We start from the raw sequence: 113001 nt of genomic DNA, 5'->3' as shown, positions 1-113001 counted from the left end.
CTGGCCGAACCAGCCCACCGTCTCCGAGGTACTGCTCGACATGCTGTTCGCGACCGACCGCGAACGACGGCCCTCGGCCGCCCAGTTGAACCAGGCGCTGAACAGCGGCCCCTACGTCAGGGTCGCGCCACGTCCTACCCGCAGCGCGCTGCCCCCACTGCCCCCGCAGCCGAAACCGCAGCCCCAGAAGCCGACTCCGAAGTCCTCCGCCGGAGCCCAAGAGCCCGTCAAGGAACCCGAGTCGACGCCCGCCAAGACGCCGGACACCGTCACCCAGGCCGGCTGGATTCTCGTCGTCCTCATCGCCTTGGTCCTGCTGTTCGTCATCGCCTCCAACCACTGACTCAGAGGTGCACCATGTCACTCTGCCTGCCGACCTACGTGGTGATCGACGCGTCCTCGTCGATGAAGCCGCACGAGGCCGTACTCAACGCGACCCTCTCCCGTCTGCACTACAACCTGGCGACCAATCCCCGCGTCTCGGAGTTCGCCCGGGTCTGCGTGGTCGCCTTCTCCACCGATGTGCATGTGGTGATCCCGATGTCGGACATGGAGCAGGTTCCGGCCATGCCCGAGGTGATCTGCGGCGGGCGCACGGACTACGGCAAGACCTTCGACCGGGTGCGGGAATGCATCGAACAGGACGTCAGCAGCCTGAGGACGCAGAACCTCGACGTGCTACGGCCGACGATCTTCTTCCTGACCGACGGCAGTCCGACCGACGCGCACTGGCAGGACTCCTTCCGCAAGCTCGTGGACAGGGACTGGCCGCGCCACCCGCACGTGATCGCGTACGGCTTCGGCGGCGCGATGCGCGACGTGCTGGAGCAGGTGGCCACCAAAGCGCTGTTCATCGCCGACGGTTCGGACACCGAGTCGGCGCTGAGCGGAGCGATCACCGGCCTGCTCAACACCCTCATCGCCTCGTCGAAGACCGGGCAGATGCAGATCGCCACCGATGTCAGGGGCTTCAACTACGTCGAGGTCGCCCAGGAGTACGTGGACTGATGATGGACATCGAACCGCGTTACACGGTGTCCCGGCCGCAGCGCGCCTCCGCCGGACTCACCGCGCTGGCCGTGGCGCTGCTCGTCTGCGGCGCCGCGGTCCAGGTGACGGGCAATCTCCTCGGCGCTCCGGGGAGCGGAAGCGGGGGCGGCTCGCGCCCGTCGACTTCCGTGCAGCCGACCGACACCCGCTCCGACCCCCACCCCCGCCCCCGCTCGCGCGACTCCGCGACACCGTCGCCGGACCACCCGCCCCGGACCTCAACCGCCCCCACCCGGCTGCCCGGCCCCCGGTACGGCTAGGCCCGCTCCTCCGCCCGCTTGCGCAGCAGCTTCTTGTCCGGCTTGCCCGCGTCCGTGAGCGGCAGCGCGTCGACGAAGGTGATGTGGGCCGGTTCGTACATCGGGCCGCGCTGTCCGCGTACCGCGGCCCGCAGCTCCTCCGCCTCCACCGGGGCGCCCGGTGCGGCCACGACCGCGGCGTGCACCTGCTCCATGCGGTCGGCGTCCCGGACGCCGAAGACCGCGCTCTGCAGCACCTTCGGGTGCGAGTTGAGCAGGTCCTCCAGCTCGGTGGTGTACACATGGCCGCCGACGACCACGATCATGTCCTTGAGCCGGTCGACGACGGTGATGTAGTTCTCGTCGTCGAGGAAGCCGATGTCACCGGTGTGCAGCCAGCCGTCGCGCAGCACCTCCGCGGTCAGCTCCGGCTGCTTCCAGTAGCCCGTCATCGTGCCCTCGGACCGGATGCAGATCTCGCCCAGCTCGCCGACCGGCAGGTCCCTGCCGTCGGTGTCGCGGATGGCGACCTCCACGCTCGGCAGCACCTTGCCCGCGGAGCGCATCCGCTCGGGCCGGTCCAGGTCGTGGTCCTCGGGGGTGAGCACGCTGATGCCGCCCGCCTCGTTCTGCCCGTAGAACTGCAGGAGTACGGGCCCGAAGCGGCGCACGGCGTCCGCGATCCGCGCGGGCGACGCCTGGCAACCGCCGTACGTCAGGCCGAGCAGGCTGCTCAGGTCGCGGCGCTCGGAGTCGGAGTGGTCGAGGAGTTGGTACACCAGGGGCGGCAGCAGGAACAGGTGCGTGATGCGCTCGCGCTCGATGGTGGCGAGCACCTCGCCCGCGTCGAAGTCGTCGTGCAGGACGACGGTGCCGCCGGCCTGGATGACACCGTCCGCCAGCATGCCCGCGGCGTGCGCGAGGGTGGTGCACGCGAGCTGCCGGGGCAACTCCCGCTCCGCGGGGCGCGCTTGATCCACCATCCGGCGCATCCGGTTGACCTGTTCGAAGGTGGTGACGATGCCCTTGGGGTGGCCCGTCGTACCGCCGGTGTGCCGGATGGTGCAGATGTCGTCGGGGCGGGCGCGGGACACGAACGGCTCGTCGGGCTGCTCGGCCGCGAGCGCCAGCAGATCCTGACCGATCTCACGCTTGGACTCGCCCAGCACGAGAACGTGCCGTACGGGCGCGCTGTCGGTGATCTCCGTGGCGCGGTCCGCGTAGTGCGGGTCGACGATCAGTACCTGGGTCTCGACGTCCTGAACGATCGCCGCCTGCACATCGGCCGACAGCTTGTTGTAGAGGTGGTTGACCCGGCAGCCCACGAGATTGGCGGCGTAACGCGCCGCGACGGTCTCGGGCAGATTGCCACTGAGCAGGGTGACGGTCGCGTCGCGCGTGACGCCTTGAGCGGCGATGGCGCGGGCCATGCGGTACACCAGCGCCCGGAATTGACCTGCCGTCAGCCGGTGGTCCTCGTGGACCAGGACCTCGCGGTCAGGGTGGGCCGCCAGCGCGTCGAGGTTGTCCTCGACGAAGGTGCGGAAGGGTTCCGACGTCTCGGACGCCGCGTCAGATATCGCGGAGTCGTCCGAAGTGCCCTTGGGCGTGTGCGGTGTTGCGGGGGTGGGGGTGGGTGCGGATGCCTCTGCAGGCATGGATGGTCCTCCTGGGGCCACCGGCCCGCCTGTCTTCGTACGCGCCGGTGGTAGTGCTGTGTTGGGCGTGGGGGAGGCGGTCCGGAGCCGTCGGCGCATGACACCGCGCCCGGCACAAGTGGCACCCGCCCGGGAACATTGGTTGCCCCGGACAACCAAGATCCAGGCTAACTCCCCACTCCCCGTGCCCGCGCCTCGGGTTGGGGTGCACCCGCACGCTTGACCCCTTCTTTTCCTTTGCCCTTCCGGGATTTGACCCGCGTATCCCTCGGTACTACGACCCGGTGGGCCCCTGTGGCGACCGCAGCACCAGCAGCGTGATCTCGCTCGGGGCGAAGACGCGGAAGGGCGGGCCCCAGAAGCCGGCGCCGCGGCTGGTGTAGAGCAGGGTGCGCGGGCCGTGGTGGCTGAGGCCGGCGAGGGCCGGCTGGTCGAGGCGGACCAGGTGGTGGAAGGGCCAGATCTGGCCGCCGTGGGTGTGGCCGGAGAGTTGGAGGTCGACGCCGTGGGCCGCCGCGCGGTCGACGAACTTGGGCTGGTGGGCGAGGAGGAGGACGGGGAGGCCGGGGTCGGCGCCGTCGAGGGCCCCTTCGAGGTGGGCACGGTGGCCCGCGAGACCGGAGGACTCGGCGGTGACATCGTCGACACCCGCGACCACGAGGGTGTCACCACCGCGTTCCAGCAGCAGATGGCGGTTGCGCAGCGGCTCCCAGCCCAGCTCGTCCATCAGATCGACCCACCCCTGGGCCTCGCTGTAGTACTCGTGGTTTCCGGTGACGTAGACACGGGCCCGAGTCGCCTGCACCGTGCCCAAGGGGATGGCCTGGGCGCGGCGGCGTTCGGCCGTGCCGTCCGCGATGTCGCCGGTGTGGCAGACCAGGTCGGCCTCCAGGGTGTTCACCGTCTCGCAGAGCCGCTGCGACCAGCGGGCGCGGTCGAGCGGACCGTAGTGGGTGTCGGTGATCAGGACGACCCGGGTGCCGTCCAACCCGGCTCCCAGACGCGGGAGTTGTACGTCGAGTCGCCGCACCCGCGGCACGCGGCGCGCCTCGGCGTACCCCCAGACGAGCAGCACGGCGGACACACCGAGGACGGTCCAGGTGACGATGCGCGCCCGGCCCTCTCCGTCTCCGACACCGGCCACGGTCAGGGCGAGCCGCAGCAGGACGCCGAGCAGCACGGACCACGTGAACAGGACCCAGATACCGCCCAGCAGCGTGTCACCGACGATCGCCGCCCGGTCCCGCTGGCGCCGGCCGTGGCCGCGCATCATCGCGAGTGGCATCCCGATCAGACCGAGGACGAACAGTGCGGTGCCGATCAGGGTGACGGGGAGCGGCCAGCGCTGGCCGGTGTGCAGGAGGACCCAGCACGGCACGGTCCACAGCAGGACGGGGGCGATCAGGGGGATGTAGCGCATCAGGCGCCGCAGTCGGCTCTGCGGTTCCTCTTGCGCTTCACTGGCGGCGGATCGGGTGTTGCTGCTCTCGGTCACGCTTCCCCTCCTGGGGCTCTGTCCGGCGGATCGTTCCCGTAGCGGTCCTGGAGGGTTCATTGTCCGCCGTCGCGGAAAGGCGCCGACCACGGCGGGGTGCTGAACCGGTCACAGACGTCCCGGCGTTCGGTGCAAGTACCATCGCGCCCATGCGACCTGCCGACTACACCGATGAGGACCTGGAGCAGCACTCGCTGCGCCGACGCGTCGCCGACGACGGACAGCGGTCGGGGTTCGAGCACGACGTGGACCGCATCCTGTACTCGACGCAGTGGCGTGCCCTCGCGGGCAAGAGCCAGGTCGTCGCCAGCAGCGAACTCGGCGCGTACCACACGCGGCTCACCCACTCGATGAAGGTCGCGCAGCTGGGGCGCCGGATGGCCGAACGCCTGGAGCGGCGCTACGGCGGCCCGAATCCGGCCCTCGTCGAGGCCGCCTGCATGGCGCACGACATCGGGCACCCGCCGTTCGGCCACGCCGGAGAGACCGCGCTGCGCGCGACGATGGACGAGCTGCACGCCGGACACGGCGTCCTCGACAGCTTCGAGGGCAACGCCCAGACCCTCCACATCCTCACCTTCCTCGCCGCCCACAAATACCCGGGCCATCGCGGCCTGCACCTGTCACGGGCCTGCCTGGACGCGGCGACGAAGTACCCGTGGGAGCGTGCCCCGCGCGACGTCGACCCGGCGCGGCATGCGAAATGGGGTGTCTACGCGGTCGACCGGGAGGCGTTCAGGTGGGTGCGGGCGGGCCGTGACGACGACGCGGTGCCGGTCGAGGAGCAGCTGATGGACTGGGCCGACGATGTCACCTACGCCTGCCATGACGTGGAGGACTTCTACCGCGCCGGGCTGATCCCGCTGGCCGCGCTGTTCCCGACGCCCGGGGCCGCGGGCGGTGACACCGAGCGTGAGACGCAGCGCTTCCTGGACTACGTGGCGGCCAAGCGCCACCGCGCGGGCGTCGGCTTCGACCGCGACGAGGCGGTACACATCCTGGCCGACACCGCCAAGGCACTGTCGATCGCGAAGCCCTTCGGTGGCCGCCACGAGGACGACGTCGCCCTCAACGCCCGCACCGCCAAGCTGATCGACCACTTCACCCGCGACATAGACCTACAGGTCGGCGGCGCGGCCGCGATTCGCTTCGGCGCCCGCCTCGTCGTCCCCGCCGAACGTCGGACGGCCTGCGAGCTGCTCAAGGAACTGGTCTGGTGCTACGTCATCGACCGCCCGGCCCTGGCCACCCAGCAGCACGGCAAGCGCCGCATCGTCTCCCAACTGCTGCGCTGGACCCACGAATCCCCGCACCTGCTGCCCACCGACAGGGCCGAGGAACTCGACCTCCACGGTGACCCACTGCGCGCCGCCGCGGACCACGTCGCGTCCCTGACCGAGGGCCAGGCGGTGGCCCTGCACCGACGCCTGTCCGGTGTCGGCCTCGGCTCCGTGAGCGACGGGGACTGGCTCTGACGGGTACCCGTACCTGGTTCAGCGGCCGTCGACCCGGCCCTCCAGGAGCGCCAAGGCATAGCGGGCGTGCTGGTCGCACAGGTCCTGCTTGGTCAGCCGCCCCTCCGGGTGGTACCACGTCGCGATCGTGGAGCACATCGCGAGGATGCTGCGCGCCGCGTCCTGCGGGTACGGGGTGGTGAAGACGCCCGACGCGGCGCCCGCGGCGACGAGGTCCTCGAAGATCTCCTGGTTGCGGTCGCGTTCGGCGACCACCTGGGTGCGTTCCTCGCCCTCCAGGTGACGCACCTCGCTCAGCGCGATGAGCATGGCGGTCTGGTAGTCCGCCACGAAGCTCACGTACGCGCGTACCGCCGCGCCCAGTTGCTCGGCCACGCCCTCGCCCGCAGTGTGCACCGCCGATGACACCTGCGCGGACAGCAGCGCGTTGGCGCGGTTGAGGAGCTCCGCGAGCAGGCGGGCCTTCGAGGGGAAGTAGTTGTAGAGGTTGGACAGGCTGGTGCCCGCGGCGCGGGCGATGTCCCGCATCGAGGCGCCGTTGAAGCCGCGCTCCGCGTACAGCCGCAGGGCGGCGCGGAGGATGGCCGCCTCATTGCCCCGACCGGAGTCGCCGATCAGGTCCGGCACGAGGTCCGGCATGAGGTCCGGCACGGGAGAACGATCGTTCATGCGGGGAGGCTACGGGTCTCTCGGGCCATGGTCAACGCGCCTATTGACGGGCGCACTTGTGCGCTGCTTTTCTACGCATGAACGTCTACGCATGAACGTTCGTTCTTGTCGGGGTGGATGAGGAATGGAGTCGCATGGCGGCATCGCGAACGACGGTCCGTACACAGTCCCTGTACTTCGAGGACTTCCGCCCCGGGCAGCGCTGGACCAGCAGTACACGCCGGATCACCGCCGACGACCTGGCCGCGTTCACCGAACTCAGCGGTGACCGGCACCCGTTGCACACCGACCCCGAGTGGGCGGCGCGGACCCGCTTCGGACGGCCGGTCCTGCACGGGCCGTTCGGCATCGCGGCCTTCCTCGGGTTCCTCCACGACATGGGCCTCGCGGGGGAGTCCGTCATCGCCCTGCTCGACACCAACTGGCGCTACCTGAAGCCCTCGTACGTTGGCGACACCCTCCAGTGCACGCTCACCATCACCCGCTGCCGCCGCACGTCCGATCCGCACCAGGGTGTGGTCCACCGGCACGTGATCCTCGAGAACCAGCGGGGCGAGCGCGTCCAGGAGGGCACCAGCGCGGTCCTTGTCCGCGCCCGTGGCGCCGGGCCCGACCCGGCCGCACTCGCCCCCGGAACCGTGGAGTGGGGGAGCAATATCTCCGAACTCCTTGCCCAGGACGAGCGGTTCACGGCGGCCACCGCCACGTGGGACGGCACCATCGGGCTCCGCTCGGGAGACAACGAGGTGCAGCTGCGCGTCTACCTCGGCCGCATCATCGACGTCGCCCGCCGCACCCCGCACGGGCCGACCTTCACCCTCGTCGCCGACGAGCTGACCTGGACCGAACTGCTCACCGGGGAACACAACGACCTCGTCGCGCGCATGATGCGCGGACAGTTCCACGCCACCGGTGACGCATACGAGTACCTGCGCCTGACCAAGGTCCTGCATCTCATCACGGACGCGGCACGGGCACTGGCCGAGGAGGCGCACGCATGACCCGCATCCGGCACGAGGCCCGCTACCTGGAGATCGGCGGGGCGCTCGGCTACGTAGAGGAGGTGTACGCCGACGAGGCGCCGGCGGTGCTCTGTCTGCACACGGCCGGGCAGAGCGGTGTGCAGTGGCGCCGCACCAGCGAGGAGCTCGCCGCGCTCGGCTACCGCGTGATCGTCCCGGATCTCCCGGGGCACGGCAGGTCCGAGCCCGCCCCCTCCGGCCCGGTCGAGGACCTGTCCCAGTACGCGGACTGGTGCCAACTCCTCATGTCCGCCCTTAAGTTGGAGCGTCCTTACGTCGTCGGGTGCTCCATCGGTGGCAAGATCGCCCTCGACCTGGCGGTGCGGGCGGGGGACGAGCCGGCCGGCGCCGTCGTCCTGGCGGCCGAAGCCGGTCCCGGTCGTGTCAACGTGGCGGGGCTCCGCCGTGAACTACAGGATCTGGCCGCGCCCAGCCGCTCCGACCGGACCTATCTGGGTACCCTCGCCGTCGTCGGCTCCGCCGCGCCGCCCGCCACGGCCGAACTCATCGCCACCATGCACCGTCGCGAGGACCCCGCCGTCTCCAGTGCCGACCTCATCGGCTGGGGCACGCACGACGTACGAGACGCGCTCGGGTCCGCGCGCTGTCCGGTCCAACTGGTCGCGGGCGAGGACGACTTGTGGCTCGACCCCGAACAGGTGCGGCGGACGGCCCAGGCGCTGCCGCACGGGCGGCACGTACTGCTGCCGGGCGTCGGCCACTACCCGATGGAGGAGATCGACGGCTTCGCGCGGCTGCTCCACGGCTGGCTGCGGCAGCTGTCCGGGGACCGCGTCGCCGGCTCCGTCTCGCCGACCGCAAGGTGAAAGGACTCCGATGACCACGCTCACCGACCTCCTGTCCGGACTCGTGGACCGCGACCCCGACGCCGTCCTCGCCATCGACGCGGGTCCCGGCCCCGACCCCCGCTCCACCGAGGGCACGGCCGTCACCCGCCGGGAGTTCCAGCAGCGCGCCGCCCGGCTCCGTACGGACCTCGCCGACGCCGGTGTCGGCCGGGACGACAGCGTCGCCGTCTGGTTGCCGAACTGGTCGTCCGCGCTGGTGTGGCAGTTCGCCGCCGCCGGCCTCGGAGCGCATGTCGTCGGGGTCAACACCCGTTACAACGTCGACGAGTTGGTGCACGTACTGGACCGCGCCCACCCGAAGGTCCTCGCCCTCGCGCACGACTTCCACGGCCTCGACCTGGCCGGCATCCTCCGCCGCGCCCTGCCCCGCACCACCGCGCCCACTCCCGTGGTCGCCGTCGTCCCGGGCCCGGGGTGCGCCCCGCCGGCCGACCCCTCCGCGTACGACATGGGCGCCGGCGCCATGACACCCCGGACGGCCGGAGACACCACAGCCGTGCCCGTGCACACCACAGCCGTTCCCGTGCACACCGGAGACGAGCTCACCGTCGCCTTCACCACCTCCGGCTCCACGGGCCGGCCCAAACTCGCCGCGCACCGCGAGTCCGCCGTCGTCGCTCACGCGGAGGCCGACGCCCGGGCCCTCGGCATCGGGGACGGGGACGTCGTCGGGTGCATCCTCCCGCTCTCCGGCACCTTCGGCTTCACCACGGCCATGGCCGCGATCGCCGGTGGCGCCGCCTGCCTGCTCGAACCGGTCTTCCAGGAGGACACGGCGCTCGCCGGTCTCGCCCGGCACGGGGCGACCCATCTGGTGGGTGGCGACGACATGGTCTCCCGGCTCATGGACGCCTGGCGGCGCGAGCCGCGGGACCTCTCCCGCCTGCGCTGGCTCGGCATGGCCGACTTCCTCGGCCGTACCCGTGACATCGCGGCGTGGGCGCGGAAAGAGTTCGGCACACACACCTCCGGTGTGTACGGCTCCTCGGAGGTCTTCGCCCTCGCCCTGTGCTGGCCGCCCGGTGAACCCGCGCCGCGCCGCTGGACCGGCGGCGGCCGTCCGGTGTCACCGGACATCGCCGTACGGGTCGTCGACCCGGAGACGGACGAACCCGTACGGCCGGGCGCCCAGGGTGAGTTGCAGCTGCGCGGCCCGAACACGGTCGACGCCTACCTGGGTGACCCGGAGGCCGCCGAGCGTGCCTTCACCGCCGACGGCTGGTTCCGCACCGGGGACCTGGCGACGCTCGCCGAGGACGGGGCCGTCGAGTACGTGTGCCGGATGGGCGACGTACTGCGGCTGCGGGGCTTCCTCGTCGACCCGGCGGAGATCGAGCAGCGGCTGGCCGCGCACCCCGCCGTACGGACCGCGAAGGTCGTCGGCGCGCGCGGCCCGGACGGCGCCCCGCAGGCGGTGGCCTTCGTCGTCCTCGACACGCCCACCGCGCCCGAGGGGCTCCGGGAGTGGTGCGCGCAGGGCCTGGCCCGCTTCAAGGTCCCGGCAGCCGTCCACGCACTGGACAGCATGCCCACCACCTCGGGCACGAACGGCACCAAGATCCGGGCCGCCGCGCTCCGCGAACGGGCCCAGCAACTCCTGACAGGAGGCGAACAGCGGTGACCAGCAACAGAGAGCGCAGCAGCGGAACGCACGGCAACGGAGTGCAGGGCGACGGAACGCACGGCGACGGAGCACAAGGCAACGGAACGCACGGCAAAGAAATGCGCCGACTCGCGGGGGCGGCCGTCCTCTCCACGGCGCTGGAGTGGTTCGACTTCCTCATCTACGCCACCGCCGCGGCGCTCGTCCTCGGAGACCTCTTCTTCCCCTCCTTCAGCGACACCGCCGGAACCCTGGCCTCCTTCGCCACCTTCGCCGTGGGCTTCGTCGCGCGGCCGCTCGGCGGGATCGTCGCGGGACACCTCGGCGACCGGTTCGGGCGCAAACCGCCACTGGTCGGCGCGCTCGTCGTGATGGGCGTCGCGACATTCGGCGTCGGCGTGCTCCCCACGTACGACACCGTCGGCATGTGGGCGCCCGCGCTGCTCGTGTTCCTCCGCCTGATCCAGGGGCTCGGCGTCGGCGCCCAGTGGGGCGGCGCCGCGCTGCTCCTCACCGAGCACGCGCCCGTGGAACGCCGCGGCTTCTACGGAAGTCTCGTCCAGACCGGCGCCATCATCGGCGCGGTCGCGGGGAACGCCGTCTTCCTCCTGCTGACCGCGAACCTGTCCGACGCGGCGTTCACCAGCTGGGGCTGGCGGATCCCCTTCGTCACCGGCCTCGCGCTGGTCGCCGTCGGTCTCTACGTACAACTGAAGATCGAGGACTCGCCGGTCTTCCGGGCCATGCGTGACCAGTCGGCGCAGGCCGAGCACGCCGCCGGGACCCGTAAGTCTCCACTGCGCCAGGCCGTACGCCACCACTGGCGGGCCATCCTCCAGGCAGCAGGCGCCTTCTTCGTCGTGAACGCCACGTTCTACATCCTGATCAGCGGCATGCTCGACTACGGCACCACCCACGCCGGACTGTCCCGCACCACCACGCTGCTCTGTGTCCTCGGCGCCGGGGCCACCCAGATCGTCACCATCCCGCTCTTCGGTGCCCTCTCCGACCGCTGGTCCCGCCGCAAGCTCTATCTCACCGGCGCGGCGCTCATGGGCCTCTTCGCCTTCCCCCTGTTCTGGCTGATCGACACGGGATCGGCGCCGCTGACCTTCCTCTCCCTGCTGATCGGCTTCACGATCCACGCCACCATGTACGGGCCGCAGGCCGCCCTGTACGCCGAGATGTTCCCCGCGGAGGTGCGCTACTCAGGCGCGTCCCTCGGCTACCAGACCGCCTCGGTGCTCGCCGGCGGCCTCGCCCCGTTCCTGATGACGGCGATGCTGGCCGCGACGGGCTCGTCCTGGTCGGTCTCCGCCTACATCCTCCTGCTCTCCGTCCTGACCTTCATCGCGGTTTACACGATCCGGGAGTCCTTCCGCCGCGACCTGTACGCGGCGGGATCCCGCCCCGCGGCGGGGGTGGCCATGGACCCGCAGGTGGTGGAGCGGTCCGGCGGCTGAGGGTGCCCACTGGACACCCTTGCGTGGACCGAGCACTGTAATGCGGTGCGGCTGCGAGGGCCGTGCCGCCGGAATCGTGCTGGAGACGGATGTGCTGATCACTGTCGCGGACGTGGAAGCTGAAGCCGAGCGGATCGCCAGGTATGTCGTCCGGACCCCGACGGTCCCGAGTCCCGGGTTGTCCGAACTGCTGGGCGCACCGACAACCGCGAAGCTGGAACTGCTGCAGCGCACCGGCTCGTTCAAGGCCCGAGGCGCCACCGCGAGGCTGCTCACGCTGAGCGGGACCGAGCGCGCCGCCGGAGTCGTCACGGTCAGCGGAGGCAACCACGGCATCGCCCTGGCGGTCATGGCGGGAATGCTGGACGTCAAGGCGACCGTCGTGATGCCTCGAACCGCTCCCGCCAGCGCCCGAGGCATCGCGGAGTCCGCCGGGGCGAGCGTCCACATCGCCGACACCATGGACGGCGCGTTCGCCCTGGTCGACGAACTCAGGGATTCGGGGCTCACCCTGATCCATCCCTTCGACGACCCCGTCGTCATCGCCGCCCAGGGCACGGTCGGCCTGGAGTTCGCGCAGGACGCCGGGGAACTCACCGACGTGGTCGTCAGCATCGGTGGCGGCGGGTTGGCCTCCGGTGTCGCCACCGCGATGTGCGCACGTCGTCGCGGAATCCGCGTCTGGGGCGTCGAGACCGAAGGCGCCCAGGCCATGTCGGCGGCCCTGGACGCCGGACGGCCGACGCCGGTCGCGTTGTCCTCGATCGTTTCGACGCTCAGCGCCCCCAGCGCCTCGCAACTCACCTACGAGCACGTCTCGGCTCTGCTCACCGACGTCCTCACGGTGACCGACGCCGAGGCCGTCCAGGGCACTCTCGACCTGGCCAACCATGCGAAGGTCTGGGCCGAGCCCGCCGCCGGCTGCTTGCTGCCCGCTTCCCGCCAGGTACTGGCCCGCGTCGGCGAGGGCGCCAAACTCGGCCTGGTGATCTGCGGAGGCAACGCGACAACCACCGATGTGAGCACCTTGGCCGAGCGCTTCGGACTGTCTTGACGCCTGCGTTCGGTCGGGCGCCGGTGCGGTGCCCGAGCGGAGCGGAGCTCAGCGCAGTCCGGCGAAGAGGTCGTTCTCGGGGATGGGCGCGTCCGTCGTGTCCCTGACGCGGACGAAGGTCTCCAGGCCCATCAGCTCGCCGAAGCGCTCCTTGCCCATCTTGAGGAAGAAGATGTTCTCGCCCTGGCTGGCGTGCGCGGCCAGGGAGTCGAACTTCTGGTCGCTGAACGCGGTGGTGTCCACCCACGTGGTGATCTCGTCGTCCGGGAGGCCGATGTCGGCCAGCGCGGCGGCCTCGGCGGGGTCCGGCTCCGGCATGTCCTCATTGAACTCGCGCATGATCTCGCCGAACCGCTGCATCCCCGAGTGGGGCATCGTCGTCCAGTACACCTTCGGCGTGAAGTCGATCATCTCCAGCGCCGCCATGGTGATGCGGTGGGCCTGAATGTGGTCGGGGTGGCCGTAGAAACCGTTCTCGTCATAGGTGACGACCACATCGGGGCGGTAGTGACGCATGAGCTCCGCGAGGCGGGCGGCGCCCACGTCCACAGGGGTCTGCCAGAAGGATCCGGGGGCCTCGTTGCTCGGCCAGCCGATCATCCCGGAGTCGGCGTAGTCCAGCGTCTCCAGGTCGCTGACCTTCAGGACCTCGCAGCTCGTCTCGAGCTCCTGGCGGCGCATCTTGACGACGGCCGCCGGATCGTGCCCGGGCTCGCCGGGCTTGACGCCTCCCGGCCCGTCACCGCAACCGCCGTCGGTACAGGTCACGAGAACCGTGCGGATGCCTTCCGCCGCGTACCGAGCGAGGACCCCTCCGGTGCTGGTGGCCTCGTCGTCGGGGTGGGCGTGCACGGCCATGAGCGTCAAGGGTCGTTCGGTCATGAAAAGGTCCTCCTGCGGAAACATGTCTGGTCCGGGCGCGCGGTGAATGTGCCACGCCCCCGCCAGATGCAACCGCGCGGGGCGGGTCGGGTGTTCCCGGTGTGACCGATTCGTCCCTCCCGACTTCGGTAACGCGGCGCTCAGGCCGTCTGGCCGTATCATCCTTCTGTGGCAACGGGGAAGCGGCAGCTGGTTGTTGGGGTTCTGGCCGTGGGTGCCGCAGTGGGCGGCGGGGTGTGGGGGCGTGGTGTGGCGCGGCACCGGGTCTTCCGGTCCGGTCCGCATGAGACGTCCGTGTACGACGCCGGGCGCAACGCACTCTTCGATCCGGCCCGAGGCGGCTGGCTGGACCTGGACACGGGGCAGGTGCACCGGTACGCGCCCGACTCGCCGCTGATGCCCTACATGTTTCTCTTCCTGGGAGCGGGCTGCCTGGCGTTCCTCGTGCTCGCGCTCAACTGGGTCGTCGGGCACCGTCAGTTGGTGGGGTACACCTGGCGTGCGTGCCTGCGGCGTCCGCTCGACATCACCGTCCTCCTGGGGTTCTGGGCGCTGCTGCTCGCCGTGCCGTACCTGGCCAAGGGCGATGTCATCGTCGCCGTTCTCGGGGATCCGCCGACCGCGGTCTTCCTCGGTGTCACCCTCGGGGCCGTGCTGGGTGTGACCCTGCTGGTGTACCTGCCGTGGATCGTCGTGCGGGGGCTGCCGACGATCGTGCTGATGCTCCGCCTGGTCCGGGCCAAGACCGCCCCCTCGGGACCCGGTGCCGGACGGCAGGACGCGCTGCGTGACGTGGTGCGGCGGGCCGAGGTGTTCCGGACGGACGCCGGGCACGACCTCGATTCCCTGGCAGGTCTGGTGCGCGCGGAGGCGTTCATCGACCTGCTGACGGACCAGGGAAGCGACACCATGCTGGACGACCTGCTGCGCGACGGCCCTGCGGCTCTCGACGCTCCGCCGCGGCACGTGGTGGACCGGCTCATGTTCGCGCTGGGGCGGCCCGCGGTGGAGGTGAACGTGGCGCGGGCCTTCATCCTCCGCTACGAATGGACCGGGGCGGCCGGCAACCTCGACCGGGCGATCGCCGTCCTCGACCCCCTCGCCGCGAAACCGCCCCGCTGGTTCTGGCTCACGCTGACCGACCGGTCCGTCGTCTGCCGGACGCTGGCCTGGGCGCTCAAGGACCGGTACGAGCTGCGTGCGGACCGGGCCGATCTCGACCGGGCCCTCGACCTGGTCAGGCAGGTGTCCGGCTGGGATCCGGCCAGGGCGCGGGGCCGCCTCGTCGAGCTGGAGCTGATCCGCTATCGCGCCACGGGCGACCCGGCGGCGCTGGCCGCGGCCGTGGGGGAGGGGCGGCGCGGCGAGCCCGACCCGGGCACGGTCGTGGCGCTGCTCGAACGATTCGACCGCGACGGAGATAGCCAAGACCTCGACGAGGCACGGGAGTTGGCGGAGCGGCTGGTGGAGACGCGCGGGCCGGGACACCCGCTGCACGCCGTCTGTCTGACGGTCAGGGCCCGCGCACTGGACGCGTCGGGCGAGCGCGACGCGGCCGCGCAGTGCCTGCGCGAGGCGGTCGGCGACTCCTCGTCGCCGTTGCAGACCCGGCTGGCCGCCGCCGTCGGGCTCGGTGAACTCGGCGCCGGAGGACCGCTGTCGGTCGAGGGGTACGCCGCCGCCGTCGAACTCCTGCCGCAGATGGCCTGGATCGGGCTGCGCCGCGACGACCAGCGGTGGCTGCTCAGCCGCTGGCAGGGGGTGTCGACGGCGGCCGCCGCGGCCGCGATCGCGGAGGGCCGGGTGGCGTACGCGGTCGAGGTGCTGGAGCACGGGCGCGCCGTCATGTGGGGCCAACTCGCCCGTCTGCGTACGGGAGTTGAGGCCGCCGGCGCCGCCGATCCCGCCCTGGCGCGCCGCCTCGCCGAGATCCGAGCCGAGCTCGACATGCCCGACGACGGGACGGGCCCGGACCCCGGCCACCGGACGGGCGCCGATGTGGAGCGGCGGATCCGGCTGGGCAGGGAGTGGGAGCAACTCGCCGCGCAGTTGAGCGAGTCGGAGCGGACCGGCTACCGGGAGCTGGCGGGGGCCGCGGATCACGGCCCGGTCGTGGTGGTCAACGCAAGCCCGCTGCGCTGCGACGCCATCGTCCTGCTGCCCGACCGGGACGAGCCCCTTCTCGTACCGCTCGACCGGCTCGACCACGACGAACTCGTCGAGTGGGCCCGGCAGTCCGCCGATCCCGACGGCCGCCACCAGGCCATGCTCAACGTCATCGCGCCCCGCCTGTGGACCGACCTCGCCGTGCCCGTACTGACGGCTCTGAGACCCCACCTCAAGGCCGACCGACGGATCTGGTGGTGCCCCACAGGACCCTTCACCGCCCTCCCGATCCACGCGGCCGGGCAGCACACACGTCCCGGCGGCCCGGCCCTGCTCGACGAGGTCGTCTCCTCCTACACACCCACCATCGGCGCGCTCCTGCGGTCCGCCGAGCGCGCCGTGACGGCCCGCGGCCGACTCGTCGTCGCCGCGCCGCAGACCCTCGACCGGCCCGAGCTGCCGGAGGTGGCCCAGGAGGCCGCCGAGTTCCTGCGCCACTTCCCCGACGCGGTGCCGCTCGACCCCGCACACGTCGCCGACGTCCTCACGCGGCTGCGCGACGCCCGCTGGGCGCACTTCGCCTGCCACGCCGACGCCGCGGGACTCGCCGTGGCCGACGGCGTGGTCTCCCTCGACCAGCTGGCCGACCTCGGTCTCCCCGGCGCCGAGTTCTGCTACCTGTCGGCGTGCAGCACCGCCGCGCCGGACCCGCGCGCGTACGACGAGGCGATCCACCTGGCCGCGCTGCTCCACCTGCAGTCGTACACCCACGTGGTGGGCACCCTGTGGGAGGTCGACAGCGACAAGGCGCTCGACGCCGCGCGCGAGGTGTACCGGACGCTCACCGCGCACGGCCCGCCCGACAGCGGGCGCGCCGCCCAGGCCGTGCACAACGCGGCACAGACCCTGCGCCAGGCCGCCCCACACACCGTGGACGTCTGGTCCTCCCTGCTGCACATCGGACCGTAGCCGGACCCTGACCGGACCCTGACCGGACGCTGATCGAACCCCGATCCGGACCACAGAGGAGCACCACCCATGCCCATCCGCGACCGCTGGCCCTGGCACCGCCGGCCGGAGAGAACGGCTGCCCGCGACGCCGACGACGAGGCAGGCACCGTCGACACGGACCAGGCCGCCCTGGCGTGGCTCTGCGCCCACCTGCCCGAACTGCGGGAGAAGGCCGACCGGTACGCGTGGCGGGCCGCGCTGGACCGGGAGGTCGCCGAGGTCCGTGCGGGCAAGTCCGCCGCCGAAGCGCTCCGCGCGCTCGACCTCCGGCGCGACGGCCACCGTTCCTCCGGGCTCCCGGCAGCGGACTCCTGGCAGGAGCGGCCCGTCGTCGAGTGGTTCCGCTGCCCGAGCGGACGCTGCCCGGCCCGGGGACGCAACGCCGACGCCTCCGAGCCGCGCTGCCACATCGACGGCGCGCTCATGCCTCCCCGGGACGGTGGCTGATGGACGGCATCCTCACGGAGCTGGGCAAACGCATCGCCGACCGCTGGTTCGCCTTCCTGATCCTGCCCGGTGTGCCGTTCGCGGCGGCCGTGCTCGTCGCCTGGGCGATGGGGCCCTCCGGCGCTGCCCACGCACTCGACCTCGACATCCTCGTACGACGCCTGGACGCGCTCGGTGACACCGCCACGACCACCAGGGGTGCGGTGATCGGCTGCCTGCTCCTCGGCGGCGTCGTCGTGGCGGCGCTCCTCGTACGGGAGGTGAGCCTCGCCGTGCACCGGCTCTGGACGGGACGCTCGAACGTCCTGTGCCGCGTCATGGCCCCGGGCACCCGGCGCCGCCGACGGATCGCGCTGGAGGCGGCCCGGCGGGGTGGTTACGCCGTGCCCGAGCGCTATCTGCCCCGCCGTGCGACGTGGATCGGCGACCGTTTCGCCCTGGTGGACGAGCGGGTCGCCGCGCAGTACGGGATCTCGCTCGCCAGGGCGTGGCCCCGGTTGTGGCAACTCCACGACCTGCGGAGCCCGAAGATCGTCACCGCGGCCTGGGACGAGTACGCCGCCGCCACGGTCCGCGTCGCCTGGGCGCTGCCCTACGCCGCGCTCGCGCCGTTCTGGTGGCCGGCCGCCCTGATCGCCCTCGCCCTGGTCCTGCTCGGCTGGTCCCAGGGACGCCGTGGCGCCGACGACTTCTGCCTCGCCTGCGAAGCGGCCGTCGACCTCCAACTCCGCCGCCTGGCACACATGGTGGGAGTACCCCTGCCGCACAAGCGCGTGACCGTGACCGAGGGCCGCGAGATCGACCGCGTACTGGCGAAGGGCGCGTATCTGCCGCTGCCCCGGACCGAGCCGGTCAGGTCAACTCCTCGGCGAGCAGATCCATGAGCAGCCCGTCCTCCCAGACGCCCGTCCGATGGTTGCGCCAGTACGCCCGCATGACGCCCACGGGCTTGAAGCCGACCTTTCCGTAACTGCGGATCGCGACGGTGTTGGCCGCGGCGGGATCGATGGTCAGCCGGTGATGACCGCGCTCCCGCACCAGCCACCTGGCCAGCGTGCGCACCGCGTCGGTCCCCAGCCCCTTCCCGTGCTGCCGCGCCGTCAGGAAGACGTCGATGCCGGCGCGGCGGAACTCCGGGTCGTTCTCCTCGTCGAACTGGATCGCGCCGATGACCTCGTCCTCGAAGACGACGGCGAGCATGTCGTCGTAGTCGTCCGGGGGCGACCACCATGCCGCGACCTCCGGCTCGCTCACGATCCCGGCGAGGACCTTGTCTTCACCGCTTGCCACTGGTCGCAGGAGGACCCTGTCCCCGTTCAACTCCATGTCCCCCATTCTCCGTCGGCGGCGCGGCCCCCCTCAACGTGATGTGCTGCCCCGAACGTGATGTGGTGCCCCGCGAACCCTCATGCGGCAGCCGCCCCTATCGTCGGCTCCATGACCACTCTGCTGATCGCGGGCATGCCGGCCGCGGGACACGTCAATCCCACCCTCCCCGTCGTCACCGAGCTGGTACGTGCCGGAGTCGACGTCGTGTACCTGTGCGACGCCGAGTTCGAGGACCGCATCCGGGACACGGGCGCGAGGTTCGAGGCGTACCCCAAAGGTGTGCTGACGTCCCGTGACATCGCGGAGGCCACCAGGGCGGGCAGCAGTGTGGGGGTGGTGGTGAAGGTGCTGAGGGCGTGTTCGGCGCTCGTCCCCTTCGTCGTCGAACAGGCCAGGGCGCTGGGCCCGTCGGCATTGATGCACGACTCGAACGCGCTGTGGGGCCGACTGGCCGCGACCACCTTGAACCTGCCCACGATCTCCTTCATGACGACCTTCCTCGTCGGGAGCGACGCCGTGAAGGCCCTCACCGTCCGGGAGAACCTCGGCCTCGTCGGCCCGACCCTGCGCGACATGCCCGCCGCGCTGCGGGCCAGGCGCGCACTGGTCAAGGAGTTCGGAACGGACGCCGTCCCGCCCACGCCGATGCTGCCGCTGCGCGGCGACCTGACGCTCTTCCCGATCCCCGAGGAACTCCAGTCGCCCGACCCGCGCCTGGACGCCGGCTGCCGCTTCACCGGCCCGACCACAGGACCGGACGCCGCGTCCGCACCGCTGGACCCCGAGCTCTCCGCCCACCTGTCGGGAGGCCAACCGGTCGTCCTGGTCTCGCTGGGGACGCTGCACGACGGCGGCGCGGCCTTCTTCCGGTCCTGCTGCGCCGCGCTCGCAGACCTCCCCGTCCGCGTGGTCCTCGCCACCGGCAGCGGCGTCGACCCGGCCGACCTGGGCACCACTCCGCCGAACACCCTCGCCCGCCGCACGGTCCCTCAACTCGCCGTCCTGCGCGAGGCGTCGGTGTTCGTCACCCACGGCGGCATGAACAGCGCACTCGAATCCCTCCACTGCGGAGTGCCGATGGTGGTCGTCCCGCAACAGGTGGAGCAGCTGCTGATCGCGCGGGCGATCGCGGAGCGCGGCGCGGCGGTTGTGCTCCGCCAGCCCCTGTCCCACCGGCCCGTACCGACCGCCGCGCTGCGGGCCTCCGTAGAGCGGGTGTTGGGCGATCGGGGGATGGCGGGTGCGGCCGCCGGGATGGGGCGGCGGTTCCACGCGGAAGGCGGGGCGGTGCGGGCGGCGGAGTTGGTGCGGGGGGTGGTGGATGTGGGCTGAGGTGGGGTACCGGCCCGCTACAGGTGTGCCACGACCGTCTTGCCGCCCGGCGGATGGGCGACCGTCTCCCAGTGGTGGCACAAGGCCGATACGAGGAGCAGGCCGCGTCCGGCGGTGGGGAGTGCGGTGTCGGCGGGCGGGTGGTGGGGAAGGCGGTCGCCGCGGGCGTCGGTGGCCTCGATGCGGAGAAGGTTGGCGGCGTCGTACGTGAGCGCCAGGCGGAAGCCGCGGCCCGGCAGGCGACCGTGGGTGACCGCGTTGGCGGCGAGTTCCGCGACGACGAGTTCGGCACGCTCCGTGAGCTCGGGCGGGACGTCCCAGGAGCGCAGCGCCGTGACGGCCAGGTGTCGGGCGAGGCGGGCGCCGCGGGGTGTCGAGGGCAAGAGCTGTGTGAATGTGTGTGCTGGTGCGGTGAGTTGGGGAGGCGGCTGGTGGTTCATGGTGTCAGCGTGGTGTTCGCGGCACGGTGGGCGCGAGTGTGGTGGCCCGTACGGTGAGTCAGCGTACGGGCGCGTGGGGTGGACAGTACGAGGGGTCACTCGTCACTCTGAGTGCATGGATCGGGGCGACTCGGAGCAGAGGGGGCGGCGTATGCGCGGCGTCGGGGAGATCGAGGTCGGCGGGCTGCTGGGGGAGCAGGAGCGGGAGCCCCAGCCGTCGGACAGTCTGCGTACGTTCGGCGCGGTCGTCCAGGCCCTGCGTGAGCACGCGGGGCTGAGCAGGGAGGAGCTCGGCGAACGGGTGCGGTACTCCAAACACACCGTGGAATCGGTCGAGTTGGGGCGGCGGATGCCGGACGAGGGGTTCGTGCGGCGTGCGGAGGAGGTGCTGGGGAACACGGGTGCCCTGTGCAAGGCGGCCCGTCATCTCACGCGCGGCGAGGCCGGGTTCGCGGCGTGGTTCCGGCGGTGGGCGCGCCTGGAGCGGGAGGCGGCGAGCCTGTGTACGTACGAGTGCCGGTTGGTGCCGGGGCTCTTGCAGTCCGCGTCGTATGCGCGGGCGGTCTTCGAGGGCACCATTCCGCTGCGCACCGACGAGGAGTTGGAGGCGCAGTTCGTCGCCCGGATGGAGCGCCAGACGATGATGCGTGAGCGGCCGACCGTGCCGTTCAGCTTCATCGTCGAGGAGCATGTGTTCCGGCGGCGATTCGGTGACGCGGGCGCGATGCGCGAGTCGTTCGACCATGTGCTGGAGCTGAGCGCGCCGCGCAACGTGACGCTGCAAGTGGTGCCGTTGGAGGGCGGGTTGCACGCGTGCCTGGACGGTCCGGTGCGAATCCTGGAGACGGCGGAGGGGCGGCGGCTCGGCTACTCCGAGGGGCAGGAGAACGGGCGGTTGATCTCTGGCCCGAAAGAGGTGAGTGTGCTCTGTCAGCGCTATGACACACTGCGCTCGCAGGCCCTGAACCCCAAGGAATCGCGGGCCCTGCTGGAGCGACTGCGAGGAGAGCTATGAGCAGCGTCACGACGGAACTCGCCTGGTTCAAGTCCAGCTACAGCGGCAGTCAGGGCGACGACTGCGTGGAAGTCGCGATCGCCGAACAGGCCGTCCACGTACGGGACTCCAAAGACACCCACCGCCCCGCCTTCGCCGTGGGGGCGGAGGGCTGGGGGCGGTTCGTGGGGTTCGTGGCGGGGGACTGAGGCCCGCCGGGCCGGCTCAGTACGGGCCGGGACCGCGGTCCTTGCCCGCGATGACCGGGCTGAGGGTGCGCAGGGCGAGGCCCGCGGCGATCAGCGTGAGGCAGCCGACGACGAGGCCGAGAATGGCGAGCGGGCTGAGGCTGCCGGTCATGGCGAGGGCGCCGGTGCCCGCGCCGCCGAGTGCCGCGGCGCTGGTGGGGTTTCCGTACATGGTGGTCAACTCCTTGGCGGGGATGGGTGAGTGGGTGTGTGGTGCGGCGGGGTCAGGTGGCGACCCAGTGGGCCTCACGGCGCAGCACCAGGTCGACGAGCGAGCGGACGAACACCGCCTGCCGGAAGACGTCGTACAGCAACTCCGGTATGAGGGGCAGCGCGAGGAGCGTGGCCCGCCAGCCGAGGCGGCGCACGGTCAGGGTCCGTTCGACCACGAAGATCAGCATGATCGCGGTCCAGAAGAGGGACAGGCCGCCCCAGCCCACGAGGGTGAGGTCCAGGACCGCGTACAGGAAGAACAGTCCGAGCGCGAGGGCGCCGACGCCCAGCATGATCTGCTGGCCGAAGTACTTCCTGGTGACGGACGTCCAGCCGTAGTCGCGCAGATTCTCCAGGGCGCCGCGCTGCCAGCGCAGCCGCTGGTGCCAGAGCTTGCCGACCGAGGGCATCACCTCGGTGACCAGCCAGCAGCCGTCGGGCGAGACGGTGCGGTACCCGAGCGTCTTGACGGCCTTGGTGATCTCGTCGTCCTCGGTGAGGGAGGCGAGGGAGTAGTAGCTCTCGCCGCCGCCGATGACCCCGTCGAGGCGGGCGCGCCGCACCTGGCGCAGGACGCCCGCGCGGAACAGGCTGCCGGTCCCGGTGAGCACGATGGCCTCGTTGTTCTTGCGTCGGATCTCCAGGGCGTAGCGCTGGTACTCCATGCGCTGCAGCTGGCCGAGCAGTCCGCCGCCCGGCTCGCCGTAGAAGATGCCGCCGACCGCGCCGACCGTGTCGTCCTCCATGGCCTCCACGGCGCAGCCCACGAACTCGGGGTTGAGGACGGTGTCGGCGTCCTGGACCAGTACCAGGTCCTCGTCGGCCAGGTCCGCGATCAGCGGAGCCATGGCCTGATTGAGGGCGCCGGCCTTCTTGTCCTTGTTGTTCGTGGGCACGAAGACCTCGGCGCCGCAGTACTCGGCGATGCGCGCGGTGCGGTCCGTGCAGTTGTCGGCGACGACGACGATGCGGTCCGGGCGGACCGTCTGGCGGTACAGGCCCGCCAGCGTGGCGACGATGCGGTCCTGCTCGTTGTGCGCGGGGATGAGTGCGACGAGTGTCATGACGAGCTGTCCCTTGCTCTGTCGTGGACTGTCGCAGGCGGATCGCCCTGCGACGTCCTCGACTCTGAGCGCGCCGGGGAGCAGCGAGGTCGTACGAAGGTTGCGCGACGGTTGCAGCGGGTCGCGCGCGGCAGGAGGGGACCTTCGGCCCGGGACCTATGCCGGGTGCGAGCCGGGCAGAACGTACCGGTAGCCCACTCCGCGCACGGTCTCGATGGGTGCCTTGACGCCGGTGGCGCGCTCGATGCTGCGGCGCAGGCGCAGGACGGCGTACTTGACCTTGCCCGCGTCGCCTTCGGGCCGGGCCCTCCAGGCGTGGTGCAGCAGCTGCTCCGGGGAGAGGACCTGCCCCGGGTTGCGGGCGAGGAAGTGCAGCAGGTCGAATTCCAGCGGGGTCAGTGGCACGTACTGGCCGCCCATGGTCACCTCGTGGGTGTCGAGGTCGAGCCGGAGGCGGCCGTCCTCCAGGAGCTGGTCGGGCGGCGACACGGGCGTCGCGCGGCGCAACCGGGCCATGACCAGGGCCTTGGCGAGACCCTCGGGCATGCCGTGCCAGAGCACGTCGTCGGCGCCGGAGTCGAGGGCCCGCAGGGCGTCCGCTCCGTCGAAGCGCCGAGTGGCCACCATGACGCGGAGATCCTCGGTCATCTCCCGGACCCGCCGGAGCACCTCCCAGGGGCCCGGATCCCGTACGCGCAGGCCGAGGATCAGCAGGTCGGGCTGGTAGCGGTACAGGTCGCGCAGGGTGTCGTGGCCGTTGTACGCGCGGTGGTAGGAGAAGCGGGGGTCGTCGAGCTCGTCCAGCCAGGCCAGGGGCACGTCGGGCGCCACCGCCACCAGGAGCAGCGGCAGCGCCCGTCCTCGCGAGCCGCCATGGGATGCCTGCATATCCCACATGGTCGGACGGCTGGGAGTGTGTGTCGACCGGATCGACCGGGGCTTATACCCCGGGGTGGTACCTCCGTTCCACGTGCCCCTTCAGCTCCTCCGGATAGAAGTACACCGGCCGCAGGTCTCCGCTCGCGTACCGCTTCACCTGGTCGCCGAAGTGGGGGGAGTCCGGGTGGCCGCTCGCGCCGCCTGCCGTGATGGCCCACGCCCGCAGCTTCGGGCCGAATTCGACGACCGCCACGAAGCTGTTGCCGCTCGTGCCGTAGTAGCGCTTCGTGCCGGGGTAGCGCTTCGCGCCGAAGGAGGCGAGGGAGCCCCATTGGGCGGAGGTGAAGGGGACCGGGTAGCTGGGCCTGGTGTCGTCGAAGGTCTGGGTGATCGCGCCGTCGTTGCGCTGGTAGCGGTTGATCTCGGACCACGGGACCTGCCAGCTGCCGAAGTCCTGCGTCAGGCGGTCGACCGCTGATTCGAGGGCGTCGACGCGTTGTGTGTCCGTGGCGCGGTCGGCCATGTAGTCCCAGACCGAGAGGCCCGCGTCCGCCGCCGCCTTGGACACCAGGGCCCAGAGCGCCTCGCCCCAGAACACCGCCAGTGAGGTCGCCTTCGACTTGGCCGACCAGTGGTGGTCCCAGTCGCGCAACAGGTCGATGGGGGACGAGAGCTTCCGTCGCTGGGCGCTGCCCGTCGGGAGTCGGTCCCAGGCCTTCGTCAGGCCGGGGAGGAGGCGGGCGAAGGCCGTCAGGTACGGGTCGAAGGCGCCCTCGATGAGGGTCTGCGGGGTGAAGTCGTCCCGTGATGTCAGGACGCGGATCGCGTGCGGGCCGCGCGGGTTCTCGCCCGCCTTGTCGAAGTAGCGGGGGAAGTCGGCCTTGTGCGGGCTGTCGGCGCCGGCCGCCGTCCAGGGCCAGTTGTTGCTGTTGAACGCCCAGCCGCTCTTCGGGTTCACCGCCTGCGGCATGCTGTCCAGGGTGTGCAGGCCGTGCCAGTCGGTGGCCGGGTCGCTGCCGTCGACCGGCTTCATGTAGTCGAAGCGGTCGTCACGGACCGGCATGAACTGCGGCATCAGGAAGGCGATGTCACCCTTCGAGTCCGCGAAGAGGGTGTTGTTGGAGCTGTTGGCCTTCAGCTCCGCCACCTTCATGTACTCGGCGTAGTCGCGGGTCGTCGTGCGCAAGTAGCTCTGTTTCAGGGCCTCCACCGGCTTGTTCATCAGCGCACACGCGATCCACTTGCCGTCCGCCTCGCGGACGATCGGGCCGTGGTGGGTCGCGTACGTCGTGAAGGTGTGATGCTCCGTGCCGCCGTTCTCCGTACGGCAGGTCAGGGTGATGTCATGTGTCGTGACCGGGCGGCGGTCCTTGCCGTAGCGGTAGGTGTACGTGCCGTCCGATGCGCGGTCGACCGTCTCCGCGAACTCGTCGATGTTGTCGACGCCGCTGGACGTGTGCATCCAGCCGGTGTGCTCGTTGAAGCCCTGGTAGATGAAGAACTGGCCCCAGGTCGCGGCGCCGTAGACATCGAGACCCTCCTCGCTCGTCACGTGCTGTTCCGCGCGGAAGAAGAAGCTGGTGTGGGGGTTGATCAGGAGGAGGGCGTTGCCGTCGCGGGTGTTGCCCGGGGCGATCGACATGCCGTTGGAGCCGGACGGTTCGCGGAACTTCAGGCCGCGTTCCTCGTCCGTCATGGGGACCTCGCGCCCCGCGTAGAACGCCTCCAGTTGGCTCAGCGCCACCGACTCGATGTCACCTCCGATGCTGCCCTCGGAGAAGCTCAGCGGCATCCACGGTTCGAAGTGGGTGAGCACCCGGGGGTGTACGTCGGGGTGGGTCGCCAGGTAGTAGTTCAGGCCGTCGGCCCAGCCGCGCATCAGGGCGCGCAGCCAGGAGGGGCACTTCGCGTACTCCTTCTTCAGCGCCTCCGGGTCGATGAACAGGCGTTGGCGCAGGTCCTGCCAGAGCGCGCTCTCGCCCTCGGACTCGGCGAGGCGGCCGAGGCTGACCAGGTAGTTGCGCTCGATGCGGTTGAAGTCGTCCTCGGCCTGCGTGTACATCATCCCGAACACCGCGTCGGCGTCCGTCCTGCCCACTACGTGGGGGATGCCCCAGTCGTCGCGGGTGATCGTCACCCGCGCCGCTTGTCTTTTCCAGCGGGCGAGGTCGGCGGGGGTGGACCGGTCCGGGGCGGCGGACGCGATGCCGGTGGGCAACGTTGTCGCGGCGACGGCCAAGGTGGCGGCGCCGCCTATCACTCGGCGGCGGCTCGGGCCGTTGTGCGGTGCCTGATCTGCGTGAGTCATGCGGGGTTCCACCTTCGTCGGGGCCGTGCGGGGCGGGGACGTGTCCGGGGTGCGGCGGTGTCGCGGTGTCGCGGTGTCGCGGTGTCGACACTAAGAACCTCCCGGGCGATGATCAACAGTGCGTGCGGGACTGGCGGTTATCGGACCCCCTCGCCCGTGCTCACCCTCGCGGAGCGATGCCGGTCCTGTGCGGCGTGACGATGCTGTTCTCCCAAGTCCGGCGCACTCGGGGGGACTTATTCATGGCATGGAATGTTCCGCTCGTCGCTCGCAGGCCGAAGGCCGTGTCGCCCCGTTCCGACGCCTCGCCCGTTGTGATGCGGCGCGTCTCGGGCTGTCTGGTGATCGAGGTGCGCGGGGCGATCGGCCCCGCCGCCGAGGCCCGTATCGGGCGGGTGCTGCACGGGGCCATCCGGCCGGGTGGCACGGGTGTCGTGGTCGACCTGCGACATGTACGTGACCTGGGGGTCAGCGGCCTCAGTGTGTTGCGGCTCGCCCGCCTGCTGGCCGCGCAGCGCGGCGTGGCGTTCGGCTTCGCGGGTGAGCTCCGCTCCGTGCCCGAACTGCCCCCGGGGTGACGGCTCTTGCGCTACGCCCCCGGGGTGCCGCCCGGCCGGTGTGCGTCACTCACCCGCCGCGGAGGATGCCGGGCGCGGCACCGCCTGCTTCGGTCGCGGCATGGTCGAGGTGAGTGCGGGCGACGCCGTGGCGGTGGCCGGGCGGATGGCGCGGGGTGTGCTCGGCGCGCTGGGCAAGGTGCCGCGGGCAGCCGTCCGGCGGTCCGTCGAGGTGGTGCTCGACTGCCTCGACCTGGACGAGCTGGTCGCCCGCGTGGACGTGAACCTGATCGCCGACAGGGTGGATGTCGAACGGGTCGTGGCGCGGGTGGACGTGGATGGGATCGCGGCGAGGGTGGATGTGGGGGCGGTCGTTGACCGGGTGGACGTGGATGCGATTGCGGCGCGGGTGGACGTGGACGGTGTGGCGGCGCGCGTGGATGTGGACCGGATCGCGGGTCGCGTGGACGTGAATGCCGTCGCGGATCGGGTGGATGTGGATCGGGTCGCCGCGCGGGTGGATGTGGACGCGGTCGCGGATCGGGTGGACGTGGACCGTGTCGCAGGCCGCGTGAATGTGGACCATATTGCGGCGCGGGTGGACGTGGATCGGGTCGCGGCGCGCGTGGATGTGGACCGGATCGCAGGTCGCGTCGACGTGAACGCCATCGCGGCGCGCGTGGATGTGGACCGGATCGCCGGTCGCGTGGACGTGAATGCCATCGCGGGTCGCGTCGATGTGAACGCCGTCGCGGACCGCGTGGATGTGGACCGGGTCGCCGCGCGGGTGGACGTGGACGGTGTGGCCGATCGGGTGGATGTGGGCCGGGTCGCCGACCGTGTCGACGTGGACGGGATCGCCGCGCGCGTTGACGTCGACCGCATCGCCGCGCGCGTGGACGTCGACCGGATCGCCGCCGCGCTCGACGTCAACGCCGTGCTCGCCCGGTTCGATCTCGTGGGGATCACTCGTGGGGTGTTGCGGGAGATTGATCTGGGGCGGATCGTGCGGGACACCGGGGGAGGGCTCACCGTTGAGGCGGTCGAGGCGGTGCGGGTGCTGGGGGAGATCGGGGACCGGAGTGTCAACCGGTTCGCCGACAGGATGTTGCGGCGTGCCGGGCCGCCGGACGAGCGTTCCCCATGACCGCGCCCGACAGCAGACGCGTGCGCCGTTCCCGGACCGCCGGAATCGTCTCGCGCGGCCTCGCCGCCCTGGTCGACGCGCTCGTGCTCGCCCTGGTCGCTCTGGTCGTCCAAGTCGGCGCCGGCTGCGCGCGGTTGATGGTCGTCGGGCCACCGTTCCAGATGCCGGATGTTCCCAACTGGGTCGCTGGACCCGTTGGTTGGGGCTTCGCGGTCTGCTATCTCGGGGGCTCGTGGGCGGTGGTCGGGGCCACGCCCGGAGCCCGGCTGATGGGCGTGCGCGTGACGGACCGGGCGGGGCGGCGGCTGCGGACGGTGCGGGCCCTCGTGCGGGCCGCGCTGTCGGTGAGCTTTCCTCTGGGGCTGCTCTGGATACCGTTCAGCAGGCGTCGTGCGGCGTTGCAGGACCTCGTGGTGCGTTCCACGGTGTCGTACGACCGTGGCTACGAGTGATGTTCCGGTGTCGGGGGCGTCGGCCGTGTCCGTGGCAGCAGTGCCGCCGCCCAGAGGCCGCCGAGTCCGACCGCCGCGAGGACCACGAGCGCGACGCGGTAGGGGCCGATGGCCGGGTCGGCGACGAGGATCGTGCCGGCGAGCGCGGTGCCCACGGATGAGCCCAGGTTGGACACGCTGCGGGACAGCCCGGAGATCTCGCCCTGAAGGTCCTCGGAGAAGCTGGACTGCACCACGTTGACCGAAGGCGTGAGCATGAGGCCGAGGCCCAGGCCGATCAGCAGCAGTCCGGGCGTGGAGGTCCAGGCCTTCGGGGAGCCGTGGGCCATGGCCAGCAGCACGCCGATGCCGCACACCGTGACGGTGAAACCGGCCATGATGAGGGTGCGTTGCTCGCGGCGCTTGGCGAACCGCTCCGCGCCGAGCGAGCTGATGAGCAGGCCCACGGTCGACGCGGTGAAGATGACGCCGGTGTCGATGGCGTTGTAACCGCGGACGACCTGGAGATACGCGGCGACCACGAACGACACGCCCATGAGCATCAGCCACTGGGTGTGCTGGGTGATCAGGCCGAGGTTCGACGTCCGGACGCGGAACAGCTGGGTGGGCAGGAGGGGTTGGGCACCGGACCGTTCCCTCCTGCGGACCCAGCGGAAGAACGCCACCAGGACGAGGGAGCCGACCAGGAGCGCGGCCCCCATGAGCCAGGCGTTGTCGTCCGCCGCGAGGATCCCGACGACGACGAGGACGAGCCCGGTCGCCGACAGCACCGCGCCCACCGTGTCGAAGTCGCGTTCGCGGTCCGCGGGGAGCGGGTCGTGGAGCCCCCGGCTCAGCAGGATGATCACCGCGACCACCAGCGCCTGGAACACGAACGCCGCCCGCCAGCTGATCGCCGACGTGATCAGCCCGCCGAGGAGCGGCCCCATGGCCGCGCCGATGCCGGCAAAGGCCATGATCGTGCCGAACGCCTTCGCCCGGCTGGTCACTTCGGTGAAGAGGAGCGTGGTGAGGATGTAGACCGGAGGGATGAGCAGGGCGGTGCCGACGCCCTCCAGGATCGAGTTGCCCAGGATCAGCACGCCCAGGCCGGGCGCCGCCGCGCTGAGCAGCGCCCCGACCCCGTAGATCGCGAGGCCGATGACGAGGCAGCGCTTGCGGCCGTAGCGGTCGGCGAGGATCCCGCCGGGGATCATCAGCGCGGCCATGACCAGCAGGAAGACGGTGATCGCGGTCTGCACGCCCTGCACGGTGGTGTCCAGGTCCTCGCTGATGTCCTGGATCATCACGTTCATGTTCGACCCGGCGAAGCTGCAGATGAACTGGGCGAGCGCCAGCGGCGCGAGGACGCGGCGCTGCCTGCCCCGGTCCGGCCCGGGGCCGTCGTCGGGTCCTGGCGGCCTTCGGCCGTCCGCCGCCCCGTTCGCCGCCTCGGGAGTGCTCGCCACGCTCATCGCCTCGCTTCATCGCGGGCCCGGGTCCTGCCCTCGAACTCCCGACAGACTCCGGGCGTCGCCCCGCGCGGTCGTCACCCCCGAAGGGTGACGACCCGGTTGCCGCCGGGCCGTGACACTCGGCGGCACAGCGGTGCAATCGGCACCCTCCTCAATACTTGGGGGTCCTGTGATGGCCACCTCGACCACTTCGCAGCACGGGATGGGCAGCGCGAAAGACGCGGCCGCCGGCGGGCTGACCATCTTCGCGGCGGTGATGCTCTTCATCTCCGGGATCCTGGGCTTCTGCCGCGGCCTGATGGCGGTTCTCAAGGACAACGTGTTCCTCCGCACGCCCGACTACACCTTCGAGTTCGACCTCACGGCCTGGGGCTGGATCCACATGCTCCTCGGCGCGGTCGCCGTGGCCGTCAGCTTCGGCCTGTTCGTCGCGATGAAGTGGGCCAGGATCCTCGGCGTGCTCCTCGCCGTCCTGATCCTGATCGGGAACTTCCTCTCCATTCCGTACTACCCGTTCTGGTCCCTGACGCTGATCGCGATCAACGCGCTCGTGATCTGGGGCCTGTGCGTGGTGAAGCGGGACACGCTGTACTGACCGGGGTGGCTCATGAAGGACAAGCGGGCCGAGCGGATCGCCGAGTTCATCGCACCCCTGCGGGTCGAGCCCGGAGCGAAGGTGCACCTGGCCAAGGACTTCGATCCCGCACGCAAGTCGGGCCTGAAGAACAAGCGGCAGGGGAAGGCGCTGCTGGGTGAGGGCGTCGCCCTGCTCGCCGACCACCAGCGCAGGCTGGCCGCCGAGGGCACGCACGGCGTGCTGCTGTGTCTGCAGGCCCTCGACGCCGGCGGCAAGGACGGCACTATCCGTCATGTCATGAGCGGAGTGAACCCGCAGGGCGTGCGCGTGGCGGGGTTCAAGGTGCCCTCGCACGACGAGCTGAGCCACGACTATCTCTGGCGCTACACCTGCGCGTTGCCGCGCCGCGGGGAGATCGGCGTCTTCAACCGCTCCCACTACGAGGAGGTCCTGGTGGTACGGGTGCATCCCGAACTCCTGGACCGCCAGCGGCTTCCGGGCCGCAAGCAGAGCGGGAAGGCGCTGTGGCGCAGGCGCTACCGCGAGATCAACGAGTGGGAGCGGTATCTGACGGACAACGGATTCAGGGTCGTCAAGCTGTTCCTGAACCTGTCCAAGGAGGAGCAGCGCGTCCGGTTCCTCAGGCGCATCGACGTACCGGAGCGGAACTGGAAGTTCTCGGCGGCGGACGCGCGTGAGCGCGCCCGCTGGGACGACTACCAGGAGGCGTTCGAGGACATGTTGTCCGCCACGAGCACCCGTTGGGCCCCTTGGTACGTCGTGCCCGCCGACCGCAAGTGGTACGCGCGGATCTGTGCGGCGGCCGTGCTCGCGCACACCCTGATGGACATCGATCCGCAGTATCCGGTCATCGATGACGAGGTCCGTCACGAACTGGAGCTGGAGAAGCGGCAGTTGGAGAAGGAGGCGCCGAGCGGGGCGGCGGCCGACCCGTACGCGGACGGGAGGCGGGCGCGGTGACCGCGGCGGCGACCGGGCCCGGCGCCCCTGCCGCGCACCTGTGGCACGCCGAGCCCGCCGACTCGGTGGCCCGCGAACTCGGCGTCGACCCGGCGGCGGGACTCGACACCGCGCGGGCGACGGCGCGGCGCGCGGAGGACGGGCCCAACGCTCTGCCCGAGGAGAAGCCGACACCGGCGCTGCGCCGGCTCCTGGGCCAGTTCACCTCGTACATGCAGATCATCCTCGTCGTGTCCGCGATCGTGTCGCTCGCCATCCAGGAGTGGGGCACGGCGGTGGTGCTGCTCGCCCTGTCCGTCGTGAACGCGGTCATCGGCCTGCGCCAGGAGGGCAAGGCGGACAGCGCCATGAACGCCCTGAAGGCGATGACGAAGGCCACCGCGCGGGTGCGCAGGGACGGAAGGGAGGCCGAGATCCCCGCGGAGGACGTGGTCGTCGGGGATGTGGTGCTGCTCGCCGCGGGGGACGAGGTGCCGGCGGACGGCCGGCTCGTCGCGGCGAGCGCACTGCAGATCGACGAGTCGGCGCTCACCGGCGAGAGCGTGCCCGCGGCCAAGGACGCGAACCCGGTGCCCGGCGGGGAGCTGGGCCCGGCCGACCAGAGCGACATGGCGTTCATGACCACTCCGGTGACGCACGGCAGCGGCGTGCTGCTCGTGACCGCCACCGGTGCCGCCACCGAACTGGGCCGTATCTCCGGGATGTTGACGGCGACGCGGCGTGAAATGTCGCCGCTGTCCAAGGAGTTGAACCGGCTCACCCTGTGGATCGTCGGGGCGGCCGCGCTCACCATGGTCGTGATGTTCGCACTCGGCCGCGGCCGCGACGAGCCCTGGGACGCGCTGTTCGTCAGCGCGGTGTCCCTCGCCATCGCCGCGGTGCCCGAGGCGCTGCCGACGGTGACGCAGACCATCCTCTCGATGGGCGGGCTCGACCTGGCGAAGCGGAACGCGATCGTCAAGGACCTGCCGTCCGTGGAGACGCTGGGCTTCACGTCGGCCGTGAACTCCGACAAGACCGGCACCCTGACGATGAATCAGATGACCGTCGTCGAGGTCGTCGACGCCTTCGACCGGTACACCGTCTCGGGCACGGGCTACGGCCTTGAGGGCCGGATCCACCATGCCGCGGGCGGCTCGCCCGGCATCGAGGACGCGATCCTTCCGTACCTCGTCGCCAGCGACGCCTCGCTCATCGACGGCGAAGTGGTGGGCGACCCCACCGAGGGCGCACTGCTCGTGCTCGGCCACAAGGCGGGCCTCGACGTGGCCGCCACGCGCGAGCGGCTGCCCCGCCTCGCCACCCTGCCGTTCGACCCGGCGTACAAACTGATGGCCACCTTCCATGCGGCGCACGACGGGCAGGGGCGGCCCGTCGTGCGCTGCTTCGTCAAGGGAGCCGCCCCCGCCGTGCTCGCGCGCACCACCACGGCCCTGTCGGGCGGCACCGGTATCGCCTTCGACGCGGAACTGCGCGGCCGGGCCGACGCCGAGGTCGAGCGGATGGAGCGGGCGGGCCGCCGGGTGATGGCCGCCGCGACGCGCGACATCGACCCGTCGACGTTCAAGCCGGACGGTCAACTCCTGGACGAGATAAAGGGATTGCGGGTCACGAGCCTCGTCGGCATGGTCGACCCGGCGCGCCCCGAGTCGAAGGCCGCCGTGGCCGCCGCGCAGGCCGCCCATATCCGCGTACGCATGGTGACCGGCGACGACGTGATCACCGGCGCGGCGATCGCCGAGCAGATCGGGATCGGCGGCGAGGCGATCCTCGGCGCCGAGTTCGCGGCGCTGCCCGAGGAGGAGCGGCTGAGTCGCATCGACCGGATCGGAGTCCTCGGGCGAGTCGCGCCCGAGCACAAGGTGCTGCTCGCCGAGACGCTGAAGAAGAAGGGCGACGTGGTCGCCATGACCGGCGACGGCGTCAACGACGCGCCCGCCATCAAGGCCGCCGACATAGGCGTCGCCATGGGATCCGGCACGGAGGTGGCCAAGAACGCCGGGCGGATGATTCTGTCCGACGACAACTTCGCCACGATCGTTCACGCGGTGGAGCAGGGCCGCAAGATCTACGACAACCTCACCAAGTACATCCGCTTCGTGCTGATCCTGCTGGTCGTGTTCGTGCTGACGTTCCTCGGCGCCTCGCTCTTCGACATCGCGGACGCCGAGCCGTTCAACCCCGCGCAGGTGCTGTGGATCCACTTCGTCGTCAACGCGGCCTTCGGCTTCTCCCTCGGCTTCGACCGGGTCGGCGCGGGGCTCATGACGCGGCGCCCGCGACCGCGCGGCGAACCGGTGATGACGCCGGCGCTGATGCTCACCGTGGGGCTCGTGGGCGCCGGCATCGCCGTCGCGCTGCTGAGCCTGATCAAGCTCGGCGAGGCCCGCTACGACAGCGCCCGCATCGGCAACTCCATCGCGTTCGCGGCGTTCGCGCTGTGCCTGATCGTGGCCGCCGTCGAGTGCCGCAGCCAGACGGAGACCGCGCTCACCGTCGACACCTTCGACAGCAAACAGCTCAACTGGACGATCCTGGGCGAGTTCGTGCTCGCCGTGCTCGTCACACAGACCGATGCCTTCAACCGGTTGCTCGGCACCGTCCCCCTGCACATCGGACAGTTCGGCTGGGCGCTGCTGCCCGCCCTAGCGCTCCTCGCGCTGTGGGAGCTGGGCAAGCTGATCGCCCGGCGGAGGTGAGCAGGCGGTGCGGGGAACCGTGCCGGTGCCGCCCGGAGTCCGGACCCTGCGCGGCTATCAACGTTCCTGGCTGGTCAAGGACCTGGTCGCGGGCGTCGTCCTGACCACGCTCCTGGTGCCGCAGGGCATGGCGTACGCCGAACTGGCCGGGCTTCCGGCGATCACCGGGCTCTATACGTCGGTGATGTGCCTGCTCGCGTACGCCGTCGCGGGCCCTTCCCGGATCCTCGTTCTCGGCCCCGACTCCTCGCTCGGGCCGATGATCGCGGCGACGATCCTGCCGCTGGTCGCCTCGGGCGGCGACAGCGAGCGGGCGGTCGCCCTCGCCTCGGTGCTCGCCCTGATGGTCGGGGCGATCACGATCCTGGCGGGCGTGGCACGGCTGGGCTTCATCGCCGACCTCATCTCCAAGCCCACGATGATCGGCTACATGAACGGCCTCGCCCTGACCATCCTCGTCGGCCAGCTGCCGAAGCTGTTCGGGTTCTCCGTGGACGCGGACGGCCTGATCGGCGAACTGGACGCTCTGGTACGCAAATTGGCCGACGGGGCGACGGTGCCGGCCGCGGTGGCCGTGGGTGGCTGCTGCATCGTGCTCGTCCTGCTGCTGCAACGGCTGGTGCCGAAGGTGCCCGCCGTCCTCGTGATGGTGGTGCTCGCCATCGGCGCGACCGTCGCGTTCGACCTCGGGGAGCACGGGGTCAAGCTGGTCGGCCGACTGCCGAAGGGGCTGCCGCCGTTCACCGTCCCCGACATCCGCTGGGACGACCTGGGCCCGCTGTTCGTCGGCGCCCTCGGCATCGCGCTCGTCTCCCTCGCCGACACCATCTCCAACGCCTCCGCGTTCGCGAACCGCAGCGGCCAGGAGGTCCGCGGCAACGACGAGATGATCGCCATCGGCGCGGCGAACGCGGCCGCGGGTCTCTTCCAGGGCTTCCCCGTGAGCACCAGCGGATCGCGGACCGCCGTGGCCGAACGGGCGGGCGCCAGAACGCAGTTGACGGGACTCGTGGGGGCGGGGCTCATCCTGCTGATGCTCGTACTGCTGCCGGGGCTCTTCCGGAATCTGCCGCAGCCCGCGCTCGCCGCCGTCGTCATCACGGCGTCGCTTTCGCTGGCCGACCTGTCGGGCGCGGGGCGGCTTTGGCGGCAGCGCAAGGCCGAGTTCTGGCTGTGCATGGCCGCGTTCCTCGGCGTCGCGCTGCTCGGGGTGCTGCCGGGGATCGCGGTCGCGGTCGGCCTGTCGATCCTGAACGTCTTCCGGCGTGCGTGGTGGCCGTACAGCACGGTGCTCGGGCGGGTGGCGGGACTTGAGGGGTACCACGACGTGCGCTCCCACCCCGATGCGCAGCGCCTGCCGGGTCTTGTGCTGCTGCGGTTCGACGCGCCGCTGTTCTTCGCCAACGCGAAGTCGTTCCGCGACGAGGTGTTGCGGGCGGTGCGGGATGCGGCGGAGCCGCGGTGTGTGGTGATCGCGGCCGAGCCGGTGACCGATGTGGACACGACCGCGGCGGATGTCCTGGAGGAGCTCGACGAGGTGCTGCGCGGGCGGGGTGTGGACCTGGTGTTCGCCGAGTTGAAGGATCCGGTGCGGCGGAAGGTGGAGCGGTACGGGCTCGCCCAGGCGTTCGGCCCGGAGGCGTTCTTCCCCACGGTGGAGAGTGCGGTGGAGGCGTATCGGGCGCGGGCCGGGGTGGACTGGTGACGGCGGCCGGGGGCGAGGTCTCGGGGCTCCGCCCCGGACCCCGCGCCTCAATCGCCGGCGGGGCTTGAAGGGGTCACGCTTCCGCGGCCAGCAAGTGCATACCCCACGGCGCCAGGTCCACGTACAGGCCGCTGTCCAGCAGCTCCGCGCCCGAGCGCTCGTAGCGGTCCGCGCCGAGGAGGCTGGTCAACTGCCAGTTGCCCGCGCCGAGTTCGGGCCACGGAAGGTGGATCCGGGCCTGGGCCCGATGGTCGGAGAGGTTGACCACCGTCAGGAAGCGGCCCGCCGGACCCGTCCAGCACGACGCGATCAGCGCCGCGGCCGAGTCGTTGTCCGGCCAGCCCGCGCAGTCGAGGAGCCGCCAACTGCCCGTGCGCATGCCGCTGTGGTGCACGGCCGAGAGCAGCCGCTCGTGGAAGGAGCGCAGCTCGTCGTCCACCGGCTCGTCGGGGCGCCGGTCGAGGAAGACCGGCAGCTGCACGCGGCGCCCGGTGAACTGGCCCTCGTGCCACAGCGTCGCGCCGGGCAACGTGGCGATCAGGGCGGCCGCCGCACGCTCCTTCTCCGGCGGCAGGGTGTGCGCGGCGCGGGGCTCGTCGTGGTTCTCCAGGAAGCGGACGAGCCGGCGCTGGTACGTCTCGTCGGCGTGCAGATGGGCCCGCACGGACGCGGCGTCATGCGCGAGGATCCGGTCGTAGAGCCGCTTGTCGTAGCAGAAGTCGAAGCCCTGCTGCTGAAGCGCCCATTCGAGGTCCCAGTACGCCTCCGCCGCGAACAGCATGTCCGGGCGCTCGCGGTGCACCGCGCCGATCACCTCGACCCAGAACTCCTCCACGGGTCGCTGCCCAGCGCGCTCGCCCCAGGTGCGCTGGAAGACGTCGTTCGTCAGCAGCATCGCCATGTCGCAGCGCACCCCGTCGCAGAACCGGCCGATGTGGTCGAGGATCTCGACGGTCGAACGCCGCAACTCCGGTGCGAACGCGTTGAGTTGCACGACGTCGGGCCACGGCGGGAAGAACGGGTCCCGCCCCCGCGCGAGCACCGCGCGTCCCGTGTCGAGGAAGCCGTCCGGATCCCGCCGCAGGTCCTCGCTGTCACCGCGCACGAACAGCTCCGGGTACTCACCCACCCAGGGGTTGTCCGGGGCCACATGGTTCGGCACGTAGTCGAGCAGCAGGCCGACGCCCCGGCGGTCGAGTTCGGCGCGCGCCGCGGTGAGGCCGACGGCCCCGCCGAGCGCCCCGTCCACCTCGTAGCGGCGGATGCAGTACGGGGAGCCCGCGATGTCCTGCTCGCCGATGCCGGGGACGGCCGCCTCGAACGCGGAGCGCAGCGCGGGGTTCTGCAGGGCGATGGCGCGGCCCTGCGGGCTGCGCTCCCACACGCCCATCAGCCAGACGATGTCGACCCCGGACGGGGTGAGCTCGTCCCAGAGGTCCTTGGGCACGTCCGCGAGTCCGATCTCGCGGCCGAGCCGCCGTCCTGTCTCCCGTAGCCACACACGGGTGTTGACCTCGTGGATCACGGGCTGTGTCGGCAAAGCGGCCATCGCTGCTACCTCCTCGTGGTCCGCGGCCGGAAGGCGTCGGGGCCGAGCGTGCCGAAGATCTTCATCAGGGCGGCGACGAGACCCGTCCACCCCGTCTGGTGCGAGGCGCCGATCCCGGCCCCGTTGTCGCCGTGGAAGTACTCGTAGAAGCTGATGAGGTCGCGCCAGTGCGGGTCGTCCCGGAAGAGCGGCTGTCCGCCGTAGACCGGGCGGTGCCCGTCCTCGTCGCGCAGGAAGATCCGGCCGAGCCGCGTGGAGATCTCCTGCGCGACCTCGAACAGGTTCATGCGCACCCCGGAGCCCGTCGGGCACTCGACGGTGAGCTCGTCGCCGTAGAAGCCGTACAGATGCAGCAGGGAGCGGATGACCAGCGCGTTCATCGGCAGCCACACCGGGCCGCGCCAGTTGGAGTTGCCGCCGAACATGCCGGTGTCGGACTCGGCGGGCAGATAGCCGACCTTGTACTCCTGGCCGTGCACCCAGAACGTGTAGGGGTGCTCCGCGTGGTACCGGGACAGCGCCCTGATCCCGTACGGGCTGAGGAACTCGTCCTCCGACAGCATCCGGGACAGTACGCGCACCAGCTTCTTCTCGTCGACGACGGAGAGGAGCCGGGGCCCGCCCGCCTTCCCGGCCGTCGCCTGCGACAGCGTCACCGACAGGGACGGGTGGCGCGCGGCGAACCGCTGGAGTCGATCGCCGAGACCGGACAGCCGGTCCAACTGCTGCGGCTGGAAGACGGTGGACGCGCACAGCGGCAGCAGGCCGACCATCGAGCGGACCTTCAGGCGCACCGCCTGCCCGTCGGGCAGCCGCAGCACATCGTAGAAGAACCCGTCCTCCTCGTCCCACAGTTCGTCGCCGAGGTCGCCGAGCCGGTCCATGGACGCGGAGATCCACAGATAGTGCTCGACGAACTTCAGGACCAGTTCGTCGTACGTCTCGTTGTGCTCGACGAGTTCGAGGGCGATCTGCAGCATCGACTGGCAGTACAGGGCCATCCACGCCGTGCCGTCGGCCTGCTCCAGGGAGCCGCCGGTGGGCAGCGGCGCGCTGCGGTCGAAGACGCCGATGTTGTCGAGGCCGAGGAAGCCGCCCTGGAAGACATTGCGGCCGCTCGGGTCCTTGCGGTTGACCCACCACGTGAAGTTCGTCAGGAGCTTTTGGAAGGTGCGCTCCAGGAACGCGTGATCGGCGTGGCCGGTCGTCTCCTTCTCCACCGTGTACACGAAGTACGCGGCCCAGGCGTGCACCGGCGGATTGACGTCGCCGAAGCTCCACTCGTAGGCCGGGATCTGCCCGTTGGGGTGCAGGAAGGAGTCCCGCAGCAGGAGTTCGAGCTGCTGCTTGGCGAAGTCGATGTCGACGACGGACAGGGCCACCGCGTGGAAGGCGAGGTCCCAGGCCGCGAACCACGGGTACTCCCACTTGTCCGGCATGGACACGATGTCGTCGCTGACCATGTGGAACCACTCGCGGTTGCGCACGCCGGGCTTCGGCAGGCTCCACGGCGTCAGATGGTGCTCGGCGAGCCACGTCTCCAGGTCGAACGCGTAGTACTGCTTGGACCACAGCATCCCGGCCAGCGCCTGGCGCAGCACCCGCGCCTCGTCCTCGCCCGCCCCCTTCGGCGTCAACTCCCCGTAGAACGCGTCCGCTTCGGCGATCCGGTCCCGGAACACCGAGTCGAAGCCGCGGGCCAGCGTGAGCTGGGCACCGGCGGGACCGAGACGCAGCCGCAACGTCTCGGACCCGCCGGCGGGCACGGTGAGCGTGTGGTGGGCGGCGGCCTTGGTGCCCTCCTGCGTCGGGTTGACGGTGTGCGGCTCGCCCTCGACGACGTGCCGGCCGATGCCGTCCTTGACGTACGTGGTGTCGCTCGCCGTGCCGAACAGGCGTGCCTTGTCGGTCTCGTTCTCCGTGAACAGCAGCTCGGCCGAGGCGCCGCAGCGCAGGTCGTAGCTGCCGAGCTCCGGATGGTCGGCGCGGATCGTGCGGGTGGAGCGCGGCCCCTCGGCCGCCCGCAGCACGGGTTTGGGCGCCGGGCTCGCATGCTCGCCCCACGACCAGGTGTTGCGGAACCACAGTGTCGGCAGCACGTGCAGCGTCGCCTCGTCCGGCCCCCGGTTGTCGACGGTGATCCGCATCAGGATGTCGTCGTGATCCGCCTTGGCGTACTCGACCGTCACGTCGAAGTACCGCTGCTCGGCGAAGACCCCGGTGTCGAGCAGCTCGTACTCGAACTCCTGCCGGGAACGCGAGCCGTTGACGGCGACGAGGTCGTTGTACGGGTACGGGGCCTGCGGATACTTGTACAGGTATTTCAGGTAGGAGTGGCTGGGCGTGGCATCGAGGTAGAAGTAGTACTCCTTGACGTCCTCGCCGTGGTTGCCCTCCGCGTTGGTCAGGCCGAAGGCGCGCTCCTTGAGGATGGGGTCGCGGCCGTTCCACAGGGCGACCGAGAGGCACAGGCGCTGCTTCTCGTCGCAGATGCCGCCGAGGCCGTCCTCGCCCCACCGGTAGGCGCGCGAACGCGCGTGGTCGTGCGGAAAGTACGACCACGCGTCGCCTCCCGGGCTGTAGTCCTCGCGCACCGTCCCCCACTGCCGCTCGCTCAGGTACGGGCCCCAGAGTCGGGAGCGTCCGCTTCCGTCGCCGGTCGGCCCGACGCGCGATTCCTTCTTCATGTGAACCCTCCCAAGTGCCCCTCGGTCAGCCCGGGGCGCCAGTCTCCGCAGGGGGCCGCGGGGGTGCCTCACCTTCCGGGGGTGAGCTCCCTTCGCGGGCCGCGAGCGTGACCCCGATCTCGTACGCGGCGAGCAGCACGGCGATGACGAGGAGCGCGGTCCACGACGACAGCAGGATCGACACCAGGGCCGCCACGACGGCGCCGCCGACGCGCAGCACGTCCGCGTGCCGGGCCAGCCACGGCCGCAACTGCCGGTCCTTGCCCAGGTGTTCGGCCGCCGTCGCGATTCCGTGGCCGGTGGCGCGGGCGCCCTGCACGGTCCACCGGCGCAGCGCGGACGGCAGCCGCCCGGGGCCGACCAGGTAGCAGAGGACGGCGATGGCGACGCCGAGCCACAGCAGTTGGTCGCCCCGTTCCCGCAGCGTCGTGAAGACGGTCCACAGCGCCGAGCGCAGTCCTTCGCGGTAGACGCCCTCCGGCAGCTGGCCGAGCAACTGGTCGCGCACACCCCGTAGGACGGCCGTCAGCACGGTGACCGTCACCACCAGCCACAGACCGAGCTGGAGCAGGGTGCGCCGCCGGTTCGGCGACACCCACAGCGAGAGGGCGAGCAGGACGGGGACGCCGATCAGCAGGCCGACGAGGGCCTGCTTGAACAGCACGACCGCGTCCTGGAGCTGGCCGAGCGTGTGCCGGTTGTAGAGGCGGATCTGCGCGAAGTCCTCCGGCAGGTCCCTCCCGATCGCCTTCTCGATCCGCTGGTGCAGACCGGGCGGCAGCTCCCCGGAGGACAGCGTCGGAAGGTCGATCTTCTTGCCGAAGACGGACGGCATCTCCTTCTCCAGGGAGCCCAGCAGGTTGTTGACCACGGGCAGCAGGTTGAGCGTGACCGTGTCGCCCTTCACCTGGACGTTCTTGTTCTGCTTCTCCAGGAGGGCGACGATGCGCTCGTGCGCGAACCGGTTCGTGGTCCGCCACAGCTCCTGGAACCGCTCGTTCGCGATGAGCTGCGAGATCTTCTCCCGCATGAAGTCGTGCACGGACCCCGTCACCGGGCCCGCCAGGAACGAGGCACGGGGCGGCAGCGCATCGGTCAGCCGCCGTTCCACGTCGAGCTGATCGAAGATCTCGTTCGCCAGGTACGTGGAGACCGCGGCGTTCACCTTCGGGTCCTCGGGCAGCGGGCCCACCGTGGCGATCCAGCGGTCCGTGTTCAGGGTCGTCCGCGAACCCCACACGCCCACCACGGAGGTGACCGCGAGCACCGCGACGAGCGCGATCAGGATCGCGGCGACCGTGCGCCGCACCGCGAACGTCCGGGCGCGGCGCCGGCGTTCGGTGCCGGCGCGGTCGCGCAGCACCTCGACCTCGGCACGCAGCCGTTCCAGTTCCGCATCGGTCGCGGACGGCGGGCCGGAAGCGGTCCCGTCGGGGCCGGGGGCCTGTTCGTCGCTCATGGCGTGGCACCTCCCGCGGTCAGCGTCGCCGCGGTCCGGGCCGCGTTGCTCACCTACGGCGGGTGACGCGCGGCGCGGACGGCACCGCTGTGATGCCGGTGGAGATTCCGTCGACTGTCGGAGGGAGACGCCATGGCGGTCATCGGACCGGTGCAGCTGCTCACGATCGAGTTCGGGCCCGAGGCCAAGTTCGAGGGGCGGATCGTCGAGGAACTGGCGATTCTCGAGGCGAACGAACAGATCCGCGTCCTCGACATGCTCTTCGTGGCCAAGGAGCCCGGTGGTGACCTGTTCTCCCTCGACTTCCAGCAGGAGGGGATGGGCGAGACCGTCGCCGCCCTGCTCGGAATCTCCAGGGAGCGGATGCGCGCGGTACAGGACACCTATCCGAGCCTGGCCGAGGGCAACGCGTTCGGGCTGAGCACCGCCGACATCAGGGAGACGGCCGACGCCCAGGACCCGGGCACCTCGGCCGCGTACATCCTGCTCGAACACGTCTGGGCGAAGTATCTGCGCAAGGCGGTCAGGGACGCCGGTGGGGTGCCCGTCGCCGAGGGCTTCCTCACCGAGGAGGCCCTGGAGCCCGTGGCCGTCGAACTCGCCGCCGCCGCCCGGCGCCTGGGCGAACCGGTCGCCCCCAAACCCACTTCCGTACCCAAACCCGGCAACCGTCCCAGGAGGACCTGATGGCCGAACTCGTCGTACTCGGATTCTCGGACAAGGAAAAGGCCGAATCGGTGATGCGCCTGGCCGGCGAGATGTCCCGGCAGGAACTGCTGGACCTCGAGGACGCGGCCGTGGCCTGGCGCACCATGGACGGCAAGATCCATGTCCACCAGACGCACAGCACCACCGGGGCGGGAGCGGCCGGCGGCGCCCTGTGGGGCTCGCTGTTCGGACTGCTCTTCCTGATGCCGGTGTTCGGCGCCGCCGTGGGCGCGGCCACCGGGGCCCTGGCGGGAAAGCTCACCGACATCGGCATCAACGACGCCTTCGTCAAGGAGACGGCGCACGCCCTCGAACCCGGCCGCGCCGCCGTCTTCGCGCTGGTCCGGCGCACCACTCCCGACCGGGTGCGCGAGGCGCTGCGTCCCTTCAACCCCACCGTGATCCACACCTCCCTCACCAAGGACCGTGAAGACGAGCTGGTGAAGGCCCTCCAGTCCAAGTAGTCGCCGGTCGGCCCACTGGTCACCCCCGGCCAACGCGCCGTCCCACCCGGGAACTTCACCCGGGTGAGATGGCGTCCGGCATGTGCCGGACGCGGCGCTCCCGGCCCCACACTTGCCTCCCATACGGGGGTGTGGGTCCACGGCGCCGCGAGAGCGAGGGACACCATGGCCGAGTGGTCACACCGCACACCGGACGGAGAGCAGCGCGCGGAGCAGGCCGACTCGGTACCCGCGCTGCCCGACTGGATCGTGCCGCGCCCCCGGCTGACCGACCAACTGGCCAGGGGCGTGCGCGGCCCGCTCACCGTCGTGGTCGGCCCCGTGGGCGCGGGCAAGACGGCCCTCGCCCTGGAATGGGTGCACACCCGGCGCCCGTCCTGGCCGCTCGCCTGGGTCGCCTGCGACGGGCCCGCCGAGCATCCCGGAGTGTTCTGGCAGCGGGTGTTCGGCGCGCTGCGCGCCGCGGGCGTCGCGGTGCCCGAACCCGCCGCGAGCGAGGACGGCCCGCTGCTCGTCGCGACCCTCGCCGCCTGCCTCAACCGGCACGACGAACCGGCGGTCCTCGTCCTCGACGACTTCCAGCCCGCCCTCGACTCGCCGATCGCCCGCGGCGTCACGCATCTGCTCCGGCACGCCCCCGACAAGCTGCGGCTCGTGGTGCTCGCCCGCCGCGACCCGCCCCTGCACCTGTACCGCGGGCGGCTCACCAGCGAGGTCGCCGAAGTACGCACCGCGGACCTCGCCTTCGACGACCGGGAGGCGGCGGCCCTCCTCGCCCAGCACGGCATCGACGTGACGAAGCAGACGGTGAGCACGCTGCGGCGGCGCGCGGACGGCTGGGCCGCCGGGCTGCGGCTCGCCGCGATGTCCATGGAGCGGCACGGCGACCCCGAACGGTTCGTCGCGCAGTTCGCGGGGGACGACGAGGCGATCGCCAGCTATCTGATCGAGGAGGTGCTCGATCAGCAGTCGCCCGGCATGCGCAGACTGCTCCTGACGACGAGCGTCCTCGACCGGGTGAACGCCGAGCTGGCCGCCGAACTCGCGGGCGACACCGACGGCGCCCTGTTCGCGGGGCTCGTCCGGGAGAACTCCTTCCTGCGGCCCGTGGGCCAGGGCTGGTACCGCTGCCACCAGATGTTCGCCGACGTACTGCGGACCTGCCTGCGACACGAGACGCCCGGACTCGTGGCGCCGCTGCACCGCACGGCCGCCACGTGGCTCGCCGGGCACGGACTGCTCGCCGACGCCGTGCGGCACCTGTTCGCCGCGGGCGACTGGGACGAGGCGGCCCGGCTCATCGTGCACCGCCTCGCGATCGGGCAGGTGCTCGGCCTGGCCAGGACCCGGCTGCCCGTCGACGCGGGACGGCGGCCGCCCGACGAACCGTCCGCCGAGGAACCGGAGTCCGCGCTGCTCGCGGCGGCCGTCGCCAGGACCCGCCGGGACGACCAGGCGTGCACCAGGAGCCTGGAGCGGTCCGCCGAACTCCTCGACCGGTTGCCGCCGGGGGAGGACGATCGCGTCGCGCGGTGCCGGCTCGTCCACGCCGTGATCCGGATGGAACGGCTGCGCTGCCGCGACCCCCGCCGCGCCGGGGCCGCGGCGGCCGACGCGGAGGCGGCGGGACCGCATGTGCCGCACACCCTGCTGGCCGAGCGCCCCGAGATCCCGGCGCTCATCCTGACCGTGCGGGGCTGCGGGGAGCTGCGGGCCGGCAGCCTGAAGGCCGCCCAGGCGTCCCTCACCCGGGGGCTCAAGGCGGCGGGCGCCGCGGGGAACGGCGCGCTGCGCCGCGACTGCCTCGTCGAACTCGCGCTCCTGGAGGCGCTGCGCGGCCGTTTCCGGGCCGCGGACGAGCTCACCGCCCAGGCCGTCCAGCCGCCGATGCCGCCGTGGACCGCGGGCGAGCCCGCGCGCGCCACCCTGCACCTGGTCCGTGCCTGGAGCGCCCTGGCGCGCGGCGAGCCCGGCCGGGCCCGGCACGAACTCGCGCACGGCGACGGCGTGCAGGGGAAGGCCCGCGACCCGTTCCTCGCCGAACTCGGCGGGGTCGTCGCCCGGATCGCGGCCACGATGGAGCGCGGGGTCGGGGGCGCAGAGGCCGTCGCGAACGCGGTGACGGTGTCCCGGCTGCCGCAGACGGTGCAGCGGACGCTCGCGCCCACCTGCGCCCGGCTGCTGAGCCCCGCGCTGCCGCGCCGCGCCCGCGCCGCCGCGCCGCCCGAGCAGGACCCGTTCGCGCAGGTGCCCGCCGAGCGGCTCAGCGCACGCGAACGCGACGTCCTCGACCGGCTCGCGCAGATGATGACCACCGAGGAGATCGCCGATGAGCTCTACCTCTCGGTCAACACGGTGAAGACACACCTCAAGAGCGTCTACCGCAAACTGGCCGTGTCCCGCCGCTCGGCGGCGGTCCGCAGGGCCCGCGAGCTCCAGATCCTGTGAGTGTGAGTGTGAGTGTGAGTGTGAGTGTGAGCGCGCCGGGCCGGGCCGCGCCTCAGACGAGCCCCAACTCCCGTGCCCGGACGAGCGCTTCGGCGCGCGAGCGCGCCCCCAGCTTCCGGTACACGGCGCGCGTGTGGCTCTTGACCGTGTTGTACGAGACGTAGAGATCGTCGGCGATCTGCCGCAGCGGGACCTCCTCCTGCAACTGTTGGAGCACGGCGAGTTGGCGGCCGGTCAGCCGCTGCGGCGAAGGACGCGTTCCGTTCCCCGGCGGGACGGGCACCGCGGCGAGCGCGGCCGAGGCCCGGTGCACCAGGGCACCGGCGGTCCGTGGATCCGCCACGTCCCCCGCGATCTCCACCAGGACGCCGGCGACCCACATCAGGCAGGTCGTCAGGGCGGCGTCGGCCGCCGTGCTCTCCTGGTGGAGCGAGCAGAGCTGAAGGCGGAGCGCCATGACCCGCCCTGTGCTCCCCGGATCGTCGATGGTGCGCGGGCAGGGTGCTGTGAGCATGCCCCTCACCTCCCCATGTGGAGGGCATCACCCCACCACGGTGCGGTGCGCGCGAACGCGGCGAAAGGGCTCTTCCGCGCCGTTTTCAGGGAGGTTCGACCCGTTGCGGGGGCCGAACGGCCTCCGTCACCGTGCCTCGCGTGGCCCGGGGAGCCGGCGGACCTCCAGGAGTTCGAGGCCGAGGCCCTGGATGCGGTCGAGGATCCCGTACAGGGCGGCCTGATCGAGACCCGCGCCGACCAGCACCGTCTCGGCGGGGCGCAGCACGATCGTCAGCTCGCCGAACGCCGATCGGAAGGCGTCCCCGAGCCTGCCCCTGACACGGATCTCGAAGTCGCCACCACCGAAGGGCGTTCCGGCCGGCTGGGCGCCCGGACCCGTGTGTGACCCGCCCATGACGTCACCTCCAGTGGGAGCGTCGTCCCGCGTGCCATTCTCCCGGCGACCGCACCTCCGAGGGCATCACCTCGGACGGGTGACAGCCGCGCGCGGGGCGGGGCTCATCCGCTGCGGGTGAACCGGTTCCGGTGGTGCGGGCCGCATGCTCCGGGTCCATGGAGTCCGGATCCACCGGGATCGAGGAGGAGGGTGCGACATGGCCGAGCAGATCTCGCCGGGGCAGACGCGTTCCGGAGCGTCCGAGCCGGCGCCCCGTGTGCGTCCGGCCGCCGTCGGCGGAGTCGTCTTCGCCGCGTTCGTGATGGGCATCATCGGCGCCTATCACGCGATCGCGGGCCTCGCCGCGATCCTCAACGAAAACTACTACCAAGCGCAGAACGACTACGCGTTCGACTTCGACACCAACGCCCGCGGCTGGGTGCAGATGATCACCGGGGTCATCGTCTTCGCCGCGGCGGTCAGCCTCTTCAGCGGCCGCACCTGGGCACGGATCGTCGTCATGACCATCGCCGCGGCGAGCGCGCTGGAGAACTTCTTCTTCACCCCGTACCAGCCCGTGTGGTCGGCGATCCTCATCGCCCTCGACATCCTCGTGATCTGGTCCCTCGCCATGTACGGACACCGCGAGGCGCACAAGGTCTACGGGGCGCCGCTCTAGGTCCCCCGTACGGTGAGGGCGAGCCCGGTGATGCCGCGCCAGTCCAGCGGTGGGCGTTCCCGGTACGTTCCCGGGCGCTGCCTCGGCACGATCACCCGCAGCGCGCCGGGGCGCACTTCGACGCGGACGGGGACGTCCATGCGCACCGCCTCGCCGTCGAGGCCGACGGGGATCGAGTCCTGGTCGGCGTCGACGATCACCGAGGCGGCCGTCCGCGTCGTCACGCCGGCGGACCGGCTGCCCCGCAGCAGCCCCGCGGCCTGCGCGGCGCTCGTGACCCGCACGCCGACGCAGCCGAGGATCCCGCCGTCGAGGCGGGTGCGCCGGCCGAGCCCCGCGATGTCGTGGGCGCCGTACGGGTTGTTGCTCACCAACAGCGCCTGCGGGTCCGCGACCTCGTGGCCGCCGACCCGTGCCGTCAGCTCCGCGCCCTTGTGCCGGGCGAGCAGATCGGGCAGCAGATCGAGGGTCGTACGGGTCTTGCCTTCGCGGTAGGCCGGGCTCTGCACCACCTCGGCGTAGGCCCCGAACGAGACGTTGTTGACGAACGGGTGGCCGCCCGCCCGGCCGAGGTCGACCCGCAGCTCCACGCCGTCGGCCAGCGCGTCCAGCGCCTGCGCCGGGTCCTCGCGGTCAAGGCCCAGGTCGAGGGCGAAGTGGTTGCGGGTCCCGGCGGGGATCACCAGGAACGGCAGCCCGAGTTCGGCGGCGACGTCCGCGACGAGTGCCTGCGTGCCGTCGCCGCCCGCGACGCCGAGGAGATCCGCCCCGGCGGCGGCCCGCTCCCGGGCCAGCGCCGCCACGTCGACCGCCTCGGGCCCCTCCAACAGCACGACCTCGGCCCCCAGTTGCTCGGCCTTCGCGCGCAGTCCGAAACGGTCGACCTTGCCCCCGCCCGAGCGCGGGTTCATGATCAGCACAGGGCGGTGGACCGCGGGCGCCGCCGCCTCGGGCATCGGGGCGGGGGACGAGCGCGGCCCCAGCGCAGCCCGGCCCGCACCCGCGGCGAGCAGCCACAGCCCGCCCGACACCAGCACCACCCACACCAGGTTCGCGCGGGCGTACTCGACCAGCACCCAGACCGGCGCGGCGAGCGCCAGGAGCAGCGCCAGGTACCGCACGGGCCCCCGCCTGCTGAGCACCCACCACACGGCGGCGGCCGTGACCGCCGTCCCCAGGATCCCCGCGCCGAGCAGCGCGAAGGTCCGCATCCCCGCGAAGGCGGCCAGGACCAGCACGGCGCCCGCCGCGGCGGCCAACGACGCACGCGCCAGCCACCGTTGCCCCCGCCCCTGTGTCGTCGCTTCCATGACCGACAGTCTGCGACGTGCGGGAGCCCGCGGGGCTCACCCCCGGAAGGCGAGCTCACACCGGCGGGGTGACGCCGCGGCGCCCGGCCCGGCGCACGGTGGTCACAGCCAGGAAGGAGCCCGCCATGACCGAGATGACGAGCCGTCGCCGCACCGCGCGCGAGCGGGCGAGCGCGGGCAGGTCCGCGAGGTCCCGCGTCCCGCGCTCGGCGCACGCCGACTACGCGCCCGCCGCCGACCGCCCCGACCCCGTCGACATCCTTGAGAAGCAGTCGGCGAGCAGGCTGCCGGAGCTCGTGCCGATCCGGTACGGCCGCATGCTGGAGTCGCCGTTCCGGTTCTTCCGGGGCGCCGCGGCGATCATGGCATCCGATCTGGCGCACACCCCGGTGACCGAACTGCGTGCCCAACTGTGCGGCGACGCCCACCTGTTGAACTTTCGGCTGCTCGCCTCCCCGGAGCGGCGGCTGATGTTCGACGTCAACGACTTCGACGAGACGCTGCGCGGGCCGTGGGAGTGGGACGTCAAGCGGCTCGGCGCCAGCCTCGTCATCGCGGGCCGCGGCAACGGCTTCGGCCGCTCGGACCGGGAGCGCGTGGTGCGGGCCGCGGCGGCCTCGTACCGGCAGTCGATGGAGCGGTTCGCCGGGATGCGCACGCTCGACGTGTGGTACTCGCGGATCGAGGCGGACGAGCTGTACGCCGCCGCGTCCGCGAAGCTGGACACCCGCACCCGGCGGCGCATGTCGCGGGCGCTCGGCAAGGCCCGCGGCCGTGACCACCTCCAGGCCCTGGAGAAGCTCGCCCACGTCGTCGACGGCGAGCTGCGCATCGCGGCCGACCCGCCCCTGGTCACTCCGCTCGACCAACTGCTGCCCGGCGTCGAACGCAAGGAGCTGGAGGCGCAGTTGATCGACCTGATCGAGCGGTACGCGCGCACGCTCACCGCCGAACGCAGGGCGCTGCTCACCCAGTACCGGGTCGTCGACATGGCGCGCAAAGTGGTGGGTGTGGGCAGTGTGGGCACCCGCTGCTGGATCATTCTGCTGCTCGGCCGCGACGACCGTGATCCGCTGATGCTGCAGGCGAAGGAGGCGGGGACCTCCGTGCTCGCGGAGTTCGCGGGGCCCGGCGTCCACACCAACCAGGGTGAACGCGTTGTCGTCGGGCAGCGCCTCATGCAGGCGGCCGGTGACATGTTCCTCGGCTGGGAGCGGGTGGAGGGGCTCGATGGTCAACAACGCGACTTCTACATACGGCAGTTGAGGGACTGGAAGGTGATTCCGCAGGCGGACCTGATGTCCCCGCGCGTCATGGGCCTGTTCGCCCGGGCCTGCGGCGCGACCCTCGCCCGCGCCCACGCCCGCTCCGGCGATCGTGTCGCCATCGCCGCCTACCTGGGCAGCTCCGACCGCTTCGACCAGGCGCTCGCCCGCTTCGCCGAGTCCTACGCCGACCAGAACGAGCGCGACCACAAGGCGCTGGCCGCCGCCGCGCGGGACGGCAGGGTGACGGTGGAGTCAGCGTGAGCCGGTGGCCGACGCGGCGCCGAGCCGGTGCCGCAGGAACTCCTCCTGGGCCAGGACGCGCCCGACGGCCACACCGAACACCACCATGGTGAAGAACAGGATCAGCCAGGACAGCACGGTGAACACCGAACCGAGCGCCCCGTAGCGCTCCACGCTCATCCGCAGCGCACGCGGCAGCCACAGCCCCGAGGCCCCGCAGAACGCGACCACTCCCGCCGCGGTCAGCAGCGCCCCGGGCAGCAGCGGCAGCCACGGCACCCGCCCGGCGAGCAGCAGATGCTGGGTCCACCACCACATCAGGGTGGCCGCCCCGAACTGCAAGGGGTAGCCGACGACGGCGCCCGCGCCGAACGCCCGGTGCAGCACTCCCTGCACGATGAGCATCGCCACCCACACGAGCAGCCACACCGCCCACCGCCACGCCACGAGGCGTACCCCGGAGCGGGGCAGATCCCAGGCCCGCTCGCACAGCCGTTGCAGGGCCCGGGTGAACGCGGTGGCCGAAAGGAGCGCGACCAGCACGCCCGCCGCGCCCCAGCTGTGCAGGGCGGCGTCGCCGCCCCCGGTCAGCTCCTCGGCCTGCCGCACCGTCGCCCCGGACGTCCCGATCAACGTACGCAGTGAGCGCAGGAGTTCGCGCCGCACCACCTGCGGACAGAACGAGGCGATGGCGATGAGCATCGGGAGGCCGGCCAGGAACGCCTGCGCGGCGAGCCGCGTCGCCATGTCCAGGATGCTGACGTGCACCAGCTGCTGCACGATCCGGCCCGCCAGGGGCCGGGCGGCATCCGTGATCGTCATGACAACGCCCTCCCGGGGCGGGGGACATGTGCTCCTGCCGGGCACTGTCGGGCCGGCCGCGCGGACGCACGTCGCCCGCGCCGGGTGACACTCAGCCGCTTGCCCGATCCCGCGTTTGCGTAAAGGTGATCGAAACAAGCCTTGACCCATCAACTTCGAGCAAATAGCGTCCTTGCATTCCGGTCGACTCTTCACCAGGAAGGCACCCTGTGCGCAGGCGCTCTCTCCTTGCCGCGGCCGCCACGACACTCGCGGCGGCGCCGCTCGCGTCAGGTTGCGGCCCGTCCTCGTCGAATGCCCCGAACGCCGCGGGCGGCGACGCGCGGCGCGGCCACCTCACGTACGGCGTCTGGGACGTCTATCAACTGCCTGCCATGCAGCGCGCCGCCCGGGCCTTCGAGCGGGCCCGGCCGGGCGTCAGCGTCGACGTCCAGCTGACCCCGAACGGGACGTACTGGACCAAGCTGCGCACCGCCTGCACCGGTGGCTCCGCGCCCGACGTGTTCTGGATGAACGGGCCCAACTTCGGCATGTACGCCGAGGCCGGGCAGCTGCTCCCGCTGGACACCGACGGCGGCGACGCCGTGCTGCGGACCGACGACTTCCCGGCCGACCTGGTCTCCCTGTACCGCTGGAAGGGCACCCAGTACGGCGCTCCGAAGGACTTCGACACCGTCGCCCTCTGGTACAACAAGGAACTCTTCGACCGGGCCAAGGTGCCGTACCCGGACGCAAGTTGGACCTGGCAGGACCTCATCGAGCACTCCCAGCGGCTCACCGACCGCAGGCGCGGGATCTACGGGGTGGGGGCGCCCGTCCGCGCGCAGGAGAACTACTACGACTCCATTCCGCAGGCCGGTGGCTGGGTCATCTCCGACGACAAGCGGAGCTCCGGCTACGCCGACGAGAAGACCCGCGACGGGCTGCGGCTGTGGATCGACCTGATCCACCGGTACCACGCCTCGCCCACCCTCCAGCAGATGGCCGACACCGACCCCACCCAGATGTTCCAGTCGGGCACGCTGGCCATGACCTACGAGGCGTCCTACAACGCCGCGACCTTCTACCGCGACCGCGAGCTGCGGGCCAAGGTCGACGTCGCGCCGATGCCCAAGGGGAAGCACCGCGCGGGCGTGCTGCACGGCCTCGCCAACGTCGTCTACGCCCGCACACCCAACCCCGAACTCGCCCGCGACTTCGTCCGCTTCCTCGGCACCGAACGCATCTCCCTGCTCCAGGGCAAGTACGGCACCGCGATCCCCGCCCGCAACGGCACCGCCGAGCCGTGGGCCGCCGGGATGCCGCACTTCAACCTGAAGGCGCACCTGGACGCCCTCGACTACGCGGTGCCCTACTCCAGTTCCGCCAACAGCGCCGCCTGGCAGCACAAGGAACAGATGTGGCTCGCCAAGGCGTGGAGCGGAGTCGAGAGCCTCGACTCCGCCACCGACTCCCTCGCGGACGCCATGAACCAGCTGCTCGCGCAGGAGAGGAAGGGCAGGGCCTGATGAGCGTCGACACGCAGCCGAAAGCCGCGGTTCCCGCGCAGCGCAGCCATCAACAACCATCGGACCAGCGGGAGTTGAAGCGCCGCGAGCGCCGGTTCCGACACCGCGACAAGTGGTGGGGCTACGCCCTCATCGCCCCGGCAGGGCTCGGCCTCGCCGTCTTCTACCTGTGGCCCGTGGTGCAGACGCTGTACTACAGCTTCACCGAATGGGGCCCCTTCGGCGGGACGACCTGGATCGGGGCCGCCAACTACCAAACCCTCGTGGGCGACCCGGAGTTCTGGCAGTCCCTCGGCAACACCGCCGTCTACACCGGACTCGTCCTCCTCGGCATCCCGGTCTCGATGGTGATCGCCGTACTGCTCAACGTGAAGGGACTGCGCGGCACCGGCATCTACCGGACCCTCTACTTCCTGCCCGTCGTCACCATGCCCGCCGCGGTCGCCGTCGTCTGGCGCTGGCTCTACAACGGCGACGCCGGCATCCTCAACCACGCGCTGTCCACGATCGGCATCGACGGCACCGCCTGGGTGTCCGACCCGGGCACCATCCGCTTCGCGGTCGCCGTCGTCGGCGTGTGGATGACCGTCGGCTACAACATGATCCTGCTGCTCGCCGGATTGCAGTCCATCCCCGGCGACTACTACGAGGCCGCCGCCCTCGACGGCGCGGGCCGCGTACGGCAGTTCCTCTCGGTCACCCTGCCGCTGCTGAGCCCCACGCTGTTCTTCACCACGGTGCTCTCGGTGATCCAGTCGCTCCAGGTCTTCGACCTCGTCTATCTGATGCTCGGCGCCAACACGCAGAACGCGCTGCAGAACCCGGCCTACGGCGAGGGGCAGACGGTCGTGATGCTCTTCTTCCAGAAGGCGTTCTTCGACAACCAGCGCGGCTACGGCGCGGCCATCGTGTGCGTGCTGTTCGTCCTCATCATGGCGCTGACCGCCGTCCAGTTCCGGCTGCAGAAGAAGTGGGTCCACTATGCGTAAGACGGACATGCGCCAGGGGCGGATCTGGCCCGCCCACGTCTTGCTCGTGCTCGGCGCCGTCATCACCGTGTTCCCGCTGCTGTGGGAGCTGCTGACCTCCTTCAAGAGCTTCGGCGAGTCCGTGCGCGTGCCGCCGACGATCCTGCCCGCGCACTGGGACTTCTCGAACTACGCGCAGGTCTTCGACGGCGTCCCGTTCGGCAGGCAGTTCGTGAACACCATGGTCATGGCGCTGCTGCGGACCGCCGCGCAACTGCTGCTGTGCTCGATGGCCGCGTACGCCTTCGCCCGTATCCGCTTCCCGGGACGCGGGCCGATCTTCCTCGGATTCCTCGCCGTCCTGATGGTGCCGGGACAGCTCTTCCTGCTGCCGCAGTACCAGATCATGCAGAACCTCGGCTGGCTCGACTCCATGCAGGCACTCGTCGTCCCCGGCATGTTCTCCGCGTTCGGCACCTTCCTGCTGCGCCAGTTCTTCATGGGGCTCCCCGAGGAGGTGGAGGAGGCGGCCCGGCTCGACGGCGCCAACCCCTTCACCGTCTTCTGGCGCATCGCGCTGCCGCTGGCCCGCCCCGGTCTTCTCGCGCTCGGCATCCTTACGTTCCTGTGGTCCTGGAACGACCTGATGTGGCCGCTCATCGTCAACACCGACCCGGCCAAGATGCCGCTGTCGGCGGGCCTCGCCTCGCTCCAGGGCGCCCACCTCACCGAGTATCCGGTGCTGATGGCGGGATCCCTGCTCGCTACGCTCCCGGTGATCGTGGTGTTCGTCGCGATGCAGCGCCAGTTCATCCAGGGCATCGCTTTCTCCGGCATGAAGGGCTGACCAGACATGACCACGGACATCCGTACCGAAGAGCCGCACACCCCCGTGCACACCCGCGACCTCCGCCTCGGTGTCATCGGGCTCGGCCTGCGCGCCACCGTCGCCCGCGAGGCCCACCGGCCCGGCGAGGGCTCCGCCGTGGTGGCCGTCGCCGACACCGCGCCCGGCATGTTCGACCGCGCCCGCGAGTGGTTCGGCGACGACGTGCACACCTATGAGGGCCACCGGGCCCTGCTGGACGCCGAGGACCTCGACGCCGTCTTCGTCATCACCCCCGACCACACCCACGAGGAACTCGCGGTCGACCTGCTCGAAGCAGGTGTCGCCGTCTTCGTCGAGAAGCCGCTCGCCATCACCACCGAGGGCTGCGACCGCGTCCTCGAGGCAGCCCGCACCTCGGGCTCCCGGCTCTACGTGGGGCACAACATGCGCCACATGCCCGTGGTCCGCGTCATGCGCGAGCTCATCGAGCGTGGCGAGATCGGCGAGGTCAAGGCCGTGTGGTGCCGGCACTTCGTCGGGCACGGCGGCGACTTCTACTTCAAGGACTGGCACGCCGACCGCCGCAACACCACCGGACTGCTCCTGCAGAAGGGCGCCCACGACCTGGACGTCATCCACTGGCTGGCCGGCGCCTACACCGAGCGGGTCAGCGCGCTCGGCGGGCTCACCGTGTACGGGGACATCGCCGACCGTTCCGGGCAGGCGCCCGGCGCCACCATGCCCGACTGGTACGACCCCGAGAACAACTGGCCCCCGAAGTCCCTCACCGGGCTCAACCCCGTCGTGGACGTCGAGGACCTCTCCATGATGGTGATGCGCCTCGAAGGCGGCATCCACGCCAGCTACCAGCAGTGCCACTACACGCCCGACTACTGGCGCAACTACACGGTCATCGGCACCGAGGGCCGCCTGGAGAACTTCGGCGACCACGGGGAGACCGCCGAGGTCCGCGTCTGGAAGCGGCGCAGTGGCTACCGCGCCGACGCCGACCTCGTCGTCCCGATGCCGACGCCCGGCGAGGGCGGGCACGGCGGCTCCGACCCGCTGCTCGTCGCCGAGTTCCTGCGCTTCGTGCGCGAGGGCGGTGCCACCGACACCAGCCCCGTGGCGGCCCGCGAGGCGGTGGCCGCGGGCGTCGCCGCCACGGAGTCGCTGCGGGCGGACGGGCAGCCGGTGACGGTGGCGCGGGTCGCGCCCGCGCTCGCCGACTGGTTCAGCAACGGCCAGGGCTGAGGGGCCCGGAGCCCCTCACCCCGTCCACGACCAGTTCGCGACCTCGGGCAGATCCGTGCCGTGCTCGCGGATCCACGCGTGGTGCCGGGTGCGGGCATCGGCCATCGTCTGGCGCACCGCCGTGGCCCGCACGGCGAGCCCCGGCACCCGGTCGATGACGTCCATGACGAGGCGGTACCGGTCGAGGTCGTTGCGCACGACCATGTCGAAGGGCGTGGTCGTGGTGCCCGACTCCTTGTAGCCGCGTACGTGCAGGTGGGCATGGCCGGTGCGGCGGTACGCGAGGCGGTGGATCAGCCACGGGTAGCCGTGGTACGCGAAGATCACCGGCTTGTCGGCCGTGAACAGCGCGTCGTACTCGAAGTCCGGCATGCCGTGCGGGTGTTCGCCCTTGGGCAGCAGCCGCGTCATGTCGACGACGTTGACGACGCGCACGGCGAGTTCGGGCAGGTGGGTGCGCAACAGGCTTGCCGCGGCGAGGACTTCCTGCGTCGGCACGTCGCCCGCGCACGCGAGGACGACGTCCGGCTCGCGGCTGCCGTCCTCGGTGCCCGCCCACTCCCACACCCCGGCGCCGCGCGCACAGTGGGCGCGGGCCGCGTCCAGGGACAGCCAGTCGAAGCACGGCTGCTTTCCGGCCACCACGACATTGACGTAGTCGCGGCTGTGCAGCACGTGCTCGGCCACCGACAGCAGTGTGTTGGTGTCCGGCGGCAGATAGACCCGTACGACGTCGGGGCTCTTGTTGAGGACGTGGTCGACGAAACCGGGGTCCTGGTGCGAGAAGCCGTTGTGGTCCTGGCGCCAGACGTGCGAGGTCAGCAGGTAGTTGAGGGAGGGCAGCGGGGCCCGCCACGACAGCTCCCGCGAGGTCTTCAGCCACTTGATGTGCTGGTTCACCATCGAGTCGACGATGTGCACGAACGCCTCGTAGCAGGAGAACAGGCCGTGCCTGCCGGTGAGGTTGTAGCCCTCCAGCCAGCCCTGGCAGAGGTGTTCGGACAGCACCTCCATCACGCGGCCGTCGTGCGCCAGGTGCTCGTCGGTGGCGAGCGTGCCCGCCTGCCAGGCCTTGCCGGTGGTGTCGTAGACGGCTTCGAGGCGGTTGGACGCGGTCTCGTCGGGGCCGACGATGCGGAAGTCGCGGCGGTCCGCGGTGTCCCGCATGACCTGGGCCAGCAGGTCGCCGAGCACCCGGGTGGGTTCATGGAGCGCGGTGCCCGGCTTGTCGACGGGGACGGCGAAGCGCTCCAGCGGGGCGATCGGCAGCTTGCGGGTGAGCAGCCCGCCGTTGGCGTGCGGCGTGGCCCCCAGGCGCCGGGTGCCCTCGGGCACGTACGAGAGGACCTGTTCGGTGGGGCGGCCCTCGGCGTCGAAGAGTTCCTCGGGGCGGTAGGAGCGCAGCCACGTCTCCAACTGCCGCAAGTGGTCCGGGTTTTCGCGGACGTTCGCCAGCGGCACCTGATGGGAGCGCCAGGTTCCCTCGACGGGTTCGTCGTCGACGGTTCCCGGGCCCGTCCAGCCCTTGGGTGTGCGCAGCACGATCATCGGCCAGCGCGGGCGGTCCTTGGTGTTCCCCGCGCGGGCCTCGCGCCGGATGTGGGCGATGCGGTCGAGGGCCTGGTCCATGGTGCGGGCCAACTCGCGGTGCACGCGCAGGGGTTGGTCGCCCGTGACGTACAGCGGTTCGTGCCCGTACCCGCGAAGGAGTTCGTCGAGCTCGGCGTCGGGGATGCGGGCGAGCACGGTCGGGTTGGCGATCTTGTAGCCGTTGAGGTGCAGGACCGGCAGCACGGCCCCGTCGTGCACCGGGTCCAGGAACTTGTTCGCGTGCCAGGACGTCGCGAGCGGCCCGGTCTCCGCCTCGCCGTCGCCGATCACACAGGCGACGAGCAGGTCCGGGTTGTCGAGGGCGGCGCCGTAGGCGTGCGCGAGGGAGTAGCCGAGTTCGCCGCCCTCGTGGATCGAGCCGGGCGTCTCGGGCGCGACATGGCTCGGCACCCCGCCGGGGAACGAGAACTGCTTGAACAGCCGCCCCATGCCGGCGGCGTCCCGTGTGACGTCCGGATACGTCTGCGAGTAGGTCCCTTCCAGCCAGGAGTTCGCGAGCACGGCGGGCCCGCCGTGGCCGGGGCCCCAGACGCACAGGGCGTCGATGCCGCGCTCCCTGATGACACGGTTCAGGTGGGTGTGCACGAGGTTGAGGCCCGGCGATGTGCCCCAGTGGCCGAGAAGGCGCGGCTTGATGTGCTCGGGGGTGAGCGGTTCGGTGAGCAGTGGGTTGTCGAGGAGGTAGATCTGGCCCGCCGCGAGATAGTTGGCGGCCCGCCAGTGCGCGTCGAGTGCGGCGGCCTGGTGCTTGGACAGATCCTTCGCCATGGCAGCTCCATCGGTAGCGGCAGAGGTGTGCTCGGCGCCGCCAGTCTGCCGCCCTCCCGGCCGCGCACGAAGAGCCCTTGTGGCCATCGTGCCGGGTCGCCGGGCCGACGCGCCCCAAACACGAGGGGGCGAGTCGGGTGAGTTCTCAGGTGCCGGTCAGCGTCTGAAAGGGCGTGCGTCCGTAGGCCTCGCGGTAGAGCGCCGCGAACCGGCCGGTGTGGTGGAAGCCCCAGCGCGCGGCGATCGCGGTGACCGTCGCGTCCGCCGGATCGGAGTCCCGCAGCGCGTCGTGCGCGTGCGCGAGCCGCACCCGGCGCAGATACGCCAGCGGCGTGGTGTCCAGATGCCGCCGGAACGCGTACTGCAGCGCCCGGACGGTGACATGGGACGCGGCAGCGATCTCGGCGACGGTGAGCGGCTCCTGGGCGTGCGCCTCGATGTGGGCGACGGCGCGCCGCAGGGTCGCGGAGTGCGCGTCGTGCCGGTCCGTCCCCGTGGGCCGGATGAGCGCGGTGTTGGGGAAGGCGGCCAGCACGCTCGCGGCCAGGTGCTGGGCGGCGGTCGAGGTGACCAACTGCTCGGAGGCGACCGCGGGGTCGGCCAGGACGTGATCGCGGACGTGGACGATGGTCCGCTTCAGGTGCCGGGCCGCGGCGTCGGACACGGGCCGGTGACCGGTGAGCCGGACCGGCCCCGGCGCCGCTCCCGGGGCGCTGGTGGCGACCTGGTTCAGGAGGCCGGGATCGAGCATCGTGATGTTGTACCGGGCGCCGCAGATCCGCCCCTCGTAGGGCAGTTCGGGCGGGGCGAAGGAGACCACGTCGCCGGGGCCGAAGGCGTCCTCCACATCGCCGAAGGCGTGGTCCTGGATGGTGCCGTCGTGGACGAGGCACAGGCAGATCTTCTGTAGAGGCGTCACCGAGTAGCGCATGTCGAAGTCGAGGTCGAGTTCATCGACGCTCACCCCCGGCATCACCTCACGCCTGATCTGCGCCCGGCTGGACTCGGGCGTGCCGTTGCCGATGCGCATACGGGCGTAGTGACGACTGAGGAAATCCTCGGTGACCCCGATGTCGCTGCTGTCGAAATGCAGTGTGCCCATGTGTGCCGCCCTCCCACCGAATATGCCCGGCTCTCGCAGCCTACGGCTTCGTTCTCTGGATGAGTGCCGCCGGACACTTCGTTCTGAGGACTGCGGCCTTCGTACGGCAGGCCCGAGCATCAAGATGTCGACCCTTCCCTTGCCCAAGTACCGTGGCGGCTACGGGTCGAGAGCGCCTGATCCGGCGCTCCCGTCGAAGTCTGAGAAAGGTGAACGTCCTGCCCGCTCCCGCTTCCCAACCTGGTGGCCCCATGGCCTTCTTCATGCTGTCCTCGACGAGCCCGCTCACCTTGCTGTCGGCCACCGACCTCGCCAAGGAATACGAACGGCTCCAGACGGAGGTCGCCCAGCTCAAGCAGGCCGTGACCTCGCACGCCCTGGTGGACCAGGCCATCGGCGTGGTCGTCGTCCTCGGCCGGATCCCGCCCGAGGACGCGTGGCGCGTGCTGCGCGACGTGTCGCAGCGCACCAACGTCAAGCTGAACTTGGTGGCCCAGCACCTCCTGGACTTCGCCCAGGGCGGTCTCCTGCCGGACGACGAGCGTCTGGAGCTGAACCGGGCCATCGTGCGCTATGCCGCGCTGCGGCCCCCGTCGGCGCCGGAGCAGGCCGTGTAGTGAGGGCGGCGGCCGCGGCCGTTCAGTCCAACTGCCGCCGCATGAGCGTCAGATCGAGCCAGCGGCCGAACTTGGTGCCCACCTCGCGCACCGTTCCGGCATGTTCGAAGCCGTGCCGTTCGTGCAGGCGGATCGAGGCCGCGTTGCCCGACTCGATCCCGGCGATCATGATGTGCAGGCCCGCGGCGGTGGCCGAGTCGACGAGCGTCGCCAGGAGGGCGGACCCGATGCCGGCCCCCTGGTGGCCCCCGGTCACATACACCGAGTTCTCCACGGTGTGCCGGAAGCCGGAGTACGCCTTCCAGGGCCCGTAGACACCGAACCCGACGACTTCGCCGCCGAGCTCGGCCACGTACGCCGAACCGCGCTCACGATGCGCGCCCAGCCAGGCGGCGCCCTCCTCGTGGGACTGCGGGGTGTCCGTCCACAGTGCCGTGCCGTGCTCGATGGCGTGATTGCGGATGGCGAGGACGGCGTCCAGGTCGTCCTCGTGAGCCGGGCGGACCTTCACCGCCGGGGCCCGAGTCTCGTATCGTGGATTCATGTCCAATATCGTAGACCCCCTGGTGGAGCGCATCGGTGCCCGGATCCGCGCGGAGCGGGACCAGCGCCGATGGACCCTGGCGGAGCTGGCCGAGGAGTCCGGGGTGTCACGCGCGATGATCCACCGGATCGAGCGCGGCGAGAGCAGCCCGAGCGCCGTGATCCTCGGCAAGCTGTCGGCGGCGTTCCGGCTGAGCGTGGCGACGCTGCTCGACCCGGAGCCCGAACCGGTGCCCGAGTCGGCCCGGGACCGGGTGCGGCGCGCGGAGGCCGCGCCGCAGTGGCACGACCCGGAGACCGGATACGCGCGGCGGCAGGTGTCGGGGCCCGGCTTCCCCGCCGAAGTGGCCGAGATCCGGCTCCCGGCCGGGGCCGAGGTCCCCTACCCGGCCGCGGCGTTCGCGTTCCACCGCCAGATCATCTGGGTGCTCGAAGGACACCTCACGTTCCACGAGGGCGATGTGGTGCACGAACTCGACGCGGGCGACACCGTCGAACTGGGCCCGCCCACGGCGTGCGTCTTCCTCAACTCCACGGAGCGCGACTGCCGTTACGCCGTGGTCCTCGTGCGCGGCGAGGCGCCGTGAGGCTGCCGCGCGGCGGCGTCGCGGTGCTCTCCTGCACCGCGGGGGTGGCGCTCGCCAACAACTACGCGATCCAGCCGGCGCTCGGCGACGTCGCCCGCGACACCGGCTCCTCCGCCGCAGCCATCGGCCTGGTCACGACCGCCGCGCTCGGCGGCTGCATCGCCGGATTCGCCTTCCTGCTGCCGCTCGCCGACCGGGCGTCGCCACGCCGGCTCGTCGCGGGGCAGCTCGCGCTGCTCACGGCGGGCCTGCTGCTCGCCTCCCGCGCACCCGGCCTCGGCCTGCTGCTCCTGGCGTACGTGATGGTGGGCGCGGGGGCGAGCGTCAGCGCGATGGCGTCCACGATCGCCGGGCGCGGGGTGCCGGAGGAGCGGCGCGGGGCGGCCGTCGCAGGCGTCGCGGCGGGCATGTCGGCCGGGATCCTGCTCAGCCGGCTCGTCGGCGGGGCGCTCACGGACGCGCTCGGCTGGCGGGGGATGCTGCTCGCGTTCGCGGGGCTCGTGGTGGTGTGCGGGGCGGTCGCGTGGGCACGGCTGCCGGGGGAGCGGCCCGAGGGTGCCGGCAGCGGCGGGTACCTCGGCACCCTCGCGGCGCTGCCCGGACTGCTGCGCCGGCACCGTGCGCTGCGGCTCGCGGTGCTGAGCGGCAGCCTCTGGTACCTGGCCTTCAGCCTCGTCTGGGTCGCGCTCACGGTGCGGCTCGCACAGCCGCCGTACGGGCTCGATGCCTCGGCCATCGGTCTGTACAGCCTGGCCGGGGCGCTCGGGTTCGCGGCGTTGCCCGTGGCCGGGCGTCTTGGGGACCGGTACTCGCCGCGTGCGGTGATCGCCGGGAGCATGGCGGTGGCGGCCGCCGGCGCCGCGCTGCTGTGCACGGGGCTCGACCGGCCCGTGGTGACGGCGGCGGGCCTGGCCCTGGTCGACGCGGGCTGCTTCACGGCGCAGGCCGCCAACCAGACCCGCGTCATGTCCATCGACCCCCGCCACAGCGGCAGCCTCAGCGGGGTCTACCTGCTCCTGTACTTCCTGGCGGGCGCCCTCGGCGCGGGCGCCGCGGCACCGCTCGTCGCGGCGGGCGGTTGGTCGGCGGCGAGCGGGGTGGTGTGTGGGGTGCTGGCGCTGGCGGGAACGCTGGTCATCTATCAAGCCCCTGCGGCGTTTGAGCAGCGGGGTCCGGGGCGGAGCCCCGTGCGGTGGGGCGCAGGCGAACGGTGACCCGAACCCCCCACCCGGTCACGCGTCGCGCTGCGCCCGCTTCTCCGCCTGTTCCGCGTGGAGCTTCTTGACGCGGACGTTCTCCTTGCGGACGTCGGCCTGCGTACCCCGCTCCGTACGCAGCCACTCGGGGTTCTCCGTCTTGATGGCCTCGATCTGCTCCGTGGTCAGCGCCTCCGTGACGCCGCCGCGGGCCAGGCCCGAGATGGAGATGCCCAGCTTCTGCGCGACCACGGGACGCGGATGCGGCCCGTTCTCGCGCAGGTCGAGGAGCCACTGCGGCGGCTCGGCCTGCAGTGCGGTCAGCTCGGCGCGCGAGACGACGCCGTCCTGGAACTCGGCGGGCGTGGCGTCGAGGTACACACCCAGCTTCTTCGCCGCGGTCGCGGGCTTCATGGTCTGGGTGCTCTGGTGCGAACTCATGGGGTCAAGGGTATCGAGCGCGACGGGGCCCGCCGACCACGGCGGGTAGCCTTGCCCCGTGACCGGCACGCAAGAAACCCCCGCACCGCCCTCAGGACCCGGCTTCCGCCTGGCCTACGTCCCCGGGGCCACCCCCGCCAAGTGGGTGCGGATCTGGCGTGAGCGCCTGCCCGACGTCCCCCTCGACCTGGTGCAGGTGACCGCGGCCGAAGTGCCCGACGTGCTGCGCCGCGGCGACGCCGAAGCGGGCCTGGTGCGGCCGCCCGTCGACCGCGAGTACTTCAGCGCGATCCCGCTCTACACCGAGAAGACCGTGGTCGTGGTCCCGAAGGACCATCTGGTGACCGCCGCGGACGAGGTCACCCTCGCCGACCTCGCCGACGAGATCGTGCAGTACCCGCTCGACGACGTGATCGGCTGGGAGCAGCCGCCTGGGCAGCCCGCCTTCGAGCGTCCCGCCACCACGGCCGACGCCGTCGAGCTGGTCGCGGCGGGCGTGGGCGTGCTCGTCGTCCCGATGTCGCTCGCCCGCCTGCACCACCGCCGCGATCTCACGTACCGCACGGTCACCGACGCCCCGGAGTCGAGCGTGGTGCTCGCCTGGCCCGAGGAGCGCACCACGGATCGCGTGGAGGACTTCATCGGCATCGTGCGCGGGCGGACCGCGAACAGCTCGCGGGGCCGTACGCGGCCGGAGCCCGAGAAGCGGGAGCCCGAGAAGAAGCAGCAGCCGGGGAAGAAGCGCTTCGTGAAGCCGGGCCGCATCCGGCAGGACGGGAAGCCGCAGTCGAAGCGGAGCGCCAACAAGCCGGCTAAGCGGAAGCGGTCCTGAGGCACCGGGCTGCGTGTACGTCGGCCGTCCGCCGGTCGCGGGGCTCTGCCCCGGACCCCGCGCCTCAATCGCCGGCGGGGCTTGAAGGGCCGGGTGCGCCCGCTCGTAGGCCGTCCATCACCAGGTCGAGCAATCGGCCCGCCCGCGCCTGCCAGTCGCTGTGCGGGTCGATCAGCCAGAGGCCCGCGATGGCCAGCATGAAGTCGTCCGGGGTGACGCCGGGGCGGATCGTGCCCGCCTGCTCGTTCGCGTCCAGGAGATGCGTCACCGCCTCGGTCAGCGGGCCGTGCGCGACCTGCTTCATGGTGCCGCGCGCGCTCGTCGCCTCGCGGAGCGCGTCCGCGAGGCCCGCCTTGGCCATCGCGTACTGGGCGAGGCGGTCCATCCACTCGCGCAGGGCCAGCTCCGGCGGCCGTCCGCACAGCAACTCGCAGGCCGCGTCGGCGACCTGCTCCACCTCGTAGCGGTACACCTCGAGGACGAGCGCCTCACGGCTGGGGAAGTTCCGGTAGAACGTGCCCTGCCCGACGCCCGCCTTCTTCGCGATCGCGCTCAACGGTGTGCCCGCTGAGCGCGTCAACTCGGCCAGGGCCACTTCGAGGATGCGGTCGCGATTGCGCTGCGCGTCCGAGCGCAGCGCGGCCGACTTCTTCGCGTGCCCCACGCGACTTCTCCTCCTTCGGCCGTGGCGGGGAATAGTCCTTGCTAGCCGGACAGTTGTCCACTACGTTCGTGTCCCGTAGAACGGACAGCTGTCCGGTTAGGTCGACACCCTAGTGGTTCCGGCTCCGGTCCGCACCCACGTCCGGTCCGCGTCCCACCCTGCGTACAGCGCCGATTCTCCACGCATCAGACACGCGAAAGAAGGCTGCACACATGCCCCCAGCTGACATCGGCGGCACGACCGTGTCCGCTACGTCCAGCGTCGTCACCTTGAACATCAACGGCGAGAAGCACACGCTGCCCGTCGACAACCGCACCACGCTGCTCGACGCCCTGCGCGAGCGGCTCGATCTGACCGGCACGAAGAAGGGCTGCGACCAGGGGCAGTGCGGCGCCTGCACGGTGCTGGTCGACGGGCGCAGGACCGTGGCCTGTCTGCAGCTCGCGGTCGCGGCCGAGAACCGCGAGATCACCACCATTGAGGGCGTCGCGGGCCCGGACGGCGAACTGCACCCGGTGCAGGAGGCGTTCGTCGAGCTCGACGGCTACCAGTGCGGCTACTGCACGCCCGGCCAGATCTGTTCGGCCCTCGCCGTCATCGAGGAGCACGCCGCGGGCTGGCCGTCCGCGGCCACCGGCGACGTACGGCCCGAGGCGGGGCCGCAGCCGCTGACCCCGGAGGAGATCAGGGAACGGATGAGCGGAAACCTGTGCCGCTGCGGCGCGTACGTGTCGATCGTGCAAGCGGTCGCCCACGCGGCCGCGCACGCCGCCGACGACGCGAAGGAGACCGTGGCGTGAGGGAGTTCGGATACGAGCGGGCGTCCGATGTGTCGGGCGCGGTGGCGGTGCTCGGCGCCGACCCCGAGGCGCGCTACCTCGGCGGCGGCACCAACCTCGTCGACCTGATGAAGATCGGTGTGGAGCGGCCCGCGCTCCTCGTCGACGTACGGGAACTGCCGCTGGACAGCGTCGAGGTGACCGCCGACGGCGGGCTCCGCATCGGCGCCACCGTCACCAACAGCGACCTCGCGGCCCACCCCGAAGTGCGGCGCCGCTACCCGGCGTTGACGCAGGCCGTGCTCGCCGGGGCCTCCGGGCAGCTGCGCAACATGGCCACCGTCGGCGGGAATCTGTTGCAGCGCACCCGGTGCGGCTACTTCACCGACGTCAGCAAGCCGTGCAACAAGCGGGAGCCCGGCAGCGGTTGCCCTGCCATCGAGGGTGAGCACCGCAATCACGCCATCCTCGGCGCCAGCGAGCACTGCGTGGCCGTGCACCCGTCCGACATGGGTGTCGCGCTCGCCGCGTTCGACGCCGTCGTCGAGTACGAAACCGCCGAGGGCAAGGGCGAGTTGGCGCTGACCGACTTCTACCTGCCCGTCGGTGACACCCCGCACCTGGAGACCGGTCTTCCGGCCGGTGCGCTCATCACCGCGGTCACCCTGCCGCCCGCGCCCGTCGCGGCGAACTCGACGTACCGCAAGGTCCGCGAGCGCGCCTCGTACGCCTTCGCCATCGGTTCCGTGGCCGCCGCCGTCGACGTACAGGACGGCGTCGTACGGGACGCGCGGATCGCGCTCGGCGCGGTCGCCTCGCGGCCGTGGCGGGCCCGCGCCGCCGAGGCGGCGCTGATCGGACAGCCGGCCGAGGGCGCGACGTTCGCGGCCGCCGCCGACGCCGAACTCGCCGCGGCCAAGCCGCTGCCCGACAGCACGTACAAGGTGCCCCTGATGCGCAATCTGATCATTGCGCTGCTCACCGAACTCTCGGAGGCCACCCGATGACGACGACCACCACCACAGCGGCCGGCGCGGCGAAGACGGGCTCGGTGGGTGTCGGGCGCAGCCGGGTCGAGGGGCGCGAGAAGGTCACGGGAGCCGCCCGGTACGCGGGCGAGTTCTCCTTCACCGACCTCGCGCACGGCTGGCTCGTGCTGTCCACCGTGGCACGCGGCCGGGTCCGCTCCGTCGGCGAGGAGGCCGTGCGCGCCATGCCCGGCGTCCTCGCGGTCATGCACCACGGCAACGCGCCCCGCATCAACACCGACTACCTCACCCTGATGGGGCCGCCCGACGGCATCCTCCACGTCTTCCAGCACGACCAGGTGCTGCACGCCGGCTGGCCCGTCGCGCTCGTCGTCGCCGAGACGCCCGAGCAGGCCAGGGAGGCCGCGGAGGCGCTCGTCGTCGAGTACGACGTCGAGCCGCACGACATCGCCTTCGAGGCTGACCGGCCCGGCACCTACGCCCCAGAGGGCTCGGAGGCGAGCAAGGGCGACCTGGAGGCCGAACTCGCCGCGTCCGCCGCCGTGGTGGACGAGCGTTACAGCACCCCCGAGGCGCACCACACCGCCATGGAGCCGCACGCGGTGACCGTGCGCTGGGAGGACGGGCGCCTGGAGGTGTACGACGCCAACCAGGGCAGCAGGGCGGTCGCCGACCAGCTCGCGCAGACCTTCTCGCTCGACCCGTCCGCCGTGCGCGTCCGCTCGGAACACGTCGGCGGCGCCTTCGGCGGCAAGCTCGTGGCGGCGCACCACATCGCCGCAGTGATGGCCGCGACCGAACTCCAGCGCCCCGTCCGGCTCACCATGACGCGCCGTCAGGTCTTCGCGCTCACCGGCTACCGCAGCCCCACCACCCAGCGGATGCGGCTCGGCGCCGACGCCGACGGACGCCTTCGCGCGTTCGGGCACGACGCGCAGTCGCTGACCTCGAACATCCGCGAGTTCGTCGAGGCGAGCGCCGGATACGGCCGCGTGATGTACGCGTCCGACGCGCACTACTCCGTCAACCGCGTGGTGCCCGTGGACCTGCCGACCCCGACGTTCGTGCGGGCGCCCGGCGAGGCCCCCGGCTCGTACGCCGTGGAGTCGGCGCTCGACGAGCTCGCCGAGAAGCTCGGCATGGACCCGGTCGAGCTGCGCGTGCGCAACGAGCCGGACGTCGGTCCCGTCTCCGGGCTGCCCTTCAGCAGCCGCAACCTGCTCGGCTGCTACGAGGACGGTGCGCGCCGCTTCGGCTGGGAGGGGCGCGACCCGCGGCCGCGCGTGCGCCGCGAGGGCCGTTGGCTGCTCGGCACGGGCGTGGCCGCGTGCTCGTTCCCGTCCGGTGTCGCCCCGTCCACGGCGTCCGTCACCGCCGAGCACGACGGTACGTTCACCGTCCGGATCACGGCGGCGGACGTCGGCACGGGCGCCCGCACCGCGCTGACCCAGATCGCCGCCGACGAACTCGGCGTCGACCAGGGCCTGGTGCGGGTGCGGATCGCCGACAGCGACTTCGGGCAGGCGTGGCTCTCGGGCGGCTCGATGGGCACCCGCTCCTGGGGCTGGGCCGTGATGGCGGCCAGTCGCGAACTGCGTGACCGCCTGTCCCCGACCGCCGCCATTCCGACCGAGGGCCTCACGGTCCGCACCGACACCACCGAACTGGTCGGCGCCCTCGCGCAGAAGGAGCGCTACTCCTACGGCGCGCAGTTCGCCGAGGTCGCCGTGGACGTGGCGAGCGGTGAGGTCCGTGTGCGGCGCCTCCTCGGCGTCTTCTCCGCGGGCCGCATCATCAACCCCCTCACCGCGCGCAGCCAGTTGGTGGGCGGCATGACGTGGGGCATCTCCATGGCCCTGCACGAGGAGGCCGTGCGGGACGCGGCGGACGGCGGGCACGTCGGCGCCGACTTCGCGGGCTACCACGTCGCAGCCAACGCGGACGTGCCGGTCATCGAGGCGCACTGGGTCGACGACAGCGACCCGGACGACCCCGTCGGCATCAAGGGCGTCGGCGAGATCGGCATCGTCGGCACGGCCGCCGCGATCGGCAACGCCGTGTGGCACGCGACCGGCGTGCGCCACCGTGACCTGCCGCTGCGTCCAGACCGAGTGCTGCTCGCCGAGGCGGAGCGCAATGCTTGACCTCGCCGCCGAGCTGAGCGAATGGGCCGCGCAGGGCCGGGAGTTCGCTGTCGCCACCGTCGTCTCGGTGAGCGGCAGCGCGCCCCGGCCGCCCGGCGCGGCCCTCGCCGTCGACTCGGCGGGCGAGGTCATCGGCTCGGTGTCCGGCGGCTGCGTCGAGGGCGCGGTGTACGAACTGTGCGTGCAGGCCCTGGAGGACGGGGCGCCGGCGCGGGAGCGGTTCGGCTACAGCGACGACGACGCGTTCGCCGTGGGCCTGACCTGCGGCGGCGAGGTCGAGGTGCACGTCGAACCGGTGCGGCTCGACTCGCCGTCCCGGGCGACGGTGGTCTCGGCGCTCGCCGTCGCGGCGCGCGGCGAGGCGGTGGCGCTGGCCCGGATCCTCGAAGGGCCCGGTGAACTCCCGTCCACCGGCGCCCTGTTGATGATCCGGCCCGACGGCACGCACGAGGGAAGGCTCACCGAGGGCGACGACTCGGGGCTCGCGGCGCAGACCCGCGCCTACCTCGACCTCGGCCGCACGGGGCTGTGCGAGGTGCCGGAGAGCAAGGCGCGCTGCGACGGCGACGTCACCCTGTTCGTCGAGTCGAGCGTGCCGCCCGCGCGGATGATCGTGTTCGGCGCGGTGGACTTCGCGGGCGCGCTGGTCAAGGTCGGCAAGCTGCTCGGCTTCCACGTCACCCTGTGCGACGCGCGCGGCGTCTTCGCCACGCCGACCCGCTTCCCTGAGGCGGACGAGGTGGTCGTGGAGTGGCCGGACCGCTATCTCCGCTCGACGGCGACGGACGAGCGCACGGTCCTGTGCGTCCTGACGCACGACGCCAAGTTCGACGTGCCGCTGCTGGAAGTGGCGTTGCGGCTGCCGGTCGCGTACGTCGGGGCGATGGGCTCGCGGCGCACGCACGACGACCGGATGGCGAAGCTGCGCGAAGTGGGGCTGAGCGAGGTCGAGTTGGAGCGCCTGCACTCCCCGATAGGGCTCGACATCGGCGGCCGCACGCCGGAGGAGACCGCCGTGTCGATCGGGGCGGAGATCGTCGCGGCGCGGCGGGGCGGGAGCGGGACGCCGCTGCGGGGCGGCGAGGGGGCGATCCACGGCCGGTAGGCCCACTCGTGGAGGCGGCGGGCGCGGGGTCTACGCCGACCGGGCGCCCCTGCCCGTCCGGCGGCGCAGCCGCGGCGGCCACTTGCGGGTGTCGCGTGGCTCCACGTACGGCTCCTCGTCCTCGGGGAGGCCGCCGCTGATGGCGCGCTGCCGGGCCAGCTCCGCGTCGAATTCCAGGCCGAGCAGCAGCGCCAGGTTCGACAGCCACAGCCAGACCAGGAAGATGATGCCTCCGGCCAGGGTGCCGTACGTCTTGTTGTACGAGCCGAACCCGGCCACGTACAGCGCGAAGCCGCCGGAGGCGAGCAGCCACAGCAGTACGGCGAGGATGCTGCCGGGGCTCAGCCAACGGAAGCCGGGGCCACGGACGTTGGGGGCGCGCCAGAACAGCAGCGCCACCATCAGGACCATCAGGGCGAGCAGCACCGGCCACTTCGCGATGTTCCACGTCATGAGCGCCGCGTCGCCCGCCCCGAGCCAGTCGCCCGCGCGTTTCGCCAGCGGGCCGGTGAACACGACGATGGTCGCGCTCGCCGCGAGCAGCATCATCAACGCGACGGTCAGCGCGAGCCGCAGTGGTGTCAGCTTCCACACCGGGCGGCCCTCCGGGGTGTCGTAGACGGCGTTCGCGGTGCGGATGAACGCGCCGACATAGCCGGAGGCGGTCCAGAGGGCGGCCACCAGGCTCACCACCGCGACCGCCCCACTGGACCCGCCCCTGTCCTGCAACTGCCGCACGGCATCGCCCAGCAGATCCCGCACCGGGCCCGGCGTGAGGTGGCGCAGGTTGTCCAGGACGCCCTCCGTCGCCCGCTCGCCGATCACGCCGAGCAGGGACACCAGGACGAGCAGCGCGGGAAAGAGCGAGAGGACGCCGTAGTACGTCAGCGTGGCCGCCCGGTCGGGCAGATCGTCGTCGAGGGATTCCTTGCCGGTGCGGCGCAGCACCGCCCACCAGGAGCGGGCCGGAAGGTCCGTCGGGTCCTTCGGCTCCTCGCTGCCGCGGTGCGCGTGGTGGGTCATGGCCCACCAGTTCCCTTGAAAGGGCTGCTGAAGCCTTGAATCCGGCCATCCGGCCATCCGGCCGGTGTCCCCTACAGGGGGCTGCGACGGGTGAAACGCCGCAGGCCGGGAGTGGTGCGGGTGGGTGCGGGTACTCGGCTGCCATGGACCACACCAGCGCCCCCATACTGGAAGCCATCGACTCGTACCACGCGCACGGCAGGCTCGCCTTCACACCACCCGGTCACAAGCAGGCGCGCGGCGCCGACGAGCAGGCCAGAAGAGTGCTCGGCGACGCCTTCCACTCGGACGTCCTCGCCAGCGGGGGCCTCGACGACCGCCGGATGCGGGGCCGGGTCCTGCGGCGCGCCGAGGAGCTGATGGCCGACGCGGTCCACGCCGACCACACCTTCTTCACCACGTGCGGCAGCTCCCTGTCGGTCAAGGCCGCGATGCTGGCCGTCGCCGGGCCCCACGAGCGGCTGCTCATCGGGCGTGACGCCCACAAGTCCGTGGTGAGCGGGCTGATCCTGTGCGGCATCGACCCCGTGTGGGTCGAACCGCAGTGGGACGCCGAGCGCGGCCTCGCGCATCCGCCCTCGCCGCAGGCGTACGAGGAGGCCTTCGAGCGCCACCCCGACGCGCGCGGAGCGCTGATCACCAGCCCGACCCCGTACGGGACGTGTGCCGACCTGGCGCGGCTCGCCGAGGTCTGCCACGCGCGGGGCAGGCCGCTGATCGTCGACGAGGCGTGGGGCGCGCATCTGCCGTTCCACCCCGACCTGCCCAAGTGGGCCATGGACGCGGGCGCCGACGTGTGTGTCACCAGCATTCACAAGATGGGCAGCGGCCTGGAGCAGGGCTCGGTGTTCCATCTGCGCGGCGACCTCATCGACCCGGCCACCCTCACCTCACGCGCCGACCTGCTCGGCACCACCAGCCCCTCCGTCCTCATCTACGCGGGCCTTGACGGCTGGCGGCGGCAGATGCGGCTGCACGGCCGCGAGCTCCTGGGGGACGCCCTCGACCTCGCGGCGGAGGCGCGGCGGGCCATCGACGCGATCGACGGCCTGCACGTGTACGGCCGCGACGACCTCACGGGCCCGGGCCTCGCCGACGACCTCGACCCGCTGCCCATCCTCATCGACGTGGCCGGCCTCGACACGAGTGGCTACCGCGTCGCCGACTGGCTGCGCTCCCACCGCGCCCTCGACGTGCACATCGCCGACCACCGCAGGGTCGCCGCCCAGCTCACCTTCGCCGACTCCCCGGCGACGCTCGCCGCGCTCCTCGACGGCCTGCGGGACGTCGCCGAGCACCGCGCCGAACTGCGCGGCGCGCCGACCGTCGCGGTACCCAAGCCGTCCGAACTCCGCCTGGAACAAGCCATGTTGCCGCGCGACGCGTACTTCGGCCCGGTCGAGGACGTGCCACTGGAACGCGCCGCGGGCCGCGTCTCCGCCGAGATGGCCACCCCGTACCCGCCGGGCATCCCGACGGTGCTGCCGGGGGAGCGGCTCACGGAGCCGGTGCTCACGTATCTGCGCACCGGCATCGAGGCCGGCATGTACGTCCCGGACCCGGCGGACCCGCGACTGCGCACGATCCGGGTGGTGGAATCCGCCTGACGCGGCCGCTACGGGCTCCCGGCCGCCGCCTCCTCACGCGGCACCTCCGACACCGGCGCCCGCCCGGTCCCGGTCCCGGCCCCGCGTCGTGAACTCCCGCCGTTGAAAGCCAGGTTCAGGCCGAACGCCAGCAGCGTCGCACTCGTCACCGGCGAGCCGAGGGCGATGCCGACGCCCTCGGGGAAGCGCGAGTACAGGTCGGGCGCCACCTCGGGCGCCATGCCGACGCCGATCGACACCGCGACGATCAGCAGGTTGTGCGTACCGTCGAAATCCACCTTGCGAAGCGTGCCGATGCCGACCGCGGCGACGGTCGCGAACATCACGAGCCCCGCCGCGCCGACCACCGGCTGCGGCAACCCGGCGACCAGCGCGCCGAGTTTGGGAACCAGGCCGAGGGCCACGAGGATGCCGCCGGCGACCGTCGCGACGTGCCGGCTGCGCACCTTCGTCATCGTCACCAGGCCCACGTTCTGCGCGAACACCGTGTCCAGGAACGCGTTCATGACGCCGCCCAGCACCCCGGAGAGCCCGTCCGCGGCCAGCCCGCGCGCCATGTCCGCGGTGGTAAGGCGTTTCCCCGTCAGCTCCGCGACCGCGATCAGATCCGCCGTCGACTCGGCGAACAGGACCAGCATCACCACGCACATCGACAGCACGGCCACCGCGGGGAACTCCGGCGCGCCGAAGTGGAACGGGGCGCTGACCCCGATCCAGTCCGCCGTCCGCGCCGCCGAGAAGTCGACCAGGCCGAGCGGTACGGCGACCGCCGTCCCCGCCAACAGGCCCAGCAGTACGCCGGTTTGCGCGAGGAACCCGCGCCCGAACCGCGCCACCAGCAGGATCACGACGACGACGAACGCGGCGAGCGCGAGCCGCGAGGGCGCCGCGTGGTCGGCGGCCTTCGGGTCGTTCCCGACGACCAGGTTCACGCCCACGCCGATCAGCGCAAGCCCCACCACCGTGATCACCACGCCGCTCACCAGCGGCGGGAAGAACCGGACCGCCTTCGCGAACGGGTAGGCGATCAGCAGCCCGAACACACCGGCGGCGAGCATCGACCCGTACACCGCCTGAAGTCCGTACTCCCCGGCGATCAGAATCATCGGCGTCACCGCGGTGAACGCCGCCCCCGCCATCACCGGCATCCGCACGCCGAGGAACCGGCCGACACCTGCGCCCTGAATCATCGTGACGACGCCCGCGACGAGCAGATCGGCGTTGATCAGGACGGCGATCGTCGCGGCGTCGAGTCCGGCCGCGGCGCCGAACACCAGCGGCACGGTCACACACCCCGTGTACATCACGAGTACGTGCTGGAGCCCCAGCACCGCGAGCCTCCCGACACCGGCCCGCTGTCCGCCCTTCTCAGGCATCGTCACGTCAACCACCTGCCTATCGGGCGAAGTTGGCAGCGATCCGCTGCTGGATGTAGTCGGCCGCGGTGATCGGTGGGTAGCGGCCCGCCGGGCCCTCGATCAGTACGTCGCGGTCGGCCTGGGCGAAGAAGGCGATGCTGTGGCGGGCCGAGCGGTCGTCGGCGGGGCCCGGTGACTTGACCCGGTGGAAGTTCGACGGGAGGCGGTCGTCGCTCCACCGCATCAGCATGTCGCCGATGTTGCAGGTGATCACGGAGTCCGCCGGTTCGACCGGCGTCCACTCCTGCGCCTCGGCCTCCTTGCCCGGGCACACCTGCAGCCCGCCCTGCCCGTCCCGCTGGAACAGCAGCGTCAGGCAGTCGAAGTCGGTGTGCGCCCCCGCCCGCCACACGTTCGCGGGGATCACGGTGTCGTCGGGCACGGCGAAGTAGTGCAGCATGCGCAGCGTCGACTGGTACTGCGGGCTCGCCGGGTCGTGGGCGCGCGCGAAGAACCCCTCGGGCAGCCCCAGTCCGTCCGCGAAGCAGGACAGCACCCGCATCGCGAGATCCCGGCAGCGGGCCTCGAACGCCAGCGTCCGCTCCCGGAACCCGGGCAGCGCGTCGTTTGGCCACAGCCCTTCCATGTGCGGACGGGTCAGCTGGTACGACTCCTTCTGGTCGGGCGTCCCGATCGAGGGACGCACCTGGGTCATCGACTCCCAGCCGGAGTTGAGCCCCTTCTTCAGGCCGTGCCGCGCCTTGGTCTCCTCCGGAAGCGCGAAGAAGGCCTCGGCGTCGGCGAACGCGCCGTCCACGGCGGCGGGTTCGATGCCGTGGTTCACCAGCTGGAAGAAGCCGATGTCGGTGGCGGCGGCCCACAGCTCCTCGGTGATCTCCGCCTTGCGGTGCTCGAAGTCGGCGAGGTCGATGCGGCGGATCTCCCGGGCGGACGTCTCCGTCCCGGCCCCGCCCATGCGGGTCTCCTTGGCCAACTCGTCGAGTGTGTGCGTGGTGTTCGTCATCGCGGCTGTCGCTCCTCGGACACGGAGTTGCGTAACGGGATGCAGTCACCGCCCCTGCGATCCCCAGCACGGGCACTCAGAGGCCCGCGTGCACGGTCGCCGGTCCCTGTGTGAGGGGGGCTCCGTGGGCTGGTGCGGGTCCCTGGGCGGGGCCCGCACGCGATGGGGTCAGCCTGCATGGTGTGTGTTGCCGGTGGGGGGCGTGCTGTTACGGGGGCGTAAAGCTCAGGGTGACCCGGGGCGCGGTCGCGGGGCTCTGCCCCGGGCCCCGCTGCTCAATCGCCGCAGGGGCTTGAATGGGCGAGGCCTTCCGCCAACTCCCGTGACGGCAGCCGGACATGCTCTCCGTCGCGTACCAGTACCTCGCCCCCGACCAGCACGGCCGCCACCGTCCTGCTGCCCGCGCACGTCAGCAGCGTCGCCCCCGGATCGCGGACCGGAAGGCAGGCGTAGTCCCGGTCGAAGCGGTGCAGGACGAGGTCCGCCCGCATCCCCACCCGCACCCCGCCGTCCGGGTTCTCCTCGATACCGAGCACCCGGTTCGCGCCGCCCGCCGCCATCGCGAACATCTCGGGAAACCCGAACAGGTCCGCCTTGCGGTGCGCGGCCCGCTGCAGATACGCGCCGATGCGCAGCGCCTCCAGGATGTCCTGCGTGTCGTTGCTGGCGGCCCCGTCGACCCCGAGCCCGACGCTCAGGCCGGCCTCCAGCATCTCGGGCACCGGCGCGATCCCGCTGCCGAGCCGCATATTGCTCAGCGGGTTGTACGAGACACCGACGCCGTGCCGGGCGAGGGTGGACCGCCCCTCGGCGTCGAGCTCCACACAGTGCACGGCGAGCAGCCGCTCCCACAGGAAGCCGGCCCGCTCCAGATATTCGACGGCACCAACTCCCGTACGGTCACGGCACATCGCGTCGTCCGTCGTGGTCTCCAGCAGGTGTAGCGAGACCGGCAGCCCGCGCTCCTCGGCATACGCGCGCACGGCGCCCATGCCCTCCGGCGTCAGACACCGCGGGTTGGGCACGGCCACGCCGACGTCCACCCGGCTGTCGCGCGCCTGCGCGATCAGCTCGTCCGTGTGCGCGAGGGCTTCCTTCAGTGGCTGCATCAGCCGCGGATCGAAGCCCCACTTGCGGCTCCGGTCGGCCCGGTCGGCGACGCCCCGGCACAGCACGGCCCGTACGCCGCTGTCCTTGAGGGCCCGCAGCACCGCGTCGTGCACTTCGGGCGACGGATGCGGCCACATGTGCTCGACGAGCGTGGTGGTGCCGCTGCGCAGCGCCTCGGCCGCGGCGGCGGCAGCGGTCGCGTAGGCCCGCTCGGGCGTGAGCAGTGCCGCCTCCTCACCGACGGCACTCAGCCACGCGAGCAGCCCGAGCCCCTCACCGATGCCGCGCAGTCCGGCCTGGAAGAGGTGGGTGTGGGTGTTGACGAGGCCGGGAGTGAGGTGCCCGCCACCGGCGTCCAACACCACTTCGTCGTAAGGGAGTTCACCGTGCGGTACGAGCGCCGTGACCCGCCCGTCGGCGATGTGCACGTCCATCCCGGGCAGCCAGCGGCCCCCGCTGTGGACGGTGACGTCCGTGATCGTCCCGGGTGTCATCGGGCAGGTTCCTTCCGGAGACGGGCCGCGCCCGTGTGGTGGAACAGCAGATTGAGCAGGAACGCCACGATCCCGGTGATGGCGATGCCGCTGTCCAGGACGGTGCGCACGTACGAGGGGAGCGGCGCGTAGAAATCCGGCGCGCCGAGCGGGATCATGCCGAGCGCGAAGGCGAGGGCGACGGTCAGCAGGTTCCGCGGCTCGGTCAGATCCGCGCGCGCGAGGATGCGCAGCCCGACGGCGCCCACGGTCCCGAACATGACGAGCGACACCCCGCCGAGAACGGGCCCCGGCACGGCGGCGACGGCCGCCCCGAGCACCGGCACGAACGCGAGCACCACCATCAACACCCCGGACAGGGCCACGACATGACGGCTCTTCACGCGTGTCACGCTCACCAGGCCCACCGACTGCCCGAACGTCACGATGGGGAAGGAGGCGAGCGCCCCGGACAGCACGGTGGCGGCCCCGTCCGCGCGCAGCGCCCGTACGACGGTGGGCGCGTCGTCGCCGCGGCCGACGATCTGGCCGACCGCGAGGGTGTCGCCGACGGACTCCACCATGTTCACGAGCTGCACGACGAGCATCGCCGCGATGGCGGGCACCACGAACGTGGGCGCCCCGAAAGCCGTCGGATCGGGCGCCGTGACGACGCGCGCGTCCGCGACCCCCGACCCGTCGAACAGCCCCAGCGGCAGCGCGGCCACGGTCCCCACGGCCATGGCGATGAGCACCGAGAACCGGGCGAGCGCAGGCGGCGCGACGCGCTCCACGACCACCACGAGCAGCACCGTCCCGGCGGCGAGCGCGAGCCCGCGCCCACCGCTGCCGTCGGACCCCTCCCCGGCGATGAGACCGGCGGCCGAAGGCACCAGCGAGAATCCGATGACAGCGATGACCGTCCCGGTGACCAGCGGCGGGAACAGATGCAAACAGCGCCCGAACCACGGAGCGACGGCCAGCGTCACCAGGCCGGATACGACGGTCGCCCCGAACACGGCGGCGAGCCCGTGCTCCTGCCCGATGAGGATCGCGGGAGTGATCGCGGTGAACGTGGAGCCCATCACGATCGGCAACCGCGCCCCGAACCACTTGAAACCCAGCGACTGCAACACCGTGGCAACCCCGCTGACCAGCAGATTCGCGCTGATGAGCAGCCGGATCCGGTCCTCTGGCAGATGCAGCGCGGTCCCCACGAGCAGCGGCATCGTGGCCATGCCCGCGTACGCGACGAGCAGATGCTGCAGGCTCAGTGGCACGAGCCGCCGCCACGGCGGCCGGACGTCGACGGGGTGGGGTCCTTGGTGTGCGGGCGCGACGGCATGCTCGACAACAGCCATCGTTCCTCCTCACAGCTCGGCGGAAGACGGCTGGTTAGCGCCCCGGAAACCCAACACCCGGACACCCACCGGCCGTTGCAGCCATGACCGGTGTGGTGGTGACGGTAGGGAGACGGTGTTTCGGCGGCGTTGCGCTCAGGAAACCGCGACGTACCCGAACGACAGCCCTCAGCTGCGGGTCGGTGACCGTCCCTCGTCGGAGGGGGACGGCTCGGGTTTGAAGGCCCAGCGCATCTCGGGCTCCATCGCCCAGTGGAACAGCCACCGCACGGGGCGTGTGCACAGGACGGTGATGACCGACGCGGCGATCACGGTGACCGTGATCTCGCCGAGCGGGGTGTGCACCCAGTCGTGGTCGTACCAGCCCCAGAAGCGGGAGCCCTTCGCGAGGAAGCCGTGCAGCAGATAGCCGTACAGGGTGCCCGCGCCGAGCGCCGTGCACCAGAGCCTGCGCCCCGGCACCCACGCGAAGAAGCAGGCCATCAGGATCACCGAGCAGCCGAACAGGGCGAGCGTCATCACCACGCCCGTCCAGCCGGGCGCGCCCAGTTCCTGTGCGCTGTCGCGGCGGTAGAACCAGGCGGCGGTCATCCGCGGTGAGGCCCAGTACGCGACGAGCAGCGCGCTCACGAACACCGGCACGGCGAGGATGCGGGCCTGGCGGCGCCGCACCAGCTGGAAGTGCTCCGGCTTCAGGCACAGACCGAGCACGAAGAAGGGCAGGAACTGCAGCACCCGCTGAAGGTCCAGGTCGTCACCGATGTCGGGGGAGACGGCGGCGAGCACGGCGACCGCGAGGGCCAGCGGCAGCGGCGCGCGGATGATCTTCCAGAGCGGGGTGGTGAGCCGCCAGATGAAGAGCGCGATCAGGAACCAGGTCAGATACCAGGGGTCGAGCAGCGTGACCGGGTAGTCCGGATCGTCGCCGACGGTGCGCTTGAAGAACGTATACGCGACCTCAAAGATCACATACGGCACGAGCACGCCCGTGACCAGGCGCTTCATCCGTCGGGGGCTCGCGTCGAACGACCGCGAGAAGTATCCGGAGATCACGATGAACGCCGGCATGTGGAACGTGTAGACGGTGAAGTACAGCGCGGAGGCCGCGCGGCTGTCCCCGCGCAGCGGTTCCCAGGCGTGCCCGAGCGCGACGAGGACGATCGCCAGGTACTTGGCGTTGTCGAAGTACGCGTCACGGCCGTCCGCCTTCATGCGCCCTCCGTCCCGGTCGGTGAACCTCCCGATCACGCTTCACGTCCCTTCACGATCGCGCAAGTGAGAGGGCTACGGAACGTGCGGGACGGATGTGCGCCGGGGCGGGACCGGGACCGGGGCGGGACCGGGACTGTGACGGCTGACCACGATGCTGTCGTGGGCGGGCGTCACAGTTCCCTAGACGGGGAGCAGGTGGCCCACCAAGTGGCTCAGCTGGCGGGCGTTGCGGCATTCGTGGAGGGGGACCACCTCCGCGTACGTGGAGGCCGCGGAGTCGCCCGTGTCCCATTGGGAGCGGGGTTCCGGGTTGAGCCAGTAGGTGCGGCGGGAGGCGCGGGTGATGCGGCGCAGGGCCGGGAGGTTCGGGTTCTGCTGGTTGTTGCGGGCGTCGCCGAGGATGAGGACCGTGGTGCGGGGGCCCACCGCGGACTCGTAGCGCTCCACGAACTCGCCGAGCGCCGTGCCGTAGTCGCTGCTGCCGTGCCAGCCGGTCAGCGTGGCCTCGGCCGCGATGCGGGCGCCGAGGCCCTCCGCGTCGGCGGCGCCGTGCGCGATGAGGTCGGTGACCTCGTCGATCCGGTTGACGAAGGCGAAGACGCGGATCTTGCTGAACTGGTCGTGCAGGGCCTGGACCAGCAGCATCGTGAAGTTCGCGAAGCCGGCCACCGAGCCGGACACGTCGCAGAGCAGGACCAGTTCCGGGCGGGTCGGGCGGCGCTTTCGAAGGACGGGCCGCATGGGGACGCCGCCCGTCGAGAGCGAGCCGCGCAGCGTCCGGCGCAGGTCGATGTGGCCGCGGGACGCGCGGCGTCGGCGGGCCGCGAGGCGGGTGGCCAGCTTGCGGGCCAGGGGGTGGACCGTGCGGCGCAGCTCGGCGAGTTGGGCCTTGTCCGCGTAGAGGAACAGGGTGCGGTCCGGGGTCTGGACCGGCATGCGGCGGGCCAGCTCGTCCCGGTTGCGGGCCTCCGCGACCCTGCGGCGGGCCTCGCCGCGCACCCCCTCGCGGAAGTCCTCGATGCGGCGGCGGATCTCGTCCGCCTCGATGCGGTCGGTGAACGCCCCGGTCTGGCCGCTGCCGCCCGCGCGGATCGCGGACATGACGGGTGCGAGGAGGGTCTGCGGGCGCAGCCGGTCGAGTGTCTGCTGGGACGACCAGCCGTCCGTGTCGTAGCCGCCGAGGGAGTCCACCGCCTCGGCCGCCAGGCGGGCGAGCGCGGCGCTGTCGTTCGTGGTCAGGGCCTCGGTGAGGCGTTCGCGGAGGCTGTCCCTGTCCACTTCGGCACTCGACCCGGGCGCGCCCACCGCGTGCGGGAAGTACACGTCGAAGACCGGGTCGAAGACCGCGCGCTGCCCCTGGTCGTGGAGGAGCGCGGACGCCAGGCCCTCGCGCAGATGGTCCCGGCTGTCCAGGCCGAGCGCCGCCACCGCCTGCGCGGCGTCCACGCTCTCGCCCGTGCCGATCCGGATGCCGTGTGCGCGCAGCGCCCGGACGAGTGAGGTGACGCGGTCCGCGACCGAGAGAGCCGTGCTCACACCGCGTCCAGGTCGAGCTTCGCCGCTGCCGTGTTCACGTCCTCCTGGTGCTTGAGGACGACGCCGAGGGACGCCCGTACGACCTCCTCGTCCAGGCGGTCCGCGCCGAGCGCCAGCAGGGTGCGCGCCCAGTCCACCGTCTCCGCGACCGAGGGCACCTTGCGCAGATCCATCGCGCGCAGCGCGCCCACGACCCGTACGAGGGACTCGGCGAGCACCGCGTCGAGCTCGGGCACCTTCAGGGCGACGATGCGGCGCTCCAACTCCTCCTCGGGGAAGCCGATGTGGAGGAAGAGACAGCGGCGGCGCAGCGCCTCCGACAGTTCGCGGCTCGCGTTGGAGGTGAGGACCACGAAGGGACGCCGGGTGGCGGCGATCGTGCCCAGCTCCGGGACGGTCACCTGGAAGTCGGAGAGGACTTCGAGGAGCAGGCCCTCCACCTCCACGTCCGCCTTGTCCATCTCGTCGATCAGGAGGACCTTCGCGTCGTCGCCGCGGATCGCCGTCAGGAGGGGGCGGGGGAGGAGGAACTCCTCGCTGAAGATGTCCGAGCGGGTCTGGTCCCAGGTCTCGTCGCGGCCCGCCGTGATGCGCAGCAGCTGCTTGGCGTGGTTCCACTCGTAGAGCGCGCGGCTCTCGTCCACGCCCTCGTAGCACTGGAGGCGGATCAGGCGGGCGTCGCTGATCGCGGCGACCGCCTTCGCGAGTTCTGTCTTGCCGACGCCCGCCGGGCCCTCGACGAGCAGCGGCTTGCCGAGCCTGGCGGCCAGGAAGACGGTGGTCGCCACGGCGGGCGAGGCCAGATAGCCGGTCCCGGCCAGGCGCGTGGTGACTTCGTCCACGGAAGCGAACAACGGGGCCTCCTGCTCGGTGCGTTGTCGAGCCTTCAGATGATCAGGGGTGGGGGTGTCATCACAATGGGTCCGCGCCGTTCATGGTGAATGTCACGTCCTGAGTCCTGTACCGAGACCCGCTCCTTGGCCCGTCCGTATCCTTTCGGTCATGAGGCGCACTTCCTTTGCCGACTGGCCCTGCTCCATCGCCCGCACCATGGACCTCCTGGGGGACTGGTGGACGCCGCTCGTGCTGCGCGAGGCGTTCTACGGCATCACCCGCTTCGACGTGTTCCAGCAGGAGCTCGGCATCGCCCGGACGACCCTGGCGGAGCGGCTGCGGCGGCTGGTCGAGGCGGGGCTGATGGAGAAGCGTGCCTATGACAGCGCTCCGGTGCGGCACGACTACGTCCTGACGGAGAAAGGGCGCGAGTTCTTCGGCGTCCTCGCCGCCATGAACGCCTGGGGCAACCGCTGGCTGTCCGGCGAGGAGGGCGCGCCCGTCGTCTTCGAGCACGACCGGTGCGGGCACGAGAGCGAGGCAGCGGTGGTCTGCGCGCACTGCGGTGAGCCGATGACCGCCGACGACACCCACGCGCGGATGGGCCCCGGCTACCCGGAGAAGCTCGCGCGGCGCCCCGACATCGCGGCGCGCTTCACCCGCTGAACCGGTCCCTTCGGTAGCCGGATTGCTCTTGACGTAGTGAGTCCATCTACGAAACTCTCGTGGTCGCAGGGGTTCTACGCAGGCTGTTCTACGGAGAGGTGGAGCACGATGGAGTGGACGGGCGCACGTTACGCGGACACGCCGACCGTCGAGGTGCGGCGCACGATCGCGGCGCCGCCGGGCCGGGTGTGGGAGCTGGTCAGTGATGTCGGCCTGATGCCCCGGTTCAGCGCCGAACTGCAGTCGGCCGAGTGGCTGGACGAGGTGCGCGGCGTCGGCGCCCGCTTCCTGGGGCGCAGTCGGCACGAGGCGTTCGGCGCGTGGGAGACCACCTCGTGTGTCGTCGAGTGCGTGCCGGAGCGGGTCTTCGCGTGGGCCGTGGGCGATCCCGAACAGCCCAGCGCCGTATGGCGGTTCAGCCTGGCGGAGGGGGAGGGCGGGGGCACCGAGCTGACGCAGTGGGCGCGGATGGGGCCCGGTCGCTCCGGCCTCTCGTACGCCATCGACCGGATGCCGGAGAAGGAGCAGAAGATCGTGTACGGGCGGCTGCGGGAGTGGGAGCGGGGGATGGGCGCGGCACTCGACGGGCTGAAGGCCCTCGCCGAGGGGAACGAGGTTCTGTGATGCGTACGTCGACCACCATCGAGGCGTCCGGCGGGAACTGGCGGGAGACCGTCGACTTCGTCACCGAGGCCGAGAAGCTGGGCCTGGACATCTGCTGGGTCGCCGAGGCCTGGGGCTCCGAAGCGCCGTCCCCGCTGGGGTACTTGGCGGCGCGCACCGAGCGGATGCTGCTCGGATCCGGCATCATCCAGCTCGCCACCCGTACCCCGGCCGCCATCGCGCGCGCCGCGATCACCTTGTCGAACATCTCCGAGGGCCGCTTCCTGCTCGGGCTCGGCCCGTCAGGACCGCAGGTGATCGAGGGGCTGCACGGGGTGCCGTTCGCGCGCCCGCTGGCCCGGATGCGGGAGACCGTCGAGATCGTGCGGATGGCGGCGACCGGCGAGAAACTCGCCTACGAGGGGCGGGAGTTCACGCTGCCGATGCCCGGCGGCGACGCGAGGCCGATGCGTCTTTCGATGCGGGCCGAGCACGAACTGCCCATCTACCTGGCCACGTTGTCGCCGAAGATGCTGCGGCTCACCGGGGAGGTCGCCGACGGGTGGCTCGGGACGAGCTTCGTGCCCGAGGGGGCCAAGGAGGCGTACTTCGACCACCTGGACGCGGGGCTCGCGGCGTCCGGCAGGACCAGGGCCGACCTCGACATCTGCCAGGGGGCCGAGGTGAACTTCGTCGAGGACGAGGAGGAGCTGGCCGCCGTGGTGGGCAGCCGCAAGAAGGAGCTCGCCTTCAGCCTCGGCGGCATGGGCTCCGCCACCACCAATTTCTACAACCAGGCCTACAGCAGGCAGGGTTGGGCCGAGGTCGCCGCGGCCGTCCGCGAACGCTGGCAGGCCGGCGACCGGGACGGGGCCACCGCCCTGGTCACCGACGACATGGTGCTCGCCACGACGCTCATCGGCACGGAGGCCATGGTGCGGGACCGGTTGAAGGTGTGGCGGGACGCGGGGGTGGACACGGTCCGCTTGTACCCGGCGGGTGACACGGTGGCCGCACGCCTGTCGACACTGGGCCGAGCCATCGAGCTGGTCCGCGGGGCGGGTTGACGCCCCCTCCACGGTTGCGCGGCACCGGGGGCCGCCTTGCCCACCCTGCCGCCCAAGGCGGCAGATTGCCCAAGGCGAGGTCACATCAAGCCCCTCCGGCGATTGAGGAGCGGGGTCCGGGGCGGAGCCCCGTGGCGTAAGCACGGTCGGCCGCCAGGTGCAGAGCCGGATGGCCGCTCGCGGACCACCCCGCGTCACCCTCGATGTGGCGCAGCAGAATGCCCTCCCGGATCGCCCACGGGCAGACCGTGAGTTCGCGGATGCCCATGAGCTTCATCGCCGTGTGGCCGACGAGCGCCCCCGCGAGGGACTGCGACGCCCGGGGCGCGGAGATGCCGGGCAGCTCCGCGCGCCGCTCGGCCGGAAGCGCCGCGAGCTCGGTGACCGCCAGACCAAGCGACCTGCGGCTCAACCGCCGTGGCACGAACGGACCATGACGCCCGGGCGACGCCCCGCACAGGCGCGCGAGCTGCGTGAACGTACGGGACGTGGCCGCCGCCGTGAGCGGCCCCTCCCAGCGGATCCGCGCCGCGACGTCCCTGAGCTGGTGCCGCACATGGCGGCGCAGCGCCTTCAGCTCCAGCTCCGTCGGCGGCGCCCCGTCGCCCGGCAGATGTTCGCGCGTGAGCCGCCCCGCCCCGAGCGGCAGCGAGATCGCGAACTCGGGGAGCCGGCCACGCCCGAAGGCGACCTCGAGCGAACCGCCGCCGATGTCGAGGACGCCGAGCGGCCCGGCCCGCCAGCCCATCCAGCGCCGCGCCGCGAGGAACGTCAGCTCGGCCTCCACCTCGCCGGGCAGCACCCGGGGCCGCACCCCGGTGCCCTCCTCGACGGCGTCGAGCACCTCGTCCCGGTTCGGCGCGTCCCGGATGATGGCCGTGGCGAAGACGAACGGTTCGTCGCTGCCCCAGCGTTCGGCCTCCGTGACCGCTGCCCGCACCGCGTCGACCACGCGCTCGACGGCCGCGGGCCCCAGTCTGCGGTCGCCGTCCACCAGCTCGGACAGACGTAGTCGCCGCTTGGCCGTGTGCACCGGCAGCGGCGCCCCGTCGCGCGCGTCCGCGATCGCGAGACGCACGGTGTTCGAACCGACATCCACCACACTGATACGCATGATCGACGGAGTACCCCTCTTGGTGTGCATCAATGCGCGGGCGCCCGCGAGGGCGTGGCCGGCACGTCGAGCGCCGACATGATCCAACTCCTGGAATCCGCCGGGTCGATGACCGCGTCGATCTCCAGTGCCGCCGCCGCGTTCACCGCCTTCCCGTGCTCGTACATCTCGGCGACCCGCGCCTCGAACGCCCGCTCCCGCTCGGCGGGATCGGCGATCGCCTCCAGTTCGCGCCGGTAGCCGAGCCGCACCGCGCCCTCCAGGCCCATCCCGCCGAACTCGCCGCTCGGCCAGGACGCCGTGCCGAGCGGCGCCCGCGTCGAACCACCCATCATGGCCATCGCCCCGAGCCCGTACGCCTTGCGCAGCACGAGACAGACCAAGGGGACGGTGAGGCGGGCGCCCGCGACGAACAGGTCCGCGAACTGCCGTACCGTCGCGGTGCGTTCGGAGTCCGGGCCGACCATAAAGCCGGGTGTGTCGCACAGTGAGACGACCGGGAGGCCGAACGCCTCGCACAGCCGCAGGAAGCGTGCCGCCTTGTCCGCGGCGTCCCGGTCGACGGCGCCGCCGAGGTGTGCCGGGTTGTTGGCGACCAGGCCCATCGGGCGGCCTTCGATCCGGACCAGCGCCGTGATGATGCCGACGCCGAAGCCGCGGCGCAGTTCGAGCACCGAGTTGGTGTCGGCGAGTCCCTCGATCGCGGCGCGGATGTCGTAGGCGCGGCGCCGGTTCTCGGGGATGGTGTGACGAAGGCGCCGGGGGTCGGGAGCTTCCCAATTCGCCTGCGGCCCCTGGAAGTACGACAGGTAGGCGCGGGCCGCGCGGACCGCCTCCGCCTCGTCGGCGACCGGCAGGTCCACCACCCCGTTCGGCACCTGCACCGACAGCGGGCCGATGTCCTCGGGGCGGTGTACGCCGAGGCCACCGCCCTCGATCATCGCGGGACCGCCCATCCCGATGTTCGCCTCGGGCGTCGCGATGATGACGTCGCAGCTGCCGAGCAGCGCCGCGTTCCCCGCGAAGCAGCGGCCCGACGCGATGCCGACCAGCGGCACCTTCCCGTTGAGCCGGGCCATTTGATGGAACGTCATGACGTCAAGGCCCGCGATCGACGACGTGTCCGTGTCGCCGGGGCGGCCCCCGCCACCCTCCGCGAACAGCACGACGGGCAGTCCGCGCTCCTCGGCCAGATGCAGCATCCGGTCCGTCTTGCGGTGGTTGTTGTGACCCTGGGTCCCGGCGAGCACCGTGTAGTCGTACGACATCGTGACCGCGGGTGCGCCGCCGATCCTGCCGGTGCCGGTCACCATGCCGTCGGCGGGCGTCGAGCGGATCAGGTCGTCCAGCGGTCGGCGCCGCCGCTGCGCGGCCACCGCGAGCGCGCCGTACTCGGTGAACGTCCCCGGGTCGCACAGGTCCTCGATGTTCTCGCGGGCCGTACGGAGCCCGGTCGCATGCCGCTTGGCGACCGCTTCGGGACGGTTCTCGTCCAGGCCGAAGGCGTGCCGCGCGACGACCTGCGCGAGGTCGGGACGCACCGCGTCGAGGTCGAGCTCCTCGGCCGCGACCTCCTGGGCGCCACCGCTCTCCGTCACGTCGAGCAGCACCAACTCGGCGCCCTCGGCGACCGTTTCGCCGACACCCGCGGCCACCGCACGGACGACCCCCGCGTGCTCGGCGCGCACCACGTGCTCCATCTTCATCGCTTCCAGTACGAGCAAGGTGGTGCCCGCCGCGACGAGTTGGCCGGGCGCGGCCTCGACGGTGACGACCGTGCCCGCCATGGGCGCGGTCACCGTGCCCGGCTCGGTGGCATCGTCCGGTGCGGTGACGGCGGGTGGTGCGAGCTCGGCGAGGTGGCGCTGTACGAAGGCGGTGTCGAAGCCACCCGCCGTGAAACCGGGGTGGTCGAGCAGCCTGGCCAGGAAGGGGATGCCGGTCCGCACGCCCTCCACCGTGAACTCGTCGAGCGCCCGCCGCGCCCGCGCGCACGCCGCCGCGAAGTCACCGGCCGGAGCGTGCGCGACGACCTTGGCGAGGAGGGAGTCGTAGCGCGTGCCGAGTTCGGTGCCGGTGCGGGCGGCGGTGTCGACGCGCACACCGGGGCCCGTCGGCACGTCGAGGCGCGCGAGCCGCCCCGCCGACGGGCGCACCGCGCCGTCCGGCCCCGTGACCTCCGCGTTCACCCGCAACTGCACGGCGAAACCGCGCGGGGCTGCCGGCTCCCCGGCGAGACCGAGGTCGGCCAGGCTCTCGCCCGCCGCGATCCGCAGCTGCGCCGCGACCAGGTCGACACCCGTCACCTCCTCCGTCACCGTGTGCTCCACCTGGAGGCGCGGATTGGCCTCCATGAACACGAACTCGGCGCCCCGGACCAGGAATTCGACCGTGCCGACGCCCGCGTAGCGGGCGGCACCGGCCAGGCGCAGCGCGGCGTCGAGGAGCCGGTCGCGCACGGCGGCGTCGAGCCCCGGCGCCGGGGCGATCTCCACGAGCTTCTGGTGGCGGCGCTGCGCGCTGCAGTCCCGCTCCCACAGGTGACTCGCGGTGGCACCGTCGCCGACGATCTGCACCTCGATGTGCCGGGCGCCCTCCCACAGGCGCTCCACGTACAACTGGCCGCGGCCGAAGGCCTGTTGCGCCTCGGAGGCGCACCGCTGCCACGCCTCGTCGAGCTCGGCCGCGTCCCGTACGACCCGCATCCCACGCCCGCCGCCCCCGCCCACGGCCTTGACCATCACGGGTCCGTCGGAGAGGAACGCCCGCGCCTCCTCCAGCGTGGTGTCACCCGCCGTACCGGGCAGGACCGGCACGCCCGTCTCGACGGCGAGCGCACGGGCGCGTGCCTTGTCCCCGAACAGGTCCAGCACCTCCGGTGCCGGGCCCACGAAGGTGACACCGGCGTCCGCGCACCGCCGGGCGAGCGCCGCGGACTCGCTCAGGAAGCCGTAACCGGGGTGGAGATACGTACAGCCGGCCCGGCGCGCGGCGGCCACCAGCGCCTCGGCGTCCAGATAGCCGCCCGCCGCGAGCGGCACGGCCTCGTCCGCCAGGTGCAGATGTGTCTCGTCGCCCGGCTCGTGCACGGCCACCGTGCGCAGCCCGAGTTCGGCGGCGGCGCGCAGTACCCGTACGGCGATCTCCCCTCGGTTGGCGACGAGTACGGCGGCAGACCCCATGTGCCCCTCCGGGAAGTCGAAGTCGGGTTCGGAGCCGAGGTTGTCGAGGTTCCGAACGCGGATTCCGCCATGCTCATTGACACTGACGTCAACGTCAATACTCTGGCGCTGTGGCACGCAGTCAGCAGGACAGACCGCCCCGGCGGCAGGAATGGGCGACCCGCACCGCCCGCGACCGGACCGACGCCCCGGCGCGCGGACGGCTGCTCGACGCGGCCGAGCAGGTCTTCGCGCGGCTCGGCTACGGCCCGGCGACGATCGCCGACATCACGGCGCAGGCCGAGGTGTCACGGGCCGGCTTCTACGTCTACTTCGCGTCCAAGGAAGAGGTCTTCCGGGTGCTCGCGGGGCGCGTACGGGACGCGTTCCTCACCGCGCAGGACGTACCCGGAGTGGACACCGACGACGTGGCGGCGGTGGCGCGCGCCTCCACGGCCGCGTTCATCGCCGCGTACGCGCGGCACCTGCCCCTGCTCGTCCTGCTCGAACAGCAGGCGCGGGGCGACGCCGAGGTGCGCGCCCTGTGGGAGGAGATCCGCGAGCGTCCGGTCCGCCGGGCCGCCCGCTACGTACGCAGGGTCGCGGCGGAGGGCCGGGCGCACCCGGTCGTCGACCCGCTCACCCTGTCCCGCGCCGTCGGCGGCATGAGCATCGAGTTCGCGCGGCTCGTCGCCGAGCGGCCGGCCACGTACGAACGCGCGGTCGCCGACGCGACCGCCATGTACCTGCACCTTCTCGGTATCGGAGCAGCACCGCAGCAGTAGGGAGCCGCACGTTGTCCACCCGCACAGCAGTCGAGGCGTATCTGCACGACCTGCGCGCCCGCCAGGCCACGTCCAGGTCCGGCCGCCAGCCGTCCGAAACCCGCCATGCGGGCGGGGAGTTGACGCTTCCCGGACATGTGGCCCGCTGGGCCGAGCTCCATCCGGACCGGCCCGCGATCGTCACGGCGGCCGAGACCCTCAGCTACCGGCAACTCGACGACCAGAGCGCCCGGTTGGCGGGCTGGATGACCGAACAGGGAGTGCGGATCGGCGACCGCGTCGGCGTGTTCCTCCCGAACGGGGCCCGCTTCGTCGTCGCCCTGCTCGCCGTGCTCCGTATCGGCGCGGTGCACGTGCCGGTGAACCCGATGTTCCGCGCGGCCGAGCTGCGGCACGAACTGAACGACGCGGGACCGGAGTTGATCGTCACGCGGGACGCGCTGCTGCCCGCCGTCGACGAGGTGCGCGCCGACACCCCCGTGCGCACCGTGCTCGCGGACGCCGACTGGCCGCGGGCCGTCGCCCACGACCGCCACGAGACCGTCGCCGACGACCTCGACGCGCTCGCCGCCCTCAACTACACCGGAGGCACCACCGGACTGCCCAAGGGCTGCGAGCACACCCAGCGGCACATGGTCTACACGGCGACCGCCATCGACAACGGCCGCACCGCCACGGACGAGGAGCAGGCACGCGGCATCGTCTCCGTCTGCTACCTGCCCATCTTCTGGATCGCGGGCGAGAACCTCGGCATCCTCGCCCCGCTCGTCTCCGGCGGCACCAGCATCCTGCTCACCCGCTGGAACGCGGCCGAGGTCCTCGACGCCATCGAGACCCACGGCGTGACCACCATGGCCGGCACCGTCGAGAACTACCTCGAACTGCTCGACCACCCCGACTTCGCGCGACGCGACCTGACGAGCCTGTCGACCCCGCTCACCGTCTCCTTCATCCGCAAGCTCACCCCGGCCCTGCGCGCCCGGTGGAAGGCGGCGGTCGGCGAGCACAGTGTGCTGCGCGAGGCCTCGTACGGCATGACCGAGACACACACCAGTGACACCAACACACTCGGCTTCCAGGACGGCGACCGCGATCTGCTGAGCGACCCGGTGTTCTGCGGACTGCCGGTCCCCGGCACGGACTTCATGGTCGTCGACTTCACGACCGGTGAGCCGCTGCCGCTGGGGGAGCGGGGCGAGATCGTGGTGCGCGGCCCGTCCGTGCTCACGCGGTACTGGCGCGCGCCCGAGGCGACCGCGAGTGCGCTGCGCGACGGCTGGCTGCACACCGGGGACATCGGCGCCCTCGACGAGGAGGGGTGCCTGCACTACCTGGGCCGCGACAAGGACATGATCAAGGTGAAGGGCATGAGCGTCTTCCCGACGGAAGTGGAGACCCTGCTCGCCCAGCACCCCGACGTGCTCGCCGCCGCGGTGGTCGCCGTCGAGGACCCGGAGAGCGGCCAGCGGCCCTACGCGTTCGCGCGCACCGTCCCTGGCTCCGCGCTCACCGGGGACGCGCTGAAGGAGTGGGCGGCCGGGGCCATGGCGACGTACAAGGTCCCGCACATCGTCGAGATACTCGACGAGCTGCCGCTCACCCCCACCGGGAAGATCAGGAAGACGGAGCTGAGCGCTCGAGCCACTCGCACGCGGCCCGCGCAGTGAACTCCTCCTGACCGCCCTTGAACAGCAGGTCGGCCGTGGTGAACGCCGGGTCGTCCGCCTGCGCCGCGACATACGGCAGCGCGATGCAGCGCATGCCGGCCGCGTGCGCGGCGGCGGCCCCCGGCGCCGCGTCCTCCAGGACCACACAGTGCGAGGCCCGCGAGCCGAGCCGGTGTGCCGCCTCCAGGAACACGTCGGGCGCCGGCTTGCCGTGCTCGACCTCGTCCGCCGACACATACAGCGGCAGCTGCGCCCCGAGCCCCGTACCGGTGAGGATCGCGTCGATGGCCTCCGGCGATGAGCCCGACGCGACGATCATCGGCACGCCCGCCGCGTGCAGCCGCTCGACGAACAGCCGCATCTGCGGGAAGACATGGGTGTCGGCGCGCGCCAGCTCCAGATAGCGGGCGTTCATCTCCTCAAGGAGTTCGCCGTCCGGCACGTCGATGCCGTACCGCCGCTTCCAGATGCCGATGGTCTCCAGCGTGGAGATCCCGACGTACGTCTCGTGGTCGGCCCACGTGAAGTCCTTGACGCCCTGCCGGGCGAGGGTGGCGAGGGAGGCCTTGAAGTAGTTCGGCTCGCTGTCGACGAGGGTGCCGTCGAGATCGAAGACGACCGCGGTGTCGCCGAAGTGGTACGAGGGGTGGTTCGCGTCGCTCATGTGACCCAGGATGCAGGACCGGGGTCCCCCGATCATCCGCGCGCGTGTCCCGCCGCCTTCCCGATCGCCTCGACCAGCGGCAGCAGGCGGTGCGGGACGCGCTCGCGCAGCGCCACCTCTGTGCGGGTGCGGACCACGCCCGGCAGGCGGTTGAGCTGCTGGATCACATCCTCCAGGTGCTCGGCGTCGCGTGCCGCCACGCGGGCGAGGAGGTCGCCGCCGCCGGTGGTGGAGTACGCCTCGATGATCTCCGGCACTCCGGCGAGCTCGTCCCCGACGTCCCCCAGGTGGCCCTGCGTGGTCTCGATGTGCACGAAGGCGAGCACCGGGTGGCCGAGGGCCGCGGGGGAGAGGGAGGGCTGCACGCCGGTGATCACGCCGTCCCGCTCCATCCGGTCGACCCGGGCCTGGAGCGTGCCGCGGGCGACTCCGAGGATCCGGGCGTACTCGCGCATGCTGGTGCGGGGCTGTTCCAGGAGGAGCCGCAGGATGCGGGTGTCGAGCTGGTCCACGGCCATGGCGTCGGGCTCCTTCGGTGGCGCGGCGGAACGCGGCCGACTGTACCAATGGCTCAGTGCGGGGCGCCTGCCGTGCCCGTCGTGCCCGTCGTGCCCGTCGTGCCCGTCGTGCCTGCCGAGCCGGGCGGTCCCGGGAGGTCGACGAACGTCCCGTCGTGGTGCACCAGCGGCCCCGCCTCCGCGACCCGGCCCGCCCGCACCACGAGCCCGATGACCAGGGCGTGGTCGCCCACCGGGCGCATGCTGACCGGTGCGAGCACGAAGCGGGCCAGTACGCCGTCCAGGGCGGGCAGCCCCAGCGGGTCGCGGTGCCAGGAGGTGCGCGGCCCGAAGCGGGCGTGGCGCGGGCCCGCGAAGGCCCGCGCCACCTCCTCCTGGCCGGCCGCGAGGAGCTGCACCATCACCCACGTCGCGTCCCGCACCGCCTCCCACGAACCCGACCGCAGGCCCACCGTGAACGACAGGAGCGGCGGGTCGAGGGAGAGCGAGGCCAGCGAGGTGACGCAGAACCCGGCGGGCCGCTCCCCGCCGACCGTGACCACGGCGACCCCCTTGGCGTGCCGCCGCAGCGCGGACCGTACGAGGTCGGCCCGCGCCGGTTCGATGTGCGGCGGACTCGTCGCCTCGGCGGTCACGCCGCGCCCTCCCTTAGGTCCTGTACGGAGTTCTGGCGTGGCGTCGCGGTGCCTGGCACCTCCGCCTCCGGCGTTGTCGTCGGTCGACGACGCTCCGCGTCGCCTCCCTCCTCCGCCTTGGATTCGAAGGCACCAGGCACCGCTCCTTCTCCCACGCCAGAACTCCGTACAGGACCTAGCGCGGCCCCGGCGCGGGCGTGGATCTCCTCGGCGTGCGGTGAGGCGTCGTCCCGCTCGTAGGCGTCCAGGTGGGCGCGCCAGTCCGTGAGCGCCCCGGTCGGGTCGTCGAGGGCGAAGCGGCTGACGCCCCGCAGGTAGAACAGCTCCGGGTCGGGCGGTCCTTCGGACGAGGTCAGCGCGCGGTCCAGGTCGGCGGCCGCGCGCCGGTGCTCGCCCAGGGACTGGAGCGCCACGGCCCGGTTGGCCCGCAGTTCCGCGTCGTCGTCGAGCGCGAGGGCCGCGTCCAGGTCGTCGACGGCCTCGGCGGGGCGGCCCGCGTCGAAGGCGAGGACGGCCCGGTTCGCCCAGGCGGCGAGGCAGCCCGGGTCCGCTTTCAGGGCCGCCGAGTAGCTCTCCAACGCGGCTCGCGTGTCACCCAGCTCGGAGTGCAACGCCCCCTGAGCGGCGAGGAGGTGCGAGTTTCCGGGCGCCAGGTCCAGGCCGTGGCCGATGTCCGCGCGGGCCCGGTCGAAGTCGCCGCGCTCCAGGGACAGGTCCGCGCGGTGCAGCAGCGAGTCGACATGGTCCGGTTCGACGGCCAGGGCGTAGTCCAGATCGCGCAGTGCGCCCGCGTCGTCGCCCAACTCCCGCAGCAGGTCGGCCCGGTTGAAGTGCGCCTCGTAGAACGGCGGGGTGAGGCGGATCGCCGCCGCGTAGTCCGCGAGTGCCTCGCGGGTCGCGCCGAGCGCGCGGTGCTGGGCGGCCCGCTCGAAGTAGTAGTCGCCATAGTCCGGGTCGCGGCGGATCACCTCGTCGTAGTCGGCCAGCGAAGCGGCGTGGTCGCCGCGCGCGCCGCGCACCTGTGCCCGGTTGTACAACAGCACAGAGCGGTGCAGGAGTTGCTCGTCCGGGCCGAAGTCGGCGTCCGTGATCGCCATCGCCTCGTCGACCAGGGCGAGCGAGCCGTCGACGTTGCCGCGGTGCAGCTCGACCAGGGCCCGCGCGTTGCGCATGAACGCCCGTACCAGGACCCGCTTGTCGGGATCGGGGTGCACGTCCGCGATCGAGATCGCCGTGTTCACCCAGGCGAGCGCGAGGTCCTCGTCGTGCGCGTCCTTCGGCAGGAACCGGGTGTACAGCATCGCCATGAGGTACGCGGTCCCCATGTGCGCGTCCGGCGAGGTGGAGCCGCGCCGCATCTCCTCGAAGTAGCCGAACGCGTCGGCGCCGCGCCCCAGATAGCACAGGCAGGCGCCGGTCTTGTGCGTCAGGTTCCAGTACGTACGGTCGGGTTCGACACCGGAAAGCAGTGCCCTGCCGCGTTCGGCGAGGTCCACCACGGCCTCGTAGAACCCCTTGTTGAAGCAGGCGGTGACGGCCTGGACGATCGCCTCGACGCCCGCGCCCCGCGGGTCCGTGCCGTGCTCCAGGTGGTACGGGATCGCGCCGAGCCGCAGCGTCGGCTCGTCCCGCCCGGCGAGCAGTTCGGCGCGCGCGGTGTGCCGGCGGGCCCGCTCGGCCGCGGGCAGCGCTTCGTAGGCGCGGCGCAGGCGTGCGTCGTCACTGGTGCCGTCGCCGTCGATGTAGCGCTGCGCGAGGTCCGTGTCGGGCAGCAACTCGGCGTCCACGAACGGAAGTCGGGGCACCCGGCGGGTGTGTCCGGCGAGCGCCCTGCCGAGCAGGTCGTCGGCCGCCCCCGCGCCGTCCACGACCACGGTCAGGGTGGCGGGATCGCAGCGCCGTAGCAGCACGGCCACCAGATCGCGGTCCGTGGGATCGGCCTCGTCCAGGCCCCGGAAGGCGAGGGTGAGTCCGCGCGGATGGGCCACCCGCGCCCAGTCCATGAGGAGTTCGGCGACGCCGTGCGCGATGCGCAGGGCGCGGGTCGCCGGATAGAAGCGGGTGCGCTCCTTGGCGTCGGCGAGATTGGTGAGGGTCTGCGGCGGTGTCGGCACGATCTCCATCAGCTCGGGGGCGATCGACTCCACCTCGGTCGCCCGCGCCGAGGCCACCAACTCACGGTCCCGCTCCACCAGTTGGGGAACGGCCTGGTGCAGGAGGAAGTGCGCGGCGGTGAACGGGCCGCGTAACCGACGGTGGCAGTTGACCTCCAGGGACGGGGACGGCGGTGACTCCGCGGCCGTGGTGTCCGCGGTGGCGTCGAACCACCAGTGGTGTGTCGACAGAAGAGCGGTCATGTCAGGGCTCCTTGAGGTGAGTGGGGGCGGGACCGGTTCCGGCGGTCCCGCAGTGTGACGTGGACGAGCAGCCCGATCTGGAGGCCGGACAGGAGCAGGAAGCCCGCCGCGTCGACCAGGTCCCAGAACGGGGTGTGCGGGTCGCCGAGCCGGTCCGCGACCGTCGTCCAGAAGTGCGTGGCGGTGGGGATCCCGGCCCAGGCCAGCGAGGCCAGCGAGAATCCGTACCCGGCGAAGAGCAGCGGCGCGTACCAGCGGGCCACGGCGTGGTCGCGCTGCGACCACTCGGTGTCCGGCGTCGGCGGCGCGAGCCGCAGTGTCCTGCGGAACCCGGTGCGCAGCCGGAACCGCGACGCATTCTGCAGATCCGTGCATCCGGTAGCGGTCGACACCACGTAATAGATGTCCGTCTCCAAATAGAACAGGAATTGCCAGATGAGGCGCAGGACACAGGTGAAGGCGACAGCAAGACAGAGTTTGTGAATCCAGGACGGAATTGCGTTTGTGTCAAGCGCGAGCGATAACAGCGTGAAGCCGCAGAGCAGGATCACATCCGCCAACATGCCCGCCCAGAAAACCAGATAGCGTTTCCTGCGCTCCACGCTGAGCAGTGAATCGAGCCGGGTCTCCGCGACCAGGTAGTAGAGCCTGCGCCCGATCCCGAGTGTGGACGGCAGTCCGAGCCGCCGCGCGGCGAGCGCGTGGAACGCCTCGTGCACGACGATGCACGGCAGCGCGAGCGCGAAGACGGTCAGCGGAATGAGCGTCAAGTAGTGCGTGAAGAACACCTGGTGGTACGAGGGCCGCAGTCCGGGGTCGCGCACCATCATGGTCACCGCGGCCGCCACGAGGACGGCGTAGGCAGCCCAGGCCGGCCAGGAGAACAGCGCTCTGCCGAGCCCCTGCCAGCGCACCCGCCGCTGCTCCGCCACCGGCCCGCCGGTGTGCAGGAAGCCGAGGTCGGCGAGGGTTTCCAGGAAGTCGTCCATGTCGAGCGGGCCGCCGCACGTGCGCTCGTACCAGTCGGCGACCTCGCCGACGGGCACCCCGTCGGCGAACATCCGCAGCGCCTGTGCCCCCTCCTCGGGGAACACCGCGTACGAACCGGTGTCGGGCCGGCCGACCATCACGCCGTCGTCCTCGGTGACCATCGTGAGCCGGTGCAGACGAACGGTGCCGTTCATCCGGCACACCCCCTTGTGGGAGACGGGAGTTGCAGGTGGCCGGGGCCGGACCCCGAAGGCGGTCCGACCCCGGCCGGGGAGGCGCAAATTACGCGGCGTCGCCACAGAGGTAGTAGCAGGCCGTGGTCAGGCGGATGGGTCCAGCCTTGCGGACAGAAATCTTCTTCATGGTGTTCCCCCTTACGGATCATCGGAGTTGTGCGAATTCCGGAATCGCTGTGCTGGAGCAAGCTTTGGCATGCGAATTCGGGCATGTCAACGAGGAATCGAAGCGTCCGACACAAATTCCCGAACTGTATTGAGAGTTGCTCTCCGACCGCTTTCCCGCTGTTTTCGGGCAGGGGACAGCCCCACTCCTTACACGGGGAAAAAAGAAAGCAGAGTTCGCTTGGTGAACAAGGAGAAGAGATCGAAACGGGCGCGGCGCCTTCGGTCGGCCGCGCCACCCGTGATCAGCGGTGCGCTCTGCGTGCCATCCGTACCTCCCGCACGGCCCCCGTAGCAGCCCGGTGCGCCCCGGGCTCAGTGCGAGATACGGAGCGGGGTCGCGCAGCGTTCAATGAATCCGGGCGACTATCGCCGCGCGATGACACCCGGTCCCGACGCCGTCGAGCCCCGAACCACGAGCTCCGGCATGAACACGAACTCCGTATGCGGCGCAGGAGTCCCACCGATCTCCTCGAGCACCGTGCGGACCGCCGCCTGCCCCATCGCCTGCACCGGCTTGCGGATGGTCGTGAGCGGCGGATCCGTGAACGCGATGAGCGGGGAGTCGTCGAACCCGACCACCGAGATGTCGTCCGGCACTTCGAGGCCCCGCTGCCGGGCCGCCCGGATCGCGCCGAGCGCCATCATGTCGCTGGCGCACACGATCGCCGTGCAGCCCCGGTCCATCAGATCGCAGGCCGCGGCCTGTCCGCCCTCCAGCGTGTACAGGGAGTGCTGGACGAGCTCGCGCTCGATGTCGTCCGGGGAGAGATCGAACCGGTCCCGCATCGCCCGGACGAAGCCCTCGATCTTCCGCTGCACCGGCACGAACCGCTTCGGCCCGAGCGCCAGGCCGATCCGTGTGTGGCCGAGCGATCCGAGGTGGGTGACCGCCAGTTGCATGGCCGCGCGGTCGTCCGGCGAGATGAACGGCGCCCGCACCTGCGGCGAGAACCCGTCCACCAGCACGAACGGCACACCCTGCGCCCGCAGTTGCTCGTAGCGCCGCATGTCCGCGGTGGTGTCGGCGTGCAGCCCCGACACGTAGATGATGCCGGTGACACCCCGGTCGACGAGCATCTCCGTCAGCTCGTCCTCCGTCGAGCCGCCGGGGGTCTGCGTCGCGAGGACCGGCGTGTAGCCCTGGCGGGTCAGCGCCTGCCCGATGACCTGGGCGAGCGCCGGGAAGATCGGGTTCTCCAGCTCGGGCGTGATCAGGCCGACGAGTCCCTCGCTGCGCCGGCGCAGCCGCACCGGGCGTTCGTAGCCGAGTACGTCGAGGGCGGCGAGGACGGACTGGCGGGTGGCCGCGGCGACGCCCGGCTTGCTGTTGAGGACCCGGCTCACCGTCGCCTCGCTCACCCCCGCCTGCGCCGCGATGTCGGCGAGGCGCGCGGTCGCGGGCGGGGCCTGCGCCGCCTTGCGGGCGGCCTGGGCGGGCAGCTGGGTCATCGCACTCCTTGTGGGGGCCAAGAGCCGGGGCAGGAGTCCCGATGATCCCTGTGACGCCGCCCCGTGGCAAGAGCTTGCAGGCCCTTGCAGCGCCACATAAGCCCATGTAACAGGCGATAACCACCCGCCAGGCGCCGGAACTTGGAGGTCACGAACCCGTAACCTCCGCCCGGCTCTGCAAATTTTTTCAGCAAGGTCTTTCCTCGGGCTTGCAGCGCTGTTACGTTCACGTCGCTCAGTCGGGCCCAACCCTCTAGGAGATCTCATGCGGCGTGGCATAGCGGCCACCGCGGTGGTGGCGTCCCTCGCACTCGCGGCGACGGCCTGCGGTGGAAGTGACGACAGCGGCGACAAGGCGTCGGGCCCGACCACCATCACCTGGTGGGACACGTCGAACGCCACCAACGAGGCGCCCACGTATCGGGCGTTGGCCAAGGACTTCACCAAGGCCAACCCGGACATCAAGGTCAAGTACGTCAACGTGCCCTTCGACCAGGCGCAGAACAAGTTCGACACGGCGGCCGGCGCGAGCGGCGCCCCCGACGTGCTGCGCGCCGAGGTCGGCTGGACGCCGTCGTTCGCCAAGAAGAGCTACCTGCTGCCGCTCGACGGCACCGAGGCGCTCGCCGACAAGGACAAGTTCCAGGCGTCGCTCATCAAGCAGGCCCAGTTCGACGGCAAGACGTACGGCGTCCCGCTGGTCACCGACACCCTCGCCTTCGTCTACAACAAGGCCCTCTTCAAGAAGGCGGGCATCACCGAGGCGCCCACGACCTGGGACCAGTTGAAGAAGGACGCGGCCAAGGTCAAGTCCGAGACCGGGGCCGACGGCTTCTGGGGCTCCACGGCCGGCTACTACGCCCAGCCGTTCCTGTTCGGCGAGAACACCGACACCGTCGACGCCCCGGGCAAGAAGATCACCATCGGTTCCGCCGAGGCCAAGAAGGGCCTCACCGCCTGGCAGGGCCTGTTCAACGGCAAGGGCCTGCACAAGGCCGACGCCACCGCGGACGCGTACGCGCACATCCAGGACGCGTTCGTGAACGGCAAGGTCGCCTCGACCATCCAGGGCCCGTGGGAGATCACGAACTTCTACAAGGGTTCGGCGTTCAAGGACAAGAAGAACCTGGGCATCGCCACCGTCCCGGCCGGCTCCGGCGGCAAGCCGGGCGCCCCGACGGGCGGCCACAACCTGTCCGTGTACGCGGGTGCGGACAAGGCCCACCAGGACGCCTCGCTGAAGTTCGTGAAGTGGATGACGTCGGCGAAGACGCAGGAGCAGATCGCCCTGAAGAACTCGACGCTGCCCACCCGCGAGGACGCGTTCACCGCGAAGGTCACCGCCGACCCCGGCATCGCCGGCTACCAGAAGGTGCTCGGCGCGGCCCGGCCCCGCCCCGAGCTGCCCGAGTACAGCTCGCTGTGGACGCCGATGGACCAGGAGCTGCCGAAGGTCGCCACCGGCAAGGAGTCGCTCGACCAGGGCGTGAACGGCCTGGAGACCTCGTTCGCCAAGCTGCTGCCCGGTTTCTCCAAGTGACCCGGTAAGACCGCCGGTTCGCGCCCCGGAGGGGAGGGCGCGAACCGGCACAGCCCTGTCGCAGCCCGAACACCGGCAGCCCGATTCAGAAGGTGCCCCGCATGACCCTTGCCGTCGACCGCCCGGCCGCGAAGAAGCCCGCGCCCCGCCCAGGCCCGATCCGGCGCCTCAGGGACTCGTTCCACACGTACTGGTACGCGTACGCGATGATCGCCCCGGTCGTCGTCGTCCTCGGTGTCCTCGTCGTGTACCCCCTGGTGCGCGGCTTCTACCTGACGCTCACCGACGCCAACAGCCTCAACTCGGCCCGCACCATCGGCGTCAACCAGATCGAGGCCACCTACAAGTTCGTCGGCCTCGACAACTACGCCGACATCCTGTGGGGCCCCTCCTCGTACGACCGCTTCTGGTCGCACTTCGTGTGGACCGTCGCGTGGACGGCGATCTGCGTGGCCCTGCACTACTGCATCGGGCTCGGCCTCGCGCTGCTCCTCAACGAGAAGCTGCGCGGACGCACCTTCTACCGGCTCCTGCTGATCCTGCCGTGGGCGGTACCGACCTTCGTCACCGTCTTCGCCTGGCGCATCATGCTCGCCGACTCCGGGATCATCAACGTGGCCCTCGGCTCACTGCATCTGCCGCAGCCGAGCTGGCTGGAGGACCCCACCTTCCAGCGGATCGCCGCGATCCTCGTCAACACGTGGTGCGGCGTCCCCTTCATGATGATCTCGCTGCTCGGCGGCCTCCAGTCCATCGACGCGTCGCTGTACGAGGCCGCCGAGATGGACGGGGCCAGCTCCTGGCAGCGCTTCCGGCACATCACCCTGCCGGGCCTCAGGCCGGTCAGCTCGACCGTCGTCCTGCTCGGCATCATCTGGACGTTCAACCAGTTCGCGATCATCTTCCTGCTCTTCGGCAACACGGCACCGGACGCGCAGATCCTCGTCACCTGGGCCTACCGGCTCGGCTTCGGGCAGCAGCCGCGCGACTTCGCGCAGTCCGCCGCGTACGGCGTGCTGCTCCTGTCGATCCTCACCGTCTTCACGTCCTTCTACTACCGCTGGCTGAAGCGCAATGAGCAGCTCGCCGTCTGACGCCGCAGGAGCCGACACCATGAGCACTACGACAACAAGCTCCGCGCCGCGGGTTCCCGCGCAGCGTCCCGGGACCGAGGCCGCTCCCGCGCGCCCCCGCCGCGTCCGCAGGCGCGGGGAGCGCAGCCCGCTCGCGAAGGCGCTCTCGCACGGCATTCTCGCCGTGGCGAGCCTCGTCGCGCTGTTCCCCGTCGTCTGGCTGACGTACCTGTCGCTGGGGCCCGACAAGGACGACTATCTGCACCCGGGCAACATCGCGAGCAAGGCGACGCTCGACAACTACTCGTACGTCCTCCAGCACACCCAGTTCTTCCACTGGGCGGCGACGACGATGATCGTGGCGCTCGGCACCACGATCATCGGCGTGCTCTTCGCGGCGACGACCGGCTACGCCGTCTCCCGGATGCGCTTTCCCGGCTACCGCTCGCTGATGTGGGTGCTGCTGCTCACGCAGGCCTTCCCGATCGCCGTGCTGATCGTGCCGATCTACGAGATCTTCTCGGAACTCGGCCTGATCGACACCTACCAGGGCCTCATCCTCATCAACTGCACGACGATCGTGCCCTACTGCACCTGGCTGCTGAAGGGCTACTTCGACACCATCCCCGCCGAGATCGACGAGGCGGGCCGGATCGACGGGCTCAGCCCGTTCGGCACCTTCTGGCGGCTCATCCTGCCGCTCGCGAAGCCGGGTATCGCGGTCGCCGCGTTCTACGCATTCATCACGGCGCTCGCCGAGGTCGCCTTCGCCAACACCTTCATGCTCAGCGACACCAAGTACACGTTCGCGATCGGCCTGTCGAGCTTCGTCAGCGAACACGACGCGCAGTGGAACCTGATGGCCGCGACCGCGGTGTTGATCGCCATTCCGGTGACCGCTTTCTTCTACCTTGTCCAGAAGCACCTGGTCGCCGGCCTGACCGCCGGCGGAACCAAGGGCTGAACCCGGCTACGCAGCAAGGACATCATGAGCCAGCACTCCACGGACGAGCCGGTGACGGCCGTCACCACGACCCGCCAGGCCACCGACTGGTGGCGCGACGCGGTCATCTACCAGGTCTATCCGCGCAGCTTCGCGGACAGCGACGGCGATGGCACCGGTGACCTCGAAGGCATCCGCCGACGTCTGCCGCATCTGCGCGAGTTGGGCGTGGACGCGGTGTGGCTGTCCCCGTTCTACGCCTCGCCGCAGGCCGACGGCGGCTACGACGTCGCCGACTACCGGGCCGTCGACCCCATGTACGGCACGCTGCTCGACGCCGACGCGGTGATCCGCGACGCGCACGCCCTGGACCTGCGCATCATCGTCGACCTGGTCCCCAACCACTCCTCCGACCAGCACGAGTGGTTCAAGCGGGCGGTCGCGGAAGGACCCGGATCGCCCCTGCGCGACCGCTACCACTTCCGCCCCGGAAAGGGCGCCGACGGCGAACTCCCGCCCAACGACTGGGAGTCCATCTTCGGCGGCCCCGCCTGGACCCGGCTCCCCGACGGCGACTGGTACCTGCACCTCTTCGCCCCGGAGCAGCCCGACCTCAACTGGGAACACCCGGCGGTCGCCGACGAGTTCCGCTCCATCCTGCGCTTCTGGCTCGACATGGGCGTCGACGGCTTCCGCGTCGACGTCGCGCACGGCCTGGTCAAGGCGGAGGGCCTGCCCGATCTCGGCGGCAGTGGCGACCAGTTGAAGCTCCTCGGCAATGATGTGATGCCGTTCTTCGACCAGGACGGCGTCCACGCGATCTACCGCTCGTGGCGCACGATCCTCGACGAGTACGACAGCAACCGCATCTTCGTCGCCGAGGCCTGGACACCGACCGTCGAGCGCACCGCCAACTACGTCCGCCCCGACGAGCTGCACCAGGCCTTCAACTTCCAGTACCTGGGCGCCCCTTGGGACGCCGAGGGGCTGCGCGGGATCATCGACGGCTCGCTCGACGCGATGCGCCCCGTCGGCGCCCCCGCCACCTGGGTCCTCTCCAACCACGACGTCACGCGGCACGCCACCCGCTACGCCAACCCGCCCGGCGGCACCCAGATCCGCACCCCCGGCGACCGCGAACTCGGCCTGCGCCGCGCCCGCGCCGCCACCCTCCTGATGCTCGCCCTGCCCGGCTCGGCCTACCTCTACCAGGGCGAGGAGCTGGGCCTCCCGGACGTCACCGACCTCCCCGACGAGGTGCGCCAGGACCCCTCGTACTTCCGCGCCGAGGGCCAGGACGGCTTCCGCGACGGCTGCCGGGTGCCGATCCCGTGGACCCGCACAGGATCCTCGTACGGCTTCGGTGACGGCGGCAGCTGGCTCCCGCAGCCGGACACGTGGGGCGAGTTGAGCGTCGAGGCGCAGACCGGCGACCCGGACTCGACGCTTGAGATGTACCGCTCGGCGCTCGCGTTGCGCCGGACCACGCCGGGTCTCGGCGCCGGCGACGGTGTGAAGTGGCACGGGGACGCCCCGCAGGGCGTGCTCCACTTCGAGCGCCCCGGCTTCGCCTGCACGGTCAACACCACGGACACGGCGGTGCGCATCCCCGCGCCCGGCACGGTGCTGCTCGCCTCGGCGCCGGTGACGGTGGAGGACGGCCACATCGACCTGCCCGCCGACACGACGGTGTGGTGGGAGATCGCCTGACCTCTGGCACGGCACCTGAAGGGGCGGCACCCGGTCGGGTGCCGCCCCCTTCTGCATACGCTCGCGCTGAGCGGCTACGCGGTGTGGAACGCCACCGCTCCCTTGGCCGGCACTGTGAGCTCCGCCTTGCCGCCGCTGACCGTCACCGAGCCCTCGCCGACGACGTTGTCGTACGTGCCGTCGGGCACACTCGTCGTGTACGTGTGGGTGCTGGCGGACGACGAGTTGTTGATGGCGACGAAGCCGACGTCGCCGCGCCCGAAGCCGATGACGTTCGAGCCGGGGGACTGCCAGTCCGTCACCGCCTTGCCGGCTGCCGCGTTGTGCCAGCCCACCATCCCGGTGATCGCGGTGTCCCGGTCGAGGCACGACCAGGCACCCGAGCAGTCGGTGCCGGTGACGACACCACTGCCGTCGTTGGGCGGCGCCTCGTCGCTCTGGTCGAACTTCCAGGCCGCGTAGACCGAGGGACGGCCGTAACCACGCGCCAGCTGGAAGACGTTGGCGAGGGTGGCGGTCGCGCCGTCCTTGTAGCTGAGCGTGTAGCCGTTGCGTTCGGTGTCGTGGTTGGTGACGAAGCTGTTGGAGTGCTCCTCGTCGGCCAGGCCCCAACTGCTGCCGAAGGATGACAGGTTGGCGATGTCGCCCCCGCCGAACTGGGACTTCATGGCGGCCGCGTACGTGAAGTCGAGGACGTCACCGTTGCCGTAGTAGTCGCCCGTCGCGGGAGGTGTGCCCGGATACACCTCCTGTGTGATGTACGGGGCGTCGCCCGCCGTGGTCGTGTGCAGCGCGCCCACGATCGCGTTGAGGTCGCCGGTCTCGATGTGCTTCGCGGCGTCGACGCGGAACCCGTCGACGCCCAGGTCGATCTGCTTGTTGAGGAACCCGGTGATCTTCTCGCGGACGCCCGCCTCTGACGTGTCCAGGTCGGGCAGGCCGAGCAGCTCGCAGTGCTGGACCTCGTGCTGGTCCGACCAGTTGGAGATGGTCTTCGTGCAGTCGTCGCTGTCGGCCGGGTCGTAGTCCGGTGTGTCGTACTTGTTGGAGATGGCGGTGCCCGCGTAGCCGGTCCCGGTCTGCGCCGCCGTGTGGTTGATGACGGCGTCCGTGTAGACCTCGATGCCCGCCGAATGGCAGGTGTCCACCATGGACTTGAAGTCGCTCGCGCTGCCGAAGCGGCTGTCGAGCTTGTACGAGTACGGCTGGTAGACGTCCCACCAGTAGTGGTTGCCCTGCTTGAGGGACTCCTGGGGCGGGGCGACCTGGACGGCGCCGTAGCCCGCCGGGTCGAGGGTGTCGGTGCACTCCTTGGCGACCGAGGACCAGTTCCACTGCCACAGGTTGGCGATGACATCACCGTTGGGTGTGCCGGTGTCCGCGGCGGTCGCGGTCGGGGCTGGCAGGGTCGCCATGCCGCCGAGGGTGAGGGCGCCGATGGCCGCCGCGGTGACGGTGCGGCGGCGCCTGCGAGGGCTTTTGGGTGTGAGGGATGTGCCGTGCTTCATGTGCGGCTCCTGAATGTGGGGTTCTGGTGGCGCGTCGTGAGCGTGGGGCAGGCGAGTACGCCCCGTCAATGGGCAGTTGAAAATTCTTGCTACATCTTTCGCAACTCTTGCAGTCGCGTTCCGGCAGGCGTTACCGTCACGCGGCGGGCCGGCCCCACCTCCCCACGCGCGCGGCCGGTCCGCCCCAACACACCGCACCCCGCGAGGAGTTCACGCAGTGAGCCGCAATCCGATTCGCGTACCGCACAGACGCGCCGCCGCGTACACCGCGGCAGCGGCGCTCCTCGTGACGCTCGCCCAGCCCCTGGCGGCCGGTGCCGCCGCGCAGTCCCCGCCGTCGGACACGAAGTCGGCGGCCGAGTCGGCCGACTCCCTCGACCTCTCGAAGGCCGAGGCGCAGTGGATCGACGCCGACACCGTCGTCTGGAAGGTGCGGGCCACCGCCGCCACCAGCCAGCAGCTGGTGTACGCGCCGGAGGGTGGCATCGGCGTCGAGGACGGGGCGCTGACCGACGAGGGCCGGCGGCTGCGGCTCAACCCGGGCACGCTCACCGACGCGCAGAAGGCCAAGTACCCGCACCTCAAGGACTATCCGGCGTTCACCGTCGACCCGCGCGACCGCGAGCGGGTGCGCGACGCGCTGCGCGGCCAGCTCATCGCCACGCAGCGGGCGGCGAACGGAGCGCTGCTGGCGGCGACCGGCGTGCAGACGGCGGGTGTCCTCGACGACACCTACGCGGACGCCTCCCGGAAGGCGGCGCTGGGCCCGGTGTTCAAGAACGGCAAGGTGACACTGTCGGTGTGGGCGCCGTCCGCCCGTGAGGTGTCCCTCGAACTGGCAGGGAAGACCCTGCCCATGCGCCGCGACGGAGCGAGCGGCGTCTGGTCGGCGACCGGGTCCGCGGGCGCGTGGCGCGGCGAGGCGTACCGGTACGCCGTGCGGGTGTGGGCGCCCAGCGTCCAGAGACTCGTCACGAACAAGGTCACCGACCCGTACTCCGTGGCGCTCACCGCGAACTCGGAGCGCAGCCTCGTCGTCGACCTGGACGACAAGTCCCTTGCCCCGCAAGGCTGGTCGGGCCTGGCCAAGCCCGAGGCCGTGCCCATGAAGGACGCACAGATCCAGGAACTCCACGTCCGGGACTTCTCGGTCGAGGACAAGACGACACCGGCGAAGGACCGCGGCACGTACCGCGCCTTCACCGACAAGAACACCGACGGTTCGAAGCACCTGCGCGCGCTCGCGAAGTCCGGCACCTCGTACGTGCACCTGCTGCCGGCCTTCGACATCGCGACGATCCCCGAGAAGAAGTCCGAACAGGCGACCCCCGACTGCGACCCGAAGTCATTCGCACCCGACAGCGACAGGCAACAGGAGTGCGTCGGCAAGTCGGCCGGCAAGGACGCCTACAACTGGGGCTACGACCCGTACCACTACACCGTCCCCGAGGGCTCGTACGCGAGCGACCCCGACGGCACCAGGCGCACCGTCGAGTTCCGCGAGATGGTCAAGTCGCTGAACGAGGACGGCCTGCGGGTCGTCATGGACGTCGTCTACAACCACACGGCCGCCGCCGGCCAGGACAAGACATCCGTCCTGGACCAGGTGGTACCCGGCTACTACCAGCGGCTCATGGCCGACGGCTCGGTGGCGAACTCCACCTGCTGCTCCAACACGGCGCCCGAGAACAAGATGATGGGCAAGCTCGTCGTCGACTCGATCGTGACCTGGGCGCGCGAGTACAAGGTCGACGGCTTCCGCTTCGACCTGATGGGACACCACCCCAAGGCCAACATCCTCGCGGTCCGCAAGGCCCTCGACGCCCTGACCGTGCGGAAGGACGGCGTCGACGGCAAGAAGATCATCCTCTACGGGGAGGGCTGGAACTTCGGCGAGATCGCCGACGACGCGCGCTTCGAGCAGGCCACGCAGAAGAACATGGCGGGCACCGGCATCGCCACGTTCTCCGACCGGGCGCGGGACGCGGTGCGCGGCGGCTCGCCGTTCGACGAGGACCCGGGCGTGCAGGGCTTCGCGTCCGGCCTCTACACCGACCCCAACTCCTCGAAGGCGAACGGCACCTCGGCCGAGCAGAAGGCCCGCCTGCTGCACTACCAGGACCTCATCAAGGTGGGCCTGTCCGGAAACCTCGCGGACTACAGCTTCACGGACACCGGCGGACGCGCGGTCAAGGGCTCCGACGTCGACTACAACGGCGCGCCCGCCGGCTACGCGGACGCCCCCGGCGATGCCCTCGCCTACGCCGACGCGCACGACAACGAGTCCCTGTACGACACGTTGACGTACAAGCTGCCCGCGTCGACGAGCACGGCGGACCGCTCCCGCATGCAGGTCCTCGCGATGGCCACGGCGGCCCTCTCCCAGGGGCCCGCACTCTCGCAGGCGGGCACCGACCTGCTGCGCTCGAAGTCGCTGGACCGCAACTCGTTCGACAGCGGCGACTGGTTCAACGCGATCCACTGGGACTGCCGGGCGGGCAACGGCTTCGGCCGCGGCCTGCCGATGGCCGCCGACAACGAATCCAAGTGGCCTTACGCGAAGCCCCTGTTGGCCTCGGTGAAGGTGCCCGGCTGCCCGGACATCGAGCGGACCTCGGCCGCGTACCAGGACCTCCTGAAGATCCGCACCACCGAGCCGGCCTTCCGGCTGTCGACGTCCGCGGAGGTCCAGAAGGCCCTCTCCTTCCCGCTCTCCGGCAAGGACGAGACGGCGGGCGTCATCACGATGCGGCTCGGTGACCTCGTGATCGTGTTCAACGCGACGCCGGAGCGGCAGAAGCAGACGGTCGACGGCGCGGCCGGGACGGACTACCGGTTGCATCCGGTGCAGGCCGGTGGCGCGGACGACGCGGTGAAATCGGCGTCGTACGCGCAGAGTTCAGGGACTTTCACGGTCCCCGGACGCACGGTCGCGGTGTTCAGTCGCGGCTGAGCGTCCGGCCGTCACGCCGTGTCGATCAGCGGTTCGCGTCGCGCGCCACCTTGCGCGCCCAGAGCACCAACGGGATCTGTAGCGGAACCCGCGCTTGGGCGGCGCGCCGCATCGGCGCGGGGCGGTCCTTCCAGTCGGCGGCCATCTTCATATTGGCGGGCACGACGGCGACGAAGAACGCGGCCGCCGCGGTGGCGGAGCGGGACCGGGTGCGCGGCACGGCGATGCCCGCCGCGAGCGCCAGTTCCACCACCGCGCTGGCGTAGGTCCAGGCGCGCGGGGAGCCCGGGAGCCGGCGCGGCACGATGGCGTCGAACTGCTTCGGGAGCAGGAAGTGGGCGGCCCCGGCACCGGCCAGTAGTCCGGCGAGGAGATCGGAGGAGCGGACGCGGCGCAAGTGGGCCTCCAGGGGGCGCGGGGGAGCGTGGTGCGGCTCGCCCGACCCTACTTGTCGGTAACCATCGGCGTCGAGAGTTCCATCGGTCGACAGCCAAACTGTGCAGCCTTGGTTGCACAGTCTTGGCTGTCGATCTATCGTGGAGGCATGAACGACGACAGTGCGCCCATCGAGGAGCTCGCGGCCCGGGCCACCGACGAGGTGTGGGTGATCATCGGCCGGCTCCGCCGCAAGCTGATGGCGCTCGACGTGGACCCCGAGGGTGAGCTCTCGCCCGCCCAGGCGTCCCTGCTCTCCCGGCTCGACAAGTACGGGCCCTCGACCGCCAGCGACCTCGCGGCGATCGAGAACGTGCGGCCGCAGTCCATGGCCAAGCACGTCATCGCCCTGGAGGAGCGCGGCCTCGTCGAGCGCCACGTGGACCCGGAGGACGGGCGCCGCCGCGTGGTCGCGCTCACCGAGGCGGGGCGCGAGCGCCGCCAGGGTGTGCGCAGGGCCCGTCAGGCATGGCTCGCCGGGCAGCTCGCCGAGCGCGGCAGCGAAGAGCAGCTGCGCGCCGTGATCACGGCGATGGCGCTGCTCGACGAGGTGACGCAGGCGTGAGCGGCATAGCCGAGCGCGTCCGGGGCGGACGGAAGCGGCGCGCGGCCGACGGGTTCGACCGGCGCCTCGTCGCGCCGATGATCTTCGGGTCGATCCTGAACCCGATCAACTCCTCGATGCTCGCGGTCGCGCTCGTCCCCATCGGCCACGCCTTCGGCGTCCCGCCGTCCCAGACGGCCTGGCTCGTCTCCGCGCTCTACCTCGCCACGGCCGTCGGCCAGCCGGTGATCGGCCGGCTCGTCGACGCGTTCGGGCCGCGCAGGCTCTATCTGCTCGGCACCGCGCTCGTCGGCGTCGCGGGCCTGCTCGGTGTGTTCGCCCCGAGCTTCTGGGTGCTGATCGTCTCCCGGGTGCTGCTCGGCTTCGGCACCTCCGCCGCGTATCCGGCCTCCATGTATCTGCTGCGCACCGAGTCCGAGCGCACCGGCATGAAGAGCCCGAGCGGCATCCTCGCCGCGCTGTCGGTGTCCAACCAGGTCATCGCCGTCATCGGCCCGACCCTCGGCGGCGTGCTGATCGGCCTCGGCGGCTGGCACCTCATCTTCGCGATCAACGTGCCGCTCTCCCTCGCCTGCCTCGTGCTCGGCGCGCTGCGGCTGCCGAAGGCGGTCAGGGCGGGCCGCGAGGCCGACGCCACCACCTCGGCGGACGTTCCCGGCATGCTCCTGTTCGCCGGGTCGCTCACCGCGTTCATGCTGTTCCTCACGTCGCCGGGGGTCGCGCACTGGTACCTGCCGGTGGTGGGCGCCGTCGCGGGCGCCGTCTTCGCCCGGCGGGAACTGGCCTCCGCCGACCCCTTCATCGACCTGCGCGTGCTGAGCGGCAACACCCCGCTGCTCGCCACGTACGCGCGCCAACTCCTCGCGTACACCGCGTCGTACGCGTTCCTGTACGGCTACAGCCAGTGGCTCCAGGACGGCCGCGGCCTCGGCCCCGAGCAGGCAGGACTTCTGCTGCTCCCGATGTCCCTGATGGCCATCGGCGTCACCGTGCTCACCGGGCGCCGCCCGCAGGTGCGGGGCAAGCTGTTCGTCGGCGGCATCGCCCAACTCGTCGGAGTGGTCGCCCTGTTGGGGTTGAACTCCGACAGCCCGATCTGGGTCCTCGTCGCCATCGGAGCCGTCTTCGGCATCCCGCAGGGTCTGATCGGCCTCGCCAACCAGAACGCCCTCTACGCCCAGGCCGACCCGGAGCGCACGGGCGCCTCCGCCGGCCTGCTTCGGACGTTCACCTATCTCGGCGCGCTGCTCGCCTCCGCCGCGAACGCCGCCTTCTTCAAGGACGGCGCCGACACGACCGGGCTGCACGAACTGGCCTGGATGCTCGTCGTCGTCTCCGTGCTGCTGCTCGCGGTGACCGTGGCCGACCGGGCGCTGCGCAGGGTCGGCCGGGACTGACGCCCGAGCCACCCGCCCCCTTCATCAACACCGTTCTCCCCTAAGGAAGTTCACGTGTCCCTCACCACCCTCGACCCCAAGACCGCCCTCGTCGTCGTCGACCTCCAGAAGGGCCTCATGGGCGTGTCCGGCGCCCCGCACGCCGTGTCCGACGTCGTCGACCGCAGCGCCCGCCTCGCCGACGCCTTCCGCGCGGCAGGGCTCCCGGTCGTCCTCGTCCGCGTCACCTTCGCCGCCGACGGCTCCGACGCGACGCCCGGCCGCACCGAGACGCCCGGCGGCGGCCGTGCCATGCCCGAGGGCTGGGACGAGATCACCGACGCGCTCGCCGGGCACCCCGAGGACATCACCGTCACCAAGCGGAACTGGTCGGCGTTCTACGGCACCGACCTCGACCTGCACCTGCGCCGCCGCGGCAGCACCCAGGTCGTCCTGACCGGCGTCGCCACCAGCATCGGCGTGGAGTCCACGGCCCGCGCCGCCCACGAACACGGCTATCACGTCACCCTCGCCACCGACGCCATGACCGACCTCGACCCGGAGGGGCACCGCGGCAGCGTCGAGCGGATCTTCCCGCGCCTGGGGGAGACCGGCACGACGGACGAGGTGCTGAAGCTGCTGTCCTCGACTCACTGAATCCCGCCCGGTCCCTGACGCTCCGTCGGCCGCACCGTACGCTTCGTGTGTTCGAAGCGGCCGACGGAAGGTAGTTGCGGGGCATGGGGTTTCAGGAACGTACGCGGTTCGGACGGCTGGGCCGGTCGGCGGTGCCGGTCGCGCTCACGGCGCTGCTGCTCGCGGGGTGCCAGGGGATGGGCGACGGCGGGTCCGAGGACTCGGCGCACGGCGCCGAACCCTCGACGTCGGCGGGCGCGACCACCGGCGCCCCCGCGCAGGAGGGCACCCTCCCCGGCGTGCCGAGCGCGGCCGACGCCCGCGGCGAACTGGCCGGACTGAAGGTGGCACCCCACGGCTCGATGTCCGGCTACAGCCGCGACAAGTTCCCGCACTGGATGGAGCAGGGCGACAGTTGCACCACCCGCGAGGCGGTCCTCAAGCGCGACGGCACGGACGTGAAGACGGACGACGAGTGCCGCGCGGTCTCCGGGAACTGGGTGAGCGTGTACGACGGCGAGAAGTTCACGGACTCCGGAGACCTCGACATCGACCACACCGTGCCGCTCGCCAACGCCTGGCGCTCCGGCGCCGACCAGTGGACCCAGGAGCAGCGCAAGACGTTCGCCAACGACCTCAAGCACCCCCAACTCCTGTCGGTGTCCGCCCACTCGAACCGTTCCAAGGGTGACCAGGGCCCCGACGAGTGGCAGCCGGACGCCAAGGACTACTGGTGCACGTACGCCCGCTCCTGGGTGTCGGTGAAGTCGACGTACGAGCTGACGGTCACCGACGCCGAGAAGAAGGAACTGACCACGATGCTGGGAACGTGTTCCGCATGAGCGCCGACGACAAGGCCGATGCCCTGACCGGCGAGGTCCACGCGGGCCCCGGTGGCGCCATGACCGACGAGGTCGGTGTCATCACCGGAGACCTCACCGTCTCCACGATCCGGGAGTCCGGGGGCCGGGCCCGGATCGCCGTCCAGTACACCGGCGCCGACGAGTGGTACACCCTCACCGGCAGCCCCGCGACCGTGCCGGCCGACGGCCTCGCCGCCCTGCACGCCGAGGTGCTGCGCAGCGTGGAACGCGGCGGAGGCGCGGTCAGCCCCTGAGGTCCCGGGGCAAAGGCCCCTAACCCTCGAAGTGGCGCCGCGGATTGGCCCGCAGGATCGTGTCGATGTCGTCCTTGGACACACCCTTGTCGGCGAGGGCGGGCAGTACGTCCTCGCTGATGTGCCGGTAGTTCCAGTGCGGGGCGACCTCGGCGCGGTCGATGTCGCCGAACCAGTCGATGACACACGCGGCGTCGTGCGAGATCGTGATCCGGTCGGTGCAGCCGCGGCGCACGAGCTCGACGATGGTGTCGACGCGCTGTTCGGTGGTCAGCGGGGTGTCGAGTCCGAACCGGTCCATGCCGAGGTACGAACCGGCCTCGGCGAGCCGCGTCAGATAGTCGAGATCGGCGGTGTCCCCGGAGTGGCCGATGACGACGCGGGAGAGGTCGACGCCCTCCTCCGCGAGCACGCGCTGCGCGACGAGCCCCGACTCCGAGGCGGCATGGGTGTGCACGGTGATCGGCGCCCCGGTGCGTACGCTCGCGCGGCCGACCGCCCGCATGGCCCGCTCGACGCCTGGGGTGAGGCCCTGTTCCTCGATGGCGCACTTGAGGAACGCGGCACGCACACCGGTGTCCGCGATGCCCTCGGTCAGATCCTTCACGAACAGGTCGACGAGCGGCTCGGGGCCGCCGAAGAGGGTGCCGGGGCCGTGGTAGTGGAACTGGAACGGCAGCTCGTCATAGGTGTAGAGACCGGTCGCGGGGACGATGTTGAGGTCCGTGCGCGCGGCGATCTTCTGGAGGCGGGGGATGTACCGGCCGAGGCCGAGCACCGTCGGATCGAGGATCGTGTCGATACCGAGCCCCTTGAGCTCGTTCAGCTGGGCGACGGCGTCGTCGACGACGGCCTGCTCGTCCCACTCCGCGTAGTTCTGCCGGAACTCCTCGCCGACGATGACGACGTGTTCGTGGACGAGTACGTTCCCGAGCTCACTGGAGTCGATCGGACCGCGGACCGTCCAGACCTGCGTCATCGGCGCGCCTCTCGATGTGGACGTCGGAGTTGACGTCGGATTCAAGGTGAGCCGAGCGTCCCGCCGGGTGCCCGCGGGCGTCAAGGTGTGCGACGGGGTGTGATCGAAAGAGGCCCGTCGGCGGAGTCTCCAGGGCGTTGGGGGCCGCCCCGAAGTCCGGCCGACGAGCGACTCACAGGCGGCGGATCCAGGCGGCGACGCCGTGACCCACCACGAGATAGATCACCGCGGGCAGTGCGTTGTTGAAGAAGACACGCAGCCCCTCGGTGTCCATGGTGAAGATGTCCTGCGCCCAGCCGGAGAGCCAGTCGGCCATGCCGTGCACGAACCCGACGAACACGTTCGACTGGTTCGCGTCGAGCAGGTACAGCAGGATCCACAGGCCGAGGAAGACCGCGGCGATGTCGGCCAGCGTGTGCACGAACAGGGCGAAACGGTCCGCGCCGCGCCCGCTCCGGTTCCGCACCGGGCGGCCGGACGCGGTGAACCCGGAGTTCTGGCCGTAACCGGTGTGCGGGACGGGCTCGTACGGGACGTCCGGGTCCTGGCGGTAGGCGGGCGGCGGGGGACCGTCGTACGGCGCGCGAGGGCCGCCGCCGTGCATCGGGGCGCCGGGGCCACCGTCGTACGGGGCGCGGGGACCGCCGGGGCCACCGTCGTACGGGGCGCCGGGGCCGCCGTGGATCGGGGCGGTGTCTCCGCCTTGGGCGGGATAAGGGCCCCTATATGGGGGCCTGTTCTGGCTGGGACCGTATGGGGCATTGTTCGGGATGCCGTCGTTGGGGTGAGTCACGGGCGGCATGTTGCCCGTGCCGAGCGGCCGAAACCCGCTTCACCGTCACTTCACAGACACCGCGCATCATGGGATTTCCGGGGCCGGTGGCCCGGTTGGACAGATGGTCCGGTGGGGCGACGGGGCGGGAGCTGGGGACTGGACCAATGGCCCAGCGAAATCGAGCACTGTTGAACCACGGGCCCCTCAGGTGCTGAGATGGGCATATCGATGGCGCTGCGGACCCGGAAGGGTCTCCGCGGCGCCTTTTCCATGTGCGGGAGACGGACGCGGTACGGAAGGGGCGGGGCACTTTGCTGAAGAGGGCGTTCGTGGCGGCGGACCCGGGGCGGATACGGCTGCGGTTCGCGACGCGGGCCGTGCTGGGGATCGGGCTCGCCGTCGCCCTGTGCGGCGCGGTCGGGCACTCGCTGACGGGCGCGATCACGGGCGGCCTCGCCGCGCTGCTCGCGCTGTTCACGGTGACCGACGCGACGGTGCGCGGGCAGGCCGTCACGACGGCGCTGCTGCCGGCCGTCGGGCTGCCGGTGCTCGCGCTCGCCGCGGCCCTGCACGACATCCCCCTCGCACGCGATCTCGCCTTCCTCGCCGTCGTGGGCGCGGGCGTGTACGCGCGGCGGTGGGGGCCGCGCGGCCACTCCCTCGGCGTCTTCGCGTTCATGACCTTCTTCGCCGCCCAGTTCCTGCACACCGTGCCCCGGCAACTGCCCGAGCTGTACGCCGCCGTGCTGCTGTCGCTCGGCGCCGCGGCGGTCGTCCGCTTCGGGGTGTGGTGCTACGAGCGGCGGCTCCCGGCGCCCGTCGGCGTGCCCGCGCCGACCGGGGGCCCGGGGCTCGCGAGGATCACGACGCGGCAGGCCGTGCAGGCGACCGTGGGGGCGGGATTCGCGCTCGGCATCGGGCAGTTGCTCTCGGACCAGCGGTGGTACTGGGCCGTCGGCGCGACGTGGTGGGTGTTCGTGGCGACGACGTCGCGCGGGGAGACGGTGGTGCGGGGGTTCCGCCGCTTCCTGGGGACGGCGCTCGGCATCGTGCTGGGCTTCCTCGTCGCCGTCCCGCTGCACGACCACGCGGTGGCCGCCGCCGTGATCGTCGCGATCAGCGTCTTCGGGATCTTCTACACCGCGCACGTCTCGTACACGTGGATGATGCTGGCCGTCACGGTGATGGCCAGCATGCTGTACGGGCTCCTCGGCGTGCTCGACCCGGCGCTGCTGGCCCTCCGGGTGGGGGAGACGGCGGTCGGCTCGCTCGGCGCCGTCCTCGCGGTGCTGCTCCTGCTGCCCGTGACCACGCACTCCGTCACCGAGGCGTGGGTCGAGCGGGCCCTGCGGTGCGTGCACGCGTGCACCGCGGAGGCGGCGGCGCGGCTGGGCGGCCACGCGAGCGCCGACCCGGCGCCGCGCGTCGCCGAACTGGAACACATCCTCGGGCGCGTACGTCTCTCGTTGTCGCCGCTCGTGCATCCGCTGAGCCCCGTGAAGGCCCGCAAGGGTCGTGCCCGGCAGGTGCTCGCCCTGCTCGACGACTGTGCGCGCGAGGTGCGCGGGCTCGCGTCCGTCGCCGCGGACCCGGAGGCCTCCCACGACGCCCGGCTCGCCGCGGCGTGCCAGCGGGTGGAGGCGGCGGTCGAGGCGCTCACGGCGCCCGCGCCGTACGCCCGCGCGGCGCTCGCGGTTCCGCAGGCCGCGGACGCGGGGCATCCGGTCCTGGCCCATCTGCACGCGCTCGAGCACGCGCTGGTGGAGCTGGCGGTACCGCTCCGCGGGGCCCGGGAAGCTTAGTTTGCGGTGCGAGGGGGGCGCGGCCGGGGGGGGGGGGGGGGGGGGGGGGGGGGGGGGGGGGGGGGGGGGGGGGGGGGGGGGGGGGG

The 113001-nt window shown here is 71.5% G+C and carries 99 protein-coding genes (1 of these 99 only partly in view); 56 read left to right on the top strand and 43 right to left on the bottom strand.

Features of this window, described 5'->3' with window-relative positions:
* The 3 genes in view from OKJ99_RS06655 to OKJ99_RS06645 are tightly spaced (at most 14 nt apart) and all read left to right on the top strand, a layout consistent with a single transcriptional unit that may run on beyond the window.
* Nucleotides 1–343, top strand: the 3' portion of a protein-coding gene (locus OKJ99_RS06655) for a hypothetical protein (RefSeq protein ID WP_326014835.1). 806 nt of this gene lie to the left of the window's left edge; 343 of the gene's 1149 nt are visible here — the last part of the coding sequence; its start codon lies off the left edge, out of view; the stop codon is at nucleotides 341–343.
* A gap of 14 nt (nucleotides 344–357) precedes the next feature.
* Entirely contained in the window at nucleotides 358–1008 is a 651-nt protein-coding gene (locus tag OKJ99_RS06650) for a vWA domain-containing protein (protein ID WP_326014834.1), read from the top strand.
* A complete protein-coding gene (locus OKJ99_RS06645; protein WP_326014833.1) occupies nucleotides 1008–1310 on the top strand; it encodes a hypothetical protein in 303 nt (100 codons plus the stop codon). Before OKJ99_RS06650 ends, OKJ99_RS06645 begins: the two co-directional genes overlap by 1 nt.
* On the opposite strand, the gene OKJ99_RS06640 is transcribed toward OKJ99_RS06645, so the two are convergent.
* Together OKJ99_RS06640 and OKJ99_RS06635 are read right to left on the bottom strand one after the other, a co-directional pair.
* Complete coding sequence (locus OKJ99_RS06640; protein ID WP_326014832.1) at nucleotides 1307–2947, bottom strand: AMP-binding protein; 1641 nt, start codon at nucleotides 2945–2947, stop codon at nucleotides 1307–1309. The genes OKJ99_RS06645 and OKJ99_RS06640 overlap by 4 nt on opposite strands.
* Before the next feature lie 274 nt (nucleotides 2948–3221).
* On the bottom strand, nucleotides 3222–4442 hold the full coding sequence (locus tag OKJ99_RS06635; RefSeq protein ID WP_326014830.1) for a metallophosphoesterase: 1221 nt from the start codon (nucleotides 4440–4442) through the stop codon (nucleotides 3222–3224).
* 149 nt (nucleotides 4443–4591) lie between these two features.
* Between OKJ99_RS06635 and OKJ99_RS06630 the strand changes: the two genes are divergently transcribed.
* The gene (locus OKJ99_RS06630; RefSeq protein WP_326014829.1) at nucleotides 4592–5917 is read left to right on the top strand and encodes a deoxyguanosinetriphosphate triphosphohydrolase family protein; all 1326 of its coding nucleotides are present in this window, start codon (nucleotides 4592–4594) and stop codon (nucleotides 5915–5917) included.
* An 18-nt stretch (nucleotides 5918–5935) separates the two neighbouring features.
* Here the strand turns inward: OKJ99_RS06630 and OKJ99_RS06625 are convergent, their stop codons facing one another.
* Nucleotides 5936–6586 (bottom strand): TetR/AcrR family transcriptional regulator, encoded by a 651-nt coding sequence (locus tag OKJ99_RS06625; protein ID WP_326014828.1) that lies wholly within the window; start codon nucleotides 6584–6586, stop codon nucleotides 5936–5938.
* A 134-nt stretch (nucleotides 6587–6720) separates the two neighbouring features.
* On the opposite strand from OKJ99_RS06625, the gene OKJ99_RS06620 reads away from it, so the two are divergent.
* From OKJ99_RS06620 to OKJ99_RS06600, 5 genes are all read left to right on the top strand, one after another.
* Nucleotides 6721–7587, top strand: a complete 867-nt coding sequence (locus tag OKJ99_RS06620; protein WP_326014827.1) for a MaoC/PaaZ C-terminal domain-containing protein — start codon at nucleotides 6721–6723, stop codon at nucleotides 7585–7587.
* Nucleotides 7584–8435: an alpha/beta fold hydrolase gene (locus OKJ99_RS06615; RefSeq protein WP_326014826.1), complete on the top strand. Its 852-nt coding sequence runs from the start codon at nucleotides 7584–7586 to the stop codon at nucleotides 8433–8435. Before OKJ99_RS06620 ends, OKJ99_RS06615 begins: the two co-directional genes overlap by 4 nt.
* Nucleotides 8436–8445: 10 nt before the next feature.
* Nucleotides 8446–10098 carry an AMP-binding protein gene (locus OKJ99_RS06610; protein WP_326014825.1) on the top strand — a complete coding sequence of 551 codons (1653 nt, stop codon included), beginning with the start codon at nucleotides 8446–8448 and terminating at the stop codon, nucleotides 10096–10098.
* Nucleotides 10095–11543: an MFS transporter gene (locus OKJ99_RS06605; RefSeq protein ID WP_326014824.1), complete on the top strand. Its 1449-nt coding sequence runs from the start codon at nucleotides 10095–10097 to the stop codon at nucleotides 11541–11543. Before OKJ99_RS06610 ends, OKJ99_RS06605 begins: the two co-directional genes overlap by 4 nt.
* 94 nt (nucleotides 11544–11637) lie before the next feature.
* On the top strand, nucleotides 11638–12597 hold the full coding sequence (locus OKJ99_RS06600; RefSeq protein WP_326014881.1) for a threonine ammonia-lyase: 960 nt from the start codon (nucleotides 11638–11640) through the stop codon (nucleotides 12595–12597).
* A 48-nt stretch (nucleotides 12598–12645) separates the two neighbouring features.
* Here the strand turns inward: OKJ99_RS06600 and OKJ99_RS06595 are convergent, their stop codons facing one another.
* Nucleotides 12646–13479 (bottom strand): PIG-L family deacetylase, encoded by an 834-nt coding sequence (locus OKJ99_RS06595; RefSeq protein ID WP_326014823.1) that lies wholly within the window; start codon nucleotides 13477–13479, stop codon nucleotides 12646–12648.
* 210 nt (nucleotides 13480–13689) lie between these two features.
* Between OKJ99_RS06595 and OKJ99_RS06590 the strand changes: the two genes are divergently transcribed.
* The 3 genes from OKJ99_RS06590 (at nucleotide 13690) to OKJ99_RS06580 (ending at nucleotide 17927) form a co-directional block, all read left to right on the top strand.
* Nucleotides 13690–16554, top strand: a complete 2865-nt coding sequence (locus OKJ99_RS06590; RefSeq protein WP_326014822.1) for a CHAT domain-containing tetratricopeptide repeat protein — start codon at nucleotides 13690–13692, stop codon at nucleotides 16552–16554.
* 69 nt (nucleotides 16555–16623) lie between these two features.
* Entirely contained in the window at nucleotides 16624–17043 is a 420-nt protein-coding gene (locus tag OKJ99_RS06585) for a hypothetical protein (protein ID WP_326014821.1), read from the top strand.
* On the top strand, nucleotides 17043–17927 hold the full coding sequence (locus OKJ99_RS06580) for a hypothetical protein (protein ID WP_326014820.1): 885 nt from the start codon (nucleotides 17043–17045) through the stop codon (nucleotides 17925–17927). Before OKJ99_RS06585 ends, OKJ99_RS06580 begins: the two co-directional genes overlap by 1 nt.
* On the opposite strand, the gene aac(6') is transcribed toward OKJ99_RS06580, so the two are convergent.
* Nucleotides 17896–18369 carry an aminoglycoside 6'-N-acetyltransferase gene (gene aac(6'), locus OKJ99_RS06575; RefSeq protein WP_326014819.1) on the bottom strand — a complete coding sequence of 158 codons (474 nt, stop codon included), beginning with the start codon at nucleotides 18367–18369 and terminating at the stop codon, nucleotides 17896–17898. The two genes, OKJ99_RS06580 and aac(6'), sit on opposite strands and share 32 nt — an antisense overlap.
* A 111-nt stretch (nucleotides 18370–18480) precedes the next feature.
* Between aac(6') and OKJ99_RS06570 the strand changes: the two genes are divergently transcribed.
* Nucleotides 18481–19704 (top strand): macrolide family glycosyltransferase, encoded by a 1224-nt coding sequence (locus tag OKJ99_RS06570; RefSeq protein ID WP_326014818.1) that lies wholly within the window; start codon nucleotides 18481–18483, stop codon nucleotides 19702–19704.
* Between the two features lie 17 nt (nucleotides 19705–19721).
* Here the strand turns inward: OKJ99_RS06570 and OKJ99_RS06565 are convergent, their stop codons facing one another.
* Nucleotides 19722–20087 carry an ATP-binding protein gene (locus OKJ99_RS06565; RefSeq protein ID WP_326014817.1) on the bottom strand — a complete coding sequence of 122 codons (366 nt, stop codon included), beginning with the start codon at nucleotides 20085–20087 and terminating at the stop codon, nucleotides 19722–19724.
* A 208-nt stretch (nucleotides 20088–20295) separates the two neighbouring features.
* Here OKJ99_RS06565 and OKJ99_RS06560 point away from each other — a divergent pair, with 208 nt between their 5' ends.
* The gene (locus tag OKJ99_RS06560) at nucleotides 20296–21159 is read left to right on the top strand and encodes a helix-turn-helix domain-containing protein (RefSeq protein ID WP_326014816.1); all 864 of its coding nucleotides are present in this window, start codon (nucleotides 20296–20298) and stop codon (nucleotides 21157–21159) included.
* Complete coding sequence (locus OKJ99_RS06555) at nucleotides 21156–21347, top strand: DUF397 domain-containing protein (RefSeq protein WP_326014815.1); 192 nt, start codon at nucleotides 21156–21158, stop codon at nucleotides 21345–21347. Before OKJ99_RS06560 ends, OKJ99_RS06555 begins: the two co-directional genes overlap by 4 nt.
* Before the next feature lie 16 nt (nucleotides 21348–21363).
* Here the strand turns inward: OKJ99_RS06555 and OKJ99_RS06550 are convergent, their stop codons facing one another.
* The 4 genes from OKJ99_RS06550 to OKJ99_RS06535 all read right to left on the bottom strand — a co-directional run bounded on the left by OKJ99_RS06550 (nucleotide 21364) and on the right by OKJ99_RS06535 (nucleotide 25850).
* Nucleotides 21364–21558 (bottom strand): hypothetical protein, encoded by a 195-nt coding sequence (locus OKJ99_RS06550; protein ID WP_326014814.1) that lies wholly within the window; start codon nucleotides 21556–21558, stop codon nucleotides 21364–21366.
* A 52-nt stretch (nucleotides 21559–21610) separates the two neighbouring features.
* A complete protein-coding gene (locus tag OKJ99_RS06545) occupies nucleotides 21611–22663 on the bottom strand; it encodes a glycosyltransferase family 2 protein (RefSeq protein ID WP_326014813.1) in 1053 nt (350 codons plus the stop codon).
* 156 nt (nucleotides 22664–22819) lie between these two features.
* Nucleotides 22820–23551, bottom strand: a complete 732-nt coding sequence (locus tag OKJ99_RS06540; RefSeq protein WP_326014811.1) for a response regulator transcription factor — start codon at nucleotides 23549–23551, stop codon at nucleotides 22820–22822.
* A gap of 52 nt (nucleotides 23552–23603) precedes the next feature.
* The gene (locus OKJ99_RS06535; protein WP_326014810.1) at nucleotides 23604–25850 is read right to left on the bottom strand and encodes a penicillin acylase family protein; all 2247 of its coding nucleotides are present in this window, start codon (nucleotides 25848–25850) and stop codon (nucleotides 23604–23606) included.
* 242 nt (nucleotides 25851–26092) lie between these two features.
* Here OKJ99_RS06535 and OKJ99_RS06530 point away from each other — a divergent pair, with 242 nt between their 5' ends.
* From OKJ99_RS06530 to OKJ99_RS06520, 3 genes are all read left to right on the top strand, one after another.
* On the top strand, nucleotides 26093–26428 hold the full coding sequence (locus OKJ99_RS06530) for an STAS domain-containing protein (RefSeq protein ID WP_326014809.1): 336 nt from the start codon (nucleotides 26093–26095) through the stop codon (nucleotides 26426–26428).
* Nucleotides 26429–26528: 100 nt separating this feature from the next.
* A complete protein-coding gene (locus OKJ99_RS06525) occupies nucleotides 26529–27554 on the top strand; it encodes a DUF4097 family beta strand repeat-containing protein (protein ID WP_326014808.1) in 1026 nt (341 codons plus the stop codon).
* Nucleotides 27551–28006, top strand: coding sequence for an RDD family protein (locus OKJ99_RS06520; protein ID WP_326014807.1), 456 nt, complete (start codon nucleotides 27551–27553; stop codon nucleotides 28004–28006). Before OKJ99_RS06525 ends, OKJ99_RS06520 begins: the two co-directional genes overlap by 4 nt.
* Here the strand turns inward: OKJ99_RS06520 and OKJ99_RS06515 are convergent.
* On the bottom strand, nucleotides 27997–29460 hold the full coding sequence (locus OKJ99_RS06515; RefSeq protein ID WP_326014806.1) for an MFS transporter: 1464 nt from the start codon (nucleotides 29458–29460) through the stop codon (nucleotides 27997–27999). The genes OKJ99_RS06520 and OKJ99_RS06515 overlap by 10 nt on opposite strands.
* 172 nt (nucleotides 29461–29632) lie before the next feature.
* Here OKJ99_RS06515 and OKJ99_RS06510 point away from each other — a divergent pair, with 172 nt between their 5' ends.
* From OKJ99_RS06510 to OKJ99_RS06495, 4 genes are read left to right on the top strand one after another with little or no spacing between them, the layout of a single operon-like run.
* Nucleotides 29633–30055: a DUF7144 family membrane protein gene (locus OKJ99_RS06510; protein WP_326014805.1), complete on the top strand. Its 423-nt coding sequence runs from the start codon at nucleotides 29633–29635 to the stop codon at nucleotides 30053–30055.
* A gap of 12 nt (nucleotides 30056–30067) precedes the next feature.
* Complete coding sequence (locus tag OKJ99_RS06505) at nucleotides 30068–31018, top strand: polyphosphate kinase 2 family protein (RefSeq protein ID WP_326014803.1); 951 nt, start codon at nucleotides 30068–30070, stop codon at nucleotides 31016–31018.
* The gene (locus OKJ99_RS06500) at nucleotides 31015–33717 is read left to right on the top strand and encodes a cation-translocating P-type ATPase (protein WP_407700652.1); all 2703 of its coding nucleotides are present in this window, start codon (nucleotides 31015–31017) and stop codon (nucleotides 33715–33717) included. Before OKJ99_RS06505 ends, OKJ99_RS06500 begins: the two co-directional genes overlap by 4 nt.
* Before the next feature lie 7 nt (nucleotides 33718–33724).
* Nucleotides 33725–35422, top strand: a complete 1698-nt coding sequence (locus OKJ99_RS06495; protein ID WP_326014802.1) for a SulP family inorganic anion transporter — start codon at nucleotides 33725–33727, stop codon at nucleotides 35420–35422.
* A gap of 73 nt (nucleotides 35423–35495) precedes the next feature.
* Here the strand turns inward: OKJ99_RS06495 and OKJ99_RS06490 are convergent, their stop codons facing one another.
* From OKJ99_RS06490 to OKJ99_RS06480, 3 genes are read right to left on the bottom strand one after another with little or no spacing between them, the layout of a single operon-like run.
* Entirely contained in the window at nucleotides 35496–36971 is a 1476-nt protein-coding gene (locus OKJ99_RS06490) for an alpha-amylase family protein (protein WP_326014801.1), read from the bottom strand.
* A gap of 5 nt (nucleotides 36972–36976) precedes the next feature.
* Entirely contained in the window at nucleotides 36977–39658 is a 2682-nt protein-coding gene (locus OKJ99_RS06485; RefSeq protein WP_326014800.1) for an MGH1-like glycoside hydrolase domain-containing protein, read from the bottom strand.
* Nucleotides 39659–39683: 25 nt separating this feature from the next.
* Nucleotides 39684–41117 carry a hypothetical protein gene (locus tag OKJ99_RS06480; protein WP_326014799.1) on the bottom strand — a complete coding sequence of 478 codons (1434 nt, stop codon included), beginning with the start codon at nucleotides 41115–41117 and terminating at the stop codon, nucleotides 39684–39686.
* Between the two features lie 132 nt (nucleotides 41118–41249).
* Between OKJ99_RS06480 and OKJ99_RS06475 the strand changes: the two genes are divergently transcribed.
* The 3 genes from OKJ99_RS06475 (at nucleotide 41250) to OKJ99_RS06465 (ending at nucleotide 44737) form a co-directional block, all read left to right on the top strand.
* The gene (locus tag OKJ99_RS06475) at nucleotides 41250–41804 is read left to right on the top strand and encodes a DUF1269 domain-containing protein (RefSeq protein WP_326014798.1); all 555 of its coding nucleotides are present in this window, start codon (nucleotides 41250–41252) and stop codon (nucleotides 41802–41804) included.
* The gene (locus OKJ99_RS06470; RefSeq protein ID WP_326014797.1) at nucleotides 41804–42289 is read left to right on the top strand and encodes a DUF1269 domain-containing protein; all 486 of its coding nucleotides are present in this window, start codon (nucleotides 41804–41806) and stop codon (nucleotides 42287–42289) included. Before OKJ99_RS06475 ends, OKJ99_RS06470 begins: the two co-directional genes overlap by 1 nt.
* A 165-nt stretch (nucleotides 42290–42454) precedes the next feature.
* On the top strand, nucleotides 42455–44737 hold the full coding sequence (locus tag OKJ99_RS06465; RefSeq protein WP_326014796.1) for a LuxR C-terminal-related transcriptional regulator: 2283 nt from the start codon (nucleotides 42455–42457) through the stop codon (nucleotides 44735–44737).
* Between the two features lie 52 nt (nucleotides 44738–44789).
* Here the strand turns inward: OKJ99_RS06465 and OKJ99_RS06460 are convergent, their stop codons facing one another.
* Together OKJ99_RS06460 and OKJ99_RS06455 are read right to left on the bottom strand one after the other, a co-directional pair.
* A complete protein-coding gene (locus tag OKJ99_RS06460; protein ID WP_326014795.1) occupies nucleotides 44790–45251 on the bottom strand; it encodes a response regulator transcription factor in 462 nt (153 codons plus the stop codon).
* A gap of 126 nt (nucleotides 45252–45377) precedes the next feature.
* Entirely contained in the window at nucleotides 45378–45647 is a 270-nt protein-coding gene (locus OKJ99_RS06455) for a hypothetical protein (RefSeq protein ID WP_326014794.1), read from the bottom strand.
* 199 nt (nucleotides 45648–45846) lie between these two features.
* On the opposite strand from OKJ99_RS06455, the gene OKJ99_RS06450 reads away from it, so the two are divergent.
* Nucleotides 45847–46308 carry a DUF7144 family membrane protein gene (locus tag OKJ99_RS06450; protein ID WP_326014793.1) on the top strand — a complete coding sequence of 154 codons (462 nt, stop codon included), beginning with the start codon at nucleotides 45847–45849 and terminating at the stop codon, nucleotides 46306–46308.
* Here the strand turns inward: OKJ99_RS06450 and OKJ99_RS06445 are convergent.
* Nucleotides 46305–47618, bottom strand: coding sequence for a diacylglycerol/lipid kinase family protein (locus OKJ99_RS06445; protein WP_326014792.1), 1314 nt, complete (start codon nucleotides 47616–47618; stop codon nucleotides 46305–46307). The genes OKJ99_RS06450 and OKJ99_RS06445 overlap by 4 nt on opposite strands.
* Before the next feature lie 125 nt (nucleotides 47619–47743).
* Between OKJ99_RS06445 and OKJ99_RS06440 the strand changes: the two genes are divergently transcribed.
* On the top strand, nucleotides 47744–49147 hold the full coding sequence (locus OKJ99_RS06440; protein ID WP_326014791.1) for a DUF2252 domain-containing protein: 1404 nt from the start codon (nucleotides 47744–47746) through the stop codon (nucleotides 49145–49147).
* Here OKJ99_RS06440 and OKJ99_RS06435 read toward each other — a convergent pair.
* Nucleotides 49139–49948 (bottom strand): YhjD/YihY/BrkB family envelope integrity protein, encoded by an 810-nt coding sequence (locus OKJ99_RS06435; RefSeq protein ID WP_326014790.1) that lies wholly within the window; start codon nucleotides 49946–49948, stop codon nucleotides 49139–49141. The two genes, OKJ99_RS06440 and OKJ99_RS06435, sit on opposite strands and share 9 nt — an antisense overlap.
* Nucleotides 49949–50157: 209 nt before the next feature.
* On the opposite strand from OKJ99_RS06435, the gene OKJ99_RS06430 reads away from it, so the two are divergent.
* From OKJ99_RS06430 to OKJ99_RS06415, 4 genes are read left to right on the top strand one after another with little or no spacing between them, the layout of a single operon-like run.
* The gene (locus OKJ99_RS06430; protein ID WP_326014789.1) at nucleotides 50158–51456 is read left to right on the top strand and encodes an ABC transporter substrate-binding protein; all 1299 of its coding nucleotides are present in this window, start codon (nucleotides 50158–50160) and stop codon (nucleotides 51454–51456) included.
* Nucleotides 51456–52445 carry a carbohydrate ABC transporter permease gene (locus tag OKJ99_RS06425; RefSeq protein WP_326014788.1) on the top strand — a complete coding sequence of 330 codons (990 nt, stop codon included), beginning with the start codon at nucleotides 51456–51458 and terminating at the stop codon, nucleotides 52443–52445. The genes OKJ99_RS06430 and OKJ99_RS06425 overlap by 1 nt, the downstream gene beginning before the upstream one ends.
* Nucleotides 52438–53271 carry a carbohydrate ABC transporter permease gene (locus tag OKJ99_RS06420; RefSeq protein ID WP_326014787.1) on the top strand — a complete coding sequence of 278 codons (834 nt, stop codon included), beginning with the start codon at nucleotides 52438–52440 and terminating at the stop codon, nucleotides 53269–53271. The genes OKJ99_RS06425 and OKJ99_RS06420 overlap by 8 nt, the downstream gene beginning before the upstream one ends.
* Before the next feature lie 6 nt (nucleotides 53272–53277).
* Nucleotides 53278–54507, top strand: a complete 1230-nt coding sequence (locus OKJ99_RS06415) for a Gfo/Idh/MocA family protein (protein WP_326014786.1) — start codon at nucleotides 53278–53280, stop codon at nucleotides 54505–54507.
* 15 nt (nucleotides 54508–54522) lie between these two features.
* Here the strand turns inward: OKJ99_RS06415 and OKJ99_RS06410 are convergent, their stop codons facing one another.
* Nucleotides 54523–56886, bottom strand: a complete 2364-nt coding sequence (locus tag OKJ99_RS06410; RefSeq protein ID WP_326014785.1) for a phosphoketolase family protein — start codon at nucleotides 56884–56886, stop codon at nucleotides 54523–54525.
* Between the two features lie 145 nt (nucleotides 56887–57031).
* Nucleotides 57032–57988, bottom strand: a complete 957-nt coding sequence (locus OKJ99_RS06405; RefSeq protein ID WP_326014784.1) for a helix-turn-helix transcriptional regulator — start codon at nucleotides 57986–57988, stop codon at nucleotides 57032–57034.
* A gap of 251 nt (nucleotides 57989–58239) precedes the next feature.
* On the opposite strand from OKJ99_RS06405, the gene OKJ99_RS06400 reads away from it, so the two are divergent.
* A complete protein-coding gene (locus tag OKJ99_RS06400; RefSeq protein ID WP_326014782.1) occupies nucleotides 58240–58605 on the top strand; it encodes an ANTAR domain-containing protein in 366 nt (121 codons plus the stop codon).
* 22 nt (nucleotides 58606–58627) lie between these two features.
* On the opposite strand, the gene OKJ99_RS06395 is transcribed toward OKJ99_RS06400, so the two are convergent.
* On the bottom strand, nucleotides 58628–59149 hold the full coding sequence (locus OKJ99_RS06395) for a GNAT family N-acetyltransferase (RefSeq protein WP_326014780.1): 522 nt from the start codon (nucleotides 59147–59149) through the stop codon (nucleotides 58628–58630).
* Here OKJ99_RS06395 and OKJ99_RS06390 point away from each other — a divergent pair.
* Nucleotides 59148–59735, top strand: coding sequence for a helix-turn-helix domain-containing protein (locus tag OKJ99_RS06390; protein WP_326014779.1), 588 nt, complete (start codon nucleotides 59148–59150; stop codon nucleotides 59733–59735). The two genes, OKJ99_RS06395 and OKJ99_RS06390, sit on opposite strands and share 2 nt — an antisense overlap.
* Entirely contained in the window at nucleotides 59732–60949 is a 1218-nt protein-coding gene (locus tag OKJ99_RS06385; protein WP_326014778.1) for an MFS transporter, read from the top strand. The genes OKJ99_RS06390 and OKJ99_RS06385 overlap by 4 nt, the downstream gene beginning before the upstream one ends.
* Before the next feature lie 18 nt (nucleotides 60950–60967).
* On the opposite strand, the gene OKJ99_RS06380 is transcribed toward OKJ99_RS06385, so the two are convergent.
* Nucleotides 60968–61372, bottom strand: a complete 405-nt coding sequence (locus OKJ99_RS06380; protein ID WP_326014777.1) for a DUF5997 family protein — start codon at nucleotides 61370–61372, stop codon at nucleotides 60968–60970.
* A gap of 58 nt (nucleotides 61373–61430) precedes the next feature.
* Here OKJ99_RS06380 and OKJ99_RS06375 point away from each other — a divergent pair, with 58 nt between their 5' ends.
* Complete coding sequence (locus OKJ99_RS06375; protein WP_326014776.1) at nucleotides 61431–62204, top strand: LysR substrate-binding domain-containing protein; 774 nt, start codon at nucleotides 61431–61433, stop codon at nucleotides 62202–62204.
* 64 nt (nucleotides 62205–62268) lie between these two features.
* On the opposite strand, the gene OKJ99_RS06370 is transcribed toward OKJ99_RS06375, so the two are convergent.
* On the bottom strand, nucleotides 62269–62868 hold the full coding sequence (locus tag OKJ99_RS06370) for a TetR/AcrR family transcriptional regulator (RefSeq protein WP_326014775.1): 600 nt from the start codon (nucleotides 62866–62868) through the stop codon (nucleotides 62269–62271).
* Nucleotides 62869–63080: 212 nt separating this feature from the next.
* Between OKJ99_RS06370 and OKJ99_RS06365 the strand changes: the two genes are divergently transcribed.
* Genes OKJ99_RS06365 through OKJ99_RS06350 form a run of 4 tightly spaced genes read left to right on the top strand, consistent with a single transcriptional unit; the run spans nucleotide 63081 to nucleotide 67885 of the window.
* On the top strand, nucleotides 63081–63668 hold the full coding sequence (locus OKJ99_RS06365) for a 2Fe-2S iron-sulfur cluster-binding protein (RefSeq protein WP_326014774.1): 588 nt from the start codon (nucleotides 63081–63083) through the stop codon (nucleotides 63666–63668).
* Nucleotides 63665–64654, top strand: coding sequence for an FAD binding domain-containing protein (locus OKJ99_RS06360; protein WP_326014773.1), 990 nt, complete (start codon nucleotides 63665–63667; stop codon nucleotides 64652–64654). The genes OKJ99_RS06365 and OKJ99_RS06360 overlap by 4 nt, the downstream gene beginning before the upstream one ends.
* Complete coding sequence (locus OKJ99_RS06355) at nucleotides 64651–66780, top strand: xanthine dehydrogenase family protein molybdopterin-binding subunit (RefSeq protein ID WP_326014772.1); 2130 nt, start codon at nucleotides 64651–64653, stop codon at nucleotides 66778–66780. Before OKJ99_RS06360 ends, OKJ99_RS06355 begins: the two co-directional genes overlap by 4 nt.
* A complete protein-coding gene (locus OKJ99_RS06350; RefSeq protein WP_326014771.1) occupies nucleotides 66773–67885 on the top strand; it encodes an XdhC family protein in 1113 nt (370 codons plus the stop codon). Before OKJ99_RS06355 ends, OKJ99_RS06350 begins: the two co-directional genes overlap by 8 nt.
* 30 nt (nucleotides 67886–67915) lie before the next feature.
* Here OKJ99_RS06350 and OKJ99_RS06345 read toward each other — a convergent pair whose 3' ends face one another.
* Nucleotides 67916–68908: a YihY/virulence factor BrkB family protein gene (locus OKJ99_RS06345; protein WP_326014770.1), complete on the bottom strand. Its 993-nt coding sequence runs from the start codon at nucleotides 68906–68908 to the stop codon at nucleotides 67916–67918.
* A gap of 143 nt (nucleotides 68909–69051) precedes the next feature.
* On the opposite strand from OKJ99_RS06345, the gene OKJ99_RS06340 reads away from it, so the two are divergent.
* The gene (locus tag OKJ99_RS06340) at nucleotides 69052–70515 is read left to right on the top strand and encodes an aminotransferase class I/II-fold pyridoxal phosphate-dependent enzyme (protein WP_326014769.1); all 1464 of its coding nucleotides are present in this window, start codon (nucleotides 69052–69054) and stop codon (nucleotides 70513–70515) included.
* 8 nt (nucleotides 70516–70523) lie between these two features.
* On the opposite strand, the gene OKJ99_RS06335 is transcribed toward OKJ99_RS06340, so the two are convergent.
* The 7 genes from OKJ99_RS06335 to OKJ99_RS06305 form a co-directional block, all read right to left on the bottom strand.
* A complete protein-coding gene (locus tag OKJ99_RS06335; RefSeq protein WP_326014879.1) occupies nucleotides 70524–71891 on the bottom strand; it encodes a nucleobase:cation symporter-2 family protein in 1368 nt (455 codons plus the stop codon).
* Nucleotides 71892–71910: 19 nt separating this feature from the next.
* On the bottom strand, nucleotides 71911–72897 hold the full coding sequence (locus tag OKJ99_RS06330; protein WP_326014768.1) for an isopenicillin N synthase family dioxygenase: 987 nt from the start codon (nucleotides 72895–72897) through the stop codon (nucleotides 71911–71913).
* A gap of 275 nt (nucleotides 72898–73172) precedes the next feature.
* Nucleotides 73173–74501, bottom strand: coding sequence for an amidohydrolase family protein (locus OKJ99_RS06325; protein ID WP_326014767.1), 1329 nt, complete (start codon nucleotides 74499–74501; stop codon nucleotides 73173–73175).
* Nucleotides 74498–75841: a uracil-xanthine permease family protein gene (locus OKJ99_RS06320; protein WP_326014766.1), complete on the bottom strand. Its 1344-nt coding sequence runs from the start codon at nucleotides 75839–75841 to the stop codon at nucleotides 74498–74500. Before OKJ99_RS06320 ends, OKJ99_RS06325 begins: the two co-directional genes overlap by 4 nt.
* Before the next feature lie 168 nt (nucleotides 75842–76009).
* Nucleotides 76010–77053, bottom strand: a complete 1044-nt coding sequence (locus OKJ99_RS06315) for an acyltransferase family protein (protein WP_326014765.1) — start codon at nucleotides 77051–77053, stop codon at nucleotides 76010–76012.
* A 180-nt stretch (nucleotides 77054–77233) separates the two neighbouring features.
* Nucleotides 77234–78589, bottom strand: a complete 1356-nt coding sequence (locus OKJ99_RS06310; protein ID WP_326014764.1) for a vWA domain-containing protein — start codon at nucleotides 78587–78589, stop codon at nucleotides 77234–77236.
* On the bottom strand, nucleotides 78586–79443 hold the full coding sequence (locus OKJ99_RS06305; RefSeq protein WP_326014763.1) for an AAA family ATPase: 858 nt from the start codon (nucleotides 79441–79443) through the stop codon (nucleotides 78586–78588). Before OKJ99_RS06305 ends, OKJ99_RS06310 begins: the two co-directional genes overlap by 4 nt.
* A 148-nt stretch (nucleotides 79444–79591) precedes the next feature.
* On the opposite strand from OKJ99_RS06305, the gene OKJ99_RS06300 reads away from it, so the two are divergent.
* From OKJ99_RS06300 to OKJ99_RS06290, 3 genes are all read left to right on the top strand, one after another.
* Nucleotides 79592–80089, top strand: coding sequence for a winged helix-turn-helix transcriptional regulator (locus OKJ99_RS06300; protein ID WP_326014762.1), 498 nt, complete (start codon nucleotides 79592–79594; stop codon nucleotides 80087–80089).
* Between the two features lie 108 nt (nucleotides 80090–80197).
* Nucleotides 80198–80713, top strand: a complete 516-nt coding sequence (locus tag OKJ99_RS06295; RefSeq protein WP_326014761.1) for an SRPBCC family protein — start codon at nucleotides 80198–80200, stop codon at nucleotides 80711–80713.
* Complete coding sequence (locus OKJ99_RS06290) at nucleotides 80713–81759, top strand: LLM class flavin-dependent oxidoreductase (protein WP_326014760.1); 1047 nt, start codon at nucleotides 80713–80715, stop codon at nucleotides 81757–81759. Before OKJ99_RS06295 ends, OKJ99_RS06290 begins: the two co-directional genes overlap by 1 nt.
* 85 nt (nucleotides 81760–81844) lie before the next feature.
* Here OKJ99_RS06290 and OKJ99_RS06285 read toward each other — a convergent pair whose 3' ends face one another.
* Nucleotides 81845–82873 carry a Ppx/GppA phosphatase family protein gene (locus OKJ99_RS06285; protein WP_326014759.1) on the bottom strand — a complete coding sequence of 343 codons (1029 nt, stop codon included), beginning with the start codon at nucleotides 82871–82873 and terminating at the stop codon, nucleotides 81845–81847.
* A gap of 29 nt (nucleotides 82874–82902) precedes the next feature.
* Nucleotides 82903–86055 carry an acetyl-CoA carboxylase family protein gene (locus tag OKJ99_RS06280; protein WP_326014758.1) on the bottom strand — a complete coding sequence of 1051 codons (3153 nt, stop codon included), beginning with the start codon at nucleotides 86053–86055 and terminating at the stop codon, nucleotides 82903–82905.
* A gap of 110 nt (nucleotides 86056–86165) precedes the next feature.
* Between OKJ99_RS06280 and OKJ99_RS06275 the strand changes: the two genes are divergently transcribed.
* Together OKJ99_RS06275 and OKJ99_RS06270 are read left to right on the top strand one after the other, a co-directional pair.
* Entirely contained in the window at nucleotides 86166–86819 is a 654-nt protein-coding gene (locus tag OKJ99_RS06275) for a TetR/AcrR family transcriptional regulator (protein ID WP_326014757.1), read from the top strand.
* Nucleotides 86820–86830: 11 nt separating this feature from the next.
* Nucleotides 86831–88486, top strand: a complete 1656-nt coding sequence (locus tag OKJ99_RS06270; RefSeq protein ID WP_326014756.1) for an AMP-binding protein — start codon at nucleotides 86831–86833, stop codon at nucleotides 88484–88486.
* Here the strand turns inward: OKJ99_RS06270 and OKJ99_RS06265 are convergent.
* From OKJ99_RS06265 to OKJ99_RS06240, 6 genes are all read right to left on the bottom strand, one after another.
* Entirely contained in the window at nucleotides 88434–89150 is a 717-nt protein-coding gene (locus OKJ99_RS06265) for an HAD family hydrolase (RefSeq protein ID WP_326014755.1), read from the bottom strand. The genes OKJ99_RS06270 and OKJ99_RS06265 overlap by 53 nt on opposite strands.
* Nucleotides 89151–89182: 32 nt before the next feature.
* Nucleotides 89183–89668 (bottom strand): Lrp/AsnC family transcriptional regulator, encoded by a 486-nt coding sequence (locus tag OKJ99_RS06260; protein WP_326014754.1) that lies wholly within the window; start codon nucleotides 89666–89668, stop codon nucleotides 89183–89185.
* Nucleotides 89669–89721: 53 nt separating this feature from the next.
* On the bottom strand, nucleotides 89722–90303 hold the full coding sequence (locus OKJ99_RS06255) for a flavin reductase family protein (RefSeq protein WP_326014753.1): 582 nt from the start codon (nucleotides 90301–90303) through the stop codon (nucleotides 89722–89724).
* On the bottom strand, nucleotides 90300–92660 hold the full coding sequence (locus OKJ99_RS06250; protein WP_326014752.1) for a tetratricopeptide repeat protein: 2361 nt from the start codon (nucleotides 92658–92660) through the stop codon (nucleotides 90300–90302). The genes OKJ99_RS06255 and OKJ99_RS06250 overlap by 4 nt, the downstream gene beginning before the upstream one ends.
* A complete protein-coding gene (locus OKJ99_RS06245) occupies nucleotides 92657–93844 on the bottom strand; it encodes a hypothetical protein (protein WP_326014751.1) in 1188 nt (395 codons plus the stop codon). The genes OKJ99_RS06250 and OKJ99_RS06245 overlap by 4 nt, the downstream gene beginning before the upstream one ends.
* Nucleotides 93845–94417: 573 nt before the next feature.
* Nucleotides 94418–95503: a LacI family DNA-binding transcriptional regulator gene (locus tag OKJ99_RS06240; protein WP_326014750.1), complete on the bottom strand. Its 1086-nt coding sequence runs from the start codon at nucleotides 95501–95503 to the stop codon at nucleotides 94418–94420.
* A 265-nt stretch (nucleotides 95504–95768) separates the two neighbouring features.
* Between OKJ99_RS06240 and OKJ99_RS06235 the strand changes: the two genes are divergently transcribed.
* The 4 genes from OKJ99_RS06235 to OKJ99_RS06220 all read left to right on the top strand — a co-directional run bounded on the left by OKJ99_RS06235 (nucleotide 95769) and on the right by OKJ99_RS06220 (nucleotide 100769).
* Nucleotides 95769–97043 carry an extracellular solute-binding protein gene (locus tag OKJ99_RS06235; RefSeq protein ID WP_326014749.1) on the top strand — a complete coding sequence of 425 codons (1275 nt, stop codon included), beginning with the start codon at nucleotides 95769–95771 and terminating at the stop codon, nucleotides 97041–97043.
* Between the two features lie 101 nt (nucleotides 97044–97144).
* Complete coding sequence (locus tag OKJ99_RS06230; protein WP_326014748.1) at nucleotides 97145–98137, top strand: carbohydrate ABC transporter permease; 993 nt, start codon at nucleotides 97145–97147, stop codon at nucleotides 98135–98137.
* A gap of 19 nt (nucleotides 98138–98156) precedes the next feature.
* A complete protein-coding gene (locus OKJ99_RS06225) occupies nucleotides 98157–99080 on the top strand; it encodes a sugar ABC transporter permease (RefSeq protein WP_326014747.1) in 924 nt (307 codons plus the stop codon).
* Nucleotides 99081–99104: 24 nt separating this feature from the next.
* Nucleotides 99105–100769, top strand: a complete 1665-nt coding sequence (locus OKJ99_RS06220; protein WP_326014746.1) for a glycoside hydrolase family 13 protein — start codon at nucleotides 99105–99107, stop codon at nucleotides 100767–100769.
* A 74-nt stretch (nucleotides 100770–100843) separates the two neighbouring features.
* On the opposite strand, the gene OKJ99_RS06215 is transcribed toward OKJ99_RS06220, so the two are convergent.
* Nucleotides 100844–102277: an alpha-amylase gene (locus OKJ99_RS06215; protein ID WP_326014745.1), complete on the bottom strand. Its 1434-nt coding sequence runs from the start codon at nucleotides 102275–102277 to the stop codon at nucleotides 100844–100846.
* A 217-nt stretch (nucleotides 102278–102494) separates the two neighbouring features.
* Here OKJ99_RS06215 and pulA point away from each other — a divergent pair, with 217 nt between their 5' ends.
* Nucleotides 102495–105230, top strand: a complete 2736-nt coding sequence (gene pulA / locus OKJ99_RS06210; RefSeq protein WP_326014744.1) for a pullulanase-type alpha-1,6-glucosidase — start codon at nucleotides 102495–102497, stop codon at nucleotides 105228–105230.
* A 25-nt stretch (nucleotides 105231–105255) separates the two neighbouring features.
* Here pulA and OKJ99_RS06205 read toward each other — a convergent pair whose 3' ends face one another.
* Nucleotides 105256–105627 (bottom strand): DoxX family protein, encoded by a 372-nt coding sequence (locus OKJ99_RS06205; RefSeq protein WP_326014743.1) that lies wholly within the window; start codon nucleotides 105625–105627, stop codon nucleotides 105256–105258.
* A gap of 147 nt (nucleotides 105628–105774) precedes the next feature.
* Between OKJ99_RS06205 and OKJ99_RS06200 the strand changes: the two genes are divergently transcribed.
* The 5 genes from OKJ99_RS06200 to OKJ99_RS06180 all read left to right on the top strand — a co-directional run bounded on the left by OKJ99_RS06200 (nucleotide 105775) and on the right by OKJ99_RS06180 (nucleotide 109359).
* The gene (locus OKJ99_RS06200; RefSeq protein ID WP_326014742.1) at nucleotides 105775–106230 is read left to right on the top strand and encodes a MarR family winged helix-turn-helix transcriptional regulator; all 456 of its coding nucleotides are present in this window, start codon (nucleotides 105775–105777) and stop codon (nucleotides 106228–106230) included.
* A 77-nt stretch (nucleotides 106231–106307) separates the two neighbouring features.
* Nucleotides 106308–107627: an MFS transporter gene (locus OKJ99_RS06195; RefSeq protein ID WP_407700655.1), complete on the top strand. Its 1320-nt coding sequence runs from the start codon at nucleotides 106308–106310 to the stop codon at nucleotides 107625–107627.
* Nucleotides 107628–107681: 54 nt separating this feature from the next.
* Nucleotides 107682–108263 carry a hydrolase gene (locus tag OKJ99_RS06190; protein ID WP_326014740.1) on the top strand — a complete coding sequence of 194 codons (582 nt, stop codon included), beginning with the start codon at nucleotides 107682–107684 and terminating at the stop codon, nucleotides 108261–108263.
* 83 nt (nucleotides 108264–108346) lie between these two features.
* Nucleotides 108347–109084: an HNH endonuclease family protein gene (locus tag OKJ99_RS06185; RefSeq protein WP_326014739.1), complete on the top strand. Its 738-nt coding sequence runs from the start codon at nucleotides 108347–108349 to the stop codon at nucleotides 109082–109084.
* Entirely contained in the window at nucleotides 109081–109359 is a 279-nt protein-coding gene (locus OKJ99_RS06180; RefSeq protein WP_326014738.1) for a hypothetical protein, read from the top strand. Before OKJ99_RS06185 ends, OKJ99_RS06180 begins: the two co-directional genes overlap by 4 nt.
* Nucleotides 109360–109378: 19 nt before the next feature.
* Here the strand turns inward: OKJ99_RS06180 and OKJ99_RS06175 are convergent, their stop codons facing one another.
* Nucleotides 109379–110338 carry a phosphotriesterase family protein gene (locus tag OKJ99_RS06175; protein WP_326014737.1) on the bottom strand — a complete coding sequence of 320 codons (960 nt, stop codon included), beginning with the start codon at nucleotides 110336–110338 and terminating at the stop codon, nucleotides 109379–109381.
* Nucleotides 110339–110510: 172 nt separating this feature from the next.
* Nucleotides 110511–111131, bottom strand: a complete 621-nt coding sequence (locus OKJ99_RS43730; protein WP_407700651.1) for a hypothetical protein — start codon at nucleotides 111129–111131, stop codon at nucleotides 110511–110513.
* 293 nt (nucleotides 111132–111424) lie between these two features.
* Between OKJ99_RS43730 and OKJ99_RS06165 the strand changes: the two genes are divergently transcribed.
* Nucleotides 111425–112915, top strand: coding sequence for an FUSC family protein (locus OKJ99_RS06165; RefSeq protein ID WP_326014736.1), 1491 nt, complete (start codon nucleotides 111425–111427; stop codon nucleotides 112913–112915).
* Nucleotides 112916–113001: the final 86 nt, after the last annotated feature.

The organism is Streptomyces endophyticus, assembly GCF_035798155.1.
Lineage (GTDB): Bacteria > Actinomycetota > Actinomycetes > Streptomycetales > Streptomycetaceae > Streptomyces > Streptomyces endophyticus.
Note: the sequence above shows the minus strand (reverse complement) of the source record. Positions and strands in the feature narration are given on the sequence as shown.

Bases quoted from the DNA above. Each gene is read 5' to 3' on its own strand.
- OKJ99_RS06220 (WP_326014746.1), top strand. From the start codon at position 99,105: ATGAGCCAGCACTCCACGGACGAGCCGGTGACGGCCGTCACCACGACC.
- OKJ99_RS06490 (WP_326014801.1), bottom strand. From the start codon at position 36,971: ATGGCCGCTTTGCCGACACAGCCCGTGATCCACGAGGTCAACACCCGT.
- OKJ99_RS06235 (WP_326014749.1), top strand. From the start codon at position 95,769: ATGCGGCGTGGCATAGCGGCCACCGCGGTGGTGGCGTCCCTCGCACTC.
- OKJ99_RS06640 (WP_326014832.1), bottom strand. From the start codon at position 2,947: ATGCCTGCAGAGGCATCCGCACCCACCCCCACCCCCGCAACACCGCAC.
- OKJ99_RS06580 (WP_326014820.1), top strand. From the start codon at position 17,043: ATGGACGGCATCCTCACGGAGCTGGGCAAACGCATCGCCGACCGCTGG.
- OKJ99_RS06330 (WP_326014768.1), bottom strand. From the start codon at position 72,897: ATGACGAACACCACGCACACACTCGACGAGTTGGCCAAGGAGACCCGC.
- OKJ99_RS06650 (WP_326014834.1), top strand. From the start codon at position 358: ATGTCACTCTGCCTGCCGACCTACGTGGTGATCGACGCGTCCTCGTCG.
- OKJ99_RS06185 (WP_326014739.1), top strand. From the start codon at position 108,347: ATGGGGTTTCAGGAACGTACGCGGTTCGGACGGCTGGGCCGGTCGGCG.
- OKJ99_RS06245 (WP_326014751.1), bottom strand. From the start codon at position 93,844: ATGAACGGCACCGTTCGTCTGCACCGGCTCACGATGGTCACCGAGGAC.
- OKJ99_RS06525 (WP_326014808.1), top strand. From the start codon at position 26,529: ATGGTCGAGGTGAGTGCGGGCGACGCCGTGGCGGTGGCCGGGCGGATG.
- OKJ99_RS06645 (WP_326014833.1), top strand. From the start codon at position 1,008: ATGATGGACATCGAACCGCGTTACACGGTGTCCCGGCCGCAGCGCGCC.
- OKJ99_RS06250 (WP_326014752.1), bottom strand. From the start codon at position 92,660: ATGACCGCTCTTCTGTCGACACACCACTGGTGGTTCGACGCCACCGCG.
- OKJ99_RS06405 (WP_326014784.1), bottom strand. From the start codon at position 57,988: ATGGGCACACTGCATTTCGACAGCAGCGACATCGGGGTCACCGAGGAT.
- OKJ99_RS06595 (WP_326014823.1), bottom strand. From the start codon at position 13,479: ATGACCGAACGACCCTTGACGCTCATGGCCGTGCACGCCCACCCCGAC.
- OKJ99_RS06440 (WP_326014791.1), top strand. From the start codon at position 47,744: ATGACCGAGATGACGAGCCGTCGCCGCACCGCGCGCGAGCGGGCGAGC.
- OKJ99_RS06365 (WP_326014774.1), top strand. From the start codon at position 63,081: ATGCCCCCAGCTGACATCGGCGGCACGACCGTGTCCGCTACGTCCAGC.
- OKJ99_RS06350 (WP_326014771.1), top strand. From the start codon at position 66,773: ATGCTTGACCTCGCCGCCGAGCTGAGCGAATGGGCCGCGCAGGGCCGG.
- OKJ99_RS06425 (WP_326014788.1), top strand. From the start codon at position 51,456: ATGAGCGTCGACACGCAGCCGAAAGCCGCGGTTCCCGCGCAGCGCAGC.
- OKJ99_RS06380 (WP_326014777.1), bottom strand. From the start codon at position 61,372: ATGAGTTCGCACCAGAGCACCCAGACCATGAAGCCCGCGACCGCGGCG.
- OKJ99_RS06180 (WP_326014738.1), top strand. From the start codon at position 109,081: ATGAGCGCCGACGACAAGGCCGATGCCCTGACCGGCGAGGTCCACGCG.
- OKJ99_RS06420 (WP_326014787.1), top strand. From the start codon at position 52,438: ATGCGTAAGACGGACATGCGCCAGGGGCGGATCTGGCCCGCCCACGTC.
- OKJ99_RS06555 (WP_326014815.1), top strand. From the start codon at position 21,156: ATGAGCAGCGTCACGACGGAACTCGCCTGGTTCAAGTCCAGCTACAGC.
- OKJ99_RS06390 (WP_326014779.1), top strand. From the start codon at position 59,148: ATGTCCAATATCGTAGACCCCCTGGTGGAGCGCATCGGTGCCCGGATC.
- OKJ99_RS06265 (WP_326014755.1), bottom strand. From the start codon at position 89,150: ATGAGCGACGCGAACCACCCCTCGTACCACTTCGGCGACACCGCGGTC.
- OKJ99_RS06550 (WP_326014814.1), bottom strand. From the start codon at position 21,558: ATGTACGGAAACCCCACCAGCGCCGCGGCACTCGGCGGCGCGGGCACC.
- OKJ99_RS06615 (WP_326014826.1), top strand. From the start codon at position 7,584: ATGACCCGCATCCGGCACGAGGCCCGCTACCTGGAGATCGGCGGGGCG.
- OKJ99_RS06215 (WP_326014745.1), bottom strand. From the start codon at position 102,277: ATGAAGCACGGCACATCCCTCACACCCAAAAGCCCTCGCAGGCGCCGC.
- OKJ99_RS06520 (WP_326014807.1), top strand. From the start codon at position 27,551: ATGACCGCGCCCGACAGCAGACGCGTGCGCCGTTCCCGGACCGCCGGA.
- OKJ99_RS06225 (WP_326014747.1), top strand. From the start codon at position 98,157: ATGAGCACTACGACAACAAGCTCCGCGCCGCGGGTTCCCGCGCAGCGT.
- OKJ99_RS06345 (WP_326014770.1), bottom strand. From the start codon at position 68,908: ATGACCCACCACGCGCACCGCGGCAGCGAGGAGCCGAAGGACCCGACG.
- OKJ99_RS06515 (WP_326014806.1), bottom strand. From the start codon at position 29,460: ATGAGCGTGGCGAGCACTCCCGAGGCGGCGAACGGGGCGGCGGACGGC.
- OKJ99_RS06315 (WP_326014765.1), bottom strand. From the start codon at position 77,053: ATGAAGGCGGACGGCCGTGACGCGTACTTCGACAACGCCAAGTACCTG.
- OKJ99_RS06530 (WP_326014809.1), top strand. From the start codon at position 26,093: ATGGCATGGAATGTTCCGCTCGTCGCTCGCAGGCCGAAGGCCGTGTCG.
- OKJ99_RS06355 (WP_326014772.1), top strand. From the start codon at position 64,651: ATGACGACGACCACCACCACAGCGGCCGGCGCGGCGAAGACGGGCTCG.
- OKJ99_RS06300 (WP_326014762.1), top strand. From the start codon at position 79,592: ATGAGGCGCACTTCCTTTGCCGACTGGCCCTGCTCCATCGCCCGCACC.
- OKJ99_RS06460 (WP_326014795.1), bottom strand. From the start codon at position 45,251: ATGCTCACAGCACCCTGCCCGCGCACCATCGACGATCCGGGGAGCACA.
- OKJ99_RS06290 (WP_326014760.1), top strand. From the start codon at position 80,713: ATGCGTACGTCGACCACCATCGAGGCGTCCGGCGGGAACTGGCGGGAG.
- OKJ99_RS06325 (WP_326014767.1), bottom strand. From the start codon at position 74,501: ATGACACCCGGGACGATCACGGACGTCACCGTCCACAGCGGGGGCCGC.
- OKJ99_RS06280 (WP_326014758.1), bottom strand. From the start codon at position 86,055: ATGGGGTCTGCCGCCGTACTCGTCGCCAACCGAGGGGAGATCGCCGTA.
- OKJ99_RS06505 (WP_326014803.1), top strand. From the start codon at position 30,068: ATGAAGGACAAGCGGGCCGAGCGGATCGCCGAGTTCATCGCACCCCTG.
- OKJ99_RS06450 (WP_326014793.1), top strand. From the start codon at position 45,847: ATGGCCGAGCAGATCTCGCCGGGGCAGACGCGTTCCGGAGCGTCCGAG.
- OKJ99_RS06295 (WP_326014761.1), top strand. From the start codon at position 80,198: ATGGAGTGGACGGGCGCACGTTACGCGGACACGCCGACCGTCGAGGTG.
- OKJ99_RS06475 (WP_326014798.1), top strand. From the start codon at position 41,250: ATGGCGGTCATCGGACCGGTGCAGCTGCTCACGATCGAGTTCGGGCCC.
- OKJ99_RS06470 (WP_326014797.1), top strand. From the start codon at position 41,804: ATGGCCGAACTCGTCGTACTCGGATTCTCGGACAAGGAAAAGGCCGAA.
- OKJ99_RS06625 (WP_326014828.1), bottom strand. From the start codon at position 6,586: ATGAACGATCGTTCTCCCGTGCCGGACCTCATGCCGGACCTCGTGCCG.
- OKJ99_RS06195 (WP_407700655.1), top strand. From the start codon at position 106,308: ATGATCTTCGGGTCGATCCTGAACCCGATCAACTCCTCGATGCTCGCG.
- OKJ99_RS06485 (WP_326014800.1), bottom strand. From the start codon at position 39,658: ATGAAGAAGGAATCGCGCGTCGGGCCGACCGGCGACGGAAGCGGACGC.
- OKJ99_RS06340 (WP_326014769.1), top strand. From the start codon at position 69,052: ATGGACCACACCAGCGCCCCCATACTGGAAGCCATCGACTCGTACCAC.
- OKJ99_RS06400 (WP_326014782.1), top strand. From the start codon at position 58,240: ATGGCCTTCTTCATGCTGTCCTCGACGAGCCCGCTCACCTTGCTGTCG.
- OKJ99_RS06610 (WP_326014825.1), top strand. From the start codon at position 8,446: ATGACCACGCTCACCGACCTCCTGTCCGGACTCGTGGACCGCGACCCC.
- OKJ99_RS06445 (WP_326014792.1), bottom strand. From the start codon at position 47,618: ATGGAAGCGACGACACAGGGGCGGGGGCAACGGTGGCTGGCGCGTGCG.
- OKJ99_RS06455 (WP_326014794.1), bottom strand. From the start codon at position 45,647: ATGGGCGGGTCACACACGGGTCCGGGCGCCCAGCCGGCCGGAACGCCC.
- OKJ99_RS06510 (WP_326014805.1), top strand. From the start codon at position 29,633: ATGGCCACCTCGACCACTTCGCAGCACGGGATGGGCAGCGCGAAAGAC.
- OKJ99_RS06630 (WP_326014829.1), top strand. From the start codon at position 4,592: ATGCGACCTGCCGACTACACCGATGAGGACCTGGAGCAGCACTCGCTG.
- OKJ99_RS06620 (WP_326014827.1), top strand. From the start codon at position 6,721: ATGGCGGCATCGCGAACGACGGTCCGTACACAGTCCCTGTACTTCGAG.
- OKJ99_RS06260 (WP_326014754.1), bottom strand. From the start codon at position 89,668: ATGGCCGTGGACCAGCTCGACACCCGCATCCTGCGGCTCCTCCTGGAA.
- OKJ99_RS06230 (WP_326014748.1), top strand. From the start codon at position 97,145: ATGACCCTTGCCGTCGACCGCCCGGCCGCGAAGAAGCCCGCGCCCCGC.
- OKJ99_RS06200 (WP_326014742.1), top strand. From the start codon at position 105,775: ATGAACGACGACAGTGCGCCCATCGAGGAGCTCGCGGCCCGGGCCACC.
- OKJ99_RS06585 (WP_326014821.1), top strand. From the start codon at position 16,624: ATGCCCATCCGCGACCGCTGGCCCTGGCACCGCCGGCCGGAGAGAACG.
- OKJ99_RS06410 (WP_326014785.1), bottom strand. From the start codon at position 56,886: ATGGCGAAGGATCTGTCCAAGCACCAGGCCGCCGCACTCGACGCGCAC.
- OKJ99_RS06480 (WP_326014799.1), bottom strand. From the start codon at position 41,117: ATGAGCGACGAACAGGCCCCCGGCCCCGACGGGACCGCTTCCGGCCCG.
- OKJ99_RS06335 (WP_326014879.1), bottom strand. From the start codon at position 71,891: ATGCCTGAGAAGGGCGGACAGCGGGCCGGTGTCGGGAGGCTCGCGGTG.
- OKJ99_RS06415 (WP_326014786.1), top strand. From the start codon at position 53,278: ATGACCACGGACATCCGTACCGAAGAGCCGCACACCCCCGTGCACACC.
- OKJ99_RS06320 (WP_326014766.1), bottom strand. From the start codon at position 75,841: ATGGCTGTTGTCGAGCATGCCGTCGCGCCCGCACACCAAGGACCCCAC.
- OKJ99_RS06540 (WP_326014811.1), bottom strand. From the start codon at position 23,551: ATGCAGGCATCCCATGGCGGCTCGCGAGGACGGGCGCTGCCGCTGCTC.
- OKJ99_RS06435 (WP_326014790.1), bottom strand. From the start codon at position 49,948: ATGACGATCACGGATGCCGCCCGGCCCCTGGCGGGCCGGATCGTGCAG.
- OKJ99_RS06560 (WP_326014816.1), top strand. From the start codon at position 20,296: ATGCGCGGCGTCGGGGAGATCGAGGTCGGCGGGCTGCTGGGGGAGCAG.
- OKJ99_RS06285 (WP_326014759.1), bottom strand. From the start codon at position 82,873: ATGCGTATCAGTGTGGTGGATGTCGGTTCGAACACCGTGCGTCTCGCG.
- OKJ99_RS06240 (WP_326014750.1), bottom strand. From the start codon at position 95,503: ATGACCCAGCTGCCCGCCCAGGCCGCCCGCAAGGCGGCGCAGGCCCCG.
- OKJ99_RS06570 (WP_326014818.1), top strand. From the start codon at position 18,481: ATGACCACTCTGCTGATCGCGGGCATGCCGGCCGCGGGACACGTCAAT.
- OKJ99_RS06395 (WP_326014780.1), bottom strand. From the start codon at position 59,149: ATGAATCCACGATACGAGACTCGGGCCCCGGCGGTGAAGGTCCGCCCG.
- OKJ99_RS06545 (WP_326014813.1), bottom strand. From the start codon at position 22,663: ATGACACTCGTCGCACTCATCCCCGCGCACAACGAGCAGGACCGCATC.
- OKJ99_RS06465 (WP_326014796.1), top strand. From the start codon at position 42,455: ATGGCCGAGTGGTCACACCGCACACCGGACGGAGAGCAGCGCGCGGAG.
- OKJ99_RS06175 (WP_326014737.1), bottom strand. From the start codon at position 110,338: ATGACGCAGGTCTGGACGGTCCGCGGTCCGATCGACTCCAGTGAGCTC.
- OKJ99_RS06535 (WP_326014810.1), bottom strand. From the start codon at position 25,850: ATGACTCACGCAGATCAGGCACCGCACAACGGCCCGAGCCGCCGCCGA.